Origin of the sequence: Kingella oralis (assembly GCF_014054985.1) — a bacterium.
Classification (GTDB): domain Bacteria; phylum Pseudomonadota; class Gammaproteobacteria; order Burkholderiales; family Neisseriaceae; genus Kingella_B; species Kingella_B oralis.
In genome coordinates this window covers 893,815-1,009,157 of sequence record NZ_CP059569.1, presented here as the reverse complement: position 1 = coordinate 1,009,157, position 115,343 = coordinate 893,815, and the positions used below count along the sequence as shown (strand labels likewise).

The 115,343-nt window shown below is 52.8% G+C and carries 116 protein-coding genes and 3 pseudogenes (2 of these 119 only partly in view); 77 read left to right on the top strand and 42 right to left on the bottom strand.

Annotated elements, in window-relative coordinates; translation table 11 throughout:
* On the bottom strand, positions 1-211 hold the 5' portion of the coding sequence (locus tag H3L93_RS05355; protein ID WP_003795660.1) for a DUF808 domain-containing protein. The gene continues 656 nt to the left of window position 1, outside the view; the window shows 211 of its 867 coding nt (coding positions 1-211); its start codon is at positions 209-211; its stop codon lies beyond the left edge, outside the window.
* A 286-nt stretch (positions 212-497) separates the two neighbouring features.
* Here H3L93_RS05355 and H3L93_RS05350 point away from each other — a divergent pair, with 286 nt between their 5' ends.
* Positions 498-773, top strand: coding sequence for a hypothetical protein (locus H3L93_RS05350; RefSeq protein ID WP_155803081.1), 276 nt, complete (start codon positions 498-500; stop codon positions 771-773).
* On the opposite strand, the gene xseA is transcribed toward H3L93_RS05350, so the two are convergent.
* From xseA to yjgA, 13 genes are all read right to left on the bottom strand, one after another.
* The gene (xseA, locus tag H3L93_RS05345) at positions 770-2,119 is read right to left on the bottom strand and encodes an exodeoxyribonuclease VII large subunit (protein WP_040558199.1); all 1,350 of its coding nucleotides are present in this window, start codon (positions 2,117-2,119) and stop codon (positions 770-772) included. The two genes, H3L93_RS05350 and xseA, sit on opposite strands and share 4 nt — an antisense overlap.
* A gap of 68 nt (positions 2,120-2,187) precedes the next feature.
* On the bottom strand, positions 2,188-2,493 hold the full coding sequence (locus H3L93_RS05340; protein WP_003795665.1) for an HU family DNA-binding protein: 306 nt from the start codon (positions 2,491-2,493) through the stop codon (positions 2,188-2,190).
* A gap of 167 nt (positions 2,494-2,660) precedes the next feature.
* Complete coding sequence (gene lon, locus H3L93_RS05335; RefSeq protein ID WP_003795667.1) at positions 2,661-5,081, bottom strand: endopeptidase La; 2,421 nt, start codon at positions 5,079-5,081, stop codon at positions 2,661-2,663.
* Positions 5,082-5,206: 125 nt separating this feature from the next.
* Positions 5,207-5,632 carry a hypothetical protein gene (locus H3L93_RS05330; RefSeq protein WP_003795668.1) on the bottom strand — a complete coding sequence of 142 codons (426 nt, stop codon included), beginning with the start codon at positions 5,630-5,632 and terminating at the stop codon, positions 5,207-5,209.
* Positions 5,633-5,871: 239 nt separating this feature from the next.
* Positions 5,872-6,882, bottom strand: coding sequence for a DNA polymerase III subunit delta (gene holA, locus H3L93_RS05325; protein WP_003795671.1), 1,011 nt, complete (start codon positions 6,880-6,882; stop codon positions 5,872-5,874).
* The gene (locus H3L93_RS05320; protein ID WP_003795673.1) at positions 6,882-7,400 is read right to left on the bottom strand and encodes an LPS-assembly lipoprotein LptE; all 519 of its coding nucleotides are present in this window, start codon (positions 7,398-7,400) and stop codon (positions 6,882-6,884) included. The genes holA and H3L93_RS05320 overlap by 1 nt, the downstream gene beginning before the upstream one ends.
* Before the next feature lie 142 nt (positions 7,401-7,542).
* Positions 7,543-8,067, bottom strand: coding sequence for a hypothetical protein (locus tag H3L93_RS05315; protein ID WP_003795675.1), 525 nt, complete (start codon positions 8,065-8,067; stop codon positions 7,543-7,545).
* Between the two features lie 16 nt (positions 8,068-8,083).
* The gene (locus H3L93_RS05310; protein ID WP_003795677.1) at positions 8,084-10,006 is read right to left on the bottom strand and encodes an ATP-binding cassette domain-containing protein; all 1,923 of its coding nucleotides are present in this window, start codon (positions 10,004-10,006) and stop codon (positions 8,084-8,086) included.
* Positions 10,007-10,144: 138 nt separating this feature from the next.
* Positions 10,145-11,185 (bottom strand): hypothetical protein, encoded by a 1,041-nt coding sequence (locus tag H3L93_RS05305; protein WP_003795678.1) that lies wholly within the window; start codon positions 11,183-11,185, stop codon positions 10,145-10,147.
* Between the two features lie 138 nt (positions 11,186-11,323).
* On the bottom strand, positions 11,324-11,989 hold the full coding sequence (locus H3L93_RS05300; protein ID WP_003795681.1) for a beta/alpha barrel domain-containing protein: 666 nt from the start codon (positions 11,987-11,989) through the stop codon (positions 11,324-11,326).
* Between the two features lie 84 nt (positions 11,990-12,073).
* Entirely contained in the window at positions 12,074-12,733 is a 660-nt protein-coding gene (gene ung / locus H3L93_RS05295; protein WP_040558465.1) for a uracil-DNA glycosylase, read from the bottom strand.
* Positions 12,734-12,862: 129 nt separating this feature from the next.
* Positions 12,863-13,396 (bottom strand): DUF2199 domain-containing protein, encoded by a 534-nt coding sequence (locus H3L93_RS05290; protein WP_003795688.1) that lies wholly within the window; start codon positions 13,394-13,396, stop codon positions 12,863-12,865.
* Between the two features lie 113 nt (positions 13,397-13,509).
* Entirely contained in the window at positions 13,510-14,016 is a 507-nt protein-coding gene (gene yjgA / locus H3L93_RS05285) for a ribosome biogenesis factor YjgA (RefSeq protein ID WP_003795690.1), read from the bottom strand.
* A 245-nt stretch (positions 14,017-14,261) separates the two neighbouring features.
* On the opposite strand from yjgA, the gene pmbA reads away from it, so the two are divergent.
* The 9 genes from pmbA (at position 14,262) to trmB (ending at position 25,128) form a co-directional block, all read left to right on the top strand.
* The gene (gene pmbA, locus H3L93_RS05280) at positions 14,262-15,590 is read left to right on the top strand and encodes a metalloprotease PmbA (RefSeq protein WP_003795693.1); all 1,329 of its coding nucleotides are present in this window, start codon (positions 14,262-14,264) and stop codon (positions 15,588-15,590) included.
* Between the two features lie 2 nt (positions 15,591-15,592).
* Positions 15,593-15,949, top strand: a complete 357-nt coding sequence (locus H3L93_RS05275) for a hypothetical protein (RefSeq protein WP_003795696.1) — start codon at positions 15,593-15,595, stop codon at positions 15,947-15,949.
* Positions 15,950-16,298: 349 nt separating this feature from the next.
* On the top strand, positions 16,299-17,780 hold the full coding sequence (locus tag H3L93_RS05270) for a helicase HerA-like domain-containing protein (RefSeq protein WP_003795699.1): 1,482 nt from the start codon (positions 16,299-16,301) through the stop codon (positions 17,778-17,780).
* Positions 17,781-17,971: 191 nt separating this feature from the next.
* Positions 17,972-20,443, top strand: coding sequence for a DNA translocase FtsK (locus H3L93_RS05265; protein ID WP_182077709.1), 2,472 nt, complete (start codon positions 17,972-17,974; stop codon positions 20,441-20,443).
* Between the two features lie 176 nt (positions 20,444-20,619).
* Positions 20,620-21,177 (top strand): hypothetical protein, encoded by a 558-nt coding sequence (locus tag H3L93_RS05260; protein ID WP_003795705.1) that lies wholly within the window; start codon positions 20,620-20,622, stop codon positions 21,175-21,177.
* An 82-nt stretch (positions 21,178-21,259) separates the two neighbouring features.
* Positions 21,260-22,234, top strand: a complete 975-nt coding sequence (locus H3L93_RS05255; RefSeq protein WP_003795708.1) for an RnfABCDGE type electron transport complex subunit B — start codon at positions 21,260-21,262, stop codon at positions 22,232-22,234.
* A 105-nt stretch (positions 22,235-22,339) separates the two neighbouring features.
* Positions 22,340-23,185, top strand: a complete 846-nt coding sequence (locus tag H3L93_RS05250; protein WP_003795710.1) for a ParB/RepB/Spo0J family partition protein — start codon at positions 22,340-22,342, stop codon at positions 23,183-23,185.
* Positions 23,186-23,220: 35 nt separating this feature from the next.
* Positions 23,221-24,285 carry a dTDP-glucose 4,6-dehydratase gene (rfbB, locus tag H3L93_RS05245; protein WP_003795712.1) on the top strand — a complete coding sequence of 355 codons (1,065 nt, stop codon included), beginning with the start codon at positions 23,221-23,223 and terminating at the stop codon, positions 24,283-24,285.
* 150 nt (positions 24,286-24,435) lie between these two features.
* Positions 24,436-25,128 (top strand): tRNA (guanosine(46)-N7)-methyltransferase TrmB, encoded by a 693-nt coding sequence (trmB, locus tag H3L93_RS05240; protein WP_040558203.1) that lies wholly within the window; start codon positions 24,436-24,438, stop codon positions 25,126-25,128.
* Between the two features lie 603 nt (positions 25,129-25,731).
* Here the strand turns inward: trmB and H3L93_RS05235 are convergent.
* From H3L93_RS05235 to H3L93_RS05215, 5 genes and pseudogenes are all read right to left on the bottom strand, one after another.
* Positions 25,732-27,249 carry an AmpG family muropeptide MFS transporter gene (locus H3L93_RS05235; protein WP_003795719.1) on the bottom strand — a complete coding sequence of 506 codons (1,518 nt, stop codon included), beginning with the start codon at positions 27,247-27,249 and terminating at the stop codon, positions 25,732-25,734.
* A 541-nt stretch (positions 27,250-27,790) separates the two neighbouring features.
* Positions 27,791-28,405, bottom strand: coding sequence for a GyrI-like domain-containing protein (locus tag H3L93_RS05230; protein ID WP_003795725.1), 615 nt, complete (start codon positions 28,403-28,405; stop codon positions 27,791-27,793).
* A 134-nt stretch (positions 28,406-28,539) separates the two neighbouring features.
* Positions 28,540-29,409 (bottom strand): annotated as a pseudogene (locus tag H3L93_RS05225) (IS256 family transposase, variant Zn-binding type); the annotation flags it as partial.
* Between the two features lie 231 nt (positions 29,410-29,640).
* The gene (locus tag H3L93_RS05220) at positions 29,641-31,428 is read right to left on the bottom strand and encodes an acyl-CoA dehydrogenase family protein (protein ID WP_003795734.1); all 1,788 of its coding nucleotides are present in this window, start codon (positions 31,426-31,428) and stop codon (positions 29,641-29,643) included.
* Between the two features lie 164 nt (positions 31,429-31,592).
* Positions 31,593-31,775 carry a DUF2061 domain-containing protein gene (locus tag H3L93_RS05215; protein WP_003795738.1) on the bottom strand — a complete coding sequence of 61 codons (183 nt, stop codon included), beginning with the start codon at positions 31,773-31,775 and terminating at the stop codon, positions 31,593-31,595.
* Between the two features lie 182 nt (positions 31,776-31,957).
* On the opposite strand from H3L93_RS05215, the gene H3L93_RS05210 reads away from it, so the two are divergent.
* The 8 genes and pseudogenes from H3L93_RS05210 to H3L93_RS05180 all read left to right on the top strand — a co-directional run bounded on the left by H3L93_RS05210 (position 31,958) and on the right by H3L93_RS05180 (position 40,323).
* Complete coding sequence (locus tag H3L93_RS05210; protein ID WP_003795742.1) at positions 31,958-33,583, top strand: ABC-F family ATPase; 1,626 nt, start codon at positions 31,958-31,960, stop codon at positions 33,581-33,583.
* 312 nt (positions 33,584-33,895) lie between these two features.
* Positions 33,896-34,572, top strand: a pseudogene (locus tag H3L93_RS05205) (IS1595 family transposase).
* 1,257 nt (positions 34,573-35,829) lie between these two features.
* A pseudogene (locus H3L93_RS13480) lies at positions 35,830-36,541 on the top strand (hypothetical protein); the annotation flags it as partial.
* 693 nt (positions 36,542-37,234) lie between these two features.
* Entirely contained in the window at positions 37,235-37,726 is a 492-nt protein-coding gene (locus H3L93_RS13475; RefSeq protein WP_248618225.1) for a calcium-binding protein, read from the top strand.
* Between the two features lie 273 nt (positions 37,727-37,999).
* Positions 38,000-38,143 carry a hypothetical protein gene (locus tag H3L93_RS05190; protein ID WP_155803084.1) on the top strand — a complete coding sequence of 48 codons (144 nt, stop codon included), beginning with the start codon at positions 38,000-38,002 and terminating at the stop codon, positions 38,141-38,143.
* On the top strand, positions 38,125-38,592 hold the full coding sequence (locus H3L93_RS05185; protein ID WP_081446093.1) for an ankyrin repeat domain-containing protein: 468 nt from the start codon (positions 38,125-38,127) through the stop codon (positions 38,590-38,592). The genes H3L93_RS05190 and H3L93_RS05185 overlap by 19 nt, the downstream gene beginning before the upstream one ends.
* 252 nt (positions 38,593-38,844) lie before the next feature.
* The gene (locus H3L93_RS13000; protein ID WP_050755555.1) at positions 38,845-39,072 is read left to right on the top strand and encodes a hypothetical protein; all 228 of its coding nucleotides are present in this window, start codon (positions 38,845-38,847) and stop codon (positions 39,070-39,072) included.
* Between the two features lie 63 nt (positions 39,073-39,135).
* Positions 39,136-40,323, top strand: coding sequence for an ABC transporter ATP-binding protein (locus H3L93_RS05180; RefSeq protein ID WP_003795764.1), 1,188 nt, complete (start codon positions 39,136-39,138; stop codon positions 40,321-40,323).
* Between the two features lie 154 nt (positions 40,324-40,477).
* Here the strand turns inward: H3L93_RS05180 and H3L93_RS13310 are convergent, their stop codons facing one another.
* The 5 genes from H3L93_RS13310 to H3L93_RS05160 form a co-directional block, all read right to left on the bottom strand.
* Positions 40,478-40,609 carry a hypothetical protein gene (locus H3L93_RS13310; RefSeq protein WP_003795765.1) on the bottom strand — a complete coding sequence of 44 codons (132 nt, stop codon included), beginning with the start codon at positions 40,607-40,609 and terminating at the stop codon, positions 40,478-40,480.
* A 20-nt stretch (positions 40,610-40,629) separates the two neighbouring features.
* Entirely contained in the window at positions 40,630-40,965 is a 336-nt protein-coding gene (locus H3L93_RS05175) for a hypothetical protein (protein WP_003795768.1), read from the bottom strand.
* A 169-nt stretch (positions 40,966-41,134) separates the two neighbouring features.
* Complete coding sequence (locus tag H3L93_RS05170; protein WP_003795770.1) at positions 41,135-41,566, bottom strand: ExbD/TolR family protein; 432 nt, start codon at positions 41,564-41,566, stop codon at positions 41,135-41,137.
* A gap of 4 nt (positions 41,567-41,570) precedes the next feature.
* Positions 41,571-42,230 (bottom strand): MotA/TolQ/ExbB proton channel family protein, encoded by a 660-nt coding sequence (locus H3L93_RS05165; RefSeq protein ID WP_003795772.1) that lies wholly within the window; start codon positions 42,228-42,230, stop codon positions 41,571-41,573.
* A gap of 54 nt (positions 42,231-42,284) precedes the next feature.
* On the bottom strand, positions 42,285-43,205 hold the full coding sequence (locus H3L93_RS05160) for an energy transducer TonB (protein ID WP_246314004.1): 921 nt from the start codon (positions 43,203-43,205) through the stop codon (positions 42,285-42,287).
* A 216-nt stretch (positions 43,206-43,421) separates the two neighbouring features.
* On the opposite strand from H3L93_RS05160, the gene H3L93_RS05155 reads away from it, so the two are divergent.
* The 15 genes from H3L93_RS05155 (at position 43,422) to H3L93_RS05085 (ending at position 52,641) form a co-directional block, all read left to right on the top strand.
* Positions 43,422-43,952, top strand: coding sequence for an inorganic diphosphatase (locus tag H3L93_RS05155; RefSeq protein ID WP_003795778.1), 531 nt, complete (start codon positions 43,422-43,424; stop codon positions 43,950-43,952).
* Positions 43,953-44,092: 140 nt separating this feature from the next.
* Positions 44,093-45,499 (top strand): replicative DNA helicase, encoded by a 1,407-nt coding sequence (gene dnaB, locus H3L93_RS05150; RefSeq protein ID WP_003795780.1) that lies wholly within the window; start codon positions 44,093-44,095, stop codon positions 45,497-45,499.
* A gap of 32 nt (positions 45,500-45,531) precedes the next feature.
* Complete coding sequence (locus H3L93_RS05145; protein WP_003795782.1) at positions 45,532-45,945, top strand: GspH/FimT family pseudopilin; 414 nt, start codon at positions 45,532-45,534, stop codon at positions 45,943-45,945.
* A 9-nt stretch (positions 45,946-45,954) separates the two neighbouring features.
* Positions 45,955-46,608, top strand: coding sequence for an IS1595 family transposase (locus H3L93_RS05140; RefSeq protein ID WP_003793959.1), 654 nt, complete (start codon positions 45,955-45,957; stop codon positions 46,606-46,608).
* A gap of 28 nt (positions 46,609-46,636) precedes the next feature.
* Positions 46,637-46,963 (top strand): hypothetical protein, encoded by a 327-nt coding sequence (locus H3L93_RS05135; RefSeq protein ID WP_155803130.1) that lies wholly within the window; start codon positions 46,637-46,639, stop codon positions 46,961-46,963.
* A 27-nt stretch (positions 46,964-46,990) separates the two neighbouring features.
* Positions 46,991-47,608, top strand: a complete 618-nt coding sequence (pilV, locus tag H3L93_RS05130; protein WP_081446101.1) for a type IV pilus modification protein PilV — start codon at positions 46,991-46,993, stop codon at positions 47,606-47,608.
* Between the two features lie 16 nt (positions 47,609-47,624).
* Complete coding sequence (locus H3L93_RS05125; RefSeq protein ID WP_003796074.1) at positions 47,625-48,695, top strand: PilW family protein; 1,071 nt, start codon at positions 47,625-47,627, stop codon at positions 48,693-48,695.
* Between the two features lie 24 nt (positions 48,696-48,719).
* Complete coding sequence (locus tag H3L93_RS05120; RefSeq protein WP_081446102.1) at positions 48,720-49,337, top strand: pilus assembly PilX family protein; 618 nt, start codon at positions 48,720-48,722, stop codon at positions 49,335-49,337.
* 14 nt (positions 49,338-49,351) lie between these two features.
* Positions 49,352-49,774, top strand: coding sequence for a type IV pilin protein (locus H3L93_RS05115; protein WP_003796080.1), 423 nt, complete (start codon positions 49,352-49,354; stop codon positions 49,772-49,774).
* A gap of 113 nt (positions 49,775-49,887) precedes the next feature.
* Positions 49,888-50,334, top strand: a complete 447-nt coding sequence (gene smpB / locus H3L93_RS05110; protein ID WP_003796084.1) for an SsrA-binding protein SmpB — start codon at positions 49,888-49,890, stop codon at positions 50,332-50,334.
* On the top strand, positions 50,334-50,813 hold the full coding sequence (folK, locus tag H3L93_RS05105; protein ID WP_003796085.1) for a 2-amino-4-hydroxy-6-hydroxymethyldihydropteridine diphosphokinase: 480 nt from the start codon (positions 50,334-50,336) through the stop codon (positions 50,811-50,813). The genes smpB and folK overlap by 1 nt, the downstream gene beginning before the upstream one ends.
* Before the next feature lie 67 nt (positions 50,814-50,880).
* Complete coding sequence (locus H3L93_RS05100; protein ID WP_003796086.1) at positions 50,881-51,207, top strand: DUF2185 domain-containing protein; 327 nt, start codon at positions 50,881-50,883, stop codon at positions 51,205-51,207.
* Positions 51,208-51,244: 37 nt separating this feature from the next.
* Positions 51,245-51,703: a 6,7-dimethyl-8-ribityllumazine synthase gene (gene ribH / locus H3L93_RS05095; protein WP_003796087.1), complete on the top strand. Its 459-nt coding sequence runs from the start codon at positions 51,245-51,247 to the stop codon at positions 51,701-51,703.
* A 62-nt stretch (positions 51,704-51,765) separates the two neighbouring features.
* Positions 51,766-52,203 (top strand): transcription antitermination factor NusB, encoded by a 438-nt coding sequence (nusB, locus tag H3L93_RS05090; protein WP_003796088.1) that lies wholly within the window; start codon positions 51,766-51,768, stop codon positions 52,201-52,203.
* 87 nt (positions 52,204-52,290) lie between these two features.
* Positions 52,291-52,641 (top strand): hypothetical protein, encoded by a 351-nt coding sequence (locus tag H3L93_RS05085; RefSeq protein WP_040558618.1) that lies wholly within the window; start codon positions 52,291-52,293, stop codon positions 52,639-52,641.
* 153 nt (positions 52,642-52,794) lie between these two features.
* Here the strand turns inward: H3L93_RS05085 and H3L93_RS05080 are convergent, their stop codons facing one another.
* Positions 52,795-54,087: a malic enzyme-like NAD(P)-binding protein gene (locus H3L93_RS05080; RefSeq protein WP_003796090.1), complete on the bottom strand. Its 1,293-nt coding sequence runs from the start codon at positions 54,085-54,087 to the stop codon at positions 52,795-52,797.
* 177 nt (positions 54,088-54,264) lie between these two features.
* Here H3L93_RS05080 and dut point away from each other — a divergent pair, with 177 nt between their 5' ends.
* From dut to aroC, 6 genes are all read left to right on the top strand, one after another.
* Positions 54,265-54,717: a dUTP diphosphatase gene (dut, locus tag H3L93_RS05075; RefSeq protein ID WP_003796091.1), complete on the top strand. Its 453-nt coding sequence runs from the start codon at positions 54,265-54,267 to the stop codon at positions 54,715-54,717.
* The gene (locus tag H3L93_RS05070) at positions 54,717-55,367 is read left to right on the top strand and encodes a 5-formyltetrahydrofolate cyclo-ligase (protein ID WP_003796092.1); all 651 of its coding nucleotides are present in this window, start codon (positions 54,717-54,719) and stop codon (positions 55,365-55,367) included. Before dut ends, H3L93_RS05070 begins: the two co-directional genes overlap by 1 nt.
* Positions 55,368-55,601: 234 nt before the next feature.
* A complete protein-coding gene (locus tag H3L93_RS05065; RefSeq protein ID WP_155803198.1) occupies positions 55,602-57,833 on the top strand; it encodes a TonB-dependent siderophore receptor in 2,232 nt (743 codons plus the stop codon).
* 204 nt (positions 57,834-58,037) lie between these two features.
* Positions 58,038-59,822, top strand: coding sequence for an ABC transporter ATP-binding protein/permease (locus H3L93_RS05060; protein ID WP_003796094.1), 1,785 nt, complete (start codon positions 58,038-58,040; stop codon positions 59,820-59,822).
* A gap of 457 nt (positions 59,823-60,279) precedes the next feature.
* Complete coding sequence (locus H3L93_RS05055) at positions 60,280-60,681, top strand: DUF805 domain-containing protein (RefSeq protein WP_003796098.1); 402 nt, start codon at positions 60,280-60,282, stop codon at positions 60,679-60,681.
* Positions 60,682-60,912: 231 nt separating this feature from the next.
* Positions 60,913-62,007 carry a chorismate synthase gene (aroC, locus tag H3L93_RS05050; protein ID WP_003796099.1) on the top strand — a complete coding sequence of 365 codons (1,095 nt, stop codon included), beginning with the start codon at positions 60,913-60,915 and terminating at the stop codon, positions 62,005-62,007.
* A 147-nt stretch (positions 62,008-62,154) separates the two neighbouring features.
* Here the strand turns inward: aroC and H3L93_RS05045 are convergent, their stop codons facing one another.
* From H3L93_RS05045 to pyrB, 5 genes are all read right to left on the bottom strand, one after another.
* A complete protein-coding gene (locus H3L93_RS05045) occupies positions 62,155-62,469 on the bottom strand; it encodes a hypothetical protein (protein WP_003796104.1) in 315 nt (104 codons plus the stop codon).
* A 4-nt stretch (positions 62,470-62,473) separates the two neighbouring features.
* A complete protein-coding gene (gene der / locus H3L93_RS05040) occupies positions 62,474-63,943 on the bottom strand; it encodes a ribosome biogenesis GTPase Der (protein WP_003796106.1) in 1,470 nt (489 codons plus the stop codon).
* Between the two features lie 108 nt (positions 63,944-64,051).
* Positions 64,052-64,618 carry a Uma2 family endonuclease gene (locus H3L93_RS05035; protein WP_003796107.1) on the bottom strand — a complete coding sequence of 189 codons (567 nt, stop codon included), beginning with the start codon at positions 64,616-64,618 and terminating at the stop codon, positions 64,052-64,054.
* A 108-nt stretch (positions 64,619-64,726) separates the two neighbouring features.
* Entirely contained in the window at positions 64,727-65,185 is a 459-nt protein-coding gene (gene pyrI / locus H3L93_RS05030; protein WP_003796110.1) for an aspartate carbamoyltransferase regulatory subunit, read from the bottom strand.
* 87 nt (positions 65,186-65,272) lie between these two features.
* Positions 65,273-66,193, bottom strand: coding sequence for an aspartate carbamoyltransferase (gene pyrB / locus H3L93_RS05025; RefSeq protein ID WP_003796113.1), 921 nt, complete (start codon positions 66,191-66,193; stop codon positions 65,273-65,275).
* A gap of 233 nt (positions 66,194-66,426) precedes the next feature.
* Here pyrB and glmM point away from each other — a divergent pair, with 233 nt between their 5' ends.
* The 3 genes from glmM (at position 66,427) to H3L93_RS05010 (ending at position 69,737) form a co-directional block, all read left to right on the top strand.
* A complete protein-coding gene (gene glmM, locus H3L93_RS05020) occupies positions 66,427-67,755 on the top strand; it encodes a phosphoglucosamine mutase (protein ID WP_003796117.1) in 1,329 nt (442 codons plus the stop codon).
* Between the two features lie 96 nt (positions 67,756-67,851).
* Positions 67,852-68,559 (top strand): DedA family protein, encoded by a 708-nt coding sequence (locus H3L93_RS05015; protein ID WP_003796118.1) that lies wholly within the window; start codon positions 67,852-67,854, stop codon positions 68,557-68,559.
* 74 nt (positions 68,560-68,633) lie between these two features.
* A complete protein-coding gene (locus H3L93_RS05010) occupies positions 68,634-69,737 on the top strand; it encodes an anhydro-N-acetylmuramic acid kinase (protein WP_003796121.1) in 1,104 nt (367 codons plus the stop codon).
* Positions 69,738-69,801: 64 nt separating this feature from the next.
* Here H3L93_RS05010 and H3L93_RS05005 read toward each other — a convergent pair whose 3' ends face one another.
* Together H3L93_RS05005 and H3L93_RS05000 are read right to left on the bottom strand one after the other, a co-directional pair.
* A complete protein-coding gene (locus H3L93_RS05005; protein ID WP_003796124.1) occupies positions 69,802-70,257 on the bottom strand; it encodes a type IV pilin protein in 456 nt (151 codons plus the stop codon).
* Position 70,258: 1 nt separating this feature from the next.
* A complete protein-coding gene (locus tag H3L93_RS05000; RefSeq protein WP_155803132.1) occupies positions 70,259-70,813 on the bottom strand; it encodes a type IV pilin protein in 555 nt (184 codons plus the stop codon).
* 397 nt (positions 70,814-71,210) lie between these two features.
* Between H3L93_RS05000 and ilvB the strand changes: the two genes are divergently transcribed.
* From ilvB to H3L93_RS04980, 4 genes are all read left to right on the top strand, one after another.
* Positions 71,211-72,932, top strand: a complete 1,722-nt coding sequence (gene ilvB / locus H3L93_RS04995; RefSeq protein ID WP_003796128.1) for a biosynthetic-type acetolactate synthase large subunit — start codon at positions 71,211-71,213, stop codon at positions 72,930-72,932.
* A gap of 13 nt (positions 72,933-72,945) precedes the next feature.
* On the top strand, positions 72,946-73,437 hold the full coding sequence (gene ilvN, locus H3L93_RS04990; protein WP_003796130.1) for an acetolactate synthase small subunit: 492 nt from the start codon (positions 72,946-72,948) through the stop codon (positions 73,435-73,437).
* Between the two features lie 488 nt (positions 73,438-73,925).
* Entirely contained in the window at positions 73,926-75,245 is a 1,320-nt protein-coding gene (locus H3L93_RS04985) for a mechanosensitive ion channel family protein (RefSeq protein WP_155803134.1), read from the top strand.
* Positions 75,246-75,467: 222 nt separating this feature from the next.
* Positions 75,468-75,758 (top strand): hypothetical protein, encoded by a 291-nt coding sequence (locus H3L93_RS04980; protein ID WP_040558622.1) that lies wholly within the window; start codon positions 75,468-75,470, stop codon positions 75,756-75,758.
* A gap of 69 nt (positions 75,759-75,827) precedes the next feature.
* Here the strand turns inward: H3L93_RS04980 and H3L93_RS04975 are convergent, their stop codons facing one another.
* The 3 genes from H3L93_RS04975 to H3L93_RS04965 form a co-directional block, all read right to left on the bottom strand.
* Complete coding sequence (locus tag H3L93_RS04975; RefSeq protein ID WP_040558624.1) at positions 75,828-77,030, bottom strand: LD-carboxypeptidase; 1,203 nt, start codon at positions 77,028-77,030, stop codon at positions 75,828-75,830.
* Positions 77,031-77,136: 106 nt separating this feature from the next.
* Positions 77,137-77,541, bottom strand: a complete 405-nt coding sequence (locus tag H3L93_RS04970) for an HIT family protein (RefSeq protein ID WP_040558835.1) — start codon at positions 77,539-77,541, stop codon at positions 77,137-77,139.
* Positions 77,542-77,613: 72 nt separating this feature from the next.
* The gene (locus H3L93_RS04965; RefSeq protein ID WP_003796142.1) at positions 77,614-78,834 is read right to left on the bottom strand and encodes a LysM peptidoglycan-binding domain-containing protein; all 1,221 of its coding nucleotides are present in this window, start codon (positions 78,832-78,834) and stop codon (positions 77,614-77,616) included.
* A 171-nt stretch (positions 78,835-79,005) separates the two neighbouring features.
* On the opposite strand from H3L93_RS04965, the gene def reads away from it, so the two are divergent.
* From def to H3L93_RS04925, 8 genes are all read left to right on the top strand, one after another.
* Positions 79,006-79,509: a peptide deformylase gene (gene def / locus H3L93_RS04960; protein ID WP_003796144.1), complete on the top strand. Its 504-nt coding sequence runs from the start codon at positions 79,006-79,008 to the stop codon at positions 79,507-79,509.
* Between the two features lie 61 nt (positions 79,510-79,570).
* On the top strand, positions 79,571-80,200 hold the full coding sequence (locus H3L93_RS04955; protein WP_003796145.1) for a hypothetical protein: 630 nt from the start codon (positions 79,571-79,573) through the stop codon (positions 80,198-80,200).
* Positions 80,201-80,411: 211 nt separating this feature from the next.
* Positions 80,412-80,831: a hypothetical protein gene (locus H3L93_RS04950; RefSeq protein ID WP_155803136.1), complete on the top strand. Its 420-nt coding sequence runs from the start codon at positions 80,412-80,414 to the stop codon at positions 80,829-80,831.
* A gap of 140 nt (positions 80,832-80,971) precedes the next feature.
* The gene (fmt, locus tag H3L93_RS04945) at positions 80,972-81,901 is read left to right on the top strand and encodes a methionyl-tRNA formyltransferase (protein WP_003796149.1); all 930 of its coding nucleotides are present in this window, start codon (positions 80,972-80,974) and stop codon (positions 81,899-81,901) included.
* 96 nt (positions 81,902-81,997) lie between these two features.
* Complete coding sequence (gene rsmB, locus H3L93_RS04940; RefSeq protein ID WP_003796151.1) at positions 81,998-83,254, top strand: 16S rRNA (cytosine(967)-C(5))-methyltransferase RsmB; 1,257 nt, start codon at positions 81,998-82,000, stop codon at positions 83,252-83,254.
* Positions 83,255-83,426: 172 nt separating this feature from the next.
* The gene (locus H3L93_RS04935) at positions 83,427-83,975 is read left to right on the top strand and encodes a DUF4390 domain-containing protein (protein WP_040558837.1); all 549 of its coding nucleotides are present in this window, start codon (positions 83,427-83,429) and stop codon (positions 83,973-83,975) included.
* Positions 83,976-84,140: 165 nt separating this feature from the next.
* Complete coding sequence (locus H3L93_RS04930; RefSeq protein WP_003796156.1) at positions 84,141-86,267, top strand: sensor histidine kinase; 2,127 nt, start codon at positions 84,141-84,143, stop codon at positions 86,265-86,267.
* On the top strand, positions 86,264-87,553 hold the full coding sequence (locus H3L93_RS04925; protein WP_003796158.1) for a sigma-54-dependent transcriptional regulator: 1,290 nt from the start codon (positions 86,264-86,266) through the stop codon (positions 87,551-87,553). Before H3L93_RS04930 ends, H3L93_RS04925 begins: the two co-directional genes overlap by 4 nt.
* A 117-nt stretch (positions 87,554-87,670) precedes the next feature.
* Here H3L93_RS04925 and bamC read toward each other — a convergent pair whose 3' ends face one another.
* Positions 87,671-88,810 (bottom strand): outer membrane protein assembly factor BamC, encoded by a 1,140-nt coding sequence (gene bamC / locus H3L93_RS04920; RefSeq protein WP_003796159.1) that lies wholly within the window; start codon positions 88,808-88,810, stop codon positions 87,671-87,673.
* Positions 88,811-88,828: 18 nt separating this feature from the next.
* Positions 88,829-89,704 carry a 4-hydroxy-tetrahydrodipicolinate synthase gene (dapA, locus tag H3L93_RS04915; protein ID WP_040558839.1) on the bottom strand — a complete coding sequence of 292 codons (876 nt, stop codon included), beginning with the start codon at positions 89,702-89,704 and terminating at the stop codon, positions 88,829-88,831.
* Positions 89,705-90,098: 394 nt separating this feature from the next.
* Between dapA and bfr (H3L93_RS04910) the strand changes: the two genes are divergently transcribed.
* Both bfr (H3L93_RS04910) and bfr (H3L93_RS04905) read left to right on the top strand, forming a co-directional pair.
* Positions 90,099-90,563: a bacterioferritin gene (bfr, locus tag H3L93_RS04910; RefSeq protein WP_003796164.1), complete on the top strand. Its 465-nt coding sequence runs from the start codon at positions 90,099-90,101 to the stop codon at positions 90,561-90,563.
* A gap of 10 nt (positions 90,564-90,573) precedes the next feature.
* Positions 90,574-91,050, top strand: coding sequence for a bacterioferritin (gene bfr / locus H3L93_RS04905; protein WP_003796166.1), 477 nt, complete (start codon positions 90,574-90,576; stop codon positions 91,048-91,050).
* A gap of 73 nt (positions 91,051-91,123) precedes the next feature.
* Here bfr (H3L93_RS04905) and H3L93_RS04900 read toward each other — a convergent pair whose 3' ends face one another.
* From H3L93_RS04900 to nrdG, 4 genes are all read right to left on the bottom strand, one after another.
* Complete coding sequence (locus H3L93_RS04900; protein ID WP_003796168.1) at positions 91,124-91,276, bottom strand: hypothetical protein; 153 nt, start codon at positions 91,274-91,276, stop codon at positions 91,124-91,126.
* A gap of 187 nt (positions 91,277-91,463) precedes the next feature.
* Positions 91,464-92,135: a sulfite exporter TauE/SafE family protein gene (locus tag H3L93_RS04895; protein WP_003796170.1), complete on the bottom strand. Its 672-nt coding sequence runs from the start codon at positions 92,133-92,135 to the stop codon at positions 91,464-91,466.
* Positions 92,136-92,450: 315 nt separating this feature from the next.
* Positions 92,451-94,232, bottom strand: a complete 1,782-nt coding sequence (gene nrdD, locus H3L93_RS04890; RefSeq protein ID WP_003796171.1) for an anaerobic ribonucleoside-triphosphate reductase — start codon at positions 94,230-94,232, stop codon at positions 92,451-92,453.
* A gap of 278 nt (positions 94,233-94,510) precedes the next feature.
* The gene (nrdG, locus tag H3L93_RS04885; protein ID WP_040558841.1) at positions 94,511-94,981 is read right to left on the bottom strand and encodes an anaerobic ribonucleoside-triphosphate reductase activating protein; all 471 of its coding nucleotides are present in this window, start codon (positions 94,979-94,981) and stop codon (positions 94,511-94,513) included.
* 467 nt (positions 94,982-95,448) lie between these two features.
* On the opposite strand from nrdG, the gene dapC reads away from it, so the two are divergent.
* The 21 genes from dapC to H3L93_RS04785 all read left to right on the top strand — a co-directional run bounded on the left by dapC (position 95,449) and on the right by H3L93_RS04785 (position 114,573).
* Positions 95,449-96,636 (top strand): succinyldiaminopimelate transaminase, encoded by a 1,188-nt coding sequence (dapC, locus tag H3L93_RS04880; protein ID WP_003796181.1) that lies wholly within the window; start codon positions 95,449-95,451, stop codon positions 96,634-96,636.
* A 179-nt stretch (positions 96,637-96,815) separates the two neighbouring features.
* Entirely contained in the window at positions 96,816-97,583 is a 768-nt protein-coding gene (locus tag H3L93_RS04875) for a ferredoxin--NADP reductase (protein ID WP_003796182.1), read from the top strand.
* Positions 97,584-97,748: 165 nt separating this feature from the next.
* A complete protein-coding gene (lpdA, locus tag H3L93_RS04870) occupies positions 97,749-99,530 on the top strand; it encodes a dihydrolipoyl dehydrogenase (protein WP_003796183.1) in 1,782 nt (593 codons plus the stop codon).
* 163 nt (positions 99,531-99,693) lie between these two features.
* Positions 99,694-100,497, top strand: a complete 804-nt coding sequence (cysE, locus tag H3L93_RS04865; RefSeq protein ID WP_003796188.1) for a serine O-acetyltransferase — start codon at positions 99,694-99,696, stop codon at positions 100,495-100,497.
* 100 nt (positions 100,498-100,597) lie between these two features.
* Positions 100,598-101,503 (top strand): recombination-associated protein RdgC, encoded by a 906-nt coding sequence (locus H3L93_RS04860; RefSeq protein ID WP_003796190.1) that lies wholly within the window; start codon positions 100,598-100,600, stop codon positions 101,501-101,503.
* 76 nt (positions 101,504-101,579) lie between these two features.
* Complete coding sequence (locus H3L93_RS04855) at positions 101,580-101,999, top strand: hypothetical protein (protein ID WP_003796192.1); 420 nt, start codon at positions 101,580-101,582, stop codon at positions 101,997-101,999.
* Positions 102,000-102,016: 17 nt separating this feature from the next.
* Entirely contained in the window at positions 102,017-102,583 is a 567-nt protein-coding gene (dcd, locus tag H3L93_RS04850) for a dCTP deaminase (RefSeq protein WP_003796193.1), read from the top strand.
* 117 nt (positions 102,584-102,700) lie between these two features.
* Entirely contained in the window at positions 102,701-103,324 is a 624-nt protein-coding gene (gene recR, locus H3L93_RS04845) for a recombination mediator RecR (RefSeq protein WP_040558631.1), read from the top strand.
* Positions 103,318-103,965 (top strand): hypothetical protein, encoded by a 648-nt coding sequence (locus H3L93_RS04840; protein ID WP_003796200.1) that lies wholly within the window; start codon positions 103,318-103,320, stop codon positions 103,963-103,965. Before recR ends, H3L93_RS04840 begins: the two co-directional genes overlap by 7 nt.
* Before the next feature lie 186 nt (positions 103,966-104,151).
* The gene (gene rnc / locus H3L93_RS04835) at positions 104,152-104,871 is read left to right on the top strand and encodes a ribonuclease III (RefSeq protein ID WP_003796202.1); all 720 of its coding nucleotides are present in this window, start codon (positions 104,152-104,154) and stop codon (positions 104,869-104,871) included.
* Positions 104,868-105,293, top strand: coding sequence for a hypothetical protein (locus H3L93_RS04830; protein WP_003796204.1), 426 nt, complete (start codon positions 104,868-104,870; stop codon positions 105,291-105,293). Before rnc ends, H3L93_RS04830 begins: the two co-directional genes overlap by 4 nt.
* 29 nt (positions 105,294-105,322) lie before the next feature.
* Positions 105,323-105,550, top strand: coding sequence for a hypothetical protein (locus H3L93_RS04825; RefSeq protein WP_003796206.1), 228 nt, complete (start codon positions 105,323-105,325; stop codon positions 105,548-105,550).
* A 239-nt stretch (positions 105,551-105,789) separates the two neighbouring features.
* Positions 105,790-106,842 (top strand): substrate-binding domain-containing protein, encoded by a 1,053-nt coding sequence (locus H3L93_RS04820; protein WP_003796209.1) that lies wholly within the window; start codon positions 105,790-105,792, stop codon positions 106,840-106,842.
* 10 nt (positions 106,843-106,852) lie between these two features.
* Entirely contained in the window at positions 106,853-107,980 is a 1,128-nt protein-coding gene (locus H3L93_RS13130; RefSeq protein ID WP_003796211.1) for a hypothetical protein, read from the top strand.
* 3 nt (positions 107,981-107,983) lie between these two features.
* On the top strand, positions 107,984-109,180 hold the full coding sequence (locus tag H3L93_RS13125) for an ATP-binding protein (RefSeq protein WP_246314000.1): 1,197 nt from the start codon (positions 107,984-107,986) through the stop codon (positions 109,178-109,180).
* A gap of 15 nt (positions 109,181-109,195) precedes the next feature.
* Positions 109,196-109,570, top strand: coding sequence for a response regulator (locus H3L93_RS04810; protein WP_003796214.1), 375 nt, complete (start codon positions 109,196-109,198; stop codon positions 109,568-109,570).
* A 472-nt stretch (positions 109,571-110,042) separates the two neighbouring features.
* On the top strand, positions 110,043-110,648 hold the full coding sequence (locus tag H3L93_RS04805; RefSeq protein WP_003796216.1) for a nitroreductase family protein: 606 nt from the start codon (positions 110,043-110,045) through the stop codon (positions 110,646-110,648).
* A gap of 36 nt (positions 110,649-110,684) precedes the next feature.
* Positions 110,685-110,852: a hypothetical protein gene (locus H3L93_RS04800; RefSeq protein WP_155803137.1), complete on the top strand. Its 168-nt coding sequence runs from the start codon at positions 110,685-110,687 to the stop codon at positions 110,850-110,852.
* Positions 110,853-110,903: 51 nt separating this feature from the next.
* Positions 110,904-111,995 (top strand): redox-regulated ATPase YchF, encoded by a 1,092-nt coding sequence (gene ychF / locus H3L93_RS04795; RefSeq protein WP_003796219.1) that lies wholly within the window; start codon positions 110,904-110,906, stop codon positions 111,993-111,995.
* Between the two features lie 233 nt (positions 111,996-112,228).
* A complete protein-coding gene (locus H3L93_RS04790; protein ID WP_003796220.1) occupies positions 112,229-113,467 on the top strand; it encodes a sugar MFS transporter in 1,239 nt (412 codons plus the stop codon).
* A 221-nt stretch (positions 113,468-113,688) separates the two neighbouring features.
* Positions 113,689-114,573 carry a carbohydrate kinase family protein gene (locus H3L93_RS04785; RefSeq protein ID WP_003796224.1) on the top strand — a complete coding sequence of 295 codons (885 nt, stop codon included), beginning with the start codon at positions 113,689-113,691 and terminating at the stop codon, positions 114,571-114,573.
* Between the two features lie 249 nt (positions 114,574-114,822).
* Here the strand turns inward: H3L93_RS04785 and purM are convergent, their stop codons facing one another.
* Positions 114,823-115,343: the 3' portion of a phosphoribosylformylglycinamidine cyclo-ligase gene (purM, locus tag H3L93_RS04780; protein WP_003796228.1), read on the bottom strand. Its footprint extends 517 nt past the window's final position; only the last 521 of its 1,038 coding nucleotides appear in the window; its start codon lies off the right edge, out of view; its stop codon occupies positions 114,823-114,825.

Genomic DNA, 115,343 nt, shown 5'->3' with positions numbered 1-115,343 from the left:
TAAGCTTGTTGATGAACGAGCCTTTCGCCACTTCCCACACAATCGGAATTTCCCGCTCCGCCGCCGCGCCCGTTACTTGGTTGGCATTCAACGCCAAATCGTCGCCTACCACTCCTGCGGTTTTTTTGGCGGCAACTTTGGTCATCAACGCCACATCGTCGAGCACAGAAGCGATGTCGTCCAGCAAGGTGAAAAGAGAAGCTAATGCCATTTGGATTCCTATTTAAGCAAGGTGGTTGAAGGGCTGGATTATATTTTTAGGCAGCCTGAAAGTCTATTGCGGCGTTTTCAGGCTGCCTTGATGCGCGGATTGGGGTGAGGCAGCCTGAAAATCAAAATTGTCTAATCGTTTGCCATCGGTTGAGCGGCAAGGCAAATGCCGTTGATATTTTCAGCTGCCCCATCATGCCAACAAAGGCAGCCTGAAAATAAAATCAGCCCATCGCCCAATCAATCCAAACATCCAACCAGCCAATCATCCTTTGCCGGCGCACGGCTTGCCAGCAAGCCGTAGGAGCGCGGGTAAACATTTCAAGCTGCCCAACTTCCGCGCCCGCGTTTCCATTTTCAGGCTGCCTTATCGCGTAAACAAAGGTAGCCTGAAATCTCTACAAAACCTGCACCCGATAGAGCGTCGGCGGCTCGCCGACATCTTGTCAAACAAAAAGCATGTGGCAACAAGCCGTCGCCGCTTCATTTTAGATTTCAGGCTGCCTCATCGTACCAGCCAAAGGCAGCCTGAAACCACCCTACCCCGTTTTCAGGCTGCCTAATCAAACAAATCCCCCTGCTTTTGCAAACTCAAAACCTGCACATCGCTCGCCCCATGCGCAAACGAAACGTGCAATGTCTGCCCCTGCTTCAACGAATCCGCATCGCGCACCACCTGCCCTCGCGCATTATGCACAATCGCAAAGCCCCGCTCCAACACCGCGTGCGGCGACATCGCCGCCAACACATCCGCCTGCTTCGCCAGCCGCGCCGATGCAGCCTGAAACCGCGTTTGCCAGCCAAACGACAAAGCAGCCTGAAACCGCTCCACCCGCTGCTGCAAACGCGCCACATCAGGCTGTTGCCCACGCAACGCCTGTGCCGCTTGTGTCAAGCGATGCCGTTGCCCACCAAGTTGCTGCCCCATCGCCCATGTTAATTGCGCGTGCCACTGCGCCACTTGCGCCCGCTGCGTTTGCCATTTTTGGCGCGGATGCTGCAACTGCTTCGCCAAAAAATCCATCTGTTGCGCCGCATTCTGATAACGCTGCTGCAAGGCAGCCTGAAAACGCGCCTGATAATTCGCCAGCTTATGCAGCAATTCCGCGCGGTTCGGGCTCACCAATTCTGCCGCCCCCGTGGGCGTAGGCGCGCGCACATCCGCCACAAAATCCACCAGCGTAAAATCCGTTTCATGCCCCACCCCGCTCACTACAGGCAACGCGCAATCCGCAATCGCCCGCGCCACCGCCTCCTCGTTAAACGCCCACAAATCCTCCAAGCTGCCCCCACCACGGCACACAATCAGCACATCCACTTCCGCGCGTTCATCCGCCGCCCGAATCGCCTGCGCAATCTGCTGCTCGCTGCCCGCCCCCTGCACAGGCGTGGGATACACCACCAGCGCAATATGCGGCGCACGACGGCGCAGCGTAGAAACCACATCGCGCAGCGCAGCCGCCGCCAAACTGGTTACCACACCGATGCGCTGCGGGTTTTCAGGCAGCCGCTGTTTACGCTCGGGCGCAAACAATCCCTCCGCATCCAGCTTCTTTTTCAGCCGTTCATACCGCTCAAAAAGCTGCCCCACCCCCACTTGCCGCACCTCGTTCACATTGATTTGGAACTCGCCCCGCGCCGCATAAATGCCAATCTTGCCGCACACTTCAATGTGTTCGCCCTCGCGCAACGGTTGCGCCAAACGCGCCGCCGCAAATTTAAACAAAGTGCAACGCACCTGCGCCAAATCGTCTTTCAGCAAAAAATAATAATGCCCGCTCGCCGCCCGCGTTAAATTAGACACCTCCCCCGCCACCCACACGCCGAGAAACTGCTGTCCTAACAATTCGTCTGCGATACTATTTAACTCGCTCACCGATAGCGCGCCGGGCGCAAATAAATCATCCATCGTATTTCCCGTTCGCCACATAAAGAAAGCTGCCTGAATTTCAGGCAGCCTGTTTAGCATCACGCTAATTATTTCTTTTTGGCAGCTTTTGCCGGTTTGCTTGCTGCAACCGCGTCTTTCAAAGTTTTGCCGGCGGTAAATTTAGGCACGCGAGCCGCAGGAATTTTAATCGCTTCTTTGGTACGTGGGTTCAAGCCTTGGCGGGCAGCGCGTTCAGCCACTTTAAAAGTACCAAAGCCAACCAAAGCGATGCTGTCGCCTGATTTCAACGCGTCTTTTACAACGGCTGTGAACGCATCAACGGCTTTGCCTGCGTCGGTTTTAGTCAAACCGGCTTGTTGGGCAATCGCTTCAATCAATTCAGATTTATTCATAGTGAAGTTTCCTTTATATTATGGTTAGGATATTCATTCAAATGCCCGAAAAATCGGGCATTCACGCGGTTTTTTACAACAAACGGGTTTATATCAATTCCTAAATTACCGTGTCAAGCACAAAAGTTAAAATTGTTAAGAAATCGTGTTGAAAGCGACACAATTGGTTAATGTTGCTGCGCTTTTCTGCCCGATTTCGCTTTTGGCTTGGCGGGCACGGTTTCAGGCTGCGTTTGCGCGATGTAAGGCGTAGGCTGACGCTCCAAGCCCCATTCAAACACTTCATCAATCCATTTGACTGCATGAATTTCCAAACCGTCTTTCACGTTTTGCGGGATTTCTTCCAAATCTTTCACGTTGTCTTTGGGGATTAAAACGTGTTTGATGCCGCCGCGCAACGCTGCCAATAGCTTCTCTTTCAAGCCACCAATCGGCAATACTTCGCCGCGCAACGTGATTTCGCCGGTCATCGCCACATCGGCGCGCACGGGAATGCCTGTGAGCGCGGATACCATAGACAGCGTCATCGCAATGCCTGCGCTGGGTCCGTCTTTGGGCGTGGCGCCTTCGGGAACGTGAACGTGCATATCGTTTTTCTCGTAAAAGTCAGGCGCAATGCCCAAACTTTCGGCGCGGGAGCGCACCACCGACCACGCGGCGGTAATCGATTCCAGCATCACGTCGCCCAATTTACCCGTGCGAACGATGTTGCCTTTACCTTTGAGCGCCACGGCTTCAATCGTCAACAGCTCGCCGCCCACTTCCGTCCACGCCAAGCCGGTTACTTGCCCCACGCGGTTTTCGCCTGCGGTTACGCCGTAATCAAAACGGCGCACGCCCAAATAATCGTTCAAGTTATCGGCGGATACGGTGATGACTTTGGCTTTTTTCGTTTTCAGGCTGCCTGAAAGCTCGTTTTTAATCACGGCTTTGCGGCAGATTTTGGCGATTTCGCGGTCTAGCGAGCGCACGCCTGCTTCGCGCGTGTAATAGCGCACGATGTCGCGCACGGCGGTTTCGTCAATCCGCAATTCGCCGTCTTTCACGCCGTTGCGTTTCATTTGCTTGGGCACAAGGTATTGCATGGCGATGTTGATTTTTTCGTCTTCGGTGTAGCCCGACAGGCGGATGATTTCCATGCGATCCAGCAGCGCGGGCGGGATATCAAAGCTATTGGATGTGGCGATAAACATCACATCGCTCAAATCAAAATCCACTTCAACAAAATGGTCGGCAAACTTGGCGTTTTGCTCGGGGTCTAGCACTTCCAACAACGCTGCCGCTGGGTCGCCACGAAAATCGTTGCCCAATTTGTCAATCTCGTCCAACAGGAACAGCGGGTTTTTTACGCCTGCTTTCACCATGCTTTGCATGATTTTACCCGGCATCGAGCCGATGTAGGTGCGGCGATGTCCGCGGATTTCGCTCTCGTCGCGCACGCCGCCCAACGCCATGCGGACGTATTTACGCCCTGTGGCTTTGGCGATGCTTTCGCCCAGCGACGTTTTGCCCACCCCCGGAGGACCGACCAAGCACAAAATCGGACCTTTCAGCTTATCGGTGCGTTTTTGCACGGCAAGGTATTCCAAAATGCGCTCTTTGACTTTTTCCAAGCCGTAGTGGTCTTCATTGAGCACCAAATCGGCTTTGGTTAAATCTTTGCTAACGCGCGTTTTTTTCTTCCACGGTAGCTCAATCAGCGTTTCAATATAGTTGCGGACAACGGTCGCTTCGGCAGACATGGCGGGCATCATTTTGAGTTTTTTCAGCTCGCTCATGGCTTTTTCTTCGCCTTCTTGGCTCATGCCTGCGGATTTGATTTGCTGTTCCAGCTTGTCCAACTCACCTTTTTCGTCTTCTTCGCCCAGCTCTTTTTGGATGACTTTAATCTGCTCGTTGAGATAATAATCGCGCTGGTTTTTCTCCATTTGGCGTTTGACTTTGCCGCGAATGCGTTTTTCCAGTTGCGAAATTTCTAGTTCGCCTTCAATTTGGGCAAGCAAAAATTCCATGCGCTCGCCCACATCTGCCAGTTCAAGCAGTTTTTGGCGTTGTTCTAATTTGAGCTGCAGATGGGCGGCGATGGTGTCGGCTAAGCGGCTGTTGTCTTCAATTTCCTGAATACTGGCGAGCACTTCGGCGGCGATTTTTTTATTGTGCTTGGCGTATTGGTCAAACTGCGATAACAGGCTGCGGCGCAGGGCTTCTTGGTCGGCGGGCGCGGCGATGCTGTCTGCCAGCACGGTTACTTGCGCTTCAAACAGTTCGCCCGTGTCTTGCAGGGCGTTCACGCTGGCGCGTTGTTTGCCTTCTACCAACACTTTAACCGTGCCGTCGGGCAGTTTTAACACTTGCAGGATTTCGGCGATTGTGCCGGTTTCGTGCAAATCGTTTACGCCGGGGTCTTCGTCGTTACCGTTTTTTTGCGCGAGCAGGAAGACGGTTTGGTCGGCTGTCATCGCAGTGTTCAGCGCAGCAACGGATTTGGCGCGCCCGACAAACAGGGGCAGCACCATGTGCGGATAAACCACCATGTCGCGCAAGGGCAATGTGGGCAATGTGATGTGTTGGGATTTTTTTCTTGCCATGATGTTCTCTTGTATTCGTGAATCAGTGGGCAGCAAATGGGGTATGCCGAGGGATATTTCAAGCGACGGGGACGAAAAGTTTTCAGGCTGCCTTTCACGATAGGGATGAGGCAGCCTGAAAATGTTTAGCGTGGTCGTCCTGCTTTGCGTTTGCCGCCTTGCTGGCGTTGCTGCTTCATCATTTCTTGATTGGCGGCTTGCTTGCTGATGCGGGCGCTCAGTTGCTTTTCGGCTTCCTGCACGGAGCAGCGCATGGCTTGGCTGGCGATAAACAGCGCGTCTTTGCGGTCTTTGCCGCCGGAGAAATACATGCGGCGCAAATCGGCGGGGTTGATTTTGCCTGCTTTGAGGTCGATGTTGAAGCGGGCGGCGTTGTCAATCAGTTTTTTTTGTTTCCAATAAACGGTGCCTGTGGCGATGCCGACAATGGCGGCAACGGCGGCGATGCCGATAAGGGCGGCAACGATGGGATTGGCGCCTGAAAGGTAGGCAATCAATCCGATGGCGATTGCCATGGCAATCCAAATAACGATGGCGCGTTTTTTATCCATGATGTGTTCCTTGTGGTGTTGCGTGAAAGGGTTGGTGTGGTTTTCAGGCTGCCTAACGGGGGAAGCTGGATAGGCAGCCTGAAAATAGGGTTTAGGGTTTTCAGGCTGCCGATTTAAACAGAATAAGCAGCCTGAAAAAGCCAATCGGGCAAAGGGATACGGGCTGATTCCGCCCTATTTGGTTATTCCAAAGGCAGCCTGAAAACGATGTTTGCGCTGTTTTCTGTTTTCATGCTGCCTTATGTTGCCAACTGCATCACCAGCTGGCGCAAGGCAGCCCGTGCATCGCCTGCTTCCGCGCCTTTGATTTGGCGGTCGATTTGGGCGCAGGTTTTCAGCGCATCCATCAAGCGCGGCACGGTCAAACGCCGGGCGGCTTGGCTGGCGTATTGTTGCTTATCGCCCCACAAGCGCAATTCGTTGCGCACGGCTTGCACGGTTTTGCCCTGTTTGAATGCCGCGCTCAGCCGAATCAGCGTGCGGACGTCTTCGGCCACCGCCCACAGCAGCAAAACGGGTTCTTCGTCGTCCGCCGCCAGAGCGTCTAACAGATGGGCGGTGCGGCGCACATTGCCGCCCATCCACGCCGCGGCAAGCTGGAAAACATCAAACCGCGCCACATTGGCAACGCTCTCTTGCGCGTCTTGAATGCTGATTAAATGCCCTTGCGGGAACAGCAGCGCGAGCTTGTCCACTTCTTGTTTGGCGGCGAGCAAATTGCCTTCCACCCGCTCGGCAAACAGGGCGATGGCGGCGGCTTCGGCTTCCAAGCCGTGTTGTTGCAGGCGGGCGTTAATCCACGCGGGCAAAGCGTTGCTGCTGACGGCTTTGGCTTCCAGCACCGTGCCGTGTTTGCCGAGCGCGGCAAACCATTTGGCTTGCGTTTGCGCGCGTTCCAGCTTGGGCAGCACAATCAGCGTTACCGTGTCGCGCGGCAGGTTTTCTGCCAACTGCTGCAAGGCTTCGCCGCCGTTTTTGCCCACTTTGCCGCTAGGGATGTGGATTTCCAGCAGTTTCAAATCGGCAAACAAGCCTGCGCTGTCGGCGTTGACGAGCACTTCGTTCCAATCAAAATTGGCGTTTTCCACGGTGTAGCTTTCGCGATTCAGATAGCCGCGTTGCTTGGCGACGGCGCGGATGCTGTCTAAGGCTTCAATCCGCAGCAAATCTTCTTCGCCGTGGATAACGTAAAGCGGTTGCAACGCGCCTTTCAGGCTGCCTGAAAGCTGGTTGATGTCAAGCTGGGGCATTATGGCGCAGGCTCGCCGGCGGTTGGCGCGGCGGGCTGTGATGGGGAAGATTGGTTCAAAAAGCCGAGCTGACGCACGATTTGGTCGGCGGCATCGTTATACATATCGCGCCAAATGGTGGCGGTTTCTTCGTCTTTGCCCAGCGTTAAGCCGTCCGAATACGGCATGTTGCGGCGCACATGGGCAACCAGCGGCGCGCCCCAAGGTTGGTTGTGGCGATAGGCTTGCGCGGTTACGTGCAGGGTAAACAAGTATTCGTTGAGCTTGGCGGCGCGGGTGATGGTGTAGATGTCGCGCTTGCCGTCAAAGCCGGTTACGCGCAATTCGGCTTGGGCGGCGGCTTGGGCAACGGGTGTGCCCGATGCGTGGCGAATGGCGTTTTCCAATGGTTTTTGCAACTGCCCGCCCGAGATGTACCATTTTTGTTCAGGCAGATGGTCGTAAGCGTATGTGCCTTTAAGGTGGAAACCGCAGGCGGAAAGTGCGCTTACGGCGATAAATGGAACAAGTTTTTTCATGGCGTTTCGGTGGATTGGGCGGCAAATAAAGTGGCGCATTATAGCGTTAAAAATTTTTATTTTCCATTAATAAAGCCTTTACAAACGCGGGAGGCGGTTTGCAAAGGCTTGGGTAATGCGGGCGGATTGGGGCAGCCTGAAACTACATGCGGCTCAACTCGCGCTGCAAGGCTTGGATGTTTTGCTGGCGGTCTAGCACGGCACTTTCTAGCTGGCGGATGCGGGCATCGCGGTTGGTGTCGTTCGCGCCTTTCACAATGCGCCCATCAGCTAGATTTTGCTTGGCCTGGGCAAGGGCGTTGCGCTCGTTGTTCAACTCTTGCTCCAAGATAGTGCGCCGTCCGTTGGCGCGTGCGCTGCTGAGTTTGGGCGCGGCAGGCATGGCCGGCTGCATATTGGCAACGGGTACGCTACGCGCGGGTGCTGCGCCGCCGCTGGGGTGGTAGCTGCTGCGCGAAGCAACGGATGTGCTGCGCGAAGTATCAACAGGCGCATCGTAATAATGTTTGACGCTGGTATAGCTGCCGATTTTGTTGCCCAAATCGGCTTTGCCGCTGCCTTTTTTGGCGTTGGATGTGTAGCAGCCTTCGCCGCAGCTGTAAATCTCGGCAATCGCGCCTTGCGATAGGGTTAATAAAACCATGCTGGCTAAAAGTGTTTTTTTCATGTTTACAAGTCCTTTTTCAGGCTGCCTGAAACTCGCTATCGATTTGTTTGTTAATGGTTTCCAAATCTTCTTGCCATTGCAGCCAGTCTTCTTCAAATTTTGTTAATTTTACTTTAATTTCGTTTACCTTTGCCAATGTTTCTTGCAATTTAGCTTTGTTTTCAGGTTGATAGATGCTTTCTTGCGACAGTATGGCTTCGCACGCTTGTTGCTCGGCAGTGAGCGCGGCGATTTCCTTTTCGGCTTGGTCTATTTTTTGTTGCACGGGCTTGCTGCGGCGGGCGCGTTCTTGCCGCATTTGCGCTTCCTGCCGTTTGGTGTCTTTGCGGCTTTGCGACTGGTTGGACTGCGCGGGCGCGGCGGTGGCGTTTTCTTGCGCCAGCCGCCATGCGCGGTAGTCGTTTAAATCGCCGTCAAAGGTTTTCAGGCTGCCTTGGTCTATCAGCAGGAATTGGTCGGTGGTGGCTTCTATCAGGCTGCGGTCGTGCGATACCAATATCAACGCGCCTTCAAAACTTTGCAGGGCAAGGGTGAGCGCGTGGCGCATATCCAAATCCAGATGGTTGGTCGGCTCGTCTAACAGCAGCAGGTTGGGCTTTTGCCACACCAGCATGGCAAGCGCGAGGCGTGCTTTTTCGCCGCCCGAAAACGGGGCAATCGGCGCGGTTGCCATCTCGCCTGTGAACAAAAATCCGCCCAAAAAATTGCGTATTTCCTGCTCGCGGGCTTCGGGCGAGAGCTTTTGGATGTGCCACACGGGGCTTTGGTCATCGCGCAGAGTGTCTAGCTGGTGCTGGGCGAAGTAGCCAATGTTGAGCTTGTCGGAGCGGATGATTTGCCCACTTTGCGGTTTCAGGCTGCCTGAAAGGGCTTTGATAAAGGTGGATTTGCCGCTGCCGTTTACGCCGAGCAGCCCGAAGCGTGCGCCGTTTTCCAGCGATAAACTGATGTTTTTTAATACGGTTTCTGCGCCGTAGCCCAAATCGGCATGTTCCATTTTGAGCAGCGGATTGGGCAGATGCTCGGGCGCGGCAAATTCAAACAGAAATTCGTTGTCCAACTGCGCGGGGGCGATTTTTTCCATTTTTTCCAAGGCTTTGATGCGGCTTTGCGCCTGCGTGGCTTTGGTGGCTTTGGCTTTGAAGCGGTTGATAAACGATTGCAGATGTTGGATTTTGGCTTGCTGTTTGGAGAACGCGGCTTGCTGGTTTGCCAAGCGTTGCGCGCGTTCTTTCAGGTAGAAATCGTAGCCGCCGCCGTAGAGCGTGAGTTTTTGTTGTGCCAGTTCAAGGGTTTGCGTGGTGGCGGCGTTGAGAAAATCGCGGTCGTGCGAAATGATGATTTGCGTGCAGGGCAGGTTTGCCAAGTGGTTTTCCAGCCACAACACGGTTTCCAAATCCAAGTGGTTGGTCGGTTCGTCCAACAGCAGCAAATCGGCGCGGCACATCAGGGCTTGCGCGAGGTTGAGCCGCATCCGCCAGCCGCCCGAAAAGGCTTTGATGGGCTTAGCGTGTTCGCTTTGCGCAAAGCCCAGCCCGCTCAATAATTTGGCGGCGCGGGCGGGGGCGGAGTAGGCGTCGATTTCGTCTAATTTAGCGTGTAGCTCGGCTTGTTTCATGCCGTCGTTTTCGGCTTCGGCGGCGGCTAAGGTAGCCTGAAAATGCTGTAACTCGGCATCGCCCTGCAATACATAATCCAGCGCGGTGGTGTCCAGCGCGGGCGTTTCTTGGGCGACGGCGGCGAGCTTCCATGTTTTGGGCAGCAGCAAATCGCCTTTGTCTTGCCCAATTTCGCCTTTTATCAGCGCAAACAGGCTGGATTTGCCTGTGCCATTTTTGCCGATAAGCCCCACGCGCTGGCGCGGGTTGATGGTGGCGGTGGCGTTGTCTAGCAGGATTTTGCTGCCACGTTGCAGGGTGAGATTTTTGATTTCTATCATTTTGGTTGTGAGTGTGAAGTGATTGTATTCAGCTTAGTTTTTGTGTTGTGGCGCACGTTATAGACAGCCTGAAACGGGTAACAAACAGGCTTGTAAGCATGGCATTGGGCGTTTTCAGGCTGCCTTTTGTGTACAAAATCAGAAGCGGCAATAAGACCAGTTCGGGTCATATTGGCAGCTTATGGTAGTCGGCAAGGGGCATTGTTCGCACAGCGCAAACGCTTTTTCTACCAATCCAGCAGGATTGCTGGTGCTGTAACACATACAGCGTGTGCCATCCGTCATATTCATAATGCTTAACGCGAAAATGCCTTGCTGGTTCAAGCTGGCTTCGGCTTCTACGCTGTCTTGCAGCGCGTAAGCGGCATCCAAATCGGCTTTGCTGCCCAACTGCGCTTCTACATACACCACCCAGCCCATATCGGCGCGTCCGAGCAGGCTGGCGGCGGATTCGTTGCGCATCAGCACCAAGGCATCTTGTTCTTTTTCTTCATTTTCTTCAATTTGGTATGTGCCAAACTGCCATTCTGGCTCGGGGTAAACGCCTGTGTAGCCCAGTTTTTGCCACATTTGGTTGAGTTTTTCGGGCAGCTCGGTGAACGAGAGGGCGCGTTCGGGCGCGATTTCGTTTACAAAATCCACCATGCTGATTTTAACGCTGGCTGCCCATTCGCCTATGATGTGGTCTAGCATGATGATTGCTATATTTTGGGCGCGGTCGCGCATATCAGCGGAGATGGGGCGGGTGAACGCGATTTCCAGCGCGGGCAGCATACCCCATTCGTCCAAGGCAACGGCGATGTCGCTCACGCTCAAACGAAAGCCGTCTATTTCAATACCAAAATTAAACGCATCGCTGCCGCCCTGTGGCGAGCGAAACGCGGTAACACGGTAACGCTGGGTTTGCGCCAATTCTGCCAAGGCTTGCACTTGCGGAAAATGCTCGCGGATGCCGTTGGCGGAAAACACCAAGCTGGGCAGCTCGCCAGAAGCGGGCGCAACGCCTTCCAGCTCCACAATGCACTCGGGGCAAAATTGGTGCAGCAGTTCGTTTGCCTGTTCCACAAAATCAATATTATCCAACTGCGCTAGTCGGGCTTCTGCTTGCTGCCATGCTGCCCAAAATTGGCGGGCGTTTTGGCGCAGGGTGTGGATTTGGGCGAGGTGGGGATTGCTCATTGTGGTCTCCTTGGGCGGTTAGACGGGGGAGGCAGCCTGAAAACGGCAAGGGTTTTAGCTTGGTGCAAGCGCATGAACCCGCTTTCAGGCTGCCTTTATGATGCCCCAAAGCCAAGCTGCGTAGCGAAGCTAAAACGTTTACGCCTTCATATACGCGCACACTTTATCAATCTGCTCGGCGATGCTGCCTGAAAACTGGTTATCAAAAAACGCGCTGCCGATGGTGAACGCCCACGGTTGCGCGGCTTTGAGTTCGTCTAGCCGTTGATAGCTGTTCACGCTGCCTGCGATGCACACGGGGATGGACACGCTGTTTACCAATTCGGCGTTGAGTTTTGCCGCATCGCCTGTGTAGCGGTAGCCGAGCAAATCTATGCCGTGCACGCCTTGGGCGGCGTAGCTTTGCGCTTCGGCGATGATGTCGGCGATGTTGCCGCTGAGGATGGTGGGGCGTTCGGCAAGCTCGCCCACAAAGGGCATATATTTCAAGCGATTGGCTTGGCAAAATTGGTTGATGGCGGGATAGAACTTGGTGCCCATCAAAATATCGCAGCCGCATTCTAGCGCGGCTTGTGCGCCTGCCAAGCCTGCTTCTTCGGTGTATTCCACCACTTCTAAAAACGTGGTTTTGCCGTCGGCTTTCATGAGGGCGAATAGGTCTTTCATTGCTCGGCGCGACAGCGGCTCTTCTTTGAAGCCCCAAAATTGGGCTTGGCTGTGGCGGTTTTGCAGGTAGATTTCGCGAGCGTTGGCAACGGTGTGGTCGTTATGGGTGAGCATAACGATTAGGTGGGGCGTGGGCATGGTGTTGTTCCTTGATGGGTGGGCGGGGGCGGTTTCAGGCTGCCTTGGTCGGTTTTATTTTGTTAGCAATAGGCAGCCTGAAAACTAAATTTGCCAATTAATCGGCGCAATGCCGTGTTGCGCCAAATAGGCGTTGGCTTGGGAAAAATGCTTGCAGCCAAAAAAGCCGCGATAGGCAGACAGCGGCGATGGGTGTGGCGCGGTGAGCACCAGGTGGCGGTGGCGGTCTATCATCGCGCCTTTTTTCTGCGCGTGGCTGCCCCATAGCATGAACACGATGTTTTGGCGGTGCGCGTTAAGCTGGGCGATGACGCGGTCGGTAAACGTTTCCCAGCCAAGGTTGGCGTGCGAATGCGCTTGGTGGGCGCGCACGGTGAGCACGGTGTTGAGCAGCAATACGCCCTGCTCCGCCCAATGGTTAAGGCAGCCTGAAACGGGGATTTGAAAGCCCGCGATGTCGTCTGCCAATTCTTTATAAATGTTCACCAGCGATGGCGGCACGCTGATGCCGTGTTGCACCGAAAACGCCAGCCCATGCGCTTGATGCTCGCCATGATACGGGTCTTGCCCAAGGATAACGACTTTGGTTTGGGCAAACTCGGTAAGCTTAAAGGCGTTGAACACATCGGCAGCAGGCGGATAGACGGTTTGTCCGCTTTGGCGTTCGGCGCGAACGGTGGCGAGAATGTGTTGAAAATAGGGCTGGGCTTTTTCTGCGGCAAGGGCATCGTGCCAAGTCTGCATAGACTGCATGGGTTGTCCTTTGGGATGACGGCGTTTCAGGCTGCCTATGATGCGGCATTAGGCAGCCTGAAAACTGGGCGCGTTGGGATGGTTTGAAAAATGCTTTTCAGGCTGCCTTGCTTATCCGCATCAGCATGATGCCGCCTGAAAGCGATGCAGCGCGGCATCCACTCTGGCTCGCGCTTCTGCATAACGGATGCCGTGCGTGTAATCGCGCACCAGCGGATGCTCGGCTTGATGCGGCGCGATAAACGGGCGGCGACCATCGGGCTGCGTGTTCACATTGCAATGCAAAAACATCGTGCTCGGCTCGTAGCCCGCGATGTGGTTGCAAATCATGCCGAAATAAGTGGCTTCGTGGTCGTCATCAAAATGGGCGCGGTAGTCGTTGAAACTGGCTTCGCTCACCGATACCCACACGCCGTATTCCAGCGTTTCTTCGTGGTCAATAATCGGAATGTCCAGCACCACGCGGATAAAGTAGTCGGTTTGCTCGGGATAGCGGATGATGCAAAAATTATCATCGCACTCGGCTTGGAACTGGGCGCGCTCCGCGGCGGAAAGCTCGGCATACGGGTCGGGCACAATAAAGCCCAGCGCGGGTAAATCTTCGTGTGTTTCGTGGCAAACGGTGCAAGTGTAGGTTGTTGAATGGTCTGTCATGGTGTTGTCCTTGTGATGATGCCGTTATCCATTTTCAGGCTGCCTTTTGATAATAATAGGCAGCCTGAAAACCATAAGGCAGCCTGAAAGCCCGCTCCAACCACGCCAGCAAACTACTCCGCTTCATGCCCTTCCATCACCACCTTCAACTCCTGATACAACGCGCGAAACGCCTTGGGCGGCTTGTTCAACTCCGCTTCCTTGCGTGCATTGCGAATCAGCGTACGCAGCGTGCCCACATCCGCGTGCGGAAAATCCGACACAAACGCCGTCAGCGCATCATCGCTTGCCAGCAAACGCGTCCGCGCCTGCTCCACCCGCTGCAAAAAGGCGTTATGCGCTTGGTTGTCGCCTTTGAGCTTCGCCAAAAAATCGCGTATCGGCGCGGGGTCAATATCGCGCATCAGCCGCCCGATGTATTGGCGCTGGCGTTTCAACGCGCTGTTGGAAGTAATCTTTTTATACTCGCGGATGGCATCCAGCAAATCCTCGGGCAGCGCGAGCTTTTTTATCGTTTCGCTGGATAACTCGGTTAATTCCATGCCCAAATCTTGCAGCGCGTCCATCTGTTTTTTCATTTGGGTTTTGCTTACCCATTCTTCTTCGTGTTGATTTTCCATAGCCGTTTGTCTTGTTTACAAAGGGCGCAATCATAGCAAAAAAACGTTGAGGCAGCCTGAAAAAGTCTTGCTATAACGCCGCCCTCCCTACCTCCATCCGCGCAATAATCCAGCGTTTCCGTCGCAAAAAATCGCCTTAATAGCCAAAAATTTAGCTTCTTTAATATTTTTTAACGCCCAAGCCGCCCGAAAACGGCTAAAATCCAGCCGTTTTTTGTTCGCTCAAACCCATTCAAGAGTATTCAATGTTCCAACACACCGCTGATGAACTCCAACAAGCCGCCCAAGCCGCGCTTGAACTTGCCAAACAAAAAGGCGCAACCGCCGCCGAAGTAGATTTAAGCGAATCGCTGGGGCAAAGCGTGCAAGTGCGCTGGCGCGAAATTGAACAAATAGAATATCAACAAGACAAATCGCTGGATATAACCGTGTTCGTGGGGCACAGCAAAGGCCGCGCCAGCACCGCCGATTTATCGCCCGCCGCCCTAGCCAGCACCGTTCAGGCTGCCTGCGACATCGCCCGCTACACCGCCGCCGACCCCTTTGCAGGTATTGCCGATGCCAGCCTAATGGCAACGCACATCGCCGATTTAGACCGCTACCACGAATGGGATTTATCCAGCGAAAACGCCATCGCCATCGCCAAAGAATGCGAAGAAGCCGCCCTATCCAGCGACAGCCGCATCAGCAATTCCGAAGGCGCAAGCATCAACACATCCCACTTTCAATTTGTCTATGCCAATTCGCACGGCTTTTGCCAACACCAGCGCGGCACTCGCCACAGCCTATCGTGCAGCGTGGTGGCCAGCGATGCCAACGGCATGGAACGTGATTATTGGTACGACATCGCCTGCGACCGCCAAGATTTAGACACCCCCGCCCACATCGGCAACATCGCCGCAGAGCGCGCCACCCGCCGCCTAGCCCCGCAAAGCGTTGCCACAGGCAGCTACCCCATTCTTTTTGACGCCACCGTTGCCAACAGCCTAATCGGGCATATTGTTGGCGGCTTAACAGGTGGCGCACTCTATCGCCAAAGCAGCTTCTTGCAAGACAGTCTCGGCACGCAAATTCTCCCCAGCTTCATCAGTTTACGCGAAGAACCGCACATCCCCCGCGCCCTAGGCAGCACCTATTTTGACAGCGAAGGCGTTGCCACCCAGCCGCGCTTTGTGATTGAAAACGGCATCGTGCGCGGCTATTTTTTAGACAGTTACAGCGCGCGCAAGCTCAAGCAAACCAGCACAGGCAACGCTGGCGGCGCACACAATCTATACCTAACCGCCACCGCCGAGAGCCAAGCGCAAATGCTCAGCCAAATGGGCACAGGCTTGCTCATCACCGAACTGATGGGACAAGGCGTGAACATGCTCACGGGCGATTATTCGCGCGGCGCAGCGGGATTTTGGGTAGAAAATGGCATCATCCGCCACCCCGTTTCCGGCATCACCATCGCAGGCAGCCTGAAAGAAATGTTGCGCAACATCGTCGCCACAGGCAGCGATTTCCGCCGCAACGCCAGCAGCAAAATCGGCTCAATTCTAATCAGCAACATGACTGTTGCAGGAGCATAACCATGACACGCCAACCACACATCTTTTTCATCATCCTCACCGCCGCCTTCGCGCCGCTGGCCGCCGATGCCTGCTCGCGCATGCAGCCCGTCGCCGCCTTCATCATGCTCAACGACCAAGACAGTGACCGCGCGCTGAACCCGACCGAATGGCTTGCCGCTGGCACGGGCGAAAACCTGATTGCCTCGTTCAAGCTCAACGACCCCGAAGAATTCGCCATCTACGACATCGACCGCAACGGCGTGGTGGAAGCGCGAGAATTGGGGTTTAACTCGGTACACTATCGCACCGACCCTTGCTTGCGCATCCAATCATCCAATTTTATGAACCTTAACGCCAGCAGCGTTGCCCTGCATTAAATCCGCTTAATAGGCAGCCTGAAAATGGAAAAGCAGCATTTTCAGGCTGCCTATTGGTGTATAGCATGAATGGCAAACAATTAGGCAGCCTGTGGAGCGAAGCGGAGTTGCGGCGCTAAAACTAAAATGAAGCGGCGACGGCTCGTCGCCAACTGGTGCAATCTGTCAGCGAGCCGCCGACGCTCCATCGTTTGCAGATTTGGCAAAGATTTCAGCCCGAAACGCCTGCGCGTATTGCGTATTGATACACGCCCGCCATCCCACCTACCATATAGGCAGCCTGAAAACCCCCGCCATACGCCAAACTCTTTTTCAGGCTGCCCCATCCCCCACCACAAGGAAACCCATCATGACCGACTACCTAATCGCCCACAGCCTCGACAACCAACCCATCCACCTGCATTCCCAACTCGCCAACCGCCACGGCTTAATCGCCGGCGCAACAGGCACCGGCAAAACCGTAACCCTGCGCAAACTCGCCGAAGCGTTTAGCCAAGACGGCGTACCCGTGTTTATGGCGGATGTGAAAGGCGACCTTTCAGGCATCTGCCGCGCGGGCAAAAACGAAGGCAAGGTTGCCGAGCGCATGACGCAATACGATTTGCCCGATGATTATTTGCAAGCGTTTCCCGTGCGCTTTTGGGATGTGTACGGCGAAACAGGCATCCCCGTGCGCGTGAGCATTTCCGCCATGGGCGCGATGCTGCTGGCGCGCCTGATGAACCTAAACGACACGCAAGAAGGCGTGTTAAACCTTGTGTTTAAAGTGGCAGACGACAAAGGCTGGCACCTGATTGACCTCAAAGACCTGCGCGGCGTGCTGCAATACGTTTCCGAACACGCCGCCGAGTTCCGCAACACCTACGGCAACGTTTCCGCTGCCAGCATCGGTGCCATCCAACGTCAGCTTTTGCAACTGGAAAGCGAAGGCGCAGACCGCTTTTTCGGCGAACCCGAGCTCAACCTGCAAGACTGGCTGCAAACCGACAACGGGCAAGGCATCATCAACATCCTCAACGCCGAAAAGCTGATGCGCTCGCCGCGCCTATACAGCGCATTTATGCTGTGGTTTCTTGCCGAATTGTTTGAAACGCTGCCCGAAGTGGGCGACCCCGAAAAGCCCAAATTTGTGCTGTTTTTTGACGAAGCGCATCTGATTTTTGACAACGCCGACAAAGTGCTGATTGAGCAAGTGGAACAATGCGTGCGGCTCATCCGCTCCAAAGGCGTGGGCGTGTATTTCGTTACCCAAAACCCGCTGGATTTGCCCGACACCGTGCTCGGGCAACTGGGCAACCGCGTGCAGCACGCCTTGCGCGCCTTTACCCCGCGCGACCAAAAAGCGGTGAAATCCGCTGCCGACACCTTCCGCAGCAATCCGCAACTCAACGTTGCCACCGCCATCACCGAGCTGGGCGTGGGCGAAGCGCTGGTGTCTTGCTTGGACGAAAAAGGGCAGCCTGAAATCGTGCAACGCGCGTTTGTCATGCCGCCGCAATCGCAGCTTGCACCGCTGCCCGAAGCCGAACGCAACGCCGCATTCCAAGCCGACAGCCTGTATCCCGTGTACAAAGATTTGGTGGATAATTTCTCCGCCTACGAAGCCTTGCAGCAATTAGCAGGCGAGCAAGCGCAAGCGGCAGAGAGCGCGAAAAAATCGGAAGACGGCTTGCTGGGCGGCTTCTTGGGCGGGCTGTTTGGCAGCCGCAAAAAAGCAGGCAAAGGCTTGGGCTACGATTTGGCAGACAGCGTGGGCAGCCAAATCAACAAGCAAGTTACCAAAGCCATCAGCCGCAGCATCATGGGCGTGATTAAAAATATGTTGAAATAAGGTATAATCGCCCCCGTTTCAGGCAGCCTGAAAGCACTTTTTCAGGCTGCCTCATTATTTATGGACTTTATGTCCACACCATCAAGCCTAAACGTTGACAAATCGCCAACGCACTATTATCAGGCAGCCTGAAACGCCGTTCTCCGCGCTATTCGTTTCGCGTCGCCCAAACTCACACCCCTGCCCCACCCATGATTGCCAGAATTTTCAAATCCCCAAAATCCCCCGCGCCCCAAGCCAAAAAAGTGGCAAAAAAAACCAGCAACAGCCGCGCCCCGCAAGCTAAGAAAACCACCGCCAAGCCGCTGAACCCCAAGGCGAAAAGCAAAGCCGCCGATGCGCCGCGCAAGCAGCCCAAAACCGTGCTGTCTGTGCAACATGGCGGCAGCAGCGCCGAGCGCGACCGCAATTTAACAGGCGACACGCTGTGGCTGTTTGGCTTGGTGGCGACCATCTATGCCGCCATCGCCCTGCTCACGTTTACCATGCGCGACCCCTCTTGGTCGCGCAGCGTGCCGCATTTGGGCATGGTAAAAAATTTAGCGGGCTTGCTGGGCGCGTATTTGGCAGATATTGCCTATTATTTATTTGGCTTTTCGGCGTGGTGGTGCATCATCGCGGCGGGCGTGGCGTTGTATCGCACGTTTCGCCCGCTGGTGGATGCGGGGATGCCGCCGTATAAAAAACTCAACGCGGGCATTGGTTTAGGCATGATGATGATTGCCAGCCCTGTGCTGGAAGCGTTTGCGTTTAACGCGCATTTGGATAAATCGCTGCCCTTTGGCGCGGGCGGTTTGGTGGGCTCGCTCACCGCAGCGGGCATGAACCATATGCTCGGCAGAGTGGGCGGCGCGTTTGTGTTGGTGATTTTGGTGCTGCTGTCGCTGTCGTTTATCGTACAGATTTCGTGGCTGGACTTTATGGAAAAATTGGGCGTGCAGCTGGAACGCTTTTTCCGCGCTGTGTTCAGTCAAAAAGACCGCTTGACGCAGCCTGAAATCATCGCCGAAACCAAATTGCAACCGCGCGTGTTGGCGGAAGTGGAAAACATCATCGCCGAGCCTGTGGCGCAAAAAATCAGCAGCACCAGCAACCGCAAGAAAATGGCGGTAACCATTGCCAACCCCGCGCAGCAGTCCAACCGCCGCGCGCCTGCCGAGCCTGCCATCAGGCAGCCTGAAAACGGCATCTACCGCCTGCCCGACTTAGGCAGCCTGAAAATCCCCGAAAACCAAAACGTGATACTTGCCAGCGAAGAGCAGCTGCGCCAAACGGGCAAGCGCATTGAAGCCAAGCTTGCCGAGTTCGGCATCCATGTGGACGTGGTTTCCGCCACCGCAGGGCCAGTCATCACGCGCTATGAAATCATCCCCGCCAAGGGCGTGAAAGGCAGCCAAATTGTGAACTTGGCAAAAGATTTGGCGCGCTCGCTGGCGGTGCAATCGGTGCGCGTGGTGGAAACCATTGCGGGCAAAAACACCATGGGCATCGAGCTGCCCAACGAACACCGCCAAGAAGTGCTGCTGCACGAGATTTTCACCGCCGATGTGTTTGCCGATGCCAAATCCAAATTGTCCGTGGCGCTGGGTAAGGATATTGCTGGCGATGTGGTGGTGGGCGATTTGGCGAAAATGCCGCATTTGCTGGTGGGCGGTATGACCGGCTCGGGCAAATCAGTGGGCGTGAACGCGATGATTATGTCCATGCTGTTTAAAGCCACGCCCGATGAAGTGCGCTTTATTATGATTGACCCGAAAATGCTGGAATTGAGCATTTATGACGGCATCCCGCACTTGCTTTGCCCCGTGGTAACCGATATGCGCGAGGCGGGCAACGCGCTTAACTGGTGCGTTGCCGAAATGGAAAAACGCTACCGCCTGCTTTCTTATGCGGGCGTGCGCAATTTGGCGAGCTACAACGAGAAAATTCAGGCTGCCCAAGCGGCGGAAAAACCGCTGTTTAACCCGTTCAGCCTGAACCCCGATGAACCCGAGCCGCTGGAAAAACTGCCGCAGATTGTGGTGGTAATTGATGAGCTGGCGGATTTGATGATGACCGAGAAAAAAGCGGTGGAAACGCAAATCGCCCGCTTGGCGCAAAAAGCCCGCGCCGCAGGCATCCACATGATTATCGCCACGCAACGCCCCAGCGTGGATGTCATCACAGGCTTAATCAAAGCCAACGTGCCCACGCGCATGGCGTTCACCGTGCAAAGCCGCATAGATAGCCGCACCATCCTAGACCAAATGGGCGCGGAAGATTTGCTCAAATACGGCGATTTGCTGTTCTTGCAACCTGGCAACGCCGAGCCAACCCGCTTGCAAGGCGCGTTTGTGAGCGATGATGAAGTGCATCGCGTGGTGGATTTCATCAAGCAGCAAGCCGAGCCCAATTATGTGGACGGCATCTTAACGGGCGAAGCCACCGAAGAAACCAACCAGTTTATCCACCCCGAAGCCAGCAGCAACCACGGCGACGACTTGTTTGACCAAGCCGTGCAGTTTGTGGTGAGCACGCGCAAAACGTCTATTTCATCGCTGCAACGCCAGCTACGCATCGGCTACAACCGCGCTGCCAATTTGATGCAAGCCTTGGAAGACGAAGGCATTGTTTCGCCCGCGGGCGTGGACGGCAAACGCAGCATTTTGTCGCGCACCGAGTAAACAATTTTTCAGGCTGCCTTTGGCATAACAACCATCCAGCAAAGGCAGCCTGAAAATGGATTGATGCGCTCTGGCAAAACCCAAACGCCAACACAACACGCCTTTTATCCGTTTTCAGGCTGCCTTATTCCGCAAAAGCAAAACGCCCCATCATCTATAATCAACAAGGAAACGCCATGTCTAAAATCCTACTCTCCGCTCTATTGCTCGCGCTGCCCATTGCCAGCTTCGCCGCGCCCAAAGGCAAACCAACCATTGCGCCCAAAGCCAGCGATTTTATCGGCAACTGGCAATGCCACGCCCAAATGGGCGATGAAGTGCAAGACGACAGCACCATACAATTCAAACCCAACGCGCGTTACACCAGCCAAGAAACGCTTATCTTCCGCATAGATGCGCCCAGCGAAAAAGGCTCATCCCAACCCAGCAAAAACGACAAAATCAACTATCAATACAAGCTAACCGCAAACGGCAAATGGAGCGTGCGCGGCAATATTCTCACTTTCCATGACCAAAAAATCACCAAGCTTCACAAACACCCAGCCGCCACGCCTGATGTGCCCCGTGCAACCGATTCGCCCGAAGCCGCGATGGACAAACAGCTCGTTAGCATTTTGCAAAACAGAACCAGCGAATCCTATCGCATACTCACCTTCACCCCCGATTTGTTCACGCTCACCAACGCCGCCAATCCCCCGCTAATGGGCATGGCATGCCAACGCATCAAAAAATAACAACACACAGGCTGCTTTTGTTTACAGCAAAGGCAGCCTGAAAGCGAACACACATTAACCACGAAACACCCACCACAACACCATGCCCACCGCCGCCCAAATCAACGCCCTGCTCCCGCAAACCCAATGCCGCGAATGCGGTTTTTCAGGCTGCCTGCCCTACGCCCAAGCCATCGCTGGCGGACAAGCGCCCATCAACCTTTGCGCTCCGGGTGGTGCTATCGTTATCCGCGACCTTGCCCAGCTTTTACGGCAGCCTGAAATCGCCCCCGCCAAAACGCAAACGCCCGCACTCGCATGGATAGACGAAGCCGTCTGCATCGGCTGCACCGCCTGCATCCGCGCCTGCCCCGTGGATGCCATTATGGGCGCGAGCAAACAAATGCACACCGTGTTAGCCGACGAATGCACAGGCTGCGGCTTATGCGTTGCCCCCTGCCCCGTGGACTGCATTTATATGCGCCCCACCGCCGCTGCCCCGCTCCCGCAAGCGCGCGTGTTAAGCAAAGATTCACACGCCGCCGAGCGTTTTCAGGCTGCCCAACACGCCCAAGCCCGCTACGAAAACCAAACCGCGCGCAAACAGCGCACCGAAGCCGAGCGCAAACAAAAAGCCGCCGCCTACCAAGCCAAACTCGCCGCCCACCCAAGGCAGCCTGAAAACGAAGGCAACGCGTTGGAGCGAAACCAAAACGAACCAAACAAGCGCAACGAGTTTCCGAAAAAACAAAACGAGCGCAACGAATTACGACAAAACCCAAACGAACCCAACAAATCGCAGCACCCCCCCAAATCCCCCAGCCTCAGCCCCGCCGATTTAATCGCCCAAGCCATGCAGCGCGCGCAAAAACAAAGCAACGAGCGCATCGTGCCCAGCAACCACAGCGACTTCCGCCAAAACCAAATCCGCGAAGCCCAACAACGCGCCACTTACCGCCGCTACCAACGCGATGCCCAATACGGCACGCCCGCCGAAAAAGCCGCCGCCATCGAATGGCTGCGGCAACACAAAGCGGAACAAGAAGCGCGCGAAGCCGCAAACCAACAGGCAGCCTGAAAACAGATTTGCAAGCCATTGCGCCCGCCCAACCATTTTCAGGCTGCCGCACCCGCCCGATGCAGCCTGAAACCCAAACCCACATCCCCAGCAAGGAATCATCTCATGTCCAAACCCAAAAGCGGTCTCGGCAGAGGCCTAGACTCCCTCATCGCCCTATCCGGCAACCTCCCGCCCGCCGAGCAAGACAACCGGCTCACCCACATCCCCATTACCCAAATCCGCCCCAGCCGTTACCAAGCCCGCACCCAGTTTGACGACGACAGCCTGCAAGAACTCGCCGACAGCATCAAAGCCCAAGGCATCATCCAGCCCATTACCGTGCGCGAATACGGGCTGGACAACTACGAACTCATCGCAGGCGAACGCCGCCTACGCGCCGCCCAGCTCGCAGGCTTAACCGAAGTGCCCGTCGTCATCAAACACATCAACGACAAAACCGCGATGGCGATGGGCTTAATTGAAAACATCCAGCGCGAAAACCTAAACCCCATAGAAGAAGCTCAAGGCTTGCGCCGCCTCATCGACGAATTTGAGCTCACCCACGAAGCCATCGCCCAAGCCATCGGGCGCAGCCGCAGCACCATCACCAACAGCCTGCGCCTGCTCAAACTGCCCGAGCCCATCCAAGACATGATGGCGCAACACCACCTAGAAATGGGACACGCCCGCGCCCTCATCAACCTCCCCGTGCAGCAGCAGCTAGAACTGGCGCACAAAGCCGTAAAAAACGCATGGTCGGTGCGCGAAACGGAACGGCGCAGCCAAGAAATCCTGAAAGACAAACCCGCCCCCGCCCAACCCCACCCCGATATTCAACACATCGCCGAGCAGCTCACCGAAAAACTCGGCGTGCTGGTGGAAATCAAAACCCGCAACCAAAAATCAGGGCAAATCATCCTCAAATTCAACAGCCCCGAGCAATTTGAACAACTGCTGGAACACTTATAAAATCCCGTTTTTTCCATCCCCGCCAAGGAACCACCATGAAAATCCTCGTAACAGGCGGCGCAGGCTTTATTGGCTCCGCCGTTGTGCGCCACATCATCAACCACACGCAAGACAGCGTGGTCAATCTGGACAAACTTACCTACGCAGGCAATCTGGACAGCGTCAGCAGCGTGGCAAACAGCGAGCGATACGCCTTCGTGCAAGCCGACATCTGCGACCGCGCCGCGCTGGATAAAATCTTCGCCGAGCACCAACCCGATGCGGTGATGCACCTTGCCGCCGAAAGCCATGTGGACCGCAGCATCGACAGCGCAGGCGAATTCATCCAAACCAACATCGTCGGCACGTTCACGCTGTTGGAAGCCGCCCGCGCCTACTACCAAACGCTGCCTGAAAACCGCCAAGCCGCCTTCCGCTTCCACCACATCTCCACCGACGAAGTCTACGGCGACCTGCACGGCACAGACGACCTGTTTACCGAAACCACGCCCTACGCCCCATCCAGCCCCTATTCCGCCAGCAAAGCCAGCAGCGACCACCTTGTGCGCGCATGGCGACGCACCTACGGCTTGCCCACCATCGTAACCAACTGCTCCAACAACTACGGCTGCTACCACTTCCCCGAAAAACTCATCCCGCACATGATTCTCAACGCGCTGGATGGCAAGCCGCTGCCCGTGTATGGCGATGGCAAGCAAATCCGCGACTGGCTTTATGTAGAAGACCACGCCCGCGCGCTGTATTTGGTAGTAACGCAAGGCAGAATCGGCGAAACCTACAACATCGGCGGTTTCAACGAAAAACAAAACATTGAAGTCGTGCGCACCATCTGCCAATTGCTAGAAGAACTCGCGCCCAACAAACCCCAAGGCATCGCCCATTATGCCGACCTAATCACCCACGTTACCGACCGCGCAGGACACGACGTGCGCTACGCCATAGATGCCAGCAAAATCCAACGCGAGCTGGGCTGGGCACCGCAAGAAACCTTTGAAAGCGGCATCCGCAAAACCGTGCAATGGTATTTGGACAACCAAGCATGGTGGCAGCGCGTGCTAGATGGCAGCTACAAGCTAGAACGCCTTGGCAAAGCCGAATAACGCCGCTATCGGCTGTTTACCCGTTTTCAGGCTGCCTATGCTGTTGAATCCATAGGCAGCCTGAAAACGTGCAGCGCACCATAACCCCCTCTGCGGCAGCCTGAAAACCAGTTTTGCCGCCCCTTAACGCCATTCCCACAAGAGCCCAATATGACCGACACTCCACACAATCCCCCCCACCGCAGCATCAAATCCTACGTTCTGCGCCAAGGGCACATGACCCCCGCCCAACAAAAAGCCATTGACGACAACTGGGCAAGCATCGGCATTGATTTTCAGGCTGCCCCGCTGGATTTAACCACCATCTTCCAACGCCCCAACCCCAAAGTATTAGAAATCGGCTTCGGCATGGGCGTTGCCACCGCCCAAATCGCCCAACGGCTGCCCGACACCGACTTTCTCGCCATCGACGTACACGGGCCGGGCGTAGGCAACCTCTGCAAACTCATCGCCGAGCAACGCCTCAGCAACATCCGCGTGATGCGCCACGATGCCGTAGAAGTGGTAGAAAAAATGTTGCCCGACAACAGCCTAGACGGCATCCACATCTTCTTCCCCGACCCATGGCACAAAAAACGCCACAACAAACGCCGCCTCATCCAAGCCCCCTTTGTCGCCAAGCTGCTGCCCAAGCTCAAAAGCGGCGGCTACATCCATCTGGCAACCGATTGGCAAGAATATGCCGAGCAAATGCTGGCGGTACTGCAAAGTTTCCCCGAGCAACTTACCAACACCGCCACCGACTTCGCCCCCACCCCAGATTACCGCCCCGAAACCAAATTTGAAGCCCGAGGCAAACGCTTGGGGCATGGCGTGTGGGATTTGGTGTTCCGCAAAAAATAACGCGCAACGATAAGGCAGCCTGAAAAAGGATTTTTCCCTTTTCAGGCTGCCTTTGTATGGATTACCCCTATTCCGCGCCCTACCCCGCAGCAAATAATGCAGCAACCGATCGCCGCGCAAATATAGTCGCTCCAATTAAGCCTTATACAGCGTTGGCTCGTCTTGCTGTACTACTTTACTTGTACTATCTGCGACTCGCCGCCTTGTATAAGACTTAATTGGAACGACTATATCCATCGCGCGTTAAAGCGATTACCCTGACAGCGCACGGCTTGCCAGCAAGCCGTAAGAGGCGCGGGGCAAGCATTTCAGGCTGCCCAACGTTTGCACCCGCGTTCAATTATGATGCCGCACCTCGTTTCAGGCTGCCTCAATGGAGCGGCGACGGCTCGTAGCCAATCACGCATTTAAACAGCATCACGCTTGCAACAAATAGGCAGCCTGAAAACAAAAAACGCTTCGTGTTGCGCCAAACGGTTTTGTTGTTGAATAGTTTGTAGGTCGGGCATTTATGCCCGACAAATCCCGTTCGCCAAGTTCGGGCATAAATGCCCGACCTACCGCTCTACACCCAAAAGCCAGCCACAAAGCACTAACCCATTTTCAGGCTGCCTCATCCCGAAACAACACCCTATCCGCCCACCAAACCAACAGCACAATCGGCACGCCCAGCGCAGCGGTAAACAAGAAAAACCCCGTGTAATCAATCTGCTTCACAATCGCGCCCGAATAGCCGCCGATGGTTTTGGGCAACAGCGTCATCAGCGAAGAAAACAGCGCGTATTGCACCGCCGTAAAGCGGATGTTGGTGAGCGCCGATAAAAACGCCACAAACACCGTGCCCGCCAAGCCCGCGGCAAAATTATCCAGTCCCACCGCCGTGTACATCAGCGGCACATCATGCCCGCGCATCGCCAGCCACACAAACAGCAAATTAGTCGCCGCCGCCGCCACCGCGCCCAGCATCATCATGTTCATCAAGCGAAACCGCTGCGCCAACACGCCGCCCGCAATGCCGCCCAAAATAGACATCGCCACGCCAAACGTTTTCACCGCGCTGGCAATCTCCACCTTGCTAAACCCCATATCGGCGTAAAACACATTAGAAATAACGCCCGACACAATATCCGAAATGCGATACAGCCCAATCAACGCCAGCAACAGCGCGGCGCGTTTGCCATAGCGGGCAAAAAAATCCGCCAGCGGTGCCACCCACACACGGCGCACCACCTCGGCGCGCACCAGCTTGGCACGAACCGCCACAAAGCCCACCGCCACCGCCGCCAGCAGCGAACCCGCCAGCCGCAGCGTTTCCCACAGCAACGCCGCCACAGGCGAAGCCGCGTTTTCAGGCAGCAACCCATTGATTTGACGAAACGCCCACACAAACGCCAACACCGCCAGCACAAACATCGCCAGCAAGCGCAGATTATCATCCACGCCCTGCCCCGCCGTTTGCGCTTGCTGCCCCGCAGGCTCGCGCACCCACAGCGTTGCCGCCACGCCCACCAGCATCGTCGCCGCCATCGCCCAATAAGTCTGCTGCCACGCGCTGTACACATAATGCGCCTTGGTTGAACCCAGCCATTGCGCCAGCATCAACGACCCCGCCCCCGCCACAATCATGCCCAGCCGATAGCCTGCCGTGTAGGTGGACGACATCACCGATTGCATCGCGCTGTCATCAGGCGCGGCTTCAATGCGATACGCATCAATCACCACATCTTGCGTGGCAGACGAAAAGCCCAGCAGCACCGCGCCCCAAGCCATCGCGTTCAGGCTGCCTGAAAACTGCGGATTGATGGACGACATCAACACAATCGCCACAATAATCAACCCCTGCGCCAGCAACAACCAACCGCGCCGCTTGCCCAACACGCGCGACAGTAGCGGCACAGGCAGCGCATCAATCAGCGGCGACCACACGAATTTAAACGAATAGCCCAACGCCGCCCAGCTGAACATGGTAACCGTTTCGCGCTGCACGCCCGCTTCCAGCAACCACAACGACAGCGTAGAAAAAATCAACAAAATAGGAATGCCCGCAGAAAAGCCAAGCAGCAGCAAGGCGATGGCGCGGCGGTCTTGATAGCCTTTAAGCGAATGAGCGAACGTTTGCATGGGACGGATGGGATGGGGTGGAAAGAAAGCGCGGATTATAGCATTCGGGCGGGGCAGGCGTTTTCAGGCTGCCTATGCCCGCGCGGATGGATAATGGCGGCATAGAGGCAGCCTGAAACCTTTACAAAAGCCTTGGGGACGGTCTGCGTAGCGAAGCGGCGTTGCGAAACTAAAAGGCAGTACAACAGCAAAGGCAGCCTGAAAACAAGAAACGCCGTTATTCCAACGCAGGCGGAAATCTTGTTTGATATTCGGAAACGATTGTAAAAACAAACTGTTGTCTCAGGTCGGGCATTGATGCCCGACAAACGCCGACCTGTTTACTGAATACGCCGCAACCTAAAATATCGGGCAAACGTCGGGCATCAATGCCCGACCTACGAACTGGGCACGTTCGGCTATCAGGCGGCGTTGCAGTTTGTGGCGCGGCAGAAATAAGTTTCGGGCCTGCAAGCCCTTTATCCTGCCCCGCCAAAACAAAAACAGGGCGGATATATCCGTCCCTCCTGCAAAACACCCCGTTCAGGCAGCCTGAAAACCGCTATTTCACGGCATAACGCAATAGGGTTTTGCGTTTTTCGGGCGCAGTGCGGTTGGCATTGCTCAGATAAATTTCGCGATGGATATCGCTGCGGCGCTGCAAACCGTGCTCCCTGCAGAAACGGTCCATTTCGGCGAACGAACGCGGTTCGTCGTCAAACGCACCGATGTGCAGGATGCTGACGCACCGACCGTCCGACATACTCCCGAAGCGGACTTCTTCATAAAGCGGATTGGGCTTTTTGACGCGCGTTTTGGCCAGCGCATCCTGCCACATTTCGGGGGTGATGAAATCGGGCTGGGCAATCATGATGGTGTATTCCAGACTGTTTTTGTCCAATGCGCCCTGTCCTGCCTGCGTTTTCTGCCGCCACACGCCTTCCAGCGGATAAACGGCAAAGTCATCGACCTCCCGCCCTGCGGCGGTTTTTTTGTATCCCATCTTGACGGCATAGGCCAAACTGTACAGCGTGCCCACGCGTTCGGAAAAATCGGCGGCATTGGGGTTGCCTTCGCCGTCTATCATGATGAACTGCTGTGCGGGAACATCCAGCAAAACGGGTTCGATTTTGATGCCGTATAGGTTTTTGTGGGATTTTTTCCATTCCTGTTTCACGATAATCTCCTTATCTTATCCAGTGCGTTTCAGGCTGCCGTATGCGTTATATAAATATACATTTGTTTTGTCACTATTTTGCATTTAATTTGTCATACTAATTTCATAAGACATATAGGACAAAATGGAGGCTGTCAGCTATTTTTAACTGAGAAATAATCCTGAATAAACCTAATTTTATTCCCCTTTCTCATACCGTGATGGCACGCCAAAAGCCGTTTCATGTCCGAGAATGTGCCGTCAAGCAGATTGGTCGTGTTCGGGAGGTTCAAATCAGGATAACGCTCAAATACAAACAAGTCATCCAAATTGCGTTTCAAGCTGAAGTATGCACTCCTGATGTTCTTGTGTGTGTAATGCGATTTGCCTGTTTCAGGGTTAAAGGTGCGTTCGTTCAAATAGCTTTGGTATTGCTCAAACCACGTTTGCAGATTGCGTTCAAAGTCGGATTGCTTGCTGTTTTTCAACGTCAATGCCAACCGCCATAGCGTTTTGCCCGCTTCGGTTTTCGGGTTGCGCGTTAAATAGCGGGCAATGGTTTTAACCTGATGAAACTGACACAGCTGCACGGGAATATCGGCAAATATCTGCGCCAACCCGCGCCGCCCGTCGCAAACGATGCTTTGTATTTTAATGCCTTTGGCTTTCAGGCTGCCTATTGCGGTGAAATACAATTCGTTGGTTTCGTATTTGACTTCGCTAACGGATAGGGCTTTGCCGCTGATGCTGTCCATTAAAACCATGATGCCAAAGCTGCGTTCAAAGTAGGTGGTGTCCATGATGATGTTGGCTGCCGTAGGAGTAGTGAAATGCGCCTTAATTTGAACCTTTTTGAGATGCCTCAGAATGGTCTGCCGGCTGCATCCGTAAGTTTTGGCAAGCTGTGCGGCGGTTTGTTTGCCTGCGCCGTATGCCTGCCCTATTTCCTGCGGATTAAGCCGTCTGCCGCCATCAAACTGTCTGCCGCAAGTATGGCATTTGTAGCGTTGTTTGCCGTTTCGGCTGCCGTTCTTTTTGACTTGTTTTGAGCCGCAAAAAGGGCATTTTTTGTGTTCAAAGCCTTTGACCTCTTTTAAAGCCTTATAGGATAAGGCTTGCGGGGATTTTTAGCCTCCATTTTGTTACTTACGCCGCGGATAACATAAAGGCAGCCTGCGACCGAAGGAAGTCCCTTTGGGGAAAACGGCTGTGATTTATTTTCAGGCTGCCTCGTCCATTCAATCATCCCCGCGCGTTCAATACCAATCCTGCGGCACATCCGCCAAGCCTTGCACCGCCGCCACCTGCGCCGCCCAGCCTGCCGCCTGCGGCAACACATGGGCAAAATACGCCTGCGCTGTGTGCTGTTGCGCGTGGTAAAACGCTGCACCGAACAGGTTTTCCTGCTTGCCTGCCAGCGCGTCCGCTGCGGCTAAATACGCTCGCGCCAGCTCAATCGCGCCGAGCGTTGCGCCCATTTGCTGCAAATAGGCATGGGCGGCGAAGCCGGTGTTTTCCCCAAAGGGACTTCCTTCGGTTGCAGGCTGCCTTTGGGAGTAATCCACAATATGCGCCACGCTTTGCTCTGCCAGCGCGATAGCTTGGCGCAGCGCGTGGGCAAGCGTGGGGGCGAGTGCATCGGCAAGGGTTTTGCCCTCGGCGAGCAGCTTCAACGGCAATGCGCCTTGGTTGCCTGTGGTTTTGCGCCCTGCCAAATCGGCAGCCTGAATGCCGTTGGTGCCTTCGTAAATTGGTGTGATGCGGACATCGCGCATCAGTTGCGCCACGCCGCTTTCTTCCACATAGCCCGCGCCGCCGTAAATTTGGATGGCTAGGTTGGTGAGCAACACGCCGTTGTCGGTGAGCCATGCTTTGATGATGGGGATGAAAAAATCCAACTCGCGCTCGGCTTGTTTACGCGCCACGTTGTCCGCCAAGCCTTCCGCCAAGTCAAACAACGCCGCCGCGCGCAGATACAGCGCGCGCTGGGCAGCAAGCGTGGCTTTTTGCACAGCGAGCATGCGGCGCACGTCGGGGTGGGCAATGATGGCGACATCGCGCCCATCTATCGCGCCTTGCACGCGCTCGGCGGCGTAGGCGCGGGCGTTTTGGTAGGCGCGTTCGGCAACGGCGTGTCCTTCAATGCCCACGTTGAGCCGCGCGGCTTTCATCATGGTGAACATATACGCCAAGCCTTTGCCTGCGCGCCCCACCAAATAGCCCGTTGCGCCGTCAAACTGCATGGTGCAGGTGGGGCTGGCGTGGATGCCGAGCTTGTGTTCCAAGCCCACCGCGTGCACCGCATTGCGCGCGCCCAAGCTGCCGTCGGCGTTGAGCAAAAATTTCGGCACGATAAACAAAGAGATGCCCTGCACGCCCGCTGCCGCATCGGGCAGCCGCGCCAGCACCAGATGGACGATGTTTTCGGTGAGCTCTTGCTCGCCCCAAGTAATGAAGATTTTTTGCCCCGTGATGCGGTACGCGCCGTTGCCATCGGGCGCGGCTTGCGTGGCAACGTGCGCCAAATCCGAACCCGCGTTGGGCTCGCTTAAATTCATTGTGCCGCTCCATTGCCCCGCGCACATTTTCGGCAAATATGCCGCTTGCTGCTCTGCGCTGCCATGCTTGCGGATGGCATCAATCGCACCCAGCGTGAGCATCGGCAGCAGCGACAGCGACAAATTTGCCGCGCACCACATCTCTTCGCACGCGGCAGACACCACCGCCGGCAAGCCTTGCCCGCCAAACTCCGCCGGCGCGCGCAATCCCGCCCAGCCTGCTTCGCAAAATTGGCGATATGCCGCCGCCAAATCAGCGTGCGTGTGCACTTTGCCGTCTGCCAGCTTTACGCCGTGCACATCGCCCGTGCGGTTGGTGTGCGCCCAAGATTGTTCGGCGAACTTGGCGGCTTCATCCAACACCGCCGCCACCGTGTCGGCATCCAGTTCCAACTCTTGCGCGGCAGGCAGTTGCAAAACATCGGCGAGTTTGCCGTGGGTGCGCAGGGCGAAATTGAGTTCGTTTAAGGGGGCTTGGTAGCGCATGGCTGGCTCCTATGTTGAGATAACGGCTTCATTTTAACACGGCAAGCGCACTGCTTTCGGCATTGACGGCAGCCTGAAACACAGCTTGCCACACGCTTTGCCGCACGGCAAAAGGCAGCCTGAAAACCGGTAATCCGTTTTCAGGCTGCCTCAATGCTCGGGCATCATGCCGACGATTTGCCGCCGAACTTCTGCCAAGCCTTTTCGTGAAAATAAAACGCCACCGTGTTCACCATCGGCTCAACCAACGCCACCGCGCTGGAAATCCCCAAGCTGCCGGTCAAAACATACGCCACGCCAAACGCCACGCTAAAATGCAACACCGCAAAAGTAAACGTTTTTTTCATTGTTGTGCTCCCAAGAAATGTTAAGTACACAAATGATAGTCTTTCTTATTTAATCGCGCCACTGGTTTTACATATTGCCGCGATAGCCGGTTTCAGGCTGCCTATGCTGTTAGAAGTTACACCGCGAAAATATGCTAAAATCGCGCCCTTTGCATAAATTAACAAACCAACAAGGATAAAACATGATCTCCACCAACGGCATCACCATGCAGTTTGGCGCCAAGCCGCTGTTTGAAAACGTATCCGTCAAATTCGGCGAAGGCAACCGCTACGGCCTCATCGGCGCCAACGGCTCGGGCAAGTCCACTTTTATGAAAATCCTCGGCGGCGATTTGGAGCAGACCAGCGGCGAAGTCGCCATAGAAAACGGCGTGCGGCTGGGCAAGCTGCGCCAAGACCAGTTTGCCTATGAGGATATGCGCGTGCTGGACGTAGTCATGATGGGGCACACCGAAATGTGGGCGGCAATGACCGAGCGCGACGCGATTTACGCCAACCCCGATGCCAGCGAAGACGACTACATGCACGCCGCTGAATTGGAAGCGAAATTTGCCGAATACGACGGCTACACCGCCGAAGCCCGCGCGGCGGAGCTGTTAAGCGGCGTAGGCATCGACGAGAGCCTGCACAACGCCACCATGAGCGAAGTCGCGCCCGGCTTCAAACTGCGCGTGCTGCTGGCGCAAGCCCTGTTTTCCAAACCCGATGTGCTGCTGCTGGACGAGCCGACCAACAACTTGGACATCAACACCATCCGCTGGCTGGAAGGCGTGCTGAACCAATACGACAGTACCATGATTATCATCTCGCACGACCGCCACTTTCTGAACGAAGTCTGCACCCACATGGCGGATTTGGACTACAACACCATCACCATCTACCCCGGCAATTACGACGACTATATGCTCGCCTCCGCCCAATCGCGCGAACGCGCCCTGAAAGACAACGCCAAAGCCAAAGAAAAATTGCAGGAATTGCAAGAGTTTGTCGCCCGCTTCTCCGCCAACAAATCCAAAGCCCGCCAAGCCACCAGCCGCTTGAAACAGGCGGACAAAATCAAAGCCGAAATGGTGGAAGTCAAACCCTCCACCCGCCAAAACCCCTACATCCGCTTTGAAACCGACGAGAAAAACAAGCTGCACCGCCAAGCGGTTGAAGTGGAAAACCTCGCCAAATCGTTTGACAAAACCCTGTTTGAAAAACTGTCGTACATCTTGGAAGCAGGGCAGCGGCTGGCGATTATCGGCCCGAACGGTGCGGGCAAATCCACCCTGCTCAAACTCTTGGCAGGTGCGTTTGACGAGCAATATTCAGGCAGCCTGAAACCCGACGTGGGCAGCATCAAATGGGCGGAAAAAGCCACCATCGGCTACTACCCGCAAGACCACGAAGCCGATTTTGACTGCGACATGGATTTGAGCCAATGGATGCGCCAATGGGGGCAGGAAGGCGACGACGAACAAGTAATCCGCGGCACACTCGGGCGGCTGCTGTTCGGCAGCAACGACGTCGTCAAAAACGTGCGCGTGCTCTCCGGCGGCGAAAAAGGCCGTATGCTCTACGGCAAACTGCTGCTGTTAAAACCCAACGTGCTGATTATGGACGAGCCGACCAACCACATGGACATGGAAAGCATCGAGTCGCTGAATATGGCGTTGGAAAAATACAACGGCACGCTGATTTTCGTCTCGCACGACCGCCAGTTTGTATCGTCGCTTGCCACGCAGATTATTGAATTGGACGGCAACGGCGGCTATGAGCATTATCTGGGGGATTACGAGAGCTATTTGGCGAAGAAAGGGGTTTGATTGGTAAAAAGGCAGCCTGAAAACAGAGTTTGAACGTTTCAGGCTGCGTTTTTATATACTCTTCTCACAACCCTTGTTCACAACATCTTTACAGGAATTGTAGTTAAACCAACAGAAGAAAATGCATACAACCAGCCTGAAAAGCCCAGCAGAAAATAAATGTAAATTTTAAACCGCTTTATGTTTCGTTTTGACAACAATTGCAAAAATCTCAATTGACAATTTTTTAAAACAGAATTTAATATTCAACATATTAAAAAAGGGGCTTAGGAAGCAAAATCACCCAAATCAGTGATAATCTTCTGAAATGAAATTAAAAAAAACAAGTACCAAAAGTTCAGCAAAATTTCTGAACCACAATTTCGTCAAATTCTACGGCTATTTGCCTTGGATTTGACTGCTTCTGATACTGCCAGATTAACCGGCATCAGTGTCAGAAGTATCAACACGCTATTCTTAAAATTACGGCAACGGTTAGCTGCTGAATGTGAGCAGCAAACTCCTTTTGATGGTGTTGTTGAACTTGACGAATCCTACTTTGGTGCGAAGCGTATTCGTGGCAAACGCGGACGCGGTGCTGGTGGTAAAACCATCGTCTTTGGGGTACTTAAACGGGGCGATAAGGTCTATACGGAAATCGTATCCGATGCCCCCAAAGCCACGCTACAAAAGGTTATACGCGGACATATCTCCATTGAGAGCGTCATCAATACTGACGGATGGCGCGGTTATCATGGTTTGATTGATATGGGATTTGCAAAGCATTTTAGGGTGTATCACGGGCAAAATGAGTTTGCTCGTGGAGCGCAACACATTAACGGTATTGAGTCGTTTTGGAGTTATGCGAAACACCATCTGATACACAACATGGTGTAGCAAAACATACGTTTTACTTGCATCTGAAAGAAACTGAATTTCGCTTCAATCACAGGCATGATGATTTGTACAAAGTACTGCTGAAAATGTTGCGGAATGATCCTTTAAAATGATTTTTGCTTCCTAAGCCCCTAAAAAATAGTGCTAAATCAGATTATGATTCGAAATTGCAAGGTAATTACATGAAAAACCAGGTGATGATTTTGTTGTGTGCCTTAACTCTTTCAAGCTGTGGCAAAGAGCAATTTTCAAACAAAGAAAATGATGCCATAAATAACAAAATCAAACAGTTTATTTAAAATCAAAAGTCTCAAATCAAATTATGCCTGCTTCCCTGCCCAATTATCTTAATTTAGGAGGGTTCTCCTTTTGAATTTGAGAAGTTTAATAGTATTTAACTATATCGTAAGAGTAAAAAAAATGGGTAGAAAATAAATATATTATAATAATACTTTATAAGTATGAAATAAATATGCTCAACTTAAAATAAAATTTTTTAGGTACGCAAAATGGGTTTTTTAATCGTAATGTTATGGATGATAATTTTCTTATTTTTGGCTGCTCATTTTTGTGCTTTATTGGAATGTTTATTTGTTAATTCGCGTTACCAAAGATACGAAAAATTTAAAAAAATGAAATTTTACAAAAAAATAGTATACTTTCCGATAGTCCATCCATTGCCTGGGCTTCTGTTTTATATAGTGCTTTGTTATTTTATTTATAAAATATTTATTTTTTCTATGCTGTTTTAATCTAACTTTTTATTCAGGAGATAAAATTATGGTAAATCAATGTGAACTAAGAAATAAGCAACAAGAAAATTTTAAACATTATACTAGTCTAGTAAACAAGACTCTTAGTGGTGTAGTGTTTGCTGCTGGTATTCTTGCAAAAAATATGCGCCAAATCCCAGTGGGACAATTGCTGCACTAGGTGCGCTTGGTGGTGCTGCAAATATAAGTACACAGACTATTTCTAGCGCTTTGGGAGCAATTGAAGGTAATGCAGCACCATTAGCAGGAGGAAGTCTTTCTTTTAGTCCTTCTACTTATGCCTTATTTGCAAGAGCAGCAGCTATTGTTGGTGTCTATGGAGTACTTGGAGGGGGTGTGGCTGTTTCTGCTTTTACAGGTGTTATGATTGCCATGCCTGCTTTGATTGGAGCTTTGGCGGCTAATGAATCTGCTCGCGATATTATTACAGATCCAGAGTTTTGGGATGATGTAAAAGATATTGGTTTTGGGGATGCATTAGCGAAACGTGGCGTTGATTTTGGTGATTTTGGTAGATGGATTTATGAAGGTATTTTTGATGGGAGAATTAGTGATCCTATTTTAAAAAAATGTGAACATAATGCTTATGGAAAAATTAATCGCAATGGCAAAGCTCACAAAACCGATCCTTTAATTCTAAACCTAGACAGCAAAGGTCTTGCGGTTCTAGCCGCATCTTCCACTTCCGCTCGTTTTGACCACAACAATGATGGTATTGCTACCGCCACAGGTTGGGCAGCAGTAGGCAATGACTTACTCGTTTTGGACCGTAACGGCAATGGCAAAATTGATGGTGGTAGCGAGCTATTTGGCGATAACACCACTTTATCCAACGGCGCAACAGCAGCGCATGGTTATGGCTGCCTTGGCAGATTTTGATAGCAACGGCGACCATGTAATTGATGCGCTAGATAGCATATTTAGTCAATTGCAAGTATGGCAAGACTTCAACCAAAACGGTTTAAGCGAAGAAAACGAACTCTTTACCATGCAAGCCTTGGGTATTCAATCTTTGAATTTAGATCATGTAGCAGAGTCAAAAGATTTGGGTAATGGCAATCGCTTAACCCATATTGGTAGTTACACCAAAACAGATGGTACAACAGGCGAAATGGGCGATGCTGTGTTTGCTGCAAACAACCTATATAGCCGCCACACCGAAACGGTTGAATTAACTGCCGAGCAAATGGTTGCGCCTAATTTGCAAGGCATCGGTCGTTTGCATGATTTACGCGAAGCTGCCGCCCTTTATTCTGAATTAGCAAATGCATTAAAAGCCTACGCTGCAGCCGATACCAAACAAGCGCAGCTTGCTTTATTGGCAGATTTAATTGCTAAATGGAGCGGAACTGATCCACAAAAAACTGATATTGCTAATTTCAACTTATCCAGCGAATTAGAAATTACTAGTGGCGAAGGTATTGCGCTGACACCATCACAAATTGCCGCATTAAAAAATGGGCTGGTATTGGATAGCGAAACCGCTGCTGAATTTCAGGCTGCTCGCCATAAAACTGCCATACTTGATGCCTTTACTGGTGAGCACTCCGAAACACTATATTTTGGCACACAAGCACAAGCTCGGCAGATTATTGACACCATAAATCAAACTTACGCGACATTGTCGCAAAATATCTATCGTGGTCTGTTATTCCAAACCCGTTTGCAACCCTATCTGAATGAGATCGGCTTCAAACTGGAAAATAACGAATTTAAACTGGATTTCAGCGGTGTTCAGGCTGCCTTTAAGCGTGTTCATGCTGAAAATCCCGAAAAAGCATTTGTAGATTTGAACGAATTTTTGGCTTATGGGTCAGAGGGGGTGAAACAATGGACAGAAAGCTCTGTGCTATGGGCAGAATTCTACGATGTTGCTGCCAATGAAAACCATATTGACAATTTACTCACAGCCGTTGGCGAAACCACGTTGAAAGATTTAGGCTGGAAACTAGGAACTGCTGCCGATGATAGTTTAAATGGTGATAGCAATAACAATATCCTAATGGGCTTATCAGGCAATCACAAACTTTATGGTAACAATGGCAGCGATACCTTAATCGGTGGTGCGGGTAATGATTATTTAGAGGGTGGTAACCAAGGGGATACCTATATCTTTGCCAAAGGTCATGGACAAGATACGGTTTACGATTACAGCTATGAAGCAGATGAAAATGATACGGTTCGTTTCACTGATGTTGCTTCAACTGAAGTGAAATTCCGTAAAAATGGCAGTAATCTAACTGTATATGGCTATAACAGTGATGATTCCGTTACCATTAAGGACTTCTTCTCTAGTAGTTATGCTCGGATTGAGCATTTTGAATTCCAAGACGGTATTCTTTCTAACCCTGATTTTGCTAGGTTCTCCCAAATGGCAAACAACTTAGGACAAGCAATGTCTGTATTTGGTGTTCAAGCAGTTAGTTCTGAAAATAGTAATGCACCTGCAGATTTATCAACCAAACCTATCTTAACCTTATCTCCATTAAGCTAAGATATTCTATTGGTATTTTATGAATTAAAAGCTAATTTTGATGATTCAAAATTAGCTTTTTTATACTTAATCAATTTATATAGTAATCCAAAATAAGAAATATAAGATGTTGCTACATCTTACCGTACTGTCTTTGGGGCATATATAAGGGACAAATTTACTGCCAAATTCCCCCGCAAGCCTTATCCTATAAACAAAACATAAAATGCACAGCCTCCCTCCCACGCCATTCAAGGCAGCCTGAAACCCACCCCAACCCACAAAGGACGCCCCATGCCCAAAAAGAAAACCACCCTCCCCAAAAACTTCCGCGAACTCTGCCAAGCAGGCGACCTTGCCGTCCTGCAAGCCATCTATGCCGACACCGACATCAACGCCACCGAGCGCGGCGGCGGAAAATGCACCCGCTGGCAATGAGCGACACCCCGCCCGCCTTCATGCAATGGCTGCTTGACCACGGCGCAGACGCCAATTTCTGCCGAGATGCCGACGACGACCCGCCGCTCTATCACCAAGTCCAAGCAGGCAACACCGAGCAAGCCGCCGTGCTGCTGCAAAACGGCGCAAACGCCAATTACGCCAACGAGTTCGGCAACACCATTCTCCATTTCGCCCGAACCGCGCCGCTGGTTAAACTCCTGCTGGCGCACGGCGCCAACCCCGCCGCCAAAAACCGGCGCGGGCAAACCCCGTTTGACAGCCTGTTGGATACCGCCCCGCTCTCTGACAGAATTGCCGACATGATTGCCTGCACCGAACTCTATTTGCAGGCAGGCATGACCATCACCGAACAGCAGCGCGAACAAGTAGCTGCCGTAGGTCGGGCATTTATGCCCGACAAACCCCGCCTTCAATGTCGGGCATAAATGTCCGACCTACAGGCTACCGCATGCACGGTAAAGCCACATTCCCTACCCATGTTCAGACTGCCGATGTTGCCCGAAAAAACCACCACAGGCAGCCTGAAAACGGATTTCCCCCTGCGGGGCAACGTCGGATTCAAGAATCCGACCTACATACATAAAGACACTACCGCACGAAACAGCTTTCAGACTGCCTCAAATGCCGTTGGAACACCCCAAAGGCAGCCTGAAAACCCCACCCAGAAGGAGCTTCCCATGAACCCCGTCCGCATTTACCGCACCATTCTCACCGCCGCCGGCGAACAGGCGGGGGTGCTCAAACGCTGTCTGCACGACAGCATCGCCGCCGCACTGTTGCAGGGCGCGGGGTTTGCCATGCTGCTGCCTGCCTTTCTGGCGCTGGGCGCGGGCAAAAACGGTCGTGCAGCGTTTTGGCTGGCGCTGCTTACCGTGCTGCTCGCGCTCTCCGCCCTGTTCCGCTAGCGCTCGCAGGATTATGATTACCAAGGCTACTGCGCCCGCGCGGGCGATGCGGCACGCCGCAAAATGGGCGAACACCTGCGCCGCATCCCGCTGCAAATCCTGTACCGCAAGCGCAGCGGCGAGCTGAACGCGCTGCTTGCGGGCACGATAGACGAAACCTACAACCACACCCTGATTGTCAGCAATATGCTGATTGCCGCCGTCTGCACGCCGCTGGCCACCGCGCTGCTGGCGATGCTGTGGGACTGGCGGCTCGGGCTGGCGCTGCTGTTCAGCTTTCCCCTGATTGTGCCCATCCAGCAGTGTACGCAGCCCTTCACCGAACGCGCCCGCGCCCGTTTGGCCGGCGCAAACGCGCGCCTGAACGCGGAACTGCTGGAATACAGCCAGGGGCTGCCCGTGCTCAAAGCTACCAACAGCACCGGCAGCCGCCTGCCGCGCCTGCAACAGGCGGTGGGCGAGGTGGAAACCATCCAGCGCGAAGCCCTGCTCGCCGAAGCCCTGCCCAATGCGCTACTCGGCATCACATTTGAAAACGTGCATTACCACTACGACGCCAACCCCGAACCCATCCTGCGCGGCGTCAGCCTGCACATCCCCGAACGCGCCCTCACCGCGCTGGTCGGGCACAGCGGCTGCGACAAAACCACCCTCATCCGCCTCATCATGCGCTACGCCGACCCGCAGCAGGGGCGCATCCTCATCGGCGGCAGCGACATCCGCGCCCTCACCCAAGAAGACCTGATGCGGCAGATTTCCGTCGTCTTCCAAGACGTTTACCTGTTTGACGACACCATCGTCAACAACATCCGCCTCGGCAAGGCAGACGCCACAGACGCAGAAATCGAAGCCGCCACCCGCACCGCCCGCTGCCACGACTTCATCATGGCGATGCCCGAAGGCTACCAAACCCGCGTGGGCGACATCGGCGGCAAACTCTCCGGCGGCGAAAAACAGCGCATCAGCATCGCCCGCGCCCTGCTGAAAAACGCGCCCATCATCATCTTGGATGAACCCACCGCCGCGCTCGACACCGAAAGCGAAGTCGCCGTGCAGCAGGCCATCGACGCGCTGGTGCAGGACAAAACCGTTATCGTCATCACCCACCGCCTCTCCACCATTAGCGGCGCACAGCAAATCATCGTGCTCTCCGGCGGGCAAGTCGCCGAAAGCGGCACGCACAGCGAACTGCTCGCCCAAAACGGCGTGTACCGCAGGCTCTGGCAGGCAGGCGGATGGGAGGAGGATTGAGTAGGCGCGGAACGGATACCGAGGCAGCCTGAAACGCAGTTTGGCAGGCGGAAAATGGGGGAAAATTAAGCGGGACGGATAAACGAAACACAAGGCAGCCTGAAATCCCGTTTTACCGTTTTCAGACTGCCTCTGCCGTGCCGGATTAATTGTTTTAGCGGTGCAACTCCGCTTCGCTCCGCACGCTGCCCATCGCGCAAACCATTAGGCAGCCTGAAACCTTGGCAAAACTTGTAACCAATGGATCGTCTTGCTCATAATCGGCAACGAACCGCCGCCATTCCATTTGAGATTTCAGGCTGCCCGCTATGCCGCCGCAAACGCCCCGATAAACGCCCCAATCCTTTCCGACTGCTGCGCGTCCAGCCAAACCTGCACCAACCCAACCCCGCTTTCGCGCTGCGCATCAGGCGTAAGCCACAGCGTGAGCAAATCATTGCGCGTATCCAAAAATACCGCTTCCAAGCCATTGGGCAAACGCACCATGCGGCTGCCCTCATCCAGCGCAAGCGTTAACCGCCCAAGCTCCAATTCCACAAAGCAACAATTCTGCATCAACGGCAGTGGGTCTTCGCTGAGCAGCACACGCAACGGCTGCCGACTCATCTGCATCCCGCCGCAAGCCAATTCAAAAACATCCATCGTCTCAATCCCAAGGCAGCCTGAAAATACATTCCCGTTTAAGCTCCACCCGTTTTCAGGCTGCCTATCGCGCAAACCAACGGGCCGCCTGCGTAGCGTAGCGGAATTGCGAAGCTAAAACCAAAAAACCGTGCCACAACAAAGTAACACGGTTTCTTTTCTATTCAATCTACTGCTTTGTGTTTTCCAAGCGAAAGCCCACCTTCGCAATCCCTGCGTCTTTCGCCGCTTCCAACACCTTGGCAACGTTCTCATACGGCGTATCTTTATCCGCATCAATCGCCAAAACCGCATCGGGATTGGTTTTCGCCAGCTCTTTCAGTTTTGCTTTTATCTCAATCAAATCTACTGGTGTAGTTGATTCCGCACCTAATACATATTTGCCTGCTGCATCTACCTGCAAGTTAATCGGCTTCACATCCTGCTTCGGCTCTTCTTTGCTGTTGCTCGTAGTGGGCAAATTGATTTGAATGGAGTGCGTTAAAACAGGCATCGTAATCATAAACACAATCAGCAGCACCAACATCACGTCCACCAAGGGCGTAACGTTAATATCGCTCATCGGCGCGTCTTCGCCGCCTTCGTTTACATTGAAAGCCATCGCCTCATTCCTTCTCGTTAATCAGTTGGACATGAAAATCATGGGCAAAACCATGCAGTTCGCGGCTCAAATTCTTATTGCCGCGCATAAACACGTTATACGCCAGCACCGCAGGAATCGCGGCAAACAAGCCCACTGCTGTCGCCACCAATGCTTCGCCAATCGGGCCGGCCACCGCCGCAATGCTCATCTGCCCGCTGTTGCTGATGTTAATCAGCGCATGGTAAATCCCCCACACCGTGCCCAGCAGCCCCACAAACGGCGCGGTTGAGCCAATGGTTGCCAACGCCATCATGCCGCCTTCAAAACGGCTCAAAATCTTGCCTATGCTATGGCGCATCTCGCGTTCCAAGTAAGCGTTGCGCGGCAAGCTCGCCGACAGCATGGAGCTTTGCGTGGCATGGAACTGCTGGTTCGCCCGAATCGCATCCAACGCCAAATCACTAATCGGCGCGTCAATTTGCTTGGCTTGCTGCTCCGCCTGCGCCAAATCTTTTGCCGCCCAAATCGCCTCGGCAGCCACGCGGTTGGCACGCCGCGCCGCGCGATAACGCACGCCGCGCAGCAAAATCAGCACCCAAGTTGTGATGCTCATGGCAATCAAACACAAAAACACACCAATCAAAACAGCATCGCCGCTTTTAAAAACCAATCCTAAATTCATTCGTTTACTTTCATAAAGTGATTAAAAAACATTTGTTTTCAGGCAGCCTGAAAACTATCTATCCAGCTTAAAGGTAAATTGCGTATTAAACTCCGTTGAAACGGGTTCGCCATCAATTTTCTTGGGCTGATAACTTGCCGACTGCGCCGCCCGCTTGCCCGCGTTATCCAATGCCGCCGAGCCGCTAGACTTCGTTACCTTCACATTCATAACCTTGCCTGCCGCGCTAACCAGCACCGAAAGTTTCACCACGCCCTCTTCTTCATGCTCCGCCGCAGAGCGCGGATAAGGCGGATTGGGCAGGCTGATATAGCCGCCATTGGCTATTGTGCTCGCGTGGTTGGCATTAGACGGCTTGGGCGCATCGCCTTTTTTGCCGCCGCCATCGCTGTTTTTATCCCCCGCTCCGTTTTGCGGCACCTTGCTGTTCGCAGACGAACCGCCGCCACCCATGCTGTCGGGCGCACGGTTAGCCGCGTCTTTATTCGCCGTTGCGCTGCTGTTGCTCGTGCCAGACGGATTAGCGTTGGCAGGCGGAGTAACGGCAGGCTTCGGATGTTCAACTCTTACCGGCTGCGGTTTTTCAACGGGTTTTTCAGGCTGCTTAACAGGCTCTGGCTTAGGCTCATGCTTCTGCGGCTTCACCACCTTTTCAGGCTGCCTGAAATCAGCAGGTTTATCATTGCGCACCACCGCCGCAACTTTCGGCTGCTCCGCCACCTTGGGCTTCGGTTCAGGTTTCGGCTCGGGCTTGGGTTCAACTTTGGGTTCGGGCTTGGGCTGTTCAACAGGCGGCTGAGGCTGGGGCGGCTCGGGTTGCTCCAAAGGTGCAGGCGCGCCATCGCCCAACGGTTTGTCATCGCCCGTAACCGAACCCAAATCCACAAATGCTATCGCATCTGCTTGTTCAGGCTCGGGCGATTTAAAACCGTTCCACGACAAAGCAATTACACCGGCGTGTAATAGCGTAACCAAACCAATTACCGCCGGCTTCAAAAAAGGATTATTTTTCATCATCGTCAAATTATAATGCAAACAATTAACATTTGACTAGCCAAAATGGCAACAAAAAATTACAAAACGCCCACAGGCAGCCTGAAAAAGCAACGCAGCTTAACCATTCTTTGCACAGCCCTACCCCATCGTTTATAATCAATCGCATTTCAACCCCACCCAACAAAGGAAAACCAAATGGCAGATTTCAACAAAATCTTAGACGCGGGCGACGTGGATAACGGCATCATCAACGTGGTTATTGAAATCCCCGAAGGCAGCGCGCACAAAATCGAATGGGACAGAAAAAACGCCGTGATGAAGCTAGACCGCGTAGAACCCCAAATCTTCGCCAAACCCACCAACTACGGTTTCATCCCCCAAACCTTAGACGAAGACGGCGATGAATTGGACGCGCTCATCATCACGCGCACCCCCCTGCCCACAGGCATCTATATGGAAGCGCGCGTAATCGGCGTAATGAAATTTGTGGACGACGGCGAAGTGGACGACAAAATCGTTGTTGTACCCGCAGACGACCGCGACACAGGCAACGCCATCCAAACCCTAACCGACCTGCCCGCGCAACTCATCAAGCAAATTGAATTTCACTTCAACCACTACAAAGACCTGAAAAAAGCAGGCACAACCAAAGTGGAACACTGGGGCGACATCGAAGAAGCCAAGCAAGTTATCCGCGAATCGCAAGAACGCTGGAAAAAACAATAAAACCATTTTCAGGCTGCCTAATACACGCTTTGATAGGCAGCCTGAAAACCAATATTCACATTTCAAATCAAATTTCTAGCAACACACGCAACATCAAAACCATTTAACAAAGTGCCAAAAAACGTTAGTTTTATTTAACCATGCCAGAAACCCCCATCCCAGATAACGACACAGAAGTCCGCAACATCGCCCTCCCGCCCCATTCCATAGAAGCCGAACAATCCCTGTTGGGCGGCTTGATGCTTGAAAACAGTGCCTACGACCGCATCGCCGACATCCTCGCCGAAAACGACTTCTACCGCCACGAACACAAACTCATCTACCGCGCCATCTCAACGCTGATTAACGAAAGCCGCCCCGCCGACATCGTTACCGTGCAAGAAGCATTAGAGCGCAACGACCAGCTCACCCACGCAGGCGGGTTTGACTATCTGCTTACGCTTGCGCAAAGCACCCCATCCGCTGCCAACATCCGTCGCTACGCCGAAATTGTCCGCGAACGCTCCATTATCCGCCAGCTTGCCGAGACTGGAACAGAAATTGCTAGAAATGCCTATAATCCGCAAGGAAAAAGCGCGGAACAACTGCTAGACGAAGCCGAAAATCAAGTCTTCCAAATCGCCGAAAGCACAGCAAAATCCAAACAAGGCTTCCTAGAAATGCCTGATTTGTTACAACAAAACATTGAACGCATTGACATGCTGTACCAACGCGATAACCCCGATGAAGTAACAGGCATCGCCACAGGTTTTACCGATTTGGACAGAATGACATCAGGCTTGCAAGCAGGCGATTTAGTTATCGTGGCAGGGCGACCTTCAATGGGTAAGACCGCATTTGCCATCAACATCGCCGAATACGTTGCCATTAGCGGGAAACGCCCTGTCGCTGTATTTTCAATGGAAATGGGTGGTACACAACTGGTAATGCGTATGTTAAGTTCCGTAGGGCGGCTAGATCAAAGCGTTTTAAAAAACGGCAACCTGAAAGACGAGCATTGGGAACGATTAAACGAAGCCGTCGCCAAACTAACTGATGCGCCTATCTTTATTGATGAAACCGCAGGATTAAGCGCATTAGAACTACGCGCCCGCGCAAGGCGGCTCGCTAGGCGATTCAAAAACCAATTAGGCTTAATTGTTATTGACTATCTGCAACTGATGTCAGGCTCGGGGCGCAGCGATAATCGCGCATCAGAATTAGGCGAAATTTCACGCTCGCTCAAAGCACTCGCCAAAGAATTACAAGTTCCCGTTATCGCGTTATCGCAATTATCGCGAACCGTAGAACAACGCACAGATAAACGCCCCATGATGTCGGATTTACGCGAATCGGGTGCGATTGAACAAGATGCTGATTTAATTATGTTTATGTTCCGCGACGAGTATTACACCAAAGAACAAAGCCAATTTAAAGGGCTGGCAGAATGCATTATCGGTAAACATCGCAACGGACCAACAGGGCGTATATTTCTAACCTTTATGGGACAATTTACTCGTTTTGAAAATGCCGCCTACATCCCAGAATCAGCAAGCAACACAGAATAATTGATTAACCATCCTTAATTTGAGTTAAAACTATGCCACACGATAAAAGAGTACAAGGATTTACCCTGTTAGAACTAATGGTTACCGTTGCCATTATGGCAATCATGGCAGCTATTGCTTTTCCTAGTATGCGCGATTTTGTTTCCAACTCGCGCTTGGTAAATCGTTCAGAGCAAATTGCTAATGCGTTCCGCTTTGCAAGAACTGAGGCTGTTCGCATGAATACTCCCGTTTTGCTATGTGGTGTTCTGATTAGAAAAGATGGTCGGAATACTGGTGTTTGCGATGAAACAAAAATCAGCGATGGTATTTTGATTTTTGCGGATGAAAATAGAGACGGTAAATATGATGCCACAGAAGATTCTGCATTAAGAACTGTTACATTAAATGGTCCCAATATCTCAGCAAATAATAAGGGGGCTGTACTAGATAAGCAGTCATGTTAGACTGCAAAAATGAAGATAACCCATTGTAAACTAAAAAAGAGTATACGAAAAAAGTTGCTCCAATTTTTTGTACTTGAAGTAACCGCCCGTTCGGCTGCTGATTTGTTGGGCATTCACCCCAATTCAGCAGCACTGTTCTACCGCAAAATCCGCGAAGTCATCAGCTACTATCTTTCATTGGAAGCCAATACAGTTTTTGATGGTACGGTTGAGCTAGATGAGAGTTACTTCGGCGGACATCGCAAAGGCAAACGCGGACGCGGAGCAGCAGGAAAAGTAGCTGTCTTTGGTATTCTTAAGCGTGGTGGTAAAGTTTATACCGTAGTAGTGAAGAATGCCAAAAGAGAAACCTTAATGCCTGTTATCACAAAGAAAATCATGCCTGATAGTATTGTTTATACCGATTGTTTGAGCAGCTATGATGTGTTGGATGTAAGTGGTTTTACCCACCACCGTATTAACCACAGCAAACTGTTTGCTGACAAACAAAACCACATCAACGGCATTGAAAATTTTTGGAATCAGGCGAAACGTGTTCTGCGTAAATACAATGGAATTGACCGTAAATCTTTCCCATTATTCTTGAAAGAATGCGAGTTTCGTTTTAACTTTGGCACACCGTCTGAACAGCTTAAAGTGCTGCGCAGATGGTGTGGTATTTAGGGCTTATCTAGTACAGCCCCATAATAAGATGAGCGTCAAAACTGAAATTTGCGATCTTGCAGGTACTGTTTGTAGTGCATCACCATCCAATATGTTTGTTTTTTTACCTAATGGTTCATTTGGTTATAGAAAAACAGCAGCTTCTTCATCTCCTGCAAGTAATTATGCGGGTTTTGTTAATCAATACGAATTTGGCTCGAAATATGTTCGTTTAGCCGTTAAAGATGCAAGTAGAACCAATTCTCCCGTTAGATATGCATTAATTACGCCAATGGGTAATACAAGCACATGTGGTTCTTCTGCTTCTGCAAAAGATGCACTCTCGGGTGATTTAGTTAAATTCTGCACTAAATAGAAATTTTATTTTTCTTGGATTTAGACCATGATTTCAAAAAAAATGTACACTCCAGCTTTCGCAAAAAAGAAAAACATTCAGGGCTCAACACTTGTTGAAGTAATTGTTTCTGTTATTTTACTAACTTTAGGTTTGTTGGCACTTATGGCAACCCAGTTACGTTCGGTTTCTGGATTAACTGAAGCTGAAAATAAGAGTTTAGTTTCACAAAGCACAGAAGCATTAGCAGAATCTATGCTAATGAATGGGACTTTAGTCAAAACATCAAGCGGAAATTACTATCATAGTTATGCATCTTATCTTACTCCACCAGTACCAATTACTGGAAATATTACCCCATTTTCACCAACAACCAATACCGAATATACAAAAGCATCAATAGCAGATGAATATAAAAAACAATTTGAGTCTGAATTGTATGAAAATCTTATTAAACCAGAGTCCTCTACAGTATCTTCTGTTATCTATACAATTTGTTTAGATAAAGAAAAACCTGAGCAACCTACTTTAGATAGTTCAGGAAAAAATATGATTACTAATTGTCAATCTGGTGGCACTTATACTACTATTAAAGTAGTTTGGCGTTCTAAAAGCACAAAAGATCGTTTCAATGATTATAGCTATGTATTACGAGTAGCAAACTAAGTAAAAAGGTTTTAACATGAAAACAACACAAAATAATTCATTTTTGTCTTCTCGTAAAAATTCAGGTTTTACTTTGATAGAATTTTTAGTTGCTAGTGCATTGGCAATGATTGTAATTAGTGCGGCTGGTAGCACTTATTTTATCACACGCAAACTCAGCAATAGCGCACAAAAACGCCTAGATACACAACAGAATTTACGTAATGCAGCTTCAAGCATTACACGTGATGCACGTAATACGGGCTCGTTTGGTTGTTATAGTTCTGCAATTAGCGGTAATAAATTTGATTTTAATGATTTTGCTGATGCAGAAAAAAGACTTATTGCTATTACAGATAATGCTGATGGTAGTGGTCAGTATAGCGGGTTTGGTATAAAAGTTTTAGAAGCAGGTACTGATTTCGCAGGAGCAGGCATTAATACAACGGGGTTATCCAATATAAAAGGTGGTGTTCTTTTCATTTATGGTAAAGATTCAGCTGGCGTTGCTATTAACAATGCAACCAATACTACGAAAATTTCTGACGCACAACTGCCTGAATTAAATCAAACTATTGCAGCAAATTCTGCAAGAGCAAAAAACACACTTGTATTAAGTAGTTGTTCTTATGCGTTCGCAACACATGCAACAAATCAAAATCCTCCAAACTTTGACTTAGATAATCAGTCTGGTAAGGCTGCTAATCTAGGCACAAATAAAGGGGAATTTACATTAAGTAAACTATATGCTGCTGCATATCTTGTTGCAACGATCAATAATGTACCAAGTTTATTACGTTATGATTTAAATGCTGAAGGGAAATGGCAAGGACCTCAATTGTTAGTTCAAAATGTAACAGATATTAAATCACAGTTTATCTATGTAAAAGACTGTAAAAATTATTCTACTAATATCAATGATCATAATAAGGAGAAATTTGTTTTTACAGACAATGCATTAACTACCGATGGAAAACTAAAAGGTTTACCTGCTGGATTAAGATTAACGCTTAGCTATAGATATCCCAATGCAACAAGTGATACCCCATATATTATTAATGCAACCATTCGTGCAGGTAATGTATGTTCTAAAATCTTTCCTGTATAACAGAATATTAATTTAGGAGCAAACATGAAGAACAGATATAATCAAGGTGGCTTTTCCTTGTTCATTGTTATGGTAATTATGTTGGTTATTGCATTGCTGGTTATTGCAACAAGCCAATCATCAAATACTGAAATGCGAATGAGTACAAATGAAGCAGATAGAAAATATGCTGTTTCTCTTGCTGAGCAAGGTTTGCTAGATGCTGAAGCCATTATTAAAAACTGGGCAAATTCAGCTAATCAAACAGCAAGACCTAACCTTGTTTTTAAATCAGATTGTGCCGATGGTTTGTGCGCACCTGAAAAAGATACTTATGTAGATAACCAAGATGTACTATTTAAATATGATTCTAAAGGTACACAATCTACAATTCCCGCTTGGGAACGGTGTCAGTCAAATACAAATACGAGATGCGAAATCAATAAAGGATCGGTGCTAGATAAAAGTTGTAATAAAGCTCCTATAACTTGCAAGGCAATCTCAGGTACTGATACACGCTATGTTATTGAATATTTAGGTAATAAAACAGATGCAAAATTAGGCAATGTGGATTACTTCCGTGTAACGTCGCGTGCTCATGGTAACAATAAAGATACGGTTGTTACGCTACAGACCTATCTTGAATTATTAAATAAAAAATAAAAGGTAGCCTGAATATGAATAATAGAGTCTTTGGGTATACTCTTCTTGAACTGATGGTTGTAATTGCTATTTTGGCGATAATTGCTGCCTTTGCACTACCTGCATATCAAAATTATATAGAGAAAGCAAACTTAGCAGAAGCTAAACAGCAAATGCTTTCATTTCGCCAATCGATAGAAGCGCAAAAGCTGGTTAATCCTCGTGCAAGTTTGGCAGATATTCTTGCTGATACAACGAATGTTCCTGCGCTGAATGACACGCAAAAATATACTTTTTCTCGTATGGTGGAGAATAAGAAAATGTATTTGCAAGCAGTTCCCAAAACCAGTGGGCACAAATACGGAATTTGGATTGACAGTGATAGCTCTGTTTACCGTTGTAAAGGCTTAACAGGCAGCGCAACGGCAACCAAACCAAGCAATTGCGAAGCGTTTTAATTATTCAATCAACAAGCTGATATGCAATTATCAGCTTGTTTTATTTTATACTCTCCGCCGAAAATCTTGTTTTCTGCTAAAATTGCACGATTATTGAATTAGGAAAATTATTTATGTCTATTGCCAACAATCGCAAAGCATTTCACGATTATTTTATTGAAGAACAAATTGAAGCGGGTTTGGTGTTGGAAGGCTGGGAAGTGAAAGCCATTCGCGCGGGGCGTGTGCAGCTCAAAGAAAGTTATATTTATTGGAAACGCGATGCGTTTTACTTGGTTGGCTGCCACATTACTCCGCTGCCAACCGCTTCTACACACGTTAAACCTGATCCTGTTCGTCCGCGAAAATTGTTGTTGAATCAGCGAGAAATCAACAAGCTAATCGGCAAAACCGAGCGGGCGGGCTACACCATCGTGCCACTTAATTTACATTTTCTGCGCGGGCGCATCAAAGCGGAAATTGGTTTGGCAAAAGGCAAAAAACTGCACGACAAACGCGAATCATCCAAAGAAGCGGATTGGAAGCGCGAGAAACAACGTTTAATGAAACAGAGTCGCTGATGAATACCGCTGTTATCGCCTTTGGCAGTAATTTAGAAAATCCCATTGCGCAGGTACAAAATGCGCTGGCTGCGGTGGCGGCATTGCCACAAATAGGCAGCCTGAAAACCTCTTCGCTGTATCGCACCACGCCTATTGGTTATGCCGATCAGCCCGATTTTATTAACGCGGTTGCGCTTGTGGAAACAAGTTATTCTGCGATGGAACTTTTGCAGCAGTTGCAGCAAATTGAGCAGCAGTTCGGGCGGCAGCGTAGTTTTCGCAATGCGCCGCGCACGTTGGATTTGGACATTATTGACTATACGCAAACCATCAGCAATGCGCCTGAATTGCAGCTTCCGCATCCCCGTGCGCACGAGCGCGGTTTTGTGATGCTGCCCTTGGCGGAAATCGCGCCCGATTATCCAATTGCCCATTTTGGCACGGCGCAACAGCTTGCCACAAAATTGGGCAGCGCGGGCATTGAAAAGATTGCCTAATCCATTTTCAGGCTGCCTCAAAGCAGAATAAGCGCGTATAATCCGCGCTTTTTTTACCGTACTCAACATGAATAATCCCTTTGCCCAAGCCCTTTCCAACGCTTTAAGCTATGCCATCGTGAGCAAGCAAGTTAGCCAACAGCATGAAATGATTGGCTTTTTGTATCGCGAAGCGGCAGCGTTTGAACACGACAGCGGCTGGCGTTTTTTCAGCGGCTCGGAAGACGATGCTTATGCCAACGATTCGGCGAACTACGAAACCTTGCCATTGAGCCAAATTCTAACCGCGCATCCTGAAATTGCGCCGCTGATGCAACAAAACGCGGGCGCGTGGGAATGGGATGATGCCAGCGAAAGCTACACCCCCGTTACCGATTGGCAGCCGCAAGCATGATTTTCAGGCTGCCTATTTTGACTAAGAAGGAAAACACATGAAAACAATCGCTCCTAATCTGAATGGACAAGGTCTCAAAATTGGCATCGTGCAAGCGCGTTTCACAAACGAAGTGGGCAGCGCGATGGTGGATGTGGCTCGCAAAAAATTGCTGGAACTGGGCGTGGCAGATGATGACATCACACTGGCGACTGTGCCCGGTGCGCTGGAAGTGCCGCTGGTGCTGCAAAACATGGCGGCAAGCGAATCGTATGACGCGCTGATTGCCATCGGTGCGGTTATTCGCGGCGAAACGTATCATTTTGAACTGGTTGCCAACGAATCGGGCGCGGGTGTGTCGCGCGTGGGCTTGGATTTTAATGTGCCGATTGCCAACGCAATTTTAACCACAGAAAACGATGAGCAAGCGCACGCGCGGATTCAAGAAAAAGCCAGCGACGCGGCGATTGTGGCGGTGGAATTGGCCAATTTGTTAAACGATTTGGATGAAGAATAATTTTCAGGCTGCCTGAAAGCGAGTTTACGAGCTTCTGCGAAGCCAAAACGGAAAGGACGATTATGCGAGTTTCTCCCCGCCGCCGCGCGCGCGAATTTGCCGTGCAAGCCCTGTATCAAGTGGCGTTGAACAAAATCCCCGCGCCCGAGGTGGCGCAACATATCCGCGAAAGCAACGATTACCGCCATGCGGACGGCGAATTGTTTACCGCGATTTTTTTTGGCGCGCACAACAATCAGCGCGAATATATGCAAATCATCCGCCCCTTGCTGGATCGCGATGAGAATTTAATTAACCCGATTGAGCGCAGCGTGCTGCTGGTGGCGGTGCATGAACTAAAAGCCATGCCCGAAACGCCCTACCCCGTGATTATCAACGAGGCGATTGAAGTAACCAAAACCTTTGGCGGCACAGATAGCCATAAATTTATTAACGGTATTTTGGATAAATTGGTGGCGCAGCTTCGCCCCAACGACCCGAAACGGCGTGAGGCAGCCTGAAACGCCGTTCGGCGTAGCTAGCGGGCAAGGCTCACGGCATCCGAAAAATCATTTTCAGGCTGCCTTATCCGGCAGAAAGGAATGTCTATGAAACAATCATCGCTTGCGCTGCCGCTGTTTTTGATTATCGCGGGCGCGTTGTGGCTGCTCAAAAGCATGGATTTATTTCCCAGCACGGCGAACATCGTCGCCTTTGCGCTGTTTGCATCGGGCGTGTTGGTGTTCGCGTTGGACGGGTTTAACAAGCAGACTGTTGTGTCTGCGCCGTTGCTGATGTATATCGGCGGCGTGTTGTATTTGGTGAACGAATACGAATACGCGACTGCGCCGTTTATCGCGCTGGGCATGGTGTTTTCAGGCTGCCTGATGCTGCTGGCGCGCAGTAATGCCGTTCCGCATAAACGCTCGGCAGGCTCTGGGCAAAACCATCAACCATAATGCGGTTAAACCCGTTTCAGGCTGCCTGAAACGGGTTTTGTTTTGCGGATAATGCCATGCAACCGCATGCCATCGCCCCCTGCTCTGCCCGATATAAAAAGGCAGCCTGAAACGCCTATTCCCGTTTTCAGGCTGCCTTGATGTTTAGCAAAATCAATCGGCGCTTATTTTTTCCAAGCTCGCCGCGTATGCCGCCAAGTCGGCAATCGGACGCGCTGCCACGCCGCTTTCTGCCGCCGCTTTGGCAACCGCAGGCGCGATGCGTGAAATCAAGCGTGGGTCAAACGGCGTGGGAATCAGGTATTCCGCGCCGAAAGTGAAATCGCGGTTTTCGTATGCCGCGTGTACCGCTTCGGGCACGGGCTCGTGCGCCAAATCGGCAATGGCATACACCGCCGCCTTTTTCATCGCTTCGTTGATTTCGCTTGCGCCGCAGTCTAACGCGCCGCGGAACAAGAATGGGAAGCACAATACATTGTTGATTTGATTAGGATAATCGGAACGCCCTGTGCCAATCACCACATCGGCGCGCGCTTCTTTGGCAACGGGTGGTTTGATTTCGGGGTTGGGGTTCGCCATCGCAAACACGATGGGTTTATCCGCCATTGTTTTCAGCATTTCGGGCGTGAGCAAATCGGCGCCCGACAGCCCTAAGAAAATATCTTTGCCCACCACGGCATCTGCCAAAGTGCGCTGTCCGTTGTCGGCAATCGCGTAATGCACTTTGGTGGCATCCATGCGCTCGCGGTCTTCGCGCGTTTGGTAGATCACGCCTTTGCTGTCGCACAGGGTAACGTTTTCGCGTTTCAGCCCCAGCGACACCAGCAAATTGGTGCAGGCAATCGCCGCCGCGCCCGCGCCCGAAACCACAAGGCTCACGTCTTCCAGTTTTTTGCCCACCACGCGCAAGCCGTTGATGGCGGCGGCGGCGGTGATAATCGCCGTGCCGTGTTGGTCGTCGTGGAACACGGGGATATGGCAGCGCTCTTTCAATTTTTGCTCAATATAAAAGCATTCGGGCGCTTTGATGTCTTCCAAATTGATGCCGCCGAAGGTGGGTTCCAGCGCGGCGATGATGTCCACCAGCTTGTCGGGGTCTTGCTCGTTGATTTCAATGTCAAACACATCAATGCCCGCGAATTTTTTGAACAGCACGCCCTTGCCTTCCATCACGGGTTTGCTCGCTTGCGCGCCGATGTTGCCCAAGCCCAGCACCGCCGTGCCGTTGGAAATTACCGCCACCAAATTGCCTTTGGCAGTGTATTTGTAGGCATCGGCAGGGTTGGCGTGGATTTCCATGCACGGCGCGGCAACGCCAGGGGAATACGCCAATGCCAAATCTTGTTGCGTTGCCAATGATTTGGTTGGCGTTACGCTCACTTTGCCGGGAACGGGAAATTGGTGAAACGCCAATGCGGCTTGTTTCAATTTTTCATCTATTTTCATGATGTGTGCCTTTGCAGACGGTTAGAGAAATCTGTTTGGTTTACATTTGCCTAACAGAACATGGGGAAAAATTTACGGTATCATAACAGCTTTTCAGGCAGCCTGAAAACCGCAACGGCATCCCGCCTCAACGCGCCTTTTCAGGCTGCCTCAACGCGCCAAACAAGGAAACGCCGCATGAACCCCACTATCCGACTCAAAATCCTCAACCCCAAAATCGCCGAGCATCTGCCCCAATACGCCACATCGGGCAGCGCGGGGCTGGACCTGCGCGCCTGCATCGACGCGCCGCAAACCATTCGCGCAGGCGAAACCGCGCTCATCCCCACCGGCATCGCCATCCACATCGCCAACCCCAACCTCGCCGCCACCATCCTGCCGCGCTCGGGGCTGGGGCACAAACACGGCATCGTGCTGGGCAATCTAGTCGGCTTAATCGATTCCGACTACCAAGGCGAGCTGATGGTGTCGCTGTGGAACAGAAGCCCAGCCGATTTCACCATCGCCCCGCTAGACCGCATCGCGCAGATGGTCATCGTGCCCGTGGTGCAGGCGCAGTTTGAAATTGTGGACGACTTCGCCGGCAGCGAGCGCGGCGCAGGCGGCTTTGGCAGCACGGGGCGTAGCTGATGAACGCCCTGTTTCGGCAGCCTGAAAACCTATCGCCGCAAGCGGGCAAGCGTGAAATCCGCCACGAACTGCGCCTTGCCCGCAAAAGGCAGCCTGAAAACGTCCGTCGCGCCGCCGAACGCCGCATCAACCGCGAGCTCAAACGCTTTATCAAACGCGGCAAACGCATCGCCGTGTATTGGGCAATCGGCAGCGAACTGCGGCTGGACGACTTTGCCAGCGCTGCTCAACAACGCGGCGCGCAAGTCTATCTGCCCTACATCGCCCCACGCAGCCTGAAACTCTGGTTCACGCCCCATCCTGTTATGCGATTAGGCAGCCTGAAAACGAAGAAAACCGTCCGCCCCGAACGCACCCGCCGCCGCAGCCAAATCCAAGTCCCCCAGTTTCGCGGCGACAAAATCCGCGCCAAATCGTTGCACATCATGGTGCTGCCCATCGTCGGCATCGATGCGCGCGGCTACCGCCTGGGGCAAGGCGGCGGCTACTACGACTGCACGCTCGCCGCCACCCCGCGCAGCCTGTGCCCGCAAACCGTCGCCGCAGGATTCGCCTGCCAAAGCCTGCCCCAACTGCCCACGCAACGCCACGATATTCGCGTGCAGTATTTTGCCAGCGAGCGCGGCGTGTGGCGGTTTAAGGCAGCCTGAAAACCGAGCAAAGGCGTTTTCAGGCTGCCTATATTGTCCTGCAACCATCCACCAAACGCCGCCGCACAACAAATAAAACTAATTTGCATTACCGCCTTGTACTTCTGCTATAATCCGCGCGCTTTCTAACCAACCTTAACAAATCCAATCATGAAATTAAACAAAATCACACTCGCCCTGCTCGGCTTGGGTTTCGCCCAATTCGCCATCGCCGACAACGGCGACAACAGCGCCATGCAGCCTGAAACCGCCGCGCAGTCCGAAGCCGGCGCAGCGCAAACGCAAACCCTGCAAAACGTAACCGTTAAAGCCGACCGCAAAACGGTGCACGCCGCGCGCTCGTATTCCATCGCCAGCGACGGCGATATGCGCGACCGCGTGAACCTGAGCCTGCTCGGTCGCGCCAACGCCTTCACCGCGCCGATTAGCGTGGTCAATTACGACGAAAAAATGCTCAACAACAAACAAGCCCGCACGCTCACCGACGCGATTGCCAGCACCGACGCTTCGGTGATGGCATTTGGCGGCGAAAGCAACACGCTAACAGGCTTGTATTTCCGCGGCTTCCAATTAGACGCGCGCCAATTCAGCGTAAACGGCTTGGCGGGGATGTATGGCACGCAAGGCACGGCGAATGTGCACGTTGGCTCGGCACAGCTGATTAAAGGCGCATCTACCGCCGTAACTGGCATGGACCCCGAAGGCGCGGTTTCAGGCGCATTGAACATTGAAACCAAAAAAGCCAGCGACGAAGGCAACCGCAAAGTGGGCTTGGCATGGTTCAGCAACAACCGCTTGCAAACCACCGCCGACATCGGGCAGCGCTTTGGCGATAGCAAACAATTCGGCATCCGCGCCAACGCCAAACTGCGCCACGGCGACACCCCGCGCGACGGCTACAAAGAAGACGACAAAGAATTCGCCCTGAACGCCGATTACCGCGGCGAAAAATTGCGCGTGGCATTGGATACAGTGTACGCCAAACGCAAAACCAACGGCGGCCGCGCCCGTATGCAAGACATTCAAAACGCCGCAGGCAAGCTGTATGGCGCGCCCGATGGCAAAACCAACCTGCTGCCCTCGTGGAACTGGCAAAACACCGTGGGGCAAACCCACATGCTGACGTTTGAATACGACACCGACCACAGCTTCCAAATCACAGGCGGCATCGGCTACAACAAAGCGCGTTACTACGGCACGCTGATTTCCCCCACCGTTTGCCGCACTGCCACCGCCACGTGCAACACCGCCAACCAATACACCACAGGCACCGCTCGCCTAACCGACCAATATTTCCGCACATTGAGCATGAATTTATCGGCGCGTGGCGAGTTTTACACCGGCCCCGTTTCGCACAATTGGAGCACCGCGTTTGACCGCATTATCCGCCAACGCGCCACCTATCGCGGCACCGCAGCGGGTAGAAGCACCGCCACCATTTACCCCGAGCGTGGCAATATCGCAGGGCAATTAGCAGCGTTTAAACCCGATTACCCCAATACTTGGGAAAATTCTGCCAACTTAGACGCGCGCATTAAAGTGAACAGCTTGGCGTTGTCCGACACGCTGGGTTTCTTGGATAACACATTGCGCCTCACCGTGGGCGGGCGTTTACAACACGTTGAATACACGGATAAAAAAGCCAACGAAACAGGTAAATCGCACCGCATCAGCCCCATGCTGATGGCGGCATGGTTGCCCTCGCCCGATTTGGTGGTGTATGGCAACTATATGCAAGACCTTGAACCTGCCGACATCAAAACCGACGACGACGGCAACACCACCATGGCAAAACCGCGCGTAAGCCGTCAATTTGAATTGGGCGTGCGCAAAAACTGGGGCGATGTGGTAACCACTTTGAGCCTGTTCCAAATCAAACGCCCTGGCTACTGGCGCGGCCAAACCAACGCCAACGGCCGCTTAACTTATGGCAACAAATCCGATTTTGCCAAATACAAAGCCAAAGGCGGCGCGGCAGGCGATGAGCAAGGCACAGAGCGCAATCGCGGTATTGAATTTAACGTGTACGGCAATTTGCTGAACAAAACGCTGCGCCCCAGCTTCGGCCTGATGTATTTGCGCGCCGATTTGAAAAACTATCCCAACTCGCGCGACATGCTGATTAACGGCGTGCAGGTTGCCAGCCCGCGCGTGATTGCCAAGGCGGGCATCGAATGGGATACACCGTTTGTGCAAGGGCTCACGCTGAACGCCAACGTGCAGTATTACGGCAAATCGTACCAAGACACGCAGAAAAAATACGCTTTCCCAAGCTACACGCTGGTGGATGTCGGCGCGCGCTATGCCAAAAAATTCGGCGAGCGCAACACGCTTACCGTGAGCGGCGCGGTGGAAAACCTGTTCAACCGAAATTACTGGCAAGTGCAACGCGGGCAATACGACCGCAGCTTCGCCGTGGTTGGCATGCCGCGCACGTTCTGGTTGAAAGCGGATTATTCGTTCTGATGAACGCCTTGCGCGCATAAATAGGCAGCCTGAAAACCGTTTCAGGCTGCCTTTCGGTATCTTTATTGAGAACCTGTAACCGATGGAGCGTCGGCGGCTCGCCGGCATCTTACCAACCAGCAAAGACCTGTTCAATCAAACAATTGGCAGCGAGCCCTCGCCGCGCCATTTTAGATTTCAGGCTGCATCACCCCCCATCCCATCATGCCCACCAAACTCCCCAAATGGCAGCAAGAACTCTTCGCCACGCCCTTCTGGCTGTTGCAAACTTTTGTCAGCGTTGCCCTTATCCTTGTTATCGTTGTCTGGCTGCTTAAATACACCCGCTTTGGGCGCGAATTTTGGCACGTCCTGCGCCCCTGTTTAGACAAAAAAACCGCCCGCCGCGCCCTGCTGATGATTTCCGCCATGATTGTGCTGCTGCTCACCGAAGTGCGCCTCAACGTGTTCAGCACCTTTATGACCAGCGGGCTGTACACCTCCATGCAAGAAATGAACGCCAGCGCGTTTTGGCTGTTTGCCGCCATGAATGCCAGCGTGGTGCTGCTGCGCGCGTTTAACGGCGCGGTGAACGATTTTCTGGATCAAGCCATCGCCATCAAATGGAGCGAGCGGCTCAACGCCGTGCTGATTCAGCGCTGGATGGGCGACAAAAACTATTACCGCCTGCAAACCAAGCGCCACACGCCCGACAACATAGACCAACGCATCCAGCAAGACGCGCAAGATTTCATCGTTTCCACCATAGAATTTGTGCGCGGCATGCTCAATTCCGTGCTCACTTCGCTGGAATTCGCCATTGTGTTATGGGACTTGGCGGGCGTGCTCACCGTGTTCAGCATCAATATTCCGCATGGCATCGTGTATTTCGTGTTTATTTTCGTGATTCTCGCCACCTTCGTTGCCATGTGGATAGGCAAACCGCTGATTCACCACAATTATGAAAACGAAAAGCTCAACGGCGACTACCGCTATTCTCTGATTCGCATCCGCGATCATGCCGAATCCGTTGCCTTTTACGGCGGCGAAGCGCAGGAACAACAATCGCTCAATCAACGCTTCGCCGCCATCATCCGCAACAAATGGCACATCGCCCGCCAAAGCGTGTTTTTAAGCGGCTTCAACGATATGTTTTCCAGCGGCATCAAACTTTTCCCCATCATCCTGCAAGCCCCGCGCCTGTTTGCAGGGCAAATCAAGCTCGGCGACATCCAACAAACCGTGCAAGCCTTCGCCCGCTTGCAGCAAGCCCTATCGTTTTTCCGCCTGTTTTACGGACGCTTCACCGTCTATCGCGCCCGCCTAGAACGGCTATACGGCTTTATGACCAGCATGGAAGAGCCGCACCACAGCCAGCAGCCGCAACGCCAAACCGTTTCAGGCAGCCTGAAAATTGAAAACGCCACCGTATACCGCGCCAACGGCGACATCTTAATCAACAATCTCAATTTTCAGGCTGCAGCAGGGCAAAGCCTGTTGCTCAAAGGCCCGTCGGGCTGCGGCAAAACCACCACCCTGCGCATGCTGGCAGGGCTATGGGCGTTTGGCAGCAGCGGCAACGTATGGCAGCCTGAAAAACGCCACACGCTCTTTATCCCGCAACGCCCCTACGTCCCCCAAGGCAGCCTGAAACACGTCTTGTGCTACCCCAACATCCAAGCCAGCAACGAAACCTTAATTGCCACGCTAAACGACTGCCTGCTGCCCCAGCTCGCCGAGCGGCTAGACGAAGAACAAGACTGGCAACACATCCTTTCCCCCGGTGAGCTACAACGCATCGGCTTTGCCCGCGTGCTGCTGTCCCAACCCCAGCTTATCCTGCTAGACGAAGCCACCTCCGCGCTCGACGAACCCACCGAAGCCCACCTCTACACCCTAATCCGCCAACGCCTGCCGCAAAGCATCATCGTCAGCATCGGACACCGCGGCACGCTCGATGCCTTCCACGATACCAGCATAGAAATTGCCGCGCCGATGGATTGCGGGTAAAGCGCGATGGCGGGTAAAGCCGCAAACAAAAGGCAGCCTGAAAATGTTTTTAAATGCTGTTTTAGCTTCGCTGAAACTCGCTTCGCTCGTTTTCAGGCTGCCTTACGCTTGCGCCCAAACCCAACTCGTAGGGTGGGCAACTAGTTGCCCACCATTGTTCATCACATTCAAGCAATCAACAAAAATAACGCACCTAAGCATTCAACGTTTTCAGGCTGCCTTTCAACATTTCTTATCTTTGCCAGCGCAGGCGTTTCGCCGCCTACCACGAGCAGGGGCTTGCCCCTGCACCCCGTGTAGCATCAACCCTTTATAACCAGCACCAACGTTTCAGGCTGCCTCACCCATCGCAAAGGCAGCCTGAAAATTCTCCCTCTGTCCTTGACACCTCTCCCGCCCCCGCAATTACAATCGCACGATTTTTTCATTTCTGAACCCCAATCCAAGGAACACTACCATGCGCTGGTATCTAGCCGCTTTGAACAAATACGCCGAATTTAGCGGGCGAGCCCGCCGAGCAGAATACTGGCTATATATGCTGATTCATATATTGGTGCTGGCTGTTCTTATAATCTTGATGATTCATACTTTCTTTTCCCGAAATAACGCTTTTGACATCGTTGCAATGCTGCTATTTATCTATTTACTCATCACATTCCTACCATCACTTGCCGTTACCGTACACCGTTTGCACGATATGGACTTTTCAGGCTGGTGGATTCTGATTGTATTTTTCTCCCTTCTTACTCCACCCGTTTTCTTGCTTTGTTTAATACTTCTTTTTTTCAAAAAAGGCACCAAAGGCAACAATTTCTTCGGAGAAGACCCCATACCAGCCGAAGAATATGAAGAATATTAACCCGCACCGCAAAAGGCAGCCTGAAAACGAGCGAAGCGAGTTTCAGCGAAACTAAAACAGCATTTAAAAACATTTTCAGGCTGCCTCACTATCCCCAACCTGTAAAACAGGCAACTCGTTGCCCACCACTATTACCACCCCACAAAGGCAGCCTGAAAAGCCCCCGCCCCGCTTTCAGGCTGCCTTTATGTTAAAATTTGCCTCCCCTAACCCACAACCAGAAAGCACTTCATGGCAGGCAACACCTTCGGACAACTCTTCACCGTAACCACCTTTGGCGAAAGCCACGGCGCAGGCATCGGCTGCATCATCGACGGCTGCCCGCCCAATCTTGCGCTCACCGAAGCCGACATTCAACCCGACCTAGACCGCCGCAAACCCGGCACCAGCCGCCACGTTACCCAACGCCGCGAAGCTGACCAAGTAGAAATCCTATCAGGCGTGTTTGACGGCAAGACCACAGGCACCCCCATCGCCCTGCTGATACGCAACGCCGACCAGCGCAGCAAAGACTACGGCAACATCGCCCAACAATTCCGCCCCGGCCACGCCGACTACACCTATTGGCACAAATACGGCACGCGCGACTACCGCGGCGGCGGCAGAAGCTCCGCCCGCGAAACCGCCGCCCGCGTCGCCGCTGGCGCAATCGCCAAAAAATGGCTGCGCCAACAATTCGGCACCCACATCATCTGCTGGGTAAGCCAAGTCGGCGAACACCCCATCGCCTTTGAAAACGAAGCCTACATCAGCCAAAACCCTTTTTTCGCCGCCAACCAATCGCAAATCGCCGAGCTAGAAGCTTATATGGACAGCGTCCGCAAATCACTAGACAGCGTAGGCGCAAAACTGCACATAGAAGCCCGCAACGTGCCCGTCGGCTTGGGCGAGCCTGTGTTTGACCGCCTAGACGCCGACATCGCCCACGCGCTGATGAGCATCAACGCCGTTAAAGCGGTGGAAATCGGCGACGGCTTCGGCGTGGTTGCCCAGCGCGGCAGCCAACACGGCGACGAGCTCACCCCGCAAGGCTTCGCCAGCAACCACGCAGGCGGCATACTCGGCGGCATCGCCACGGGGCAGACCATCACCGCCAACTTCGCTATCAAGCCCACCAGCTCCATCGCCACGCCGCGCCAATCCATTGATATTGATGGCAATCCCGTAGAAATCGCCACCCACGGGCGGCACGACCCCTGCGTTGGGCTACGCGCCGCCCCCATTGCCGAAGCCATGCTCGCGCTGGTGCTGATGGACCACGCGCTGCGCCACCGCGCGCAAAACGCCGACGTGCGCGTGGCTACGCCTGATATTGCACGCGGATAGATTTCAGGCTGCCTTTGGCGTGATGCAGAGGCAGCCTGAAAAACAAGCGAAGCAGTAAAGCCGAAAATACGCAACTCTTGGGGCACATCTGCCCGCTAGCAAAAACCGTTTTATCCAACGCGCCATTCCATTTCGGTTTCAGGCTGCCTACCGCATACAGCAGAGGCAGCCTGAAAAAAGGAAACCGACATGGCAGACCTGTTGTTCCTGATTATCGACGCCCTCGCCCTGCTGCTTTAATGGACTTTGCGCCTGATTTTCTGGCTCGGGCGCAAACTCAGCTGGATAAAGCAAACCGAGCCCAAACCCACACGCAAGCAGACCATTATCGGCGGCTTGGCGGTGCTGATTGTTTTGATGGCGGTTGGTTTGTGGTGCGGTAAATATGCCAACCGATGCCTCACGCACACCAAAGGCAGCCTGAAAACCTACTTTCGTTTTCAGGCTGCCTTTTATTGCCACCGCTTCACGACTGATGCCGTTTCTTCACGCTCACCTGCCGTTTTTTCACTTTCCCGCCGCTGTTGCGCACTTTCTCGTCTTTGCGATTTTCCCGCTTGGCAATGCGGTTGCTCAGTGTTGCGCGGCGCAACGGTTTGTTTTTGGTTTGCGCGGCGGTTTCTTCGTAAGGGTTTTCGCCCACGTTGTATTGAATCCGCAGCGGCGTGCCTTGCAGGTTAAACGCTTTGCGGAAGGTTTGCGTTAAATAGCGCGTGTAGCTGTCGGAAATCGCGCCGAGCGAGTTGCCGTGTATCACGATAACGGGCGGGTTCATGCCGCCTTGGTGGGCGTAGCGCATTTTGGGGCGCACCAAGCCTGCGCGGGGCGGAGCTTGGCGTTCCACCGCGCTTTGCAGCACGCGCGTGATTTTAGGCGTGGGCATATTGATAAACGCCGCGTTATAGGCAGCCTGAATGCTGTCAAACAAGCCGTCTATGCCGCGTTCTTTCAGCGCGGAAATATAGTGAAACTTCGCAAAATCAAGGAAATACAGCTTGCGGGCGATGTCGCGCTTGATGTCGTTGCGCCGCTCTTCGCTGATGCCGTCCCATTTGTTTACGGCAATCACCAGCGCGCGCCCTGCTTCCAGTGCAAAGCCTGCAATGGTGGCATCTTGGTCGGCGATGTCTTGCTGCGCGTCCAGCACCAACACGGCAATGTTCGCCGCTTCAATCGCTTGCATCGCTTTAATCACGGAGAATTTTTCCACCGCTTCGTCCACTTTGCCGCGACGGCGCACGCCGGCGGTGTCGATGATGGTGAACGGCTTGCCCTCGCGCTCAAAATCAATGTGGATGCTGTCGCGCGTGGTGCCCGCCATGTCAAACGCAATCACGCGCTCTTCGCCCAAAATGGCGTTGACCAGCGTGGATTTGCCTACGTTGGGTCGCCCAATCACGGCAAACACGGGGTGTTTGTTTTCAGGCTGCGTTTCGTCCGCATCGGGGAAATTTTCCAGAATTTCTTCAATCAGATAGTAAACGCCGTCGCCATGCGCGCCTGAAATAACGTGCGGTTCGCCCAGCGCCAGTTCGTAAAACTCTGCTGCCAACACGTCGCGCCGTCCGCCCTCGCCTTTGTTCACCGCCAAATACACGGGGCGCGGTGATTGGCGTAGGCGGTCGGCGATGATTTTGTCTTGCGGTGTTAAGCCTGTGCGGGCATCCACAAGGAACACAACGGCATCGGCTTCATCCACGGCTTGCAGGGTTTGCTTTGCCATTTCGTGCAAAATGCCGCTGTCCACAACGGGCTCAAAACCGCCTGTGTCCACAACCAAATAGGGTTTGCTGCCCACTTTGCCGTGCCCGTAATGGCGGTCGCGGGTTAAACCGGGGAGGTCGTGTACCAGCGCGTCTTTGGTGCGCGTGAGGCGGTTGAACAAGGTGGATTTGCCCACATTGGGGCGGCCGACTAGGGCGATGGTGGGTTTCATAAGGATAAGGGTTCTTTCTGTTTCAGGCTGCCTTAATGGGGGCAGCGAGCAGGTGTTTTATTGAAAACACGAGTTAGTGAAATGGATGGGAATGCGTTTTCAGGCTGCCTAAACGGCTCGTTTTTCTTCAAATTCCACTCGTGCATAAATCTCGGCAAGCGATAGCGTGCAGCCGATGCTGGCAAGCGAAATGGTGTCGCTGGCTTGGGTGTAGCTGGTGGCTTTCCAGCCGTCGCTGCGGCGATACGCAAGGGCGGCCATAAAGTCTTGTTCTAAAACGATGTATTCTTGCAGGCTGGGGATTTGGCGGTAGTCGTGCAGTTTGAGGGTTAAGTCGGTTTGGCGCGTGCTGTCGGATAAAACTTCAATAATCAACACGGGTTGGCTGGCTGAGTTGCCTTGGGCTTGGCAATCTATAACGACATCAGGGTAGTAATAATTATGCTGGGCTTGCACGCACCAATCGCTGATAAACGCTTGGCAGGGATGGTTTTTGAGCTGGCTGTGCAAAGCGGCATAGACATTGCCTGCGATGATGTTGTGGTTGCGTGATGCGCCTGCCATTGCCCAAATTTCGCCGTTGATGTATTCGTAGCGCGTGTCGCTTTCTTGGGCGTAGCGGGCTAGGTAGTCCTCTTCGCTGATTTGGCTGGGGTTTTGGGTGAGTGCATTCATTTTCAGGCTGCCTTTTGTGTGGATGCAGGGTGTTTTTCAGGCTGCCTATTGCACATCACATTAGGCAGCCTGAAAACATTGCGGCACATTGTAGCCTATTTTGCGGTTCTACGCCTCGGCAACCGCTTCGCGGGCATAGGTTTTCTCGCAATAATGGCATTTGAGCTTGGTTTGCCCGTTGTGCTGGCGCACATAGAAGCGGCTGGTTACGGGTTCGCTGTGGCTGGCGCAGTTGGCGTTGGGGCAGCTAAACACTTCGCTGATGGTACCAGGCAGCGTGAGCCGCATTTTTTGCACCACTTGAAAATCTTGAATCAAATTCACAATTGCTTCGGGGGCGAACAAGGCGAGGCGGTTGGCATCGGCTTCGCTGAATATTACGTCTTTGATTTTGATGATGTCTTTGCTGCCTTGCGAGTGGCTGGGCAGGTTGAAGCCCACGGTTACCGCACTGCCGTGATGCAGCACTTTGAATTGGCGCAGGATGGTGAGCGCCAGCCCTGCGGGGATGTGGTCAATAACGGTGCCGTTTTCTATGGCTTCTACGCTTAATTGTTTGCTTTTCATGGGGATTTCCTTGTGTATCAGATTTGAACTTCGCTGAAACGCGCCTTACTCATTTTCAGGCTGCCTAATGGATGTTGATAAAGCAGGTTAAACCGTTTCGTTCAACACCAGCGACAACATCGCCATCCGCGCAAACACGCCGTTGGTGGCTTGTTCAAAATAATAGGCGTAGGGCGTGGCATCCACGCTGGGGTGGATTTCGTCCACGCGCGGCAGCGGGTGCAGCACGCGCAAATTGGGTTTGGCGTTGGCGAGCATATCGGCGTGCAGATTGAATTTGCCTTGGATTTTGGCGAATTCTTGTTCGTCGAAGCGTTCGCGTTGCACGCGCGTCATGTAAAGGATGTCTGCCCATGCCACCGCGCTTTCCAAATCGGGGAAGATTTGCCACGCCGCGCCCGCTTCGTCCAGCTCTTCGGTGATGTAGTCGGGCATGGCGAGCGTGGGCGGCGACACAAAGGCGAACTCGCAGCCGAAGCGTTTGAGCGCCTGCGCGAGCGAATGCACGGTGCGCCCGTATTTCAAATCGCCCACCATGGCGATTTTCAGGTTTTTCAGGCTGCCTTGGGTTTCGTGGATGGTTACCAAATCCAGCAGGGTTTGGCTGGGGTGCTGGTTGGTGCCGTCGCCCGCGTTGAGCACGGGCACATGCGAAAATTCGGCGGTTACGCGCGCCGCGCCGTCTTGCGGATGGCGTTGGATAATCGCATCGGCGTAGCTGCTGATGATGCGCGCGCTGTCGGCAAGCGTTTCGCCTTTTTTCGCGCTGGTGTTTGCGCCATCGGCAAAGCCGATTACCTTGCCGCCCAAGCGTTGCACGGCGGTTTCAAACGAAAGCCGCGTGCGTGTGGACGGCTCAAAAAAACAGCTTGCGATGAGTTTGCCATCTAACAAGCTGGGATTGGGTTCGCTTTTTAATTTGAGCGCGGTGTTGAGCAATAACAGCAGCTCCTCATCCGATAAATCGGCGATGGAGATAATGTGTTTTTGGTAGAACGGATTAGACATGGCGGTTTCCTTTGTATGCGGTCCGAGCGGACAAACGGCGGGATTATAGCAATATTTTTTTCAATGTGCTTACATTTTTTTACACGGCGGCAGCCTGAAATGCAAAATGCCGTAAAATGTCAGTTTCTGAATAGCGCGTTGATTGCAAATTCTTTACAATCGGCAAAATTCGTCAAGATACCCTATCAAACTCCTTTTCAGGCAGCCTGAAAATTCTCACAAGCGAACACATCATGGCAAGAAAATATTTTGGCACCGACGGCATTCGCGGCGAAGTCGGTCAATTTCCCATTACCCCCGATTTTGTGCTCAAACTCGGCAGCGCGTTTGGCAGCGCATTGGTGAAACACGACGCGGGGCACAAACCCACCGTTATCATCGGCAAAGACACGCGCATTTCAGGCTATATGCTGGAAACCGCGCTGGTGGCCGGTTTCACCGCCGCCGGGGTAAACGTGGTGCAAACCGGGCCGCTGCCCACGCCCGCCATCGCCTATTTAACCCGCGCCCTGCGCTTGGACGGCGGCGTGATGATTTCCGCCTCGCACAATGTGTATAGCGACAACGGCATCAAATTTTTCGCCGAAGGCGGCGTAAAACTGAGCGACGATATGGAATTAGCCGTTGAAGCCGAATTGGAAAAAGACTTGCGCACGCTGCCCAGCAGCCAGCTTGGGCGCGCCCGCCGCATCGAAGGCGCGGCCGACCGCTACATTGAATTTTGCAAATCCACCTTCCCCAGCCATTTGGATTTATACGGCTTGAAACTGGTGGTGGATACCGCCAACGGCGCAGGCTATCACACCGCGCCCAAAGTATTCCACGAGCTGGGCGCGGAAGTCATCAGCATCGGCGACGAGCCCAACGGCTACAACATCAACAACAAAGTAGGCGCCACCTACACCAAAACGCTGCAAGCCGCCGTGTTGCAAAACGATGCGAATTACGGCATCGCGCTGGATGGCGACGGCGACCGCCTGATGATGGTAGACAAAAATGGCGTGGTGTACGACGGCGACAAGCTGATTTACGTCATCGCCAAAGCCCGCGCCGCGCAAGGTTTAGCCTTTGGCGGCGTGGTTGGCACGGTGATGAGCAATTTGGGCATGGAAAAAGCCCTTGCCGCGCGTGGCATCGCCTTTGCCCGCGCCAAAGTGGGCGACCGTTATGTGTTGGAACAATTGCACGAGCGCAGTTGGCTTATCGGCGGCGAAGCCTCGGGGCATATCGTGTGCCTAGACAAACACAATACGGGCGATGGCACGATTTCCGCCCTGCAAGTGCTCGCCGCGCTGCGCGAATTGGGGCAAGACTTGAAAACTGCCGTAGATTGGCAGCCCTATCCGCAAACCATGATTAACGTGCGCATCCAAAAAGGGCAAGACTGGCAAAGCGCGTCGCAAGCGGCGTTGGTGCAAGCCGAGCAAGAGCTGGGCGACAGAGGGCGCATCGTGCTGCGCGCATCGGGCACCGAGCCTGTGGTGCGCGTGATGGTAGAAGCCGATAGCGCAATGATTGCCGAACAATGCGCCCAGCGGATTGCCCAATCCATCCAGCAGTAACCGCCAAAAGGCAGCCTGAAAACTTGTAAACAAGGATAATGCCCCCACTCTGATTTTCAGGCTGCCCCATCAACCCCAACAATAAAGCAAACCACCATGCTCGTCTTTTTAGAACAATTCTTTATCCAATTTGGCTACGCCGCCGTGTTTTTCATCCTGATACTCTGCGGCTTTGGCATCCCCATCCCCGAAGACGTTACCCTCGTTGCAGGCGGCGTGATTTCGGGCTTGGGCTATAAAAACGTACACTTTATGGCGGTTACCGGCGTGCTCGGCGTATTGGTGGGCGACGGCATCATGTTCATGCTCGGCAGGCATTATGGCAACCAAATTCTCAAATTTCGCCCCGTTGGCAAAATGCTCAACCCCAAACGCTACGCCCTTATCCGCCAAAAATTTGACCAATACGGCAACCGCGTGATGTTTGTCGCCCGCTTTCTCCCTGGTTTGCGCAGCCCGATGTTTCTGGTGGCAGGCATGAGCGGCAAAGTGTCGTTTATGCGCTGGCTGATGATGGATGGGCTGGCTGCCATCTTAACCGTTCCGCTTTGGGTGTATTTGGGGCACTTCGGCGCAGAAAATAAAGACTGGCTGATGAAGCAAGTCCACCAATTCCAATACGGCTTATACATCGTTTGCGCCATCGGCGCGGCATGGGCGGGCTACCATCTTTACCACCGTCGCCAAGGCTTAATCGCCCGCCGCGACGAATTGCTGGAAAAACGCCGCCAACGCCGCCTCACCCGCGAAGCGAAACAACCGCAAGCCCAACAATCCACCCAACAACAATCACACAGCAAATAACGTTTTCAGGCTGCCTCACCCCAAAAGGCAGCCTGAAAACTATCTATACCGTCTTACCTCCAAAGGACAACCCCATGCCCACCCAACACTACATCGGCATCATGTCAGGCACCAGCATGGACGGCGCAGATGCCGTACTCATCGCCATGCAAGGCAAGCAATGGCAACGCGCCCTCGCCCACAGCTTTGTCCCCTACCCCGCCAGCCTGAAAACCGAACTGCTCGCCCTGCAAAACATCGGCGAAAACGAACTGCACCGCAGCCAAATCCTCGCCCAACAGCTCAGCCACATCTACGCCCAAACCGTCCACCAACTGCTTGCCCACAGCCAAATGCAGCCTGAAAACATCACCGCCATCGGCTGCCACGGGCAAACCATCCGCCACGCCCCCGAACATCAATACAGCATCCAACTGGTCAATCTCCCCCTGCTCGCCGAGCGCACAGGCATCTTTACCATTGGCGATTTTCGCAGCAGAGACCTTGCCGCAGGCGGGCAAGGCGCGCCACTCGTTCCTGCGTTCCACCAAGCCCTGTTTGCCAGCCCAGCCGAAACCCGCGTGGTACTCAACATCGGCGGCATCGCCAACATCAGCCTGCTCGCCCCCAACCAGCCCCCCATCGGCTTCGACACAGGCGCAGGCAACATGCTGCTAGACGCATGGACACAACACGTTTGGCAACAGCCCTACGATGCCAACGGCGCAAAAGCCGCGCAAGGCAAAGTGCTGCCCCGCCTGTTAGGCAGCCTGAAAGCCCACCCCTATTTCAGGCTGCCACCGCCCAAAAGCACAGGGCGCGAACTCTTCTCCCTCGCGTGGCTGCAAAGCTATCTAAGCGGCAACGAATCCCCGTTTGATGTGCAACGCACTCTCGTCCAATTCACCGCCGAAACCATCGCCGATGCCATTTTTCAGGCTGCCTCAAACACCCGCCACATCTATATCTGCGGCGGCGGCATCCAAAACACCACCCTAATGCACACGCTTGCCGAACTATTCACCCCACACAACATCGCCCTACATAGCACTGCCCGCCTAAACCTCAACCCCCAATGGGTAGAAGCCGCCGCCTTCGCATGGCTTGCCGCCTGCTGGGTAAACCAAACCCCCTCCAACCCCCACCACGCCACAGGCGCACACAAGCCGCTTATTCTTGGCGCAGGCTATTTCGCATAAAAAGGCAGCCTGAAAATGGGATAAACCGTTTTCAGGCTGCCTATTATTGTTGCCAACTGCTCCATCAAGGATACGGGCGACAATCCGAATCCACCCGCATAGCATTATTAAAAAAAGGCGTTTCATCACACGTTGTCTTGCTGCTCTCACACACCAGCGAAGTGCCATCATGCGCATGAATCAACACCCGCGCCTCCCTGTTCTTATCAAACGACACCGCCTTCATGCTATACGCCGCCTCGCTTTCCGTGCCGCGCGGGTTGCCCAGCATGCGAATGCAGAAATAAGGCGTTTGCGTAATCGGCAAATCCACCCATTGCGTGCTGCTTTTCTTAAAGTTGGCATGATTCGCATAATGACGCTCCAACGCCTGCGCATTGTCCATCATCGCCTGATGCGCCTCGCTTAGCCGCGCATTTTTCACATAATTGGTATAAAGCGGATAAGCCACCACCGCCAAAACCGCGATGATGACTATCACCACCAATAATTCAACCAAAGTAAAGCCTTTTGCTTTCATGTTATTGCATCACTTCGCAGCCGTCAGGACCATTAGGGTTGGTAGGCGATATAGTAAGGTAACTATTTGCACCACTGCTCGTACAACGAACAAAGGCAGGAACAGAAGAATCGTAGAACAGAATCAGCTGATTGGTAGCCAAATCATCTGCTGAATATAAGTCAGCTTTTGGCGCACCTTTTAATACATAATTGTTGGTATCTGCTTTAACTATTGAGAAATTATAGTTATCGTTATCTACTGTAACCGTAATACCTGTTGTAGGCGTAGTGGAAGCATTATTCTTAGTAACAAAAGTTACGGTAGGCGGGGTGCAACCTGTTGCGCCGCTTGCTTGGCAAAAAGTCTGATGCTGCCCATAGTAACGTTCCATTGCCAGCGCAGTATCCGACATCATGGCACGCGCATTATCTAAACGCGCACGGCGGATATAGCTTAAATAAGATGGATAAGACAAAGCAGCCAAAACACCTATGATTGCAATAGCAACCAACAATTCAACCAATGTAAAACCTTTTTGTTGCGAAGACAGTTTCATTTTTTTCCAATCTTTCAAATTAAAATAATTTTCGTGTGTGCATCCAATCAAGCAATTTTAATGCAGGTTAGCCAGTTTAGCGAAATAAATAGATTTAAAAATTATTTTTCGCTTATTTGCGCAATTAAATTCTCAAAATCTTAATTTTTTTAATTTTTAATAATCATATTACCCTTTATTTGACAGAGATAATTTTTTTTTACATACCGCTTGTTTTTGTTAATTCTTTCGGTTATCTTGGCGTTTCCTTTCTCCACAAACCCAGCGTTTAACCAGATTGAACCAATCAATATAATTATTGTTATGTTAAGCGTGTGCGCGTACCCTAAATCGCTGTCTCGTTTAACCGCATTACAGGTGCATCGGCAAAATTATCCATTTGCAATCAAAGTTACGCAGAACAAATGAGGTTGTCATGCAAATATCAGGCGCACAAATTATCGTGCAAAGTCTTCACGCAGAAAATGTTGAGTATGTTTTCGGTTATCCCGGCGGCGCAGTGTTGGAAATCTACGATGCCATTTATCAGCTCAAAAAATTCAAACACATTTTAACGAGACACGAGCAGGCAGCCGTGCATGCCGCAGACGCTTATTCTCGTTCCAGCGGCAAAGTGGGCGTTGCCTTGGTTACATCAGGACCGGGCGCAACCAACGCGATAACAGGCATCGCCACCGCTTACAGCGATTCGATTCCGCTGGTGGTGATTTCCGGGCAAGTGCCATCAGGCGCAATCGGCACAGATGCGTTCCAAGAAATTGATATGATTGGTATTTCTCGCCCATGCGTAAAACATAATTTCTTGGTTACCAATATTGAAGACCTGGCTGTAACCATTAAAAAAGCATTCCAAATTGCTAAATCAGGTCGCCCAGGTCCTGTGGTGATTGACATTGCCAAAGATGTTACCCAAGCCACGGCAAAATACAGCTATCCGCAAGAAGATTTGCCGATTCGCTCCTATCAGCCCGTGGTGCAAGGGCACGTTGGGCAGATTAAAAAAGCGGTGCAGCTTTTGTCTGCCGCCAAACGTCCTTTGGTTTACTTTGGCGGCGGCGCGGTGTTGGGCAATGCCTCAAAAGAATTAACCGATTTAATCCGTACCACAGGCGTGCCTTGCACAGGCACATTGATGGGCTTGGGCGCGTATCCTTCTGATGACCGCCAATTCTTAGGCATGCTCGGTATGCACGGCACTTATGAAGCCAATCTTGCCATGCAAAACGCCGATGTGGTGGTGGCGATTGGTGCGCGTTTTGATGACCGCGTAGTCGGCTCGCCTGCAAAATTTGCCGAAGCGCCGAAAAAAATCATCCATATTGATATTGACCCATCCAGCATTTCCAAACGCGTTAAAGCCGATGTGCCGATTGTGGGTGATGTGAAAAACGTTTTAAGCGAGATGCTTGGCTTGTGGCGTGCGCAAAACGAATCCGTCAACGCCAACCATTTGGAAAAATGGTGGAAAACGATTGAAGAATGGCGCGCGCAAGAATGTTTAAGGCTGCCTGAAACCGATTTAATCCTGCCGCAATATGTGGTGCAAACTTTGGCAAAAGTAACCAACAACGATGCCATCATTACGTCTGACGTAGGACAGCATCAAATGTTTGCCGCGCTGTATTATCCGTTCCAACGCCCGCGCCAATGGCTCAATTCGGGCGGCGCAGGCACAATGGGCGTGGGCTTGCCCTACGCGATGGGCGCGCACCTTGCCAACCCTGATAAAGACGTGTTCTGCATTACAGGCGAAGGCTCCATCCAAATGAACATTCAAGAACTGGGCACCTGCGCGCAATACAATCTGCCGATTAAAACCGTGTGTTTGAACAACGGCTATTTGGGCATGGTGCGCCAATGGCAAGAATTGTTCTACGACGAACGCGAATCGGAAACCAATTTGGAATGCCAGCCCGATTTCGTGAAACTGGTGCAGGCCTATGGCCATGTGGGCATGCGGATTGAAAAAGCATCCGATGTGGAAGGCGCGTTGCGCGAAGCGTTAGCCCTGAAAAACCGCTTTGTATTCATGGACTTTATAACTGACCGCAAACAAAACGTGTTCCCCATGGTGGGCGCGGGCAAAGGTTTGGACGAAATGGTCTTGCCGCAACACATGCGTTCAACTAAGGCATAAGAAAGGAACAAAAATGCGACATATCTTGTCTGTTTTGCTGGAAAACGAATCTGGCGCACTAAGCCGCGTGGTGGGCTTGTTCTCGGCACGGAACTACAACATCGATTCGTTGTCGGCTGCGCCCACCGAAGACCCCACGCTTTCGCGCATGACGATTGTTACGCATGGCAGCGATAGCGTAATCGAACAAATTACCAAGCAACTCAATAAGTTGGTTGAAGTGGTGAAAGTGGTGGATTTGAACGAAGGGCAACACAACGAGCGCGAATTGATGCTGGTGAAAGTGCGCGCCACGGGCAAAGAGCGCGATGAAGTATTGCGCTTGGTAACTATTTATCGCGGTCAAATCATTGACTTGACCGATAAAACTTACACCATCGAAGTAACGGGTGCGCGCGATAAGTTGGACAGCCTGCTGGTCAATCTGCCGCAAAATTCCATTTTGGAAACCGTGCGGACAGGCGCGGCCGGAATTGGTCGCGGCGAGCGTATTTTGAAAATCTGAGTTTAACCCGGCAAGATGAAACCGCCGTTATGCTTTGCGCTAACGGCGGTTTTTGTTTGATGAAATACAAACCGATTTTCAGGCTGCCTCAGCCTGTTGAGGCAGCCTGAAAATGCTTAACCCCAGCTTTGCAACCCTCTTTGCTTTTTCAGGCTGCCCAATCTATCCACGTCTGGCACAACCAGCCGTTACACCACGCAAAGGCAGCCTGAAAACCCCGATATTGCCATCCATTCGCCATGCAAATAATATCAACAACTTACACGCAAAATTATAATTTATCTTTTATTTTCAAATAGTAACAAAGTCAAGCACAATCCCATCCGCCCCATTTTGCACAAAAAATAAGCAGCAAAAGCCATACCATGATATTGCAACAAAATTTGATGGCAGCCACATATTTTCCACACAGTTATCCACAAAATATGTGGGCAAAGTTTGTCGCCCAAATGTTAAAATCCGCCTCCATTTTGCAAACAGGAATCCCCATGCCCGCATCTTTTTCTTGGCAAGACTTCATCGTTAATCTCTTTGCCCGCAAAGCCTTCACCGCAAACCTGTTGGAACGCAGTTTCAGGCAGCCTATGGGCTGGGTGGAGCTGGCGATTATGCTGGCTTTGGTGTTTGTCGCCTATCGCCTGTCGGAAAAATGGGCGCAGTCGTCCAAAATCAAGGCGATTCGTTTTCGCATGATTCGCCATGTGTTGCGGCGCGTGTTGTTTCCCGTGTTGCTGCTAGTGGTGGCGCTTATTGCGCAAGTGGCATGGGAAGCGGCGGGCTTGCATGCGGTGTGGCTGAAACTTTTGGTGTTGGCGGCAAACTGGATGATGGCGATTAGGCTGGTGCTGGCGTTGATTAACGGCGCGTTTCCCAAAAATACGCGCTCGGATGCAATTGAACGCGCCGCTTCCACAGGGCTTTGGGGCTGTTTTATTTTGTGGCTGTCAGGCATTGATGATTGGATTATTGATTGGCTCAAATCGCTGCAAATCCCCATCGGCGCGAGCAAACTGAATGTTTACACCATTTTAAGCGGCCTGCTGTGGGTGGGCGTGATGATGGTGGGCACGATGTGGTTTTATCGCTGGCTCAACGCGCGTTTGATGGCAAGCGCACGGCTGGATATGAATCTGCGGATTGTGCTGTCCAAAGTGATGAAATCGCTGCTGATGATACTATCGGTGTTGGTTGCGCTGCCTTTGGTGGGCATAGATTTAACCGTGTTGTCCGTGTTTGGCGGCGCACTGGGCGTGGGGCTGGGCTTTGGTTTGCAAAAAATCGCCAGCAATTATGTGTCGGGCTTTATCATCTTGGCAGACCGCTCCATCCGCATCAACGACCGCCTCACCGTAAACGGCTTTACAGGCTATGTAACCCAACTCACTTCGCGCTTTGTGGTGCTGCGCAACGCAAATGGCGCAGAAGCCCTAATCCCCAACGAAACCTTTGTTACCAACACCGTGATTAACGAATCCTATACCGCCCGCGCCTTGTATCAATCGCTGGACATCCAAGTTGCCTACGCCACCGATTTAACGCGGGCGATGAACATTATGCGCGAAGCCGCCGCCGCGCAAAAACGTGTAGGCAGCAACCCACCGCCCTCCGCCCTGCTGTTGGGATTTGGCGACAACGGCATCAATCTGCGCGTCGGCTTTTGGGTGAACGACCCCGAAAACGGCTTTGGCGGCTTGTTCTCCGACATTTTGCTCACCATTTGGCAACGGTTTAACGAAGAAGGCATTGAATTGCCGTTCCCGCAACGCGAAGTGCGCATTTTGAATCCCGACAACCATGAGGCAGCCTGAAAATAATGAGACAGCCTGAAACACAGTTCAGCGGAGCTAAAACGGGTTTACACGCTTCTACGAAACCGTAAAACTTACGCTTACCATCCATTTTTACCACACCAAACCGCGTTTCAGGCTGCCTCTTCGCATCAAGCAAATGTATGGCGATGTAAAAAATTCCCTAAAATGCTCAATTTGCTGTACATTGTGCGAACAACTCCACCGAAAGGGACATACATCATGAAAAAACTTATCCTTACCAGCGCGATTGCGTTACTCGTTGCCAGCCCATTGGCAATGGCAAAAGACCCAACCATCGCATCCAACTCGTCCAGCGTAAAAGACGCAGGCTTTATCAACAGCATGGCTTCCGCCGCCAACGGCATGGGCGCAAAAGAGCCGCTCACAATTAGCGAAAGCAACGACGGCAGCAAACGCGTGTTGGTGGTGGCGGGTAGCAATGGCACAACCTGCCGCGTGCCCGTTTCCGACGGCAATCCGCCCAAAATGATGGGCATCAACTGCAAATAACGCCCGTGCAAAAAAGCCCCAGCCAAAACGGTTGGGGCTTTTGCTTGTTCTGATTAGGCAGCATGAAAATCAGAATTCCGCGTCTGCGGCGCTTTCGCCGTTGGATGAGGTCATGGCGGGCGCGCTGGCAATGATTTCAGGCTGCGGTAACAAGCCTGCTTTTAAGTTTAACGCTGCCGCGTTTAATGTCGGGTAATCGCTGAATGTGATTTGGTAGCCGCCTGCGCTGTTGCCGCGAAGCTGCGCGCGCGCGCCGAGCGGGAAGGTGGTTTTGTTGGCAACGTGCCCGAACGGGAAGCCGGTGTAAACGGGCACGCCTGTTGCGCGGGCAATCACTTGCGATACGTTGGTCAAATCGTAGCTGCTGTCGTAAACATCGCGGATGTTGCCCATGCGGAAATCGCCCAACACAATCGCTTGCTGGCTTTTCAAAATGCCCGCCAAATGCAGCGTTTGCAGCATCCGCTCAATGCGGTAGGGCTGCTCGGCAACGTCTTCAATAAACAAAATGCCGCCTTGAATCTTGGGCATATACGGCGACCCTGCCAGCGATGCCAACACGCTCAAATTGCCGCCCCACAAGATGCCGTCCGCATCTTTCACGCGCGAAGTTTGATACGCCGACACGGCAACGGTGGTGCTGGTGGAAGTGGTGGTGCGGATAAAGCTGTCCATGGTGTAAAAATTGGGCTGCGGTTTGGCAAATTCGCTGTACAGCATCGGTCCGGCAAAGCTGGGCATGCCGCTTTGCGCAAGCAGCGCCAGTTGAATGGCGGTTACATCGCTGAATCCGAACAACAAGGTTTGCTGCTCGCGCATTCTCGCGCCCAAGTTGCCCCAATCGATATACGGCAATAACCGCGCTGCGCCGTAGCCGCCCCGCGTGCCCATGAATACTTTGGGCGTGGCTGCACGCCCTATCGCCACGTCTTGGAAATCGGCAATGCGCTCAAAATCGCTGCCCGCAAAACGTTGGAAACGGCGGTAAGCGGCGGCGTGGTTGGTGATGGAGAAGCCTGCTTGGGCAAGGCGGTCTAAGCCTGTTTGGATGCGGGCGGGGTCTTCACAAAAGCCTGATGAGGCAAAAATTCGCATGGTGTTGTCACCTTGGGTGCGTGGTGCGGGGGTGGGCGTATTTTGGGGTTGGACGGTAGGCACGGGTGTTTGGATGTTGGGCTGCGGCTTGGTGCTGCCGCATGCCGCCAACACGCCGCTGCCTGCGGCGATTAACGAGTTTTGCAAAAGATGTCGGCGCGATAATGTGAAACGCATGGGATTTCCTTATGGGTGAACAAACCCGCGCATTATAGTGGATGAACAAAAATACGCCCAAATCGGCAGCCGTGCTCATTGCAAGCTAATCCGCCATGGCGCGTTTTCAGGCTGCATTTAGCATGCGTTTTACTTGGCTTGACCAGTTTTCAGGCAGTCTGAAAGTGGCTTCGCGCATTGCCGCAGCCCAAATCGGCGCGGGGAAACACGCATCGTCTTGAAAGCGCGCAATCACATGCCAATGCAAATGCGGCACCACATTGCCCAAACTCGCCAAATTGATTTTTTCAGGCTGCAATACTTGGCGCATCGCCTCTTCCACCTTGTAAACCGTTTCCATCAATTCGGCGCGCTCGGCGGGTTGCAAATCGGTCATCTCGGCAACATGCCGTTGCCAAATCACGCGGCAAAAAGCGGGGGCATTGGCTTCGTTGTGCACGGCAATCACGCGCAGATTGGGCGTTTGCAGCAAAATTTCTTCGTTTTGCGCGGCGCAAATTGGGCAATCCATGTTCATCGTCTCCATCAAATGTTTTCAGGCTGCCTCAATGTTGAAAGGCAGCCTGAAAAGTTATCACGCTAATTATTTGGCAGCAGGGCGCGCAGCGGGCTTGCTGTCAAAAGTATCCAAGTCTTGACCTGGGGTGGACAGCAAATCGCCACGGTTCACGTTTTTAATGCTTTCCAAAATGATGGCGGAAGAAACGTGTGCGCCTGTGCGGTACACCATTGCCAAGCCGATTTCTTCATTTGGCGTGTTCACAAAGTGCGTCGCTTTTTCGTTCGGGCTTCTCCAATCGGATTTCACCACTTGACCGCGGCGATAAATGCTCAACACCGTGCCGTTATCCAAGCCGTCGGCTTCGCCTTTGTTCAGAATCAGCGTTTGCATGGTGCCGCTTTCTTCCACGCCTTCCATGATGGAAATGATGTCTGCATCAATGCGGGTTTCAGGCTCGTGTGGCACATAGTGGAACTCGGTCAACGCGGGCGATTTTTTAATCAGGTAGTCGCCTTGGTGGATTTCAGACAATGCACCGTCAATAATCATAGGCTGCGCGGTGCGCGTTGCGACTTTTTTGCCAACCAGCAAACCGTTTTTGGTGTTTGAATAGTATTCATCGCGGGCCAAATTCGCTTCTTCTTCCGCAGTGCGGTATGACAGGCGGCTGTTTGGCGTAACCAAAGTGGAGGCTTCACCTACATACTCAACCAAGATGCCCAAGTTCGCTTTGCTGCGCGGGTCAACGATGGGACCGTTCGGACGGAACACGAGATATGTGCCCAATTCTGCAATGCCGTCCGCATAGATGCGGTCGCCGCCGGAGTAATACATGCGGTTATCAGGGCCGGCAACGATGCGCGCGGCGTGCGACAATTGTTCTGAGGTCATGAATTGCGGCGTTTTCATGAACATGTGATAGAAATTCACGTTAATCGTTGGGATGGCATAGCCCGAACCCAAATCGCGCACTTGGGGATTCAGTTTATAAGTTGGGATGTTGCTTTGGCTGCCGCGCGCCACGCTTAAACGGGGTTTGCCGTTCACATAAGTGAGCACCAAAGTTTGACCCGGATAAATCAGATTGGGGTTTTTGATTTGCTTGCGGTTCATGCCCCATAATGTCGGCCATTTCCAAGGGCGGTACAGGTACTTGCCTGAAATGTCCCATAGTGTGTCGCCGTGTTTTACGGTGTAACGCGCGGGGGCGTTTTTTCTGATACGCAAGTTTTCAGCCGTTGCGGCGGTGGTTGAAATCATCATACCTGCTGCGCAAAGCAGCGTTATAATTGTTTTTTGCATTTGGGAATCCCCTATTAGCTTTGGATGAGTTGGATTACATTATTTAACGAACAATTGCAATGATAGTGCATTTTAAATTGTTTAGGCTAGCATTATACTAAAATGCGTTAAGCAAATTGGCATCTATGCCACAGTTTTTTAGAAATCACACAATTTGAGGATATTTGTTTTATGGCTTTGTTACCTATTTTAACGCATCCTAACGAACGATTACACATCGTCGCGCAGCCTGTGGCGCAGGTGGACGAGCGCATCCGCACGCTGGTGCAGGATATGGCGGAAACCATGTATGCGTCCAAAGGCATCGGCTTGGCGGCAACGCAGGTGGATGTGCACGAGCGGGTGGTGGTGATTGATTTATCGGAAGAGAAAAACCAATTGCTTGCGCTGATTAACCCTGTTATCACCAAAAAAGACGGCGAGACGACTTACGAAGAAGGTTGCTTGTCTGTGCCGGGGATTTATGAGGAAGTTACCCGCGCGGAAACGATTACGGTGGAATTTTTAGACATTCAGGGCAACAAGCAAACGCTGGATGCGGATGGTTTGCTGGCGATTTGCGTGCAGCACGAGCTTGACCACTTAAACGGCAAATTGTTTGTGGAATATTTGTCGCCGCTGAAACAAAACCGCATCAAAACCAAAATGAAAAAACGCCAGCGCGAGACGATGTGATTTTCAGGCTGCCTTATGATGGATAATGTGAGGCAGCCTGAAAACGTTTTAGGAGAACGGGATGACAATGGCGCGTTTGCAGCGGGTTTATTTGTATTACTCGTATGCGGTGTTTGTGGTTTTGCTGTTTACCGCGTGGCGGCAGTATCAATTTGCTTTGTTTTTGCTTTTAAGTTTTATTTTGCTGACCTGCAATGTGGTCATGAAACGCTTGGCGTGGCTTGCAAAAAACCGCTATGCTGATTACGCCAGCCCAATGGATGCCACCATGCCCGCTGGGCTATTGTATGGCTTGATTGTGTTGGCTTATCTGCTGTTTTCGGAATTGCTCACCAACCCCAACCGCTTTAACTGGCTGCTGTTTGCAATTTGGGCGGGGCTGATTCTGCTGCCCAGCCTTTATTTTGAGCTGCAAGTAAACCGCTTTATCGCGCATGAACTGCAAGTAAACCGCTTTATCGCGCAATCGCTCGCCGCGATAAGGCAGCCTGAAAAATGGTCTGCGGGCAAAAAGCTGCTTTGGCTGCTGCATGGGCTTGTGCCATTGGGTATGGCGGCGTTCTCTTTTTATAGCGCGTTTACTCTCCACGACCATTCGGTAATGTGGCTAAAAGTGGGCTTTTTTACCTTGCTGCTGGGGATTTTTATCTATCGCTATTTACTGCTGCACTTGGGTTTTGAGGCAGCCTGAAACGTTTAGGGAGAAATAGGATGACGGTAGCGCGTTTGCAACAGGTTTATTTGTGTACTATTCATATGCAGTATTGGCGGTTTTGCTGTTTACGCTGTTGAAGCAAGATGGCTTTGCTTTATATTGTTTGCTTCCTTTCCCCTTGCTTTGCAATCATGCCATTTTTGACTTGGCGGATTGTTTAAAAAACCAAAAGCCTTTTTACGACAAATTGCTACGCGCTAATGTGCCTGCCGCGCCGTTTTATCTGTTTGCGGCAATCAGCTGCCTGCTGTTTACAGAATCCAACGATAACGGCTTTAACTGGCTGCTGTTCACAAGTGGCGTTACGTTGATTACGCTGCCCAATCTTTACTTTGCGCGGCAATTTAACCGCCTTGTGGCACAGTTGCCCAAAGCAACAAGGCAGCCTGAAAAATGGTCAGTGGGCAGAAAATTGTTTTGGTTGATAACAGGTCTTGTGCCTTTGAGCATTTCTATCCTTGCTTTTTATACGGCGTTTACACGCGATAACCAAATGGCGCAGGGCATCAATATCGGCTTATTGACATTATTGACAAGCATTTTGATGTACCGCCATTTGTTGCTGCATTGGGGATTAAGGCAGCCTGAAAACACCCAAACCAACTGAAATGGTTATGCCCACCCATCACAACAGCCTTTTCAGGCTGCCTTATTCATTACACCATCCCAACCGTTTAACCCATTTTCAGGCTGCCTAATATTCAATACTCCAAAGGTAGCCTGAAAACCACACACAAAGGACACACCATGAAAATCATCTTCGCAGGCACACCCGATTTTGCCGCCGCCGCGCTTAACGCCATCGCCGCCGCAGGCTTTGACATCCCGCTCGTTTTAACTCAACCCGATCGCCCGAAAGGACGCGGTATGCAGTTGCAAGCGTCGCCCGTTAAACAAGCCGCGCAGGCACTCGGCTTGCGCGTTGAGCAGCCTGAAAAACTGCGCGGCAACGCCGAAGCTCTTGCCCTGCTGCGCGAAATGGATGCCGACATTATGGTGGTTGCCGCTTACGGCTTGATTTTGCCGCAGGAAGTGTTGGACGCGCCCAAACACGGCTGCCTGAACATCCACGCTTCACTGCTGCCCCGTTGGCGCGGCGCGGCTCCGATTCAACGCGCGATTGAAGCGGGCGACGCGGAAACAGGCGTATGCATCATGCAAATGGACGCAGGGCTGGACACAGGCGCGGTGGTCAGCGAACACCGTTGCCCGATTTTGCCCAGCGACACCGCCAACGAAGTGCACGACAAACTGATGCAGCTTGGCGCAGCAGCCATCGTGGCGGATTTGCAGCAATTGCAGCTTTCAGGCTGCCTAAACGCCACACCGCAGCCTGAAAACGGCATCACCTACGCGCAAAAATTGAGCAAAGACGAAGCGCAAATCAACTGGCAGGAAGACGCGGCAACCGTGTCGCGCAAAATCCGCGCGTTTAACCCCGTGCCCGCCGCGTGGACGCAATGGCAAGGCAAGCCGATGAAAATCTGGGTGGCGGAAGCGGTGGCAGGCAACGGCGCGGCGGGCACGGTGTTAAGCGCCGATGCTTCGGGCATCGTTATCGCTTGTGGCGCGGGCGCATTGCGGATTACCGAACTGCAACCCGCGGGCAGCAAACGCATGACGGCGGCGGCGTTTTTGGCGGGGCGCGAGTTGGCGGTGGGCAAGGTGTTTGAATAAGCATCGCCAATCAGCACAAAGCCTCACTTAACTCGCCCTGCTGCCGCTATATTCCCTTTTTAACGCAGCCTGAAACCCATCCCCCAAAGGAACCCCATGTCGCTCTCCCAAGTCCAAACCCTCGCCGCACAAACGCTCGCCGCCGTTGCCTCGGGCAAAAATCTATCCGACGAGCTGGCGCACATCATCGCGCAAAACCCCGAGCTCACCGCGCAAGACAAAGGCATGCTGCAAGACATCGCCTACGGCTGCCAACGCCATTTAGGCAGCCTGAAATTCATGCTCGGCAAAATGCTCAACAAACCCATCGACAACGAAGCGCTGCAAAGCTACCTGCTCGTCGCCCTTTATCAGCTCAACCACACGCAAAACGCGCCGCACGCCGTGGTCAACGAAGCCGTGAACCACATCGCGCAAATCGGGCATGGGCAATACCGCTCGTTTGCCAACGCCATCCTGCGCCGTTTTCTGCGCGAAAAAGATGGGCTTAACAAAGCCTGCCGCTATGACGATGTTGCTAAGCACAATCTGCCGATTTGGCTGCAAAAAACATTGCAAAATCAATACCCCAAACATTGGCACAACATCGCCACCGCCTTCCAAGCCCATCCGCCGCTCACCCTGCGCGTGAACCGCCGCCATGCCGATGCCGAGCAATACCTCGCCGCGCTGCACGACGCAGGGCTAAACGGCAAAATTTTGGATGATTACGCCATCCGCCTCGCCCAAGCCGTGCCCGTTGCCCAGCTGCCGCGTTTTGCCGAAGGCTGGGTGTCGGTGCAAGACTGGGGCGCGCAGCAAGCCGCCTATCTGCTCAACCCGCAACACGGCGAGCGCGTGTTGGACGCTTGCGCCGCACCGGGCGGCAAAACAGGGCATATTCTGGAGCTTGCCGATTGCGACTTAACCGCGCTGGACATCGCCCCGCAGCGGCTGCAACGCGTGCGCGACAATCTTGCCCGCTTGCATTTTCAGGCTGCCCTACATTGCGCCGATGCCCAAAATTTAAGCGATTGGTATAATGGCGAACCGTTTGACGCAATCTTGGCAGACATCCCCTGCACCGCATCGGGCACCATCAAGCGCAATCCCGACATCAAATGGCTGCGCCGCCCCGGCGATGCCTACAAAACCGCCCGCCAGCAAGAACCCCTGCTGGACGCGCTGTGGACCACCCTCAAATCAGGCGGGCGCATGCTCTTGGCAACCTGCTCCGTGTTTGAAGAAGAAAACCAACAACAATGCCACCGCTTCCTCAACCGCCACGCCGATGCCCGTTTGCACACTGAACAAACTCTCATCCCAAGCGAAAAACAAGATGGCTTTTATTACGCACTTATTGAAAAACATTAACCGCGTTTTCAGGCTGCCTCAACCTGCAAACAACGGCAGCCTGAAAGCTGCAAGCTTCAACGAAGTTAAAACGAACCTAGCAAGTTTCGGCGAAGCCCAAACCCCATCCGCACCCGCCCCAAGGCAGCCTGAAAACCGCGCCACCCCGTTTTCAGGCTGCCTTGGCGCGCTCATGCTTACCGCCGCCCTGCTCACCGCCCCCGCCGCCCGCGCCGAAACCGTCGCCCCCACCCGCCTTGAAGCCAAAATCCAAAGCAACGGACAGCTCGCCATCAGCACCCGCTTCAAAACCGAGCTGCCCGAGCAACTGCAAAACGCCCTGCAACAAGGCGTGCCGCTGGATTTCTCCCTGTCCTACCGCCTGGAACGCCCCACCCTCGCCTCCTACCGCTTCAAAATCAACCAGCTCATCAACACCGCCAACAGCGTAAACTACCGCCTCAGCTTCCACCCGCTCACCAACCGCTACCGCGTTGCTGTGGGCACATTCTCCACCGAATACAACAGCCTCACCACCGCGCTCAAAGCCATCGGCGCGATTGCCAACTGGCCGGTGCTCAACGAAGGCGCGCTGTCCGACACCCCCGTTAGCGAAGTCAAAGCCCAAATCCGGCTCAACCTTACCACCACCAAGCTGCCCAAACCCTTCCAAATCAACGCCATCAACTCGCGCGATTGGGATTTGGATTCAGGCTGGCACGATTTGACCATTAAGCAATAGGCAGCCTGAAAACCATAAACGGAGCGGCGACGGCTCGTTGCCCAATGCCCAATAATCCCCATTCACTATTTTCAGGCTGCCTCTACCCATCCCCCCGCCCCCAAAGGCAGCCTGAAAACAAGCAAAACGAATTTCAGCGAAGCTAACACCACTTCCATCCCCACCATGCAAAAATTCCTCATCCTCTGCGGCATCCTCTCCTTCATCGCCCTCTACGCCCTCACCCAATCCACCGACAGCAACAGCCCCTACGCCCCCTATTTCTGGACCATCGCCGGCTTCACCGGCGCGCTCGCCGTCGCCATGCTCCTCGTAACCCTGCGCTACATCTGGCACATCGTGCGCGACAAACGCAACCACGTTTTCGGCTCGCAAATCGCCCGCCGCCTATCGGGCATGTTTGCCATCGTCGCCGCCCTGCCCGCGCTGTTCCTGCTCGGCGTCGCCGCCCAATTCATCGCCCACAGCATCAACTCATGGTTTGGCAACGACACCAAAGAAGCACTGGAACGCAGCCTGAAACTCAGCCAAACCGCGTTAGACAACGCCGCCGGCAACAGCGTTCAAGCCGCCCAACGCATCCGCGCCAACCTCGCCACCGCGCTCGTTCAAAACAAAGCCCCCAACGAAGCCTTCCAAACCCAATTAGCCCGCGAGTTCAGCCACCTCGCCATCTGGCAGCTAAACGGCCACAAACTCATCGCCGAGCGTAATCCGCAAAAACTCCCCGCTCCCGATTTTGACCCCGCCATCCTCAAATCCCTGCAACAGCAGCAAATCATCCGCAGCATTGAAAACGTAAATGGCACGTTATATGCTAGCGGCTGGATAATGCTGCCAAAATACGTCAGTCAGCAATACATCTTCTTTTTCAGGCAGCCGATTCCCGAAAGCGTTGCCAAAGATGCCGAGCTCATCGAATCCGCCCGCGCCAAATACGCCGAACTCGTCTTCGCCCAAAAAGGCCTGCAAACCTTCTTTCTCGCCACCCTGCTCATCGCCGCCTTGCTCGCCATCCTCTTATCGCTTGCCGCCGCACTTTATTTCGCCCACCGCTTTGTAGAACCCATCCTCGCTCTGGCGGACGGCGCGCGCTCCGTTGCCCACAACGATTTCAGCCGCCGCATCCCCGTAAACAGCCAAGACGAGCTGGGCAAGCTCGCAGGCATGTTCAACTACATGACCCAACAGCTTGCCAACGCCCAATACGCCAACGAACGCCACCGCAAAGAACAAGAAGCCGCCCGCCACTATTTGGAACGCGTGTTAAGCAGCCTGAGCGCAGGCGTGATTACCCTCGGCTACTCCGGCAGCCTGAAAACCTACAACGCCAGCGCCGAAAACATGCTGGACATCAACCTCGCCCAACTCATCGGCGAACCAAGCAGCGCATGGCAAGATTTAAGCCCCCAGCACCACGCCGCCGCCAACCTAATCAACGCCCTGATTGCCAGCGAACATAGCCCCGACCCCGTTGAGCTTTCCTACACCGCCCAAGACAGCAGCCGCATCCTGCTGGGCAAAGCCATCCGCCTGCCCGCCGAAAACGGCAAAGGTCTCGTGCTCGTGTTCGACAACATCACCGAACTCGTCCGCGCCCAAAAAGAAGCCGCATGGGGCGAAGTCGCCAAACGCCTTGCCCACGAAATCCGCAACCCCCTCACCCCCATCCAGCTCTCCGCCGAACGGTTGGCATGGAAATTGCAAGACAAACTGGATACAAAAGACGCGCAGATTCTCACCAAATCCACCGACACCATCATCAAACAAGTCGCCGCGCTCAAAGAAATGGTAGAAGCCTTTCGCAACTACGCCCGCGCCCCAAGGCTAAAACTCACCGAAACCAATCTCAACGCCCTGGTTTCCGAAGTTTTAGTGCTCTACGAAAGCAGCCCCTGCCAATTCATCGCCGATTTCAGCCCCAAACCCGCGTGGATAAAAGCCGACACCACCGCCATGCGCCAAGTGTTGCACAACCTGTTCAAAAACGCCGCCGAAGCAGCCGAAAGCGATCCGCAGCCTGAAACGCACATACAAATACTGGTGCACGAGACCACCATCAGTCTCACCGTAACCAACAACGGCAAAAGTTTCACCCCGCAGATGCTGCAAAACGCCTTTGAACCCTATGTTACCGACAAACCCGCAGGCACGGGGCTGGGCTTGCCCGTAGTCAAGAAAATCATAGAAGAACACGGCGGGCACATCAGCATCGCCAACCAAATACCGTCGGGTGCCAACATCAGCATCACACTACCTAAGATAACAACAACAGAAGCAGAAAACTCATGAGAAGTACAGACATCTTGATCGTCGATGACGAAATTGGAATTCGCGAAGTATTGCAGGAAACTCTTGAAGATGAAGGCTACACCGTTTCGTTGGCTGCCAATGCCGGCGTAGCGCGTGCCATGCGAAACAAAAACCGCCCCTCCCTTGTGCTGCTGGATATTTGGATGCCCGATAGCGACGGCATTACCCTGCTCAAAGAATGGGCGAAAAACGGACAGCTCACCATGCCCGTGATTATGATGAGCGGACACGGCAGCATCGATACCGCCGTAGAAGCCACCAAAATCGGCGCGCTGGATTTCTTAGAAAAGCCCATCCCCTTGCAAAAACTTTTGCAAACCGTTGAACGCGCGCTCAAACAAAGCGAAACCGCAGATAACAAAAGCGCCGTTATCGAAGGCTTGGGTAACAGCGCCGTAATTCAAAACTTCAATCAGCAAATCAAACAAGCGCAAACGCATAACAACGCCGTGCTGCTCATTGGCGAAACAGGCTCGCCCTTTGAAATCATCGCCCGCTTTTTCCACAAAGAAAACACCCCATGGGTGCAACCCACACGCCCCGAGCAAATCATCGACATCCCCAGCGAATTGCTCAACAAAGCTACCAACGGCGTGCTTTATTTGGGCGATATTTCGCAATCCAGCAAAAACATCCGCCAAGGCATTGCCTTTCTCACCAGCAAAGCCGACAAACACAACACCCGCATCGTGTTTACCAGCTCGCGCCCGCTTAACGAACTTTTGGATAACTCCCAAAGCGACACCCGCCTGATGAGCGTTTTATCCAGCGCCATCATCAACATCCCTGCTTTACGGCAGCATTCTGAAGATATCCCTTTTATCGTCAACAAACTACTCAACGAAATTGCTCCCAACCGCCCCGTCAAATTTGCCGCAAGCGCGATGAACCGCCTGCGCCAATATGATTGGCCGGGTAATTTTGAACAATTGAAAAACGTGGTAAACAGCTTGGTGTTGAACTGCGAACAAAACGAAATCAGCGATGTTGCTGTTTCCCGCCTGCTCAATCAATTCAACACCGAAGAGATTTTTGCCGACATTCGCAGCGCATTCAATTTCAACCTTCCCCTGCGCGAACTGCGCGAAGAGTTGGAACGGCGCTATTTTGAATTTCACATCCGCCAAGAAAACCACAACATGAGCCGCGTCGCGCAAAAAGTGGGCTTAGAACGCACCCACTTATACCGCAAGCTCAAACAGCTTGGCATCACATTCTCGCGCCGCACGGCGAATAATGGCGAAAAAGAAAGCAGCAACGACTAAGCCGCATAACCACAAACCCGCATCATTGGATTGGATGCGGGTTTTGCTTTTTCAGGCTGCCTCTGTTTTCAGGCTGCCTCAATATAAAAGGCAGCCTGAAAAGCTGCCTTCTATTGTTTACTTCAACTCGTTATACAAATCGCGTATCCATTTATTGGCACGCGCATCGTTCAACGGTTTACCCGTTTGGTCCAGCAGCACAACACGCTGCCCATTCGGCTCTTGCACCAAGCCCACCAGCAACTGCGCGGGCTGATTAGATGCGGCAACAGGCTGTTTGTCTTTCTTACCTTTGAACCAGCGGCTTAACAAACCGGCTTTGCGATTATCTGCCGCCGCTTGCGCCAGCTCTTCGCTTTGCGTTGGCGCAGGACGCACGATAAACATGCCCCGCTCGCTCACAAATTGCTGCACCGTCAAACCCACACGGTCAAGCGCCGCCGCAATACGGTTTACATTGCGCTCTGCCGCGCCATATACAATCACGCTATCTTGTTCCAACTTGGCAAATTCCGTGCCTTGCGCTTGGTCTGCGCGAACCGCCGTTTGTTGTGTGGCAACCGCTTCATCCACGCCTAAATACTGCATGAAGCGCGACAAAAACGCTGCTTCCAAATTAGGGTCGTTGGCGCGGGGTTGCCAAATGGTGCTTTCTTCTTTTTTGCTGTCAAAGACTTCTTCCAAGCCTTTGTGGGTAAAGAAAATATCCAAATCACCTGTGTGGCTGTTGCGCTCCATGCGAATCAGGAATTTATCCCGTTCGCTGGTGGTGTACACGCCGCCCATGCCCACTTTGTCAAACAATTTACGCAAGCCTTGGTTCGGCAACTTGGCACGGTTTTCCGCCCATTCGGTTTCCATCAAGCCCGCTTGCGGCTCTTCGGAATAAATGGTGAAGCCTGCTTCTTGCCAAAATGCGCGCAGCAAAGGCCACATTTCGGCTGCCGATTTGTTTTTCACCACCAGCCAGCGTTGGTTACCTTGGCGCTCAATATAAGCGTCTTTCACTTGGTTCAAGACTTTTTTCCTGCCTTGCGATTTGGTTTCTTTCATCGCATTGGGGCTGGCGGTTGTGCCTTTGGGCAGGCTGTATAAATCGCCATTGCGCGGGTCGTTCAAATCAGGTGGAACTTCCAAGCTCACAATTTTATTGTTTGCCGATTGGTAATCCAGCTTCGGATTTTCTTTTTTGCTGCCGGAACAGGCAGCGAGACTGATCGCGGTTAAGGCTAAGACAAGGGGTTTGATGTGGTTCATGTACACCTTCCAAAAAAATCAAATCAAGTTGGTTGCTTTTAAAGCAGCACGAACTTTCTCTTGCGCGGCAGGGCTTAATGGCAAGATAGGCGAGCGCACGTGTTCCGCGCACACACCCAGTTGCGATGCTGCCCATTTGGGCGAAGCGGGGCTAGGCTCACAGAACATCACGTCATACAAAGGCACAAGTCGTTTATTAAGCTCGCGGGCTTGGGCAATATTGCCATCCAATGCGCTGTGGCACATTTGCGAGAACAATTTAGGCGCAACGTTGCCTGCCACGTTAATCACGCCTTTGCCGCCGCACAGCATATTCGCCATGCCTGTGGGGTCGTCGCCGGAATAAACGGCAAAGCCTTCGGGTACGTTGTTAATCAAAGAAACCACGCGCCCAATGTTGCCGCTGGCTTCTTTTACGCCCACGATGTTGGGGATTTGAGCCAAGCGGATAATGGTGTCGTTGCACATATCCACCACGGTGCGCCCCGGCACGTTATAAACAATCATGGGAATATCGGCGGCTTCGGCAATCGCTTTGAAATGCTGATACATGCCTTCTTGCGACGGTTTGTTGTAGTAAGGGACAACGGACAGCGTGTAATCTGCGCCCAGTTTTTCTGCTGCTTGGGCAAGCACAATCGCTTCACGGGTGTTGTTTGCGCCTGCGCCTGCGATAATAGGAATGCGTTTGTTGGCGGTTTTGATTACGGTTTCAACCACTTTCAAATGCTCATCAACGGAAAGGGTGGCGGATTCGCCTGTTGTGCCCACGGCAACGATGGCATCTGTGCCGTTGGCGATGTGCCATTCAACCAGTGCTTGTAGTTGTTCGTAGTTCACGCTGCCATCGGCGTGCATGGGGGTAATGAGTGCAACAATGCTTCCTGTTAGCATGATATTCACCTTGATTTTTGTGAAAATTGAAAAACGTTGCAACACGTGCAACGGCGCATGATTTTAGCCTATTTCCGAGCTTGGGCAAAATTAAAACACATATTCAGGCAGCCTGAAAGCGATTTTTGTAAATAAACGTAAATGTTTTAAGAACAAAAAACAGGGGATTAATAACAATCGGCAATCATTTTCAAATTAGTTATTTGATGTTGCTATGAATTTTGTGGGATAAAAATGCTTATCATCTTAAATCTGCCGGCGGTTTATTGTTGATAATTGTTTGTATTTCAATATGAAATTTGATTTTTACCGAGCCGCTGCTACAATGCGCCCTGCGTTGAGACGGCTGCGTCTCTTTCGTTTTTGAAATATTCACATTACAAGGAAAACAAACATGCAAGGCGATAAAGAAGTTTTGGCTTATATGAACGAGTTGCTGGCCGGCGAACTGGCTGCCCGCGACCAATATTTTATTCATTCCCGCATGTATGCCGAATGGGGCTACACCAAATTGTTTGAGCGTTTGAACCATGAAATGGAAGAGGAAACGCAACACGCAGAAGATTTTATCCGCCGCATTTTGATGCTGGGCGGCACGCCTAAAATGATTCCCGAGGGCTTGAACATCGGCACAACGGTGAAAGAATGCTTGGAAGCGGATTTGGCAACGGAAATGCACGTTCGCGCGGCGTTGAAACAAGGCGTGAAATTGTGCGAAGAAAAACAAGATTATGTTACGCGCGAATTGATGGTGGGTCAGCTGAAAGACACGGAAGAAGACCACGCGCATTGGTTGGAACAACAGCTTCGCTTGATTGGCATGATGGGCGAACAAAACTACTTGCAAAGCCAAGTGTAAGGATTGGGCGATGCAAGGAGACCGTCAAGTTATCCAACAGCTGAACAAGAATTTGGGCTTGCTGCTGGTTACCATTAACCAATATTTTCTGCACGCGCGCATTTTAAAAAATTGGGGTTTAGAGGAATTGGGCTGCAATTTCTATAAACGCTCGATTAAAGAGATGAAATCGGCGGATGCGATTATCGAGCGCGTGTTGCTGCTCGAAGGCTTGCCCAATTTGCAAGAGCTGGGCAAATTGCTGATTGGGGAATCGCCTGCGGAAATTATTGATTGCGATTTGAAAAAAGAATATGAAAAACATGATGCGCTGATGGCGGCGATTGCGGTTTGCGAGGCGCATCAGGATTATGTTTCGCGTGATTTGTTGGAAGAACAGAAGTTTGAAAACGAGGAACGCATTGATTGGTTGGAAACTCAGCAGGAGTTGATTGCCAGCATGGGCATTGAAAACTATCTGCAACTCGGGGCGCAAGAGGACGATTAAAACAAACCACTACCAAAACTCTGGTAAGCCGAGTACACAAGAAAAACCACCTGCTTAGTTTAGCGGGTGGTTTTTATTTTTCAGGCTGCCTATTGCGGCTGTGTGAGGCAGCCTGAAAATGGGTAAAGCGTATTTCAATGAAGCAAACGTGTTTGCTGGTTTTTTGCTTTTCAGGCTGCCTTTGCGGTTGTGCAATAGGCAGCCTGAAAATGTATTTAATAGGCATGGGTGGCTTGCGGTTATTTGCCAACGTGTTGCCGTTCTATCCGCTGCGCTATTTGGCAACGAGTCATCGCCCCTCTATTAGCTTTCAGGCTGCCTTTTAGTGTGCTTAATTGAGGCAGCCTGAAACGGCTTAATAGGCTTTATTGTTTTAGCCCTGCTAAACCGCGCTTTACTCGTTTTCAGGCTGCCTAAAATTGTGTCATCACACGGGCAAGCTGGATAACCGCCCACGCGCTCACCAGCAAGCCTGCCATCAGCCGCAGCCCTTTCTTTTGCAACAGCGCGCGCAGTTGGCTGGCGAACAGCCCTGCGGCGATGAGATTAGGCAGCGTGCCCAGCCCAAATGCGAGTAAATACAAGCCGCCCCACAGCGCGGAGCTACTGCCCAACGCGTAAAGCGAGGCGTTGTACACCAAGCCGCAGGGCAGCCAGCCCCACAGCATCCCCGCGCCGAAGCAGGCGGGCAGGCTTTGGATGGGCAGCAGTTTGTTTAATAGCGGGTTGAGCCGTTGCCAGATGGGTCGCCCGATGTGTTCTATTTTGGCTGTCCATGCCAGGATGTTGGCGAGATACAGCCCTGTGAACAGCAGCAGTAGGTTGGCGAGGGTGGCAAGGATAAGTTGCAGAGCGTGGGTGTGGGCGAGCGTGCTGCCCAGCTGCGAGAGCGCGCCCATCAGCGTGCCGATAAGGGCATAGCTGGTGAGCCTGCCGAGGTTGAGCAGAATAATAAGCCAAGGACGTTTGATATGCGGCGGCAGTTGCAAGGCGAACGCGGTGGACAGCCCGCCGCACATGGCGATGCAATGCGTGCCGCCGAAAAAGCCGAGCAGAAACAGGGTAAACAGGGTTACAGAGGGCATGGGGATGATATGCGCGGGAAAAGGGGGAGATTGTACTGGTTTTGCGGTTTTCAGGCTGCCTTTTGGGTGTAAAAAAGGCTGTTGGGGATGCTCGTCCCGCACAGCCTTTGCCAATGCAAAATAAGCAGCCTGAAACGGGTAAAACGGTTTTTTCAGGCTGCCTAATGCCTTTTATTGCGAATATTGTTTACGCACCGTTTAGCATCGCTTAAATGGTGCGTGGCAAAACCACACAGCCTTTGCCGATGCAAAATAGGCAGCCTGAAAATGGATAACAAGGTTTTCAGGCTGCCTTATCGTGGGTAGCAATGTCGCTTATGCCGCTTCGCGATGATAATGCCGCAGGGCATGTTCTTTGCGCCGTCCTTGGCTGAATGCGGACACGCGCTTCAAATAGCCGATCACGCGCGTGCCGTAGTCAATATCGGGCGAGCCGCACGCGCTGCACGCGGTGAGCGTGCGCTTGTCTATGTGTTCGCATTGGTTGCAAATGGTGATTTTCACGTTGGTGCAGAAATAATTGCAGCCTGTTTTGGCGGCGATGTCCAGCAAGGCGCGAAAACCCGATTGCGGCAGGGCTTCGTCTAAATTCAAATGCAGCGCCGAGCCGCCGTCTAGCCAGTCTATTAACTCGCGCCCGTGTAGCAGGAATTTATCCAGCGCATTGGTTTGGTCGTCTTCCACCACATAAAAATAAGAATTATAGCAATCGCGCGGCACAAAATAGCCGTCTGCCTTGTCCCATTTGGCGTTTTTCACGCCCAAGTTTTCGGCGGGCACAAATTCGGTGTTGAATTTCACGCCGTATTTGGCGTTGGCGGCTTTGTTGGCTTCAAAGATAATTTTGAGCCGAGATTGCACAAAATCTACATATTCGGGCGTATAGGCAGCCTGAATGCCTTGGCTTTCGGCGGCTTCCACCATGCCGTTAATGCCGATGGTTAAAAATTGCTTGTCCAGCGAGATAAAGCCCGCGTCATACACAGGCAACAGCCCTGCGGCTTGATATTCTTCCATCAGCTTGCGATAGGCGTATTGATAGCGGTGGATTTTGTCCACTTCGGCGGCAAGGTCGCGCCCGTCTTGCACTAAGCGGTTCATGTTAATGGTAATCACGTTGATTGACCCCGTTGCCACGCCGCCCGCGCCCAGTGAGTAGGAAAACGTGCGGTCTTCAATTTGATTACGCAGTCGGCAGCAAGACGCGAGCGAATCGGGGTTGTCGGATTGATACACAAAAAACGAATTGCCCACGCTTAATTCGTGCGCCAGCGTGTCGGCAAATTCGCCGTCTTTGCATTTGCCGTGGTCGGTGAGCATGGCGGCGGTTACCACGGGGAAGGTCAGCACCGCTTTGTTGCGCTCTTGGTTGAACCAATTTAGGAAAAATTTTTGCAAGCGCGACACGCTCGCCCACACGGGTTTAGTGAAATCGGGGAACACAAAATCGCCAAACATCGCGTCAAAATAATAGCGGTCATACAACGAAATATTCCAAAACACGCTTTGATAGCCGCGCGCGGCGGCGGGTTGGTTGATGCTGTACACCACTTGCTGCAAGGCGTTTTCAATCTCGCTGCGGTGGGTGTTGAGATAATCGTCGTCAAAATCTTTGCGCGCGAAATAGTCAAAATAAGTCAAAAATTCCACCGTTGCCACCGCGCCGGCAAACTGGGCGCTGATGGCAAACACAAAGTTGATAAACGAGCCGCAAAACGATGCCAAATGCTGCGGCGCGCGCGATTCGCCGCCCAATTTGGTGAGCCCGTCGCGCAAAAACGGATACATCGTTACCGACACGCAATAGGGTTTCAGGCTGGTTTCGTCGTGCACATAAATTTCATGCGTTTCAATTTGGCGCACATATTCGCGCGCCAAATCGTCGCCAAATAATTCGCCGATTTTGCGCGACACTTGGGCGCGGTTAATTTGCACGAAAACGTCTTTAAGTAACTCGCTTTCCAGCGTGGCGATGTTTTTATGGGTAACGTTGGCGTTGGCATCCATGGTTGAGCCGTCCGCCGCGTTATGCGCCGCCATGTAGTGTTGGATAAAGCTGAGTTTGGATTGGATTTGTTCGGGATACAGCCGAAGCATGATGTTCTCCAATGTGTGAGTGAGTGGTTGAAAAAACGCTGCTGCCCTTTTCAGGCTGCCTGATAAAGAGCCGCAGCAGGGAAAAATATTTTTGTTGATTAGTACACCATCAGGCAGCCTGCGTAGCGAAGCGGAGTTGCGAAGCTAAAAACCATTTCTATGATTTATCCAGAACACGCGTCTTGCCGCGTACCACGCTTTCAGGCTGCCTAAACTTCCAGCTTGCACCGCATCGCCAACGCCCTTAAAGGCAGCCCGCAATCCCGCCAAGATTGCACCTATTTCTGCCGCCAAAACAAAGACGTTAAATCCATCCCCGTTTGCAAATCCACAAACCGCTGATTAGTGGTCGGACTATCCAGCCCGCCGCGCTCGGGCAGCCATCGCCCCGTTTTCAAAAACGACAATTCGGGCAACAACATCGGCGGCACTTCATCGCGCTCCAAACCCGTGTATAAACACGTTTTCAAGCCAAATTCATCACGCGCCACCCGCAGCAAAGCCAACAGATTTTCAGGCTGCCATTCGCCGCCCAAAAACAAAACGCAAGTGAGCAAGCCCGCATAACGCCGCAGCCGCTCGCGCAAATACGCCACCGACAACGCTTCGCCCAAGCCCGCTTTCCACGAATCCGTGCTGTGGCAGCCCACGCAATGCAAAGGGCAGCCTGAAAGCAAAAACGCCAACGACACTTCATTAGGCACTTCCTGCCACACAATTTCTTCGCGCGTAAAGCGCAGCGGCGGCAGCGCAGACGGCGCATTTTTATAGTGAAGCCAAATCACATCCATAAAAATAAACAATAGGGCAAAGTAAAAAATTGCCCTAAAAACCATTGGATTTAGGGTAAAAACGGAACGAAGTTTATGCCTAATCGCGGTTACAAAAATTGACGCACATCAAATTTAAACATTCGTAAATTACGAATGTTTGCTAAGTTGCGGAAAATATGGAAAACAAATTTGCGTCGCGCATTTTCATTTTCAGACTGCCAAATGGCGGATGGCGGGTTCATTCTATTGTAGAGCAAGCAAGCACAATATATTGTTTATCAAGCGATTTATTTACAAACAATGCAAACGGGTTTTCAGGCTGCCTGCCCTGCGAAGTAGAGCCGCACAGCGAAAACGCTTTATAATGCCGTCTCTTTTGATGCAACCTGAAACGTCGCAACCTAAAACACCATCCCACGCTGCCCAAACCACAAGGATAATCCATGAACAGCCATCTCAACCAGCTTCATCCCTACCCATTCGCCCGCCTGCGCGAAGCCATGCAAGGCATCACGCCGCCCGAGGGCATCAGCGAAATCCCGCTTTACATCGGCGAGCCCAAACACCCCACGCCAGCCGTGCTCACCGATGCGCTGATTGCCGCGCTGCCCGAGCTGTCCAAATATCCCGCCGCGCTGGGCTTGCCCGAGTTGCGCCAAGCCTGCGCCAACTGGCTGCATCGCCGTTATGATGGCTTAACGCTGAACCCCGACACGCAAATTTTGCCGATATTGGGCAGCCGCGAGGCGTTGTTTTCCTTTGTTCAGGCTGCGCTTGACCCTGTTGCCGGCGAAAAGCCTGTTGTGGTGTCGCCCAATCCGTTTTACCAAATCTACGAAGGCGCAACGATTTTAGGCAACGGCGAAATTGTGTACGCCAACACCGTCGCGCCGCGTTTTTTGCCCGATTGGGGCAGCGTGCCCGCCGAAAAATGGGCGCGTTGCAAAATTGTATTCGTGTGCTCGCCCGACAACCCCACAGGCAGCGTATTAACGCGCGATGATTGGGCGCAACTGTTTGAGTTGCAAGACAAATACGGTTTCATTATCGCTGCTGACGAATGCTACGCCGAAATCTATTTTGACGGACACAAGCCCATCGGCTGCCTGCAAGCCGCCGCCGAGCTGGGGTGCTCGTTTGACAACATCATCATGTTTACCAGCCTGTCCAAACGCTCCAACGCCCCTGGTTTGCGTTCGGGCTTTGTGGCGGGCGATGAAAAATTACTCAAACCGTTTTTGCTGTACCGCACCTACCACGGCAGCGCGATGAGCCTGCCCGTGCAACGCGCCAGCATCGCCGCTTGGAACGATGAAGCCCATGTTGAAGCCAACCGCCGCGCCTATCAGCAAAAATTTGACCGTGTAGTGCCCATTTTGCGGCAAAAATTCAACGTAACCATGCCGCAAGCCTCGTTCTACATTTGGCTGGCGATTCCCGATGGTGATGATTTGCGCTTCACGCAAGAGCTTTACCGCGCAACGGGCGTGCAAGTGTTGCCGGGGCGGTTTTTTGCGCGCGACACCGAACACGGCAACCCTGGCAAGGGCTATGTACGCATTGCCTTGGTGGACGAAATTGAAAAATGCGTGGAAGCCGCCGAGCGCATTGTTGCTTGGTATCAAGCGTAAAAGCGTTTTCAGGCTGCCTATATAACGCATGAGGCAGCCTGAAACGCATCGCGCGGGTTTCCAAACATCATCATGCTGCAAAACCCAACCGCCGAATACATCCCCTTTTATCCCAACTAAGGCAGCCTGAAAACCCTCCATCCCACTTTCAGGCTGCCTATCCCCCCAAAGTCCACATCATGCAAGAAAACAAATACACCACCGAACAAATCCTCTGGGTAAAACACCACAGCCCCACCCACATCACCTTTGCCACCACCCGCCCCGAAAGCTATCGCTTCGCCGCAGGGCAGTTCGCCCGCCTCGGCTTTACCCAAGACGCAGGCTACATTTGGCGAGCCTACTCCATCACCTCCGCCGAATACGCCGACACGCTGGAATTTTTTGCCATTTTAATTCCCGATGGCGAAATGTCTGCCAAGCTCGCCGCCATGCAAGCGGGCGACAGCATTTTGTTGGACAAAACCGCGCAAGGCTTCTTCCTGCCCGAGCGTTTTCCCGATGGCAACGATTTAATCATGCTGTGCACAGGCTCGGGCATCGCCCCGTTTCTTTCCATTATCCAGCAGCCTGAAATCTGGCAACGCTTTGACACGCTTGCCCTTGCCCACAGCGTATCGCACAACAACGATTTGATTTTTAACGACTACATCGCCCAGCTTGCCGAGCATCCGCTGGTGGGCGAGTATCACAGCAAACTGCGCTTTGTGCCAATTACCACGCGCGAAACAGACAGCGCGCGACTGCATTTCAGGCTGCCTGAAAGCCTGCGCAACGGCAGTCTCAGCCAAGCATTCCAACTCACGTTCAGCAAAGAACGCAGCCGCTTCATGCTCTGCGGCAACCCCGCCATGGTGCAAGACACATTCAAAGCCCTGTTAGACCAAGGCTTCGCCATGCACCGCAACAAAATCCCCGGGCAAATCATGATGGAAAACGGGTTTTAGAACCCCTGCCCGCCAGCGGCACGGCTGCCTAAAATTGACACGCATCAACCAATCCGAGCCCACCTATCGCCCATAAATAGCGTATAATGCGCCCCGTCATTTTCTTTCAGGCTGCCGCCTGAATTATTTTGTAAACACGATAAACCATTATAAGGAAGGTTTAGTATGAGTTTAGTTGAGCTGAAAGTGCCCGATATTGGCGGACACGAAAATGTAGACATCATTGCCGTAGAAATCAAAGTTGGCGACACCGTTGCCCTTGACGACACCCTGATTACACTAGAAACCGACAAAGCCACTATGGACGTGCCTGCCGATGCTGCTGGCGTGATTAAAGAAGTGAAAGTTAAAGTGGGCGACAAAATTTCAGAAGGCGGCGTGATTGCTGTGGTTGAAGCTGCTGGCGCAGCCGAAGCGCCCAAAGCTGCTGCCCCCGCTGCCGAAGCACCCAAAGCTGCAACCCCTGCTCCGCAAGCTGCGCAATTTGCAGGCTCTGCTGATGCCGAATACGACGTGGTTGTGTTGGGCGGCGGGCCAGGTGGCTACTCTGCTGCCTTTGCCGCAGCCGATGAAGGCTTAAAAGTTGCCCTGATTGAACAATACAGCACCTTGGGTGGCGTATGCTTGAACGTGGGCTGCATTCCATCCAAAGCCCTGTTGCACAACGCAGCCGTAATCGACGAAGTGAAACACCTTGCTGCCAACGGCATCAAATTCAACGAGCCTGAAATTGACATTAACGGCTTGCGTGGTTACAAAGAAAAAGTTATTGCCAAACTTACTGGCGGCTTGGCTGGCATGGCAAAAGCTCGCAAAGTGGACATCATTCGCGGTAATGGCCAATTTGTTGGCGCGAACCACATTGAAGTTGCTTTGACTGAATCCGCTCAATACGAACAAGCCACGCAAACAGGCGAGAAAAAAACCGTTGCCTTCAAAAATGCCATCATCGCCGTGGGCAGCCGTGTGGTGAAACTGCCGTTTATCCCCGAAGATCCACGCATTGTGGATTCAACTGGCGCGTTGGAATTGCGCCAAGTGCCTGAACGCATGCTGATTATCGGCGGCGGCATCATCGGCTTGGAAATGGGTACTGTTTACAGCACGCTGGGCGCGCGTTTAGACGTGGTAGAAATGATGGACGGTCTGATGCAAGGCGCAGATCGCGATTTGGAAAAAGTATGGGAAAAAATGAACGCCCATCGCTTTGACAACATCATGACTGGCACCAAAACTGTTGCCGTGGAAGCCAAAGAAGATGGCATCTACGTTACCTTTGAAGGCGAAAAAGCGCCCAAAGAGCCACAACGCTACGACTTGGTGTTGGTTGCCGCAGGTCGCGCGCCAAACGGCAAACTCTGCTCTGCCGAAAAAGCAGGTGTGGCAGTAACCGAGCGCGGCTTTATTGAAGTGGACAAACAACAACGCACCAACGTGCCACACATCTACGCCATTGGCGACGTGGTGGGACAACCCATGCTAGCGCACAAAGCGGTTCACGAAGCACACGTTGCCGCCGAAAACTGCGCAGGACACAAAGCCTACTTTGACGCACGCGTGATTCCGGGTGTGGCTTACACCGATCCCGAAGTGGCTTGGGTGGGCGTTACCGAAGAAATCGCCAAACGCGACGGCATTAAAATCACCAAATCTGTGTTCCCGTGGGCGGCTTCGGGTCGCGCCATTGCCAATGGTCGTGATGAAGGCTTCACCAAACTGATTTTTGATGCCGAAACAGGCTTGATTATCGGCGGTGGCATCGTGGGCACGCACGCTGGCGATATGATTGGCGAAATCTGCTTGGCGATTGAAATGGGTTGCGATGCTGTGGACATTGGCAGCACCATCCACCCACACCCAACCTTGGGCGAATCCATCGGCATGGCAGCGGAAGTAGCCAACGGCACTTGCACCGACTTACCACCACAAAAGAAAGCCAAAAAATAATCGCTTAATGATTATGGATTGACGCAAAGGCAGCCTGAAAATCGTAAACAGCGTTTTCAGGCTGCCTTTTTGTTGCACCTGCCCGCAAAAGGCAGCCTGAAAAGCCTTTATCAATCCCACAAAACAACGTACTATCCGCCTTTTTTTAGCCAGTTCAACCACCATGTCCATCAACCAACACACCCTTTGGCAAACCATCCGCCAAGAAGTTACCCAAGCCGCGCAATCCGAGCCGATGCTCGCCAGCTTTTTGCACCTTACCGTGCTGCGCCACGACAGCTTCGCCCGCGTGTTAGCCTTTCATCTATCCAGCAAACTATCCAGCAGCACCATGGATGCGCGCGCGCTTTATGAAACCTTTATGCGCGTGCTGGAAAGCAATCCCGGCATCGTGGAAGCCGCCGTTGCCGACGTTGCCGCTTGCTACGACCGCGACCCCGCCTGCGACCAATATTGCCTGCCCCTGCTCTATTTCAAAGGCTACCACGCCATCCAATCGCACCGCATCAACCATTGGCTGTGGAACAACAATCGCCAAACCCTTGCCTATTTTCTGCAAAACCGCGCCAGCGAAGTATTTGGCGTGGATATTCACCCAGCCGCCGTATTCGGGCATGGCATCATGTTTGACCACGGAACAGGCATCGTTATCGGCGAAACCGCCGTGCTGGGCAACGACATTTCCCTGTTGCACGGCGTAACGCTGGGCGGTTCGGGCAAACAAAGCGGCGACCGCCATCCCAAAGTGGGCGACGGCGTGATGATTGGCGCAAACGCATCCATACTCGGCAACATCCGCATCGGGCATTGCGCCAAAATCGGCGCAGGCAGCGTGGTGATTCGCGATGTGGACGCGCAAACCACCGTGGTTGGCGTGCCAGCCAAAACCGTAGGCGCATCGCACAACATCCCCGCCGAAGAAATGGAACAATCGTTTAACACCGATGACTATACCTTCATCATATAGGCATCATAATAGGCAGCCTGAAACCTGCCGTTTTCGCTTTTCAGGCTGCCCAAATGCTATAATCGCCGCCCTTTCAAGCCATACGAGAAAAACACAAACCATGTGGTTCAAACAACTCAATTTCTACCCCATCAATCTTGAAACCCTGCCCGATTTAGACACGCTCACCGCCAAACTCAGCGAAGCCGAATTCGCCCCGATTACAGGGCTGGATTGGTTTAGCGAAGGCTTTACTGCGCCGCAAAGTTTCAGCCCAGAATTGGTTTTCCCTGCCGATTTCACATGGTCTATCGCGCTGAAAAAAGCGGAAAAAGTGCTGCCCGCCAGCGTAATTCGTGAAATTTTGGACGACAAAGTTGCCGAAATCCAAACCGCTGAAGCCCGCAGCGTGGGGCGCAAAGAAAAGCAAGAACTCAAAGAGCAAATCACCGACGATTTACTGCCCCGCGCCTTCACCCGCAGCAGCCGCACCCAAGCCATTTGCGACACCAAACACGGCTATTTGCTGATTAACAACGCCAATGCCAACAAAGCCGAAAATCTACTCAGCAAACTGCGCGAAGCACTCGGCGGCTTGGAAGCGCGCTTGCCGCAAACCCAGCAATCGCCCAGCAGCCTGATGACCGAATGGCTGCTGCAAGGCGCTTGCCAAGGCGGCTTTGAGCTGGACGACAATTGCGAAATCAAAGGCAGCGGCGATGTCGTACCCGTGATTAAAATCGCCAAGCAAGATTTAACCGCGCCCGAAGTGGTGCAGCATTTAAAAGACGGCAAAACCGTAACCCAGCTTGGCTTGGTGTGGCGCGAGCAAATCGCCTTTGTGCTGGATGCCAACTTTGCGCTCAAACGCATCCAATATTTAGACGTGTTGCAAGAAGAAGCCGAACAACACGGCGACGATGCCGCCAGCCTTGCTTTCGCCAGCCAAATCCTGATGGCAGAAAGCATCGGCAACATGATTAGCGAGCTGGTGGACTATTTGGGCGGCTGGCAAAAATCGTCCTAGCTTTCAGGCTGCCCTATCCAAAGGCAGCCTGAAAACATTACAATCACGCTTTACTCATCCTAACGAGTTTTTACCGATGAAAAACCTGCTCTTCACCGCCCTAATCCTTGCCGCCGCGCCAGCAGCATGGGCAACCGCGCCGCTTGCCTGCCGCGACATCCCCACCGAAGATGCCGTTCACCAAAAACAAGAATGCGTGTTCCAAGGCAACAGCCTAAACGTCGCCTATCAAGCCTTCCGCCAACACGATGCAGACAACAAAGCATGGTTGCCCAAAAAGCTGCCCAGCCGCAGCCGCGTAAGCAAAAGCCAAGGCTCGGTGTGCGACGACCAAGGCACGCGCGACCTCACCATTGAAACCATCAAAGTGAGCAAAAATGCGCTGTATTTAGAAAGCGATGCACAAAATTTTTGCAGCAGCCCCAGTAAAACCATTCTCCGCATGAAAAAACAGGGCAAGCAAATTCGCATTCAATTTGATAACTATATGTCTTAACCGCAAAGGATAACAAAATGTCCATCAAATCAGATAAATGGATACGCCGCATGGCGGAGCAACACGGCATGATAGACCCATTTGAGCCACGCCAAATCAAAGAAGCCAATGGGCAAAAAATCATTTCCTACGGCACATCCAGCTACGGCTACGACATCCGTTGCGCCAACGAATTTAAAATTTTCACCAACATCAACAGCACCATCGTTGACCCGAAAAACTTTGACCCCAAGAATTTCGTTACCGTGGAAGATGACTGCTGCATCATCCCGCCCAATTCGTTTGCGCTGGCTCGCACGGTGGAATATTTCCGCATTCCGCGCAATGTGCTTACCGTGTGCTTGGGCAAATCCACCTACGCCCGCTGCGGCATCATCGTGAACGTAACCCCATTTGAGCCCGAATGGGAAGGCTACGTTACGCTGGAATTTTCCAACACTACACCACTGCCCGCCAAAATTTACGCAGGCGAAGGCGTGGCGCAGGTGTTGTTTTTTGAAAGCGATGAAATGTGCGAAACGTCTTATAAAGACCGCAATGGCAAATATATGGGGCAAACGGGGGTTACGTTGCCCAAGGCATGATGCGCTTGCGTTGAGGCAGCCCGAAAACATTTTTAACTGCCATTTAGCCTCGTTCATCTGTTTTCAGGCTGCCTCATCTTTGCCACCCCATCCACCCACAAAGGCAGCCTGAAAACCATGTCCAAACCTCAAGACGCATACACCGCCCTTATCCAAGCCCTGCGCATATTCCCAAATGTGGGCGCGAAAACCGCGCAACGCATGGCGCACACCCTGCTGCAACAAAACCGCGATGGCGCAGCCGAACTGCTTGGCGCGCTGGAAACCGCCTTGCGCCAAGTAACCAACTGCCGCCAATGCAACACCTTTTGCGAAGGCAGCGAATGCACCATTTGCGCCGACGAAAAACGCGATGCCACGCGCCTGATGATTGTGCACATGCCCGCCGACGTTGCCGCGATGGAAGCCGCCCATTGCCACGATGGCTTGTATTTTGTGCTGATGGGCAGCGTGAACCCCACGCAAAACATGGATTTAAGCCATGTCGCGTTGGAAAAACTCATCGCCCGCCTTGCTGATAGCCCCGTGCAAGAAATCATCATCGCCACATCGTTCACCGCCGAGGGCGATGCCACCGCCTACATTCTCACCGAGCTGCTCAAAGAACAGCCCTATAAAATCAGCCGTTTAGCACGCGGTATGCCGCTGGGCAGCGAGCTAGAATATGTGGACGCAGGCACGCTCGCCCAAGCCGTGTACGAACGGCAACTGCTGCAAGAAAAAAAGGACACCTCATGCTAGCTTGGCTGCTCGCCCTCATCATCCCGTTTGTGCTGCCGCTGCTGGACACCCCCGTTGTCCACGCCCCAAGCAGCCGCCCCACCCTTTTTCAGGCTGCCTCCGCCTCCACGCCCGTTGTGCTGGAACAAGCACAAACGCAGCCTGAAACGCCGCAATGGATACTGCGCAACAAAGCCGCCCTGCGCGCCGCCCAGCAAGCCCTCACCCAACTGCCCGAGCTGCAAGGCGCGCCCATCCAAATCTACGAACAAATCAATTTTTTTGACGGCACGCGCCCCCGCATAGAAATTGACCTGCAAGACCCCAAGCAGCCTGAAAACATCTTGTACTACACCTACGAAAACGGCAAATGGGCGCCCACCCCCGTCGGCACCGACCCCACCCCCAACAAAAACTACGCCCGCCATCTCGTACCCCTCGCCCAAACAGACTTCGCCCAAGCCGCCGACATCGCCCAAGCGTGGCAGCAAAAAGCCCAAAGCGTGAACGCCGTAGAAACCCAAGCCTACCACGTCGCCCTCATCTGGCTGCCCAAACAGCAAAAGCTCATGTGGCACACCGCCCAAATCGATGCCGACGACGCACGCTATTATCTAAGTTTCCATGCAGACGGCAGCGTGTGGGAATTTAAAAAATTCTAGCCCAGCCTTTTTTATTACCCCAAAGGCAGCCTGAAAACGAGCGAAGCCTGTTTTAGCGAAGCCAAAACAGGTAAACAAGTTCCGGCAAAGCCAAAACAAGTAAACAAGTTTCAGCGAAGCCAAAACCATTCCCCCTAATCGCCAGCCCCCATTTTCAGGCTGCCTCACCCCATCCCCGCCCACACCATGACCACCGCCTCTCCCCGCCAGCAACACCTTGCCCACCTGCAAAAGCAGCTCGGCTACACCTTCAAAAACCCCGCCCTGTTGCAACAAGCCCTCACCCACCGCAGCTACCACGCGCAAAACAACGAACGCTTGGAATTCATCGGCGACAGCATCCTAGACTACGCCATCGCCAAAATGCTCTACCACGCCTTCCCCAAACTGCCCGAAGGCCGTCTCTCACCCCTGCGCGCCCAGCTTGTCAAAGAAGCCACCCTCGCCGAAATCGCCCGCGAACTGCACATCGGCAACGCCCTCTACCTCGGCACGGGCGAACTCAAAAGCGGCGGCAACGACCGCCCCTCCATCCTCGCCGATGCCGTAGAAGCCCTGCTCGCCGCCATCAGCTTTGATGCCGATTTCGCCACCGCCGAAGCCACCGTGCAACGCCTATTCGCCCCGCGCATCCAACAACTCAACACCCACACCCAAGCCAAAGACCCCAAAACCCAACTGCAAGAAATGCTGCAAGCCCAACACCTCCCCCTGCCCAAATACCGCATAGAAAAACAAACAGGCGAAGGCAACACCGCCCTATTTGACGTATCCTGCGATCTCGGGCAACTCGGCAAAATCACCTACGCCCAAGCCCACAGCCGCCGCGCCGCCGAGCAAGATTGCGCCCAACAAGCCATCGCATGGCTCAACCAACAAACCTCATCCCGTAAGTCAAAAAAATGACCCCACACCTAATCCTCGGCGCAATCATCGGCGGCGCATTCGGCGGCGGCTTCTTCCTATTTTGCCTGTGGCTCAACGCCAAAGATGCCCAACGCCGCTACCCCGAACTGCGCATCCCCGTTCCCGCCAACGCCCAAAACGACCCCCTCTTTCACATCTGGTGCGATGCCGGCTACTATCAACAACAGCCCGACGGCAGCTACCAAAGCACGCGGCGCGGCATCCTCGCCAACACAGGCGAAATCCGCTTTGAACACAACGAAATGCTGGTTTACGAAGTCATCGACCTCGGCTTTGCCCGCCGCCGTTTCGCCCTTAACGCCCCCGTTGTGCTTGCCCGCGCCATCCGCCAACGCAAAGTGCGCCAGCTCAACAAATTGCTTAAACATTGGCAGATTGCGCCGCTGGATGACACGTTTTGATGACAGATGTTAAATGGCAGCCACCCCGTATGCATATCAACACGAATACGGGGTTTTTGTTTTCAGGCTGCCTAAACATCACGCATAAAGGCAGCCTGAAAACATTGCAGAATCTGTTTTCAGACTGCCTTATCTTTCTCCACAACCAAGGCAGCCTGAAAAATTCCACACCATCATCCCCCATTTTCAGGCTGCCTCCCTTCACTCAATCCACCCTGCTCCAAACAAATGTTTCCAAATCTTCACAAAATGCATGATTTAGCACAAAATTTGCTTACATCACTTAACAGAATCAAGGGAAATGGGATATAGTGCCATTTACAAGCCCAGCTCCGTTTTATTCGCCATAAAACATCCTACAACCCATCATGCCGTCGCGCATTTTTTGGCAGTTTGTGCAGCACCATCAGCCAAAAATAGACTTCCTGCGAAACAGGGAACATCATGTTTTCACAGAAAGCCCATCTCAACGGCATTCTTAAAGGAAGAAACTGTTATGCAGAAAAAAACGCTTACCACGCTGCTCATGCTCGCCCTGCTTACCGCGTGCAACAACGATGTCGCCGAGCGGCGCAAACCTGGCTATGGCGAAGCGTCCGCGCCCATTAGCCAAGAAGTCAAAATCACCGTCAATTCCGTGGATAAGCCCGATAGCTTGGAGTTCCAAAAGCTGATGAATGCAGGCGTGCTCGCCGCAGGCAAAGACTATCCCACCGTCAAACTCAAAATAGAACAAGCCCCCAACCAAGACGCGCAAATCCAACAAATTGGGCAATCGGCTGCCGATGCCAAAGCCATCGTGCTCAATATTGCCAACAACCAAGCCGTTATCCCGTTGATGAAAGACCTATGCGCCAAAAAAATCCCCGTGGTGTTTTTTGGTGCATCGCCCGATAAACGCGCCCTTGCCGATTGCCCGCTGGATTACGACTTGCGCGGCGATGATATGACCGCAGGCGTGGTGCAAGGCTTGCTGGTTGCCCAAGCGTTTAAAGACAACCCTGCCATGGATAAAAACGGCGATGGCACCATTCAATACGCCTTTATGAAAGCCACGCAAGGCACAGAATTTACCCGCGACCGCTCCGACTGGGCGGTTGCCACCATGTCTAGCTACCCCGAGTTAGCCCGCCCCGTGAGCGAAGTCATGGTTTCCTATGCCAACTTTGACCCCGCGCTGGGCTTGAAAAACCTAGAAGCATGGCTGGCAAATCCCAACTTTTCCAAAGTGGAAGTCATCTTAACCAACAACGACGACACCGCCATCGCCATCGCCAACGAACTCAAAAAACGCGGCATCAACATCCCTGTTTACGGCTCGGACGGCGGCGAAGTGGGTTTACGCGCCGTAAAATCAGGCTTGCTCGCAGGCACAGCGCGCGGCGACTACCAGCAATGGGCGCATGATGCCGTGCGCGTTGCCGCCAATTTGGGCTTGGGCAAACCGCCGCTGGAAGGCTTGCCTACATCGTATCGTATGGAAGAGCGCACCATTTATCCGCCGTTTGTGGGGATTAGCGCGAAAAACGTCGATGAATTCTTAAAATAAGGATAAAGCCATGAGTAATCCAAACAACGCCGCGCCCAGCACGGCAGCCAAAAAAGAAGCCAAAAAAGGCTTGCGCCGCTATACCTCTTTGATTGCCATGATTGTTTTGTTCTTGGTGTTCACCGTGGCGACATTGGCGTTTAGTGCGTGGGTAACGGTACAACAAACGCAAACAGGTAAAGAGCTGGTGGTGGTTACCCGCCAAGGTCGGTTGGTGGCGCAATTTGCCCGCGCCGCGTTTAACTTTAAAGCCCATGTGGACGACTACGAAAAAGAAAAAGGCTTGCAGCCTGTTGCTGCGCCCGCAGCCAGCGAGCCTGCTGTGGCGGTTGGTGAGCCTGCCGAAACCGTAGGCAAACCCCAAGCCGAAGCCAATACCGATTTTCAGGCTGCCTCAGCCCCTGCGGTGATTGAGCAACCCACCGTTACCACTTATGTGGACATCAACCAGTTGCCGCAAGAAGCCATCCAAGCGATTAAAGACTTGAAAACTTCGCGCGACCAGTTTGATGAGACACTAGAAGCGTTTGAAAAGGGCAAAACCATTCATTTGACTTATGAAGACGTAAATGTGCGCCCGCTTTCCACCAATGTGGAAAAGAAAACCTTGGCGGAAACCATTCGCGTGTGGACGCCATATAAAGGCTTGATTGATACCTTCCTTGCCGAAGTGGACAAAGGCAAGGTGCGTTATGAGTCGATTGACTTTTTGGTGCGCTACACCCGTTTGTATAACGCCACCATGGCATCCACCGAGTTGGACTTCGCGCAAGCCTACCGCGACGTGGCGGAGCTGCGCGGTAAACAATGGCAATATATGCAGTTGGCAGGGATTGTGATGGCGTTCTTGCTCTTCTTGGGCATTGTGTTTGGTGCGTTGCGTTCGCTGTTAGAACACGACAAAGAATTGGACATCGCCCACCAAGAGATGAGCGAAATCATGGCATCTGTAAACGAAGGCTTATTCTTGGTGGATAAAGACCTTAACATTGGTGGTCAATATTCTCGCCGCTTGGAAGAAATCATTGACCAAAAAGATGTGGGCAACCGCAACTTACTGGAAGTGCTCAGCAAAATCGTGCCGCAAGAAGATTTGGAAATCACTCAAACCTTTATTGACCAGCTATACAGCGATTGAGTGGTGGAAGATTTGATTGAAGACTTGAACCCGCTCAACCGAATCAGCTACCAAGTGGAAGACACGGGCGCGCAACGCTTTGTGGATTTCAAATTCTTCCGCGTGTGGGTGGATGGGCAAATTGAACGCATTTTGGTCAGCGCCACCGACACCACCGAATCCGTGATGCTGCAAGCGAGCTTGGATGCCCAAAAAGAACAAGAAGGGCGCGAGCTAGAAATGTTGAACATCATTTTGAACACCAACCCAACGGTGCTCAACAGCTTTATCCAAGGCAGCATGGAACGGTTGAACGAAATCAACCAAGTGCTCAAAACGCCCGAAACCAAACGCGAAGAGTTGCGCAGCAAGGCGCAATACATCGCCCGCTTGGTGCACTCTATCAAAGGCGAGGCTTCATCTTTGAAACTGACCCGCATGGTGGATATTTGTGAAAACTTTGAAGACGCGCTCAATATCATGAAATCTTCGCCCAACCTAACGGGGCAAGACTTCTTGGGCTTGGTGGTGATGCTAGAAGATTTGTATCGCTTGTTTGACGTGCTCAACACCTATAATGGGCGCATCGGCGGCACAGCCAACGTGCAAATGAGCAGTATGCAGCCTGAAAACACCCCCGAGCAAGAATCGCGTCATCAAGCCGCCGTGCAAACGGATTACCTCAAACAATTCGTTGCCGACATCGCCAAACGCACGCATAAACAAGCGCAGCTTATCGTAAGCGGCTTTGAAAGCAATCCGTTGAGCGATGCGCAATGGGCGAAACTCAAAGACATCGCCATCCAGCTTTTGCGCAATGCCGTGGTGCATGGCATTGAAACGCCCGAAATTCGCCGCCAACGCAACAAACCCGAAATGGGCACATTAAAGCTCACCCTCTCGCAACAAGCCGATGGCAAATTGCTGTTGGTTGCCGAGGATGATGGCAACGGCATCAACTTTGAAGCCATCCGCAACAAAGCCGTTACGCTGGGCATCGCCAACGCCGAGCAAGCCGCCCAATTTGACCAACGCCAGCTGATTAACCTGATGTTTAGCAATGGCTTCTCCACCGCCAGCGAAGAAACAGAAGACGCAGGGCGCGGCGTAGGCATGGACATTATTAAAGACACCATCCAAAAAATGGGCGGACGTATAGGCGTATCCACCGCAGCCGAAGGCTACACCCGATTCAGCCTCTATTTCCCCAAAGCATCCTAAATACAAGGAAAAAGTATGTATAAACTGATGATTGTGGACGATTCAGTCATTATCCGAAACCGCATTGAGCGCAGCCTAGGCAGCCTGCAACTGGAAATCGTTGCCACCGCCTCCAATGGCGACGAAGCCGTACGCCTGTTCAAAGAACACCAGCCCGACCTCATCACCATGGATTTAACCATGCCCCAAATGGACGGCTTGGAATGCATCAAACGCATCCGCGACATGAGCAAAGAAACCAGCATTTTGGTTATCTCTGCGCTATCCGACCGCCAAACAGGCTTAAAAGCCCTGCAATACGGCGCACGCGGCTTTATCTGCAAACCGTTTACCGATGAGCAACTGGTGCTGGCACTTAGCAAACTCATTGCCAACAAACAACGCGGATAACTTTGATTAACCATCACACAGCTCTTTGATGCGTTCAAAGAGCTGTTTCTTGTGTATTTTGCATTTAGAGACAGCCTGAAAACCCTTTTCCTATTTTCAGGCTGCCTTTTCAGGTAACATCAAAGGCAGCCTGAAATACCAACGCAGTAGGGTATGCAGCTTGGCTGCGCACGCGGTTTGAGGCAGCCTGAAAACAAAAAATGCCGTCATTCCCGCACAGGCAGGAATCTGGTTTGATATTCAGAAATGAACGTAAAAACAAGCCATTGTTCAAGACTAACCAAGATTCCCGCCTGCGCAGGAATGACGGAGAATTGCTTATTGAATTTTGGGTTTTGCAAAGGTTTAAGGCTGCCTCCCCCGCCCTTCTTTCGCCACAAGAAAAACTACCTTAACCCCACGCCGCTGGTTTCCTCGCCCGCCATCCCCTATCATGCAACCTTCATTTACCCCCCAACCAAAAGGAAAAACCATGTCCGTCCAAGCCCTGCAACAAGCCGCCGAAAGCCGCCGTTCTATTTATGTGTTAAACAAAGAGCTGCCCATCAGCCAGCAAGAAGTCGCCCAAATCGTTGAACACGCCATCAAGCACACCCCATCCGCGTTCAATTCACAATCCACCCGCATCGTGGTGCTGTTTGGCGCGGAACACGAAAAAGTGTGGGACATCGCTGCCAATGAACTGCACAAAATCATCCCCGCCGACAAATTCGAACCCACCGCCAACAAGCTCAATATGTTCAAAGCCGCCGCAGGCACCGTGCTCTTCTTTGAAGACCAAACCGTTGTGCAAGGCTTGCAAGTGCAATTCCCCGCCTATGCCGCCAACTTCCCCATCTGGTCGGAACACACCAACGCCATGCACCAATACGCCATTTGGACAACTTTGGCAGCCGCCCGAATCGGCGCAAACCTGCAACACTACAACCCGATAATCGATGCCGAAATTGCCAAAACATGGAACATCCCCGCCGCGTGGACGCTGCGCGCCCAGCTCGTATTCGGCGGCATCGCAGCCCCTGCGGGCGAAAAAGAATTCCAGCCCGTTGAAGAGCGCCTGAAAGTATTCGGCTTATAATTCAAACCGCTACCATAAAACCAAGGCAGCCTGAAAATGCCCATCCCGTTTTCAGGCTGCCTTTTTGTACTTGGGCTTATCCGTTGGCAATCTTTGCTTCACAACGGCAGCCTGAAAAACCGCCAAGCAAATTGGGCAGCAAGCCATCGCCGCACCGTGAACCGCCGTTGCCCGCCCGCATTTTCAGGCTGCCTTTTATGCTAAAATCGCGCGTTTTCCATTTTCCCCAAAAATCATTTATTTAAGGACCAACCCATGAGCTTAAAATGCGGCATCGTCGGCCTGCCCAACGTCGGCAAATCCACCTTATTCAACGCCTTAACCCAATCGGGCATTGAAGCGGCCAACTATCCTTTCTGCACCATCGAGCCCAACGTCGGCATCGTGGAAGTACCCGACCCGCGTATGGACGCGCTGGCAAAAATCGTCAATCCGCAGCGGATGCAGCCGGCGATTGTGGAATTTGTGGACATCGCGGGCTTGGTGGCGGGCGCGAGCAAGGGCGAAGGCTTGGGCAACCAGTTTCTCGCCAACATCCGCGAAACCGACGCGATTGTGAACGTAGTGCGCTGTTTTGACGACGACAACATCGTGCACGTGGCGGGCAAAGTAGACCCGATTGCCGACATTGAAACCATCGGCACCGAGCTTGCGCTGGCAGATTTGGCGAGCGTGGAAAAAGCCATGCTGCGCGAGGGCAAAAAAGCCAAATCGGGCGACAAAGACGCGCAAAAACTGGTTGCGCTGTGCGAAAAACTGCTGCCGCATCTTAACGAAGGCAAACCCGTGCGCTCGCTGGGTTTGGACGCGGAAAGCCTCGCCCTGCTCAAACCTTTGTTTTTATTAACCGCCAAACCCGCGATGTATGTGGGCAACGTGGCGGAAGACGGCTTTGAAAACAACCCGCATCTTGACCGGCTGCGCGAACTCGCCGCCAAGGAAAACGCACCCGTGGTTGCCGTGTGCGCCGCGCTGGAAAGCGAAATCGCCGAGTTGGCAGACGATGAAAAAGCCGAATTCCTCGCCGAAATGGGCATGGAAGAAGCAGGCTTAAACCGTCTAATCCGCGCGGGCTACGATTTGCTTGGCTTGCAAACTTACTTTACCGCAGGCGTGAAAGAAGTGCGCGCGTGGACCATCCACAAAGGCGACACCGCGCCGCAAGCCGCCGGCGTTATCCACACCGACTTTGAACGCGGCTTCATCCGCGCCCAAGTGATTGCGTATGACGACTTTGTCGCGCTGGGCGGCGAAGCCAAAGCCAAAGAAGCGGGCAAAATGCGCGCCGAAGGCAAGGAATACATTGTGCAAGACGGCGATGTGATTCATTTCTTGTTTAATGTGTGATGGCTAAGGCAGCCTGAAAACGGCCAATCCCCGTTTCAGGCTGCCTTATTCGTTGCGCGGCGTTATCCAAGCGCAACCATCGAGCCAATGCTTAACCTGCATCAAACACCGTCAACACAGTTTCACAACCCTGAACCATATCAATTGTTGCGCAATGGGTTTATGTTAGTATTCAGCCCATTAAAAAAGCGGGCGCAATCCGCATTCCTCAATCACTTTCGCAAAGGACAATCATGCACGCTTCTATTCAAACCGCCAGCCCGCCGCGCGGCGGCAACAATCTTGCGCTGTCGGTGGTGGGTGCGCTGTTTTTCATGCTGGGCTTCATCACCTGCTTAAACGACATCCTGATTCCGCATCTGAAAGCAATTTTCAACCTGAACTACACCCAAGCCATGCTGGTGCAGTTTTGCTTTTTCACCGCCTATGCCGTGATGTCCGTCCCCATGAGCAAACTGGTGGAAAAAATGGGCTACAAAGCGGGCATCATTGGCGGTTTTTTAATCGCCGCCTTGGGCTGCGTTTTGTTTTACCCTGCCGCCGCCAGCGCGTCTTATCCCATTTTCTTGGGCGCGCTGTTTATTTTGGCTTCGGGGATTGTGCTGCTGCAAGTGGCGGGCAATCCGTATGTAACGCTGCTTGCGCCCAAAGGCAAAGAATCGGTGATGCTCACGCTGATTCAAGCGTTTAACTCGCTGGCGACCACCGTTGCGCCGCCTGTTGGCGCGGCGTTGATTTTTGTGGATGCCGCCGCCAGCCAAACCCAGCGCATTGCATCGGTGCAAATGCCGTATTTGGGGCTGGCAGGCTTTATGCTTTTGCTTTCGGTGTTGATTGGCTTGATTAAGCTGCCCGATGCCCGCCAAATCGCCGCCGAACAAACCGAGGCCAGCCACGACGGCAAAAGCAGCGTGTGGCAATACAAACACATGGTACTGGGCACAATCGGGATTTTTTGCTATGTGGGCGCGGAAGTGGCGATTGGTTCGCTGATGGTGAATGCGTTGGAACACACCGCAGAGTTAAGCCACGATAAAGCCGCCGGCTATCTGTCGATTTACTGGGGCGGCGCGATGGTGGGCCGCTTTATCGGCGCGGGCTTGATGAACAAAATCGCCCCCAACAAATACTTGGCGTTTAACGCATCGATGGCGGTGGGCTTGCTGCTGCTGGCGATTGCGGCGGGCGGCGGCGCGGTAACGCAATGGTCGCTGCTGCTGATTGGATTTTTCAATTCCATTATGTTCCCGACTATTTTCTCGCTGGGCACCAAAGGCTTGGGCAAATTTACGGGCGCGGCTTCGGGCATTATTTCCACCGCCATTGTGGGCGGCGCGCTGGTTCCCGTGTTGCAAGGCTTCGTAATTGACCATGTGGGCTTGATGATTTCGTATGTTATCCCTGCCGTTTGCTATGTTTACATCGTCTTTTTCGCCACCCGCGGCTATAAGGCGGACGAAAAACCGGCGTGATTCATCCAACTGCGTTTCTTATTGCGAGAAGCGCAGTTTTGTGTTTTCAGGCTGCCTGTGTGTAGCCGATATTGAGGCAGCCTGAAACGCCGCCCAAGCAACTGCCCAAAAATTAAGCAATTTAATTTTCCCCTTATTTTTTAACCCCCTACCCAACTTATCCCCAAGCTATAAACACATTTAGCCAGCATGCAAGTGGGTTATTCACACGGAAAAACACCATGCCCAAAATCACCGCGTTTGGCGAAATCTTATGGGACAACCTGCCCACCGGCAAAGTGCTCGGCGGCGCGCCCGTCAATCTGCTCACCCACCTTGCCGCGCTGGGCGCGGATTGCAGCGTCATCAGCCGCTGCGGCAACGATGCCGACGGCGCAGCCCTGCGCGAAGCCATCCGGCGCAAACACGTTGCCATCGATTTCATCCAAACCGACCCCCAACTCGCCACCAGCCAAGTGCTGGTGCAACTGAACGACGAAGGCTGCGCCCACTACGACATCGTTTACCCCTGCGCGTGGGACAAAATCCAAGCCGGCGAAGCAGCCAAAACGCGTGTGGCGCAATCGGACGTGTTCATTTTCGGCAGCCTGTCCGTGCGCGATGCGGTATCACGCCAAGCCCTCGCCGAGCTGCTGCCGCACGCATCCTTCAAAATTTTTGACGTGAACCTGCGCCCGCCGCACTACCGGCTTGCCGACCTGCGCGACATGATGCGGCAAGCCGATTTCATCAAGCTCAACGACGACGAACTGCATGAAATCGCCACCGCGCTGGGCTCGCCCTACCGCAGCATAGAGCAAAACATCCGCTTCATCGCCGAGCATACACACACGCGCCAAATCTGCGTTACGCTGGGCAAGCACGGCGCATTGTATTTTTGCGACGGCGAACTGTTCGCCCACTACGGCTACCGCGTAACCGTTGCCGACACCGTGGGCGCGGGCGACAGCTTTTTGGCGGGCTTCATCCACCAATATTTGCAGCGCAAACCGCCGCAGGAAATCCTAGCCTTCGCTTGCGCGCTCGGTTCGCTGGTGGCTTCGCGGCACGGCGCAACGCCCGAGGTTTCGTTGACCGAAATTGAAGCGATGATGAACCCGCAATAAACAAAAGGCAGCCTGAAAACGGGTGTTTCCCATTTTCAGGCTGCCTTTCTTTGCCAAGCGAATGGCTTTTACCAAGCGCGTTGCAACGCCAAATCCCACGGCAAGCCGTATAAACTGTTCGGCTTGCTTTTTAACGCGCGGTAAACCTGCTGCCGTTTGTCACTGCTGTCGTTTGACCAATATTCGTAGCCTTTAAAATAGGCAGCCTGAAAACCCCAAATCCCGTTTTCAAGCTGCCTTTCCTATTATTCAAGCCACTTGCGTTTGATGCTCATCGCCTTGGCGCGTGCGGATGGCACCGATGCGGTACACCGTTTCCCCCTGCTCGCGCAACAGCTGCTCCGCCCGCTCCGCGTTTTCGGACGACACAATCAGCACCATGCCGATGCCGCAGTTAAACGTGCGGTACATTTCATCGGCGGCGACATTGCCCGCCTGTTGCAGCCATTGGAACAGCTTGGGCAGTTGCCATGCTTGCGCGTCAATTTGCGCCACGCAGTTTTCAGGCAGCACGCGCGGCACGTTTTCGGTGATGCCGCCGCCCGTGATGTGCGCCATGCCTTTAACCGGCAATTGTTCCAGCAGTGCCAGCACAGGCTTCACATACAGCCGCGTGGGCGCGATGACGGCTTGGCGCAGCGTGGTGTCGCCGTCAAAGGGCGCGTCCAAATCGGGGCGGTCGCGCTCGATGATTTTGCGGATGAGCGAATAGCCGTTGGAATGCGCGCCGTTGCTCGCCAAGCCGAGCACGATGTCGCCCGCGGCGATGC

Bases quoted from the DNA above. Each gene is read 5' to 3' on its own strand.
- xseA (WP_040558199.1), bottom strand. From the start codon at position 2,119: ATGGATGATTTATTTGCGCCCGGCGCGCTATCGGTGAGCGAGTTAAAT.
- H3L93_RS05340 (WP_003795665.1), bottom strand. From the start codon at position 2,493: ATGAATAAATCTGAATTGATTGAAGCGATTGCCCAACAAGCCGGTTTG.
- lon (WP_003795667.1), bottom strand. From the start codon at position 5,081: ATGGCAAGAAAAAAATCCCAACACATCACATTGCCCACATTGCCCTTG.
- H3L93_RS05330 (WP_003795668.1), bottom strand. From the start codon at position 5,632: ATGGATAAAAAACGCGCCATCGTTATTTGGATTGCCATGGCAATCGCC.
- holA (WP_003795671.1), bottom strand. From the start codon at position 6,882: ATGCCCCAGCTTGACATCAACCAGCTTTCAGGCAGCCTGAAAGGCGCG.
- H3L93_RS05320 (WP_003795673.1), bottom strand. From the start codon at position 7,400: ATGAAAAAACTTGTTCCATTTATCGCCGTAAGCGCACTTTCCGCCTGC.
- H3L93_RS05315 (WP_003795675.1), bottom strand. From the start codon at position 8,067: ATGAAAAAAACACTTTTAGCCAGCATGGTTTTATTAACCCTATCGCAA.
- H3L93_RS05310 (WP_003795677.1), bottom strand. From the start codon at position 10,006: ATGATAGAAATCAAAAATCTCACCCTGCAACGTGGCAGCAAAATCCTG.
- H3L93_RS05305 (WP_003795678.1), bottom strand. From the start codon at position 11,185: ATGAGCAATCCCCACCTCGCCCAAATCCACACCCTGCGCCAAAACGCC.
- H3L93_RS05300 (WP_003795681.1), bottom strand. From the start codon at position 11,989: ATGCCCACGCCCCACCTAATCGTTATGCTCACCCATAACGACCACACC.
- ung (WP_040558465.1), bottom strand. From the start codon at position 12,733: ATGCAGACTTGGCACGATGCCCTTGCCGCAGAAAAAGCCCAGCCCTAT.
- H3L93_RS05290 (WP_003795688.1), bottom strand. From the start codon at position 13,396: ATGACAGACCATTCAACAACCTACACTTGCACCGTTTGCCACGAAACA.
- yjgA (WP_003795690.1), bottom strand. From the start codon at position 14,016: ATGGAAAATCAACACGAAGAAGAATGGGTAAGCAAAACCCAAATGAAA.
- pmbA (WP_003795693.1), top strand. From the start codon at position 14,262: ATGTTCCAACACACCGCTGATGAACTCCAACAAGCCGCCCAAGCCGCG.
- H3L93_RS05275 (WP_003795696.1), top strand. From the start codon at position 15,593: ATGACACGCCAACCACACATCTTTTTCATCATCCTCACCGCCGCCTTC.
- H3L93_RS05270 (WP_003795699.1), top strand. From the start codon at position 16,299: ATGACCGACTACCTAATCGCCCACAGCCTCGACAACCAACCCATCCAC.
- H3L93_RS05265 (WP_182077709.1), top strand. From the start codon at position 17,972: ATGATTGCCAGAATTTTCAAATCCCCAAAATCCCCCGCGCCCCAAGCC.
- H3L93_RS05260 (WP_003795705.1), top strand. From the start codon at position 20,620: ATGTCTAAAATCCTACTCTCCGCTCTATTGCTCGCGCTGCCCATTGCC.
- H3L93_RS05255 (WP_003795708.1), top strand. From the start codon at position 21,260: ATGCCCACCGCCGCCCAAATCAACGCCCTGCTCCCGCAAACCCAATGC.
- H3L93_RS05250 (WP_003795710.1), top strand. From the start codon at position 22,340: ATGTCCAAACCCAAAAGCGGTCTCGGCAGAGGCCTAGACTCCCTCATC.
- rfbB (WP_003795712.1), top strand. From the start codon at position 23,221: ATGAAAATCCTCGTAACAGGCGGCGCAGGCTTTATTGGCTCCGCCGTT.
- trmB (WP_040558203.1), top strand. From the start codon at position 24,436: ATGACCGACACTCCACACAATCCCCCCCACCGCAGCATCAAATCCTAC.
- H3L93_RS05235 (WP_003795719.1), bottom strand. From the start codon at position 27,249: ATGCAAACGTTCGCTCATTCGCTTAAAGGCTATCAAGACCGCCGCGCC.
- H3L93_RS05220 (WP_003795734.1), bottom strand. From the start codon at position 31,428: ATGCGCTACCAAGCCCCCTTAAACGAACTCAATTTCGCCCTGCGCACC.
- H3L93_RS05215 (WP_003795738.1), bottom strand. From the start codon at position 31,775: ATGAAAAAAACGTTTACTTTTGCGGTGTTGCATTTTAGCGTGGCGTTT.
- H3L93_RS05210 (WP_003795742.1), top strand. From the start codon at position 31,958: ATGATCTCCACCAACGGCATCACCATGCAGTTTGGCGCCAAGCCGCTG.
- H3L93_RS13475 (WP_248618225.1), top strand. From the start codon at position 37,235: ATGGGCTTATCAGGCAATCACAAACTTTATGGTAACAATGGCAGCGAT.
- H3L93_RS05190 (WP_155803084.1), top strand. From the start codon at position 38,000: ATGCCCAAAAAGAAAACCACCCTCCCCAAAAACTTCCGCGAACTCTGC.
- H3L93_RS05185 (WP_081446093.1), top strand. From the start codon at position 38,125: ATGCACCCGCTGGCAATGAGCGACACCCCGCCCGCCTTCATGCAATGG.
- H3L93_RS13000 (WP_050755555.1), top strand. From the start codon at position 38,845: ATGAACCCCGTCCGCATTTACCGCACCATTCTCACCGCCGCCGGCGAA.
- H3L93_RS05180 (WP_003795764.1), top strand. From the start codon at position 39,136: ATGGGCGAACACCTGCGCCGCATCCCGCTGCAAATCCTGTACCGCAAG.
- H3L93_RS13310 (WP_003795765.1), bottom strand. From the start codon at position 40,609: ATGGAATGGCGGCGGTTCGTTGCCGATTATGAGCAAGACGATCCATTG.
- H3L93_RS05175 (WP_003795768.1), bottom strand. From the start codon at position 40,965: ATGGATGTTTTTGAATTGGCTTGCGGCGGGATGCAGATGAGTCGGCAG.
- H3L93_RS05170 (WP_003795770.1), bottom strand. From the start codon at position 41,566: ATGGCTTTCAATGTAAACGAAGGCGGCGAAGACGCGCCGATGAGCGAT.
- H3L93_RS05165 (WP_003795772.1), bottom strand. From the start codon at position 42,230: ATGAATTTAGGATTGGTTTTTAAAAGCGGCGATGCTGTTTTGATTGGT.
- H3L93_RS05155 (WP_003795778.1), top strand. From the start codon at position 43,422: ATGGCAGATTTCAACAAAATCTTAGACGCGGGCGACGTGGATAACGGC.
- dnaB (WP_003795780.1), top strand. From the start codon at position 44,093: ATGCCAGAAACCCCCATCCCAGATAACGACACAGAAGTCCGCAACATC.
- H3L93_RS05145 (WP_003795782.1), top strand. From the start codon at position 45,532: ATGCCACACGATAAAAGAGTACAAGGATTTACCCTGTTAGAACTAATG.
- H3L93_RS05140 (WP_003793959.1), top strand. From the start codon at position 45,955: ATGAAGATAACCCATTGTAAACTAAAAAAGAGTATACGAAAAAAGTTG.
- H3L93_RS05135 (WP_155803130.1), top strand. From the start codon at position 46,637: ATGAGCGTCAAAACTGAAATTTGCGATCTTGCAGGTACTGTTTGTAGT.
- pilV (WP_081446101.1), top strand. From the start codon at position 46,991: ATGATTTCAAAAAAAATGTACACTCCAGCTTTCGCAAAAAAGAAAAAC.
- H3L93_RS05125 (WP_003796074.1), top strand. From the start codon at position 47,625: ATGAAAACAACACAAAATAATTCATTTTTGTCTTCTCGTAAAAATTCA.
- H3L93_RS05120 (WP_081446102.1), top strand. From the start codon at position 48,720: ATGAAGAACAGATATAATCAAGGTGGCTTTTCCTTGTTCATTGTTATG.
- H3L93_RS05115 (WP_003796080.1), top strand. From the start codon at position 49,352: ATGAATAATAGAGTCTTTGGGTATACTCTTCTTGAACTGATGGTTGTA.
- smpB (WP_003796084.1), top strand. From the start codon at position 49,888: ATGTCTATTGCCAACAATCGCAAAGCATTTCACGATTATTTTATTGAA.
- folK (WP_003796085.1), top strand. From the start codon at position 50,334: ATGAATACCGCTGTTATCGCCTTTGGCAGTAATTTAGAAAATCCCATT.
- H3L93_RS05100 (WP_003796086.1), top strand. From the start codon at position 50,881: ATGAATAATCCCTTTGCCCAAGCCCTTTCCAACGCTTTAAGCTATGCC.
- ribH (WP_003796087.1), top strand. From the start codon at position 51,245: ATGAAAACAATCGCTCCTAATCTGAATGGACAAGGTCTCAAAATTGGC.
- nusB (WP_003796088.1), top strand. From the start codon at position 51,766: ATGCGAGTTTCTCCCCGCCGCCGCGCGCGCGAATTTGCCGTGCAAGCC.
- H3L93_RS05085 (WP_040558618.1), top strand. From the start codon at position 52,291: ATGAAACAATCATCGCTTGCGCTGCCGCTGTTTTTGATTATCGCGGGC.
- H3L93_RS05080 (WP_003796090.1), bottom strand. From the start codon at position 54,087: ATGAAAATAGATGAAAAATTGAAACAAGCCGCATTGGCGTTTCACCAA.
- dut (WP_003796091.1), top strand. From the start codon at position 54,265: ATGAACCCCACTATCCGACTCAAAATCCTCAACCCCAAAATCGCCGAG.
- H3L93_RS05070 (WP_003796092.1), top strand. From the start codon at position 54,717: ATGAACGCCCTGTTTCGGCAGCCTGAAAACCTATCGCCGCAAGCGGGC.
- H3L93_RS05065 (WP_155803198.1), top strand. From the start codon at position 55,602: ATGCAGCCTGAAACCGCCGCGCAGTCCGAAGCCGGCGCAGCGCAAACG.
- H3L93_RS05060 (WP_003796094.1), top strand. From the start codon at position 58,038: ATGCCCACCAAACTCCCCAAATGGCAGCAAGAACTCTTCGCCACGCCC.
- H3L93_RS05055 (WP_003796098.1), top strand. From the start codon at position 60,280: ATGCGCTGGTATCTAGCCGCTTTGAACAAATACGCCGAATTTAGCGGG.
- aroC (WP_003796099.1), top strand. From the start codon at position 60,913: ATGGCAGGCAACACCTTCGGACAACTCTTCACCGTAACCACCTTTGGC.
- der (WP_003796106.1), bottom strand. From the start codon at position 63,943: ATGAAACCCACCATCGCCCTAGTCGGCCGCCCCAATGTGGGCAAATCC.
- H3L93_RS05035 (WP_003796107.1), bottom strand. From the start codon at position 64,618: ATGAATGCACTCACCCAAAACCCCAGCCAAATCAGCGAAGAGGACTAC.
- pyrI (WP_003796110.1), bottom strand. From the start codon at position 65,185: ATGAAAAGCAAACAATTAAGCGTAGAAGCCATAGAAAACGGCACCGTT.
- pyrB (WP_003796113.1), bottom strand. From the start codon at position 66,193: ATGTCTAATCCGTTCTACCAAAAACACATTATCTCCATCGCCGATTTA.
- glmM (WP_003796117.1), top strand. From the start codon at position 66,427: ATGGCAAGAAAATATTTTGGCACCGACGGCATTCGCGGCGAAGTCGGT.
- H3L93_RS05015 (WP_003796118.1), top strand. From the start codon at position 67,852: ATGCTCGTCTTTTTAGAACAATTCTTTATCCAATTTGGCTACGCCGCC.
- H3L93_RS05010 (WP_003796121.1), top strand. From the start codon at position 68,634: ATGCCCACCCAACACTACATCGGCATCATGTCAGGCACCAGCATGGAC.
- H3L93_RS05005 (WP_003796124.1), bottom strand. From the start codon at position 70,257: ATGAAAGCAAAAGGCTTTACTTTGGTTGAATTATTGGTGGTGATAGTC.
- ilvB (WP_003796128.1), top strand. From the start codon at position 71,211: ATGCAAATATCAGGCGCACAAATTATCGTGCAAAGTCTTCACGCAGAA.
- ilvN (WP_003796130.1), top strand. From the start codon at position 72,946: ATGCGACATATCTTGTCTGTTTTGCTGGAAAACGAATCTGGCGCACTA.
- H3L93_RS04985 (WP_155803134.1), top strand. From the start codon at position 73,926: ATGCCCGCATCTTTTTCTTGGCAAGACTTCATCGTTAATCTCTTTGCC.
- H3L93_RS04980 (WP_040558622.1), top strand. From the start codon at position 75,468: ATGAAAAAACTTATCCTTACCAGCGCGATTGCGTTACTCGTTGCCAGC.
- H3L93_RS04975 (WP_040558624.1), bottom strand. From the start codon at position 77,030: ATGCGTTTCACATTATCGCGCCGACATCTTTTGCAAAACTCGTTAATC.
- H3L93_RS04970 (WP_040558835.1), bottom strand. From the start codon at position 77,541: ATGGATTGCCCAATTTGCGCCGCGCAAAACGAAGAAATTTTGCTGCAA.
- H3L93_RS04965 (WP_003796142.1), bottom strand. From the start codon at position 78,834: ATGCAAAAAACAATTATAACGCTGCTTTGCGCAGCAGGTATGATGATT.
- def (WP_003796144.1), top strand. From the start codon at position 79,006: ATGGCTTTGTTACCTATTTTAACGCATCCTAACGAACGATTACACATC.
- H3L93_RS04955 (WP_003796145.1), top strand. From the start codon at position 79,571: ATGACAATGGCGCGTTTGCAGCGGGTTTATTTGTATTACTCGTATGCG.
- fmt (WP_003796149.1), top strand. From the start codon at position 80,972: ATGAAAATCATCTTCGCAGGCACACCCGATTTTGCCGCCGCCGCGCTT.
- rsmB (WP_003796151.1), top strand. From the start codon at position 81,998: ATGTCGCTCTCCCAAGTCCAAACCCTCGCCGCACAAACGCTCGCCGCC.
- H3L93_RS04935 (WP_040558837.1), top strand. From the start codon at position 83,427: ATGCTTACCGCCGCCCTGCTCACCGCCCCCGCCGCCCGCGCCGAAACC.
- H3L93_RS04930 (WP_003796156.1), top strand. From the start codon at position 84,141: ATGCAAAAATTCCTCATCCTCTGCGGCATCCTCTCCTTCATCGCCCTC.
- H3L93_RS04925 (WP_003796158.1), top strand. From the start codon at position 86,264: ATGAGAAGTACAGACATCTTGATCGTCGATGACGAAATTGGAATTCGC.
- bamC (WP_003796159.1), bottom strand. From the start codon at position 88,810: ATGAACCACATCAAACCCCTTGTCTTAGCCTTAACCGCGATCAGTCTC.
- dapA (WP_040558839.1), bottom strand. From the start codon at position 89,704: ATGCTAACAGGAAGCATTGTTGCACTCATTACCCCCATGCACGCCGAT.
- bfr (WP_003796164.1), top strand. From the start codon at position 90,099: ATGCAAGGCGATAAAGAAGTTTTGGCTTATATGAACGAGTTGCTGGCC.
- bfr (WP_003796166.1), top strand. From the start codon at position 90,574: ATGCAAGGAGACCGTCAAGTTATCCAACAGCTGAACAAGAATTTGGGC.
- H3L93_RS04900 (WP_003796168.1), bottom strand. From the start codon at position 91,276: ATGCCTATTAAATACATTTTCAGGCTGCCTATTGCACAACCGCAAAGG.
- H3L93_RS04895 (WP_003796170.1), bottom strand. From the start codon at position 92,135: ATGCCCTCTGTAACCCTGTTTACCCTGTTTCTGCTCGGCTTTTTCGGC.
- nrdD (WP_003796171.1), bottom strand. From the start codon at position 94,232: ATGCTTCGGCTGTATCCCGAACAAATCCAATCCAAACTCAGCTTTATC.
- dapC (WP_003796181.1), top strand. From the start codon at position 95,449: ATGAACAGCCATCTCAACCAGCTTCATCCCTACCCATTCGCCCGCCTG.
- H3L93_RS04875 (WP_003796182.1), top strand. From the start codon at position 96,816: ATGCAAGAAAACAAATACACCACCGAACAAATCCTCTGGGTAAAACAC.
- lpdA (WP_003796183.1), top strand. From the start codon at position 97,749: ATGAGTTTAGTTGAGCTGAAAGTGCCCGATATTGGCGGACACGAAAAT.
- cysE (WP_003796188.1), top strand. From the start codon at position 99,694: ATGTCCATCAACCAACACACCCTTTGGCAAACCATCCGCCAAGAAGTT.
- H3L93_RS04860 (WP_003796190.1), top strand. From the start codon at position 100,598: ATGTGGTTCAAACAACTCAATTTCTACCCCATCAATCTTGAAACCCTG.
- H3L93_RS04855 (WP_003796192.1), top strand. From the start codon at position 101,580: ATGAAAAACCTGCTCTTCACCGCCCTAATCCTTGCCGCCGCGCCAGCA.
- dcd (WP_003796193.1), top strand. From the start codon at position 102,017: ATGTCCATCAAATCAGATAAATGGATACGCCGCATGGCGGAGCAACAC.
- recR (WP_040558631.1), top strand. From the start codon at position 102,701: ATGTCCAAACCTCAAGACGCATACACCGCCCTTATCCAAGCCCTGCGC.
- H3L93_RS04840 (WP_003796200.1), top strand. From the start codon at position 103,318: ATGCTAGCTTGGCTGCTCGCCCTCATCATCCCGTTTGTGCTGCCGCTG.
- rnc (WP_003796202.1), top strand. From the start codon at position 104,152: ATGACCACCGCCTCTCCCCGCCAGCAACACCTTGCCCACCTGCAAAAG.
- H3L93_RS04830 (WP_003796204.1), top strand. From the start codon at position 104,868: ATGACCCCACACCTAATCCTCGGCGCAATCATCGGCGGCGCATTCGGC.
- H3L93_RS04825 (WP_003796206.1), top strand. From the start codon at position 105,323: ATGCATATCAACACGAATACGGGGTTTTTGTTTTCAGGCTGCCTAAAC.
- H3L93_RS04820 (WP_003796209.1), top strand. From the start codon at position 105,790: ATGCAGAAAAAAACGCTTACCACGCTGCTCATGCTCGCCCTGCTTACC.
- H3L93_RS13130 (WP_003796211.1), top strand. From the start codon at position 106,853: ATGAGTAATCCAAACAACGCCGCGCCCAGCACGGCAGCCAAAAAAGAA.
- H3L93_RS04810 (WP_003796214.1), top strand. From the start codon at position 109,196: ATGTATAAACTGATGATTGTGGACGATTCAGTCATTATCCGAAACCGC.
- H3L93_RS04805 (WP_003796216.1), top strand. From the start codon at position 110,043: ATGTCCGTCCAAGCCCTGCAACAAGCCGCCGAAAGCCGCCGTTCTATT.
- H3L93_RS04800 (WP_155803137.1), top strand. From the start codon at position 110,685: ATGCCCATCCCGTTTTCAGGCTGCCTTTTTGTACTTGGGCTTATCCGT.
- ychF (WP_003796219.1), top strand. From the start codon at position 110,904: ATGAGCTTAAAATGCGGCATCGTCGGCCTGCCCAACGTCGGCAAATCC.
- H3L93_RS04790 (WP_003796220.1), top strand. From the start codon at position 112,229: ATGCACGCTTCTATTCAAACCGCCAGCCCGCCGCGCGGCGGCAACAAT.
- H3L93_RS04785 (WP_003796224.1), top strand. From the start codon at position 113,689: ATGCCCAAAATCACCGCGTTTGGCGAAATCTTATGGGACAACCTGCCC.